The 115343-nt window shown below is 41.6% G+C and carries 116 protein-coding genes and 2 other annotated features (2 of these 118 only partly in view); of the genes, 21 read left to right on the forward strand and 95 right to left on the reverse strand.

What is annotated here, in order from left to right; all coding sequences use genetic code 11:
- Positions 1-461: the beginning of a calcium-translocating P-type ATPase, SERCA-type gene (locus MPH60_RS14500; protein WP_241591301.1), read on the reverse strand. Its footprint begins 2218 nt before the window's first position; 461 of the gene's 2679 nt are visible here — the first part of the coding sequence; the start codon lies at positions 459-461; the stop codon falls past the left edge of the window.
- Positions 462-883: 422 nt separating this feature from the next.
- On the opposite strand from MPH60_RS14500, the gene MPH60_RS14505 reads away from it, so the two are divergent.
- Positions 884-2605, forward strand: a complete 1722-nt coding sequence (locus MPH60_RS14505) for an Rqc2 family fibronectin-binding protein (RefSeq protein ID WP_241591083.1) — start codon at positions 884-886, stop codon at positions 2603-2605.
- Positions 2606-2651: 46 nt separating this feature from the next.
- Here the strand turns inward: MPH60_RS14505 and pyrE are convergent, their stop codons facing one another.
- The 42 genes from pyrE to MPH60_RS14715 all read right to left on the reverse strand — a co-directional run bounded on the left by pyrE (position 2652) and on the right by MPH60_RS14715 (position 48109).
- Positions 2652-3287 (reverse strand): orotate phosphoribosyltransferase, encoded by a 636-nt coding sequence (gene pyrE, locus MPH60_RS14510; RefSeq protein ID WP_241591081.1) that lies wholly within the window; start codon positions 3285-3287, stop codon positions 2652-2654.
- Positions 3281-3997, reverse strand: a complete 717-nt coding sequence (pyrF, locus tag MPH60_RS14515) for an orotidine-5'-phosphate decarboxylase (protein WP_241591079.1) — start codon at positions 3995-3997, stop codon at positions 3281-3283. Before pyrF ends, pyrE begins: the two co-directional genes overlap by 7 nt.
- The gene (locus MPH60_RS14520; RefSeq protein ID WP_241591077.1) at positions 3969-4910 is read right to left on the reverse strand and encodes a dihydroorotate dehydrogenase; all 942 of its coding nucleotides are present in this window, start codon (positions 4908-4910) and stop codon (positions 3969-3971) included. Before MPH60_RS14520 ends, pyrF begins: the two co-directional genes overlap by 29 nt.
- Positions 4907-5686 (reverse strand): dihydroorotate dehydrogenase electron transfer subunit, encoded by a 780-nt coding sequence (locus MPH60_RS14525; RefSeq protein ID WP_241591074.1) that lies wholly within the window; start codon positions 5684-5686, stop codon positions 4907-4909. Before MPH60_RS14525 ends, MPH60_RS14520 begins: the two co-directional genes overlap by 4 nt.
- On the reverse strand, positions 5683-8889 hold the full coding sequence (gene carB, locus MPH60_RS14530) for a carbamoyl-phosphate synthase large subunit (protein ID WP_241591072.1): 3207 nt from the start codon (positions 8887-8889) through the stop codon (positions 5683-5685). Before carB ends, MPH60_RS14525 begins: the two co-directional genes overlap by 4 nt.
- A complete protein-coding gene (locus MPH60_RS14535) occupies positions 8868-9974 on the reverse strand; it encodes a carbamoyl phosphate synthase small subunit (protein WP_241591070.1) in 1107 nt (368 codons plus the stop codon). Before MPH60_RS14535 ends, carB begins: the two co-directional genes overlap by 22 nt.
- On the reverse strand, positions 9971-11257 hold the full coding sequence (locus tag MPH60_RS14540; RefSeq protein ID WP_241591067.1) for a dihydroorotase: 1287 nt from the start codon (positions 11255-11257) through the stop codon (positions 9971-9973). The genes MPH60_RS14535 and MPH60_RS14540 overlap by 4 nt, the downstream gene beginning before the upstream one ends.
- A complete protein-coding gene (locus tag MPH60_RS14545) occupies positions 11220-12155 on the reverse strand; it encodes an aspartate carbamoyltransferase catalytic subunit (protein WP_241591066.1) in 936 nt (311 codons plus the stop codon). Before MPH60_RS14545 ends, MPH60_RS14540 begins: the two co-directional genes overlap by 38 nt.
- A 197-nt stretch (positions 12156-12352) precedes the next feature.
- Entirely contained in the window at positions 12353-13642 is a 1290-nt protein-coding gene (locus MPH60_RS14550) for a solute carrier family 23 protein (RefSeq protein ID WP_241591063.1), read from the reverse strand.
- A gap of 176 nt (positions 13643-13818) precedes the next feature.
- Positions 13819-14361 (reverse strand): bifunctional pyr operon transcriptional regulator/uracil phosphoribosyltransferase PyrR, encoded by a 543-nt coding sequence (gene pyrR / locus MPH60_RS14555; RefSeq protein ID WP_241591299.1) that lies wholly within the window; start codon positions 14359-14361, stop codon positions 13819-13821.
- Positions 14362-14557: 196 nt separating this feature from the next.
- A complete protein-coding gene (locus MPH60_RS14560) occupies positions 14558-15475 on the reverse strand; it encodes an RluA family pseudouridine synthase (RefSeq protein ID WP_241591061.1) in 918 nt (305 codons plus the stop codon).
- Positions 15468-15938 carry a signal peptidase II gene (gene lspA, locus MPH60_RS14565; RefSeq protein ID WP_101224594.1) on the reverse strand — a complete coding sequence of 157 codons (471 nt, stop codon included), beginning with the start codon at positions 15936-15938 and terminating at the stop codon, positions 15468-15470. The genes MPH60_RS14560 and lspA overlap by 8 nt, the downstream gene beginning before the upstream one ends.
- 194 nt (positions 15939-16132) lie before the next feature.
- Entirely contained in the window at positions 16133-18901 is a 2769-nt protein-coding gene (gene ileS, locus MPH60_RS14570; RefSeq protein ID WP_241591297.1) for an isoleucine--tRNA ligase, read from the reverse strand.
- Between the two features lie 394 nt (positions 18902-19295).
- Complete coding sequence (locus MPH60_RS14575; RefSeq protein ID WP_034313857.1) at positions 19296-19811, reverse strand: DivIVA domain-containing protein; 516 nt, start codon at positions 19809-19811, stop codon at positions 19296-19298.
- Positions 19812-19896: 85 nt separating this feature from the next.
- A complete protein-coding gene (locus tag MPH60_RS14580) occupies positions 19897-20670 on the reverse strand; it encodes a YlmH family RNA-binding protein (RefSeq protein ID WP_241594353.1) in 774 nt (257 codons plus the stop codon).
- Between the two features lie 133 nt (positions 20671-20803).
- The gene (locus tag MPH60_RS14585) at positions 20804-21070 is read right to left on the reverse strand and encodes a YggT family protein (protein ID WP_241594354.1); all 267 of its coding nucleotides are present in this window, start codon (positions 21068-21070) and stop codon (positions 20804-20806) included.
- 6 nt (positions 21071-21076) lie between these two features.
- The gene (locus tag MPH60_RS14590; RefSeq protein WP_137018787.1) at positions 21077-21541 is read right to left on the reverse strand and encodes a cell division protein SepF; all 465 of its coding nucleotides are present in this window, start codon (positions 21539-21541) and stop codon (positions 21077-21079) included.
- A gap of 21 nt (positions 21542-21562) precedes the next feature.
- Positions 21563-22234 carry a YggS family pyridoxal phosphate-dependent enzyme gene (locus MPH60_RS14595; RefSeq protein WP_241594355.1) on the reverse strand — a complete coding sequence of 224 codons (672 nt, stop codon included), beginning with the start codon at positions 22232-22234 and terminating at the stop codon, positions 21563-21565.
- A 2-nt stretch (positions 22235-22236) separates the two neighbouring features.
- Positions 22237-23064: a peptidoglycan editing factor PgeF gene (gene pgeF, locus MPH60_RS14600; RefSeq protein WP_241594356.1), complete on the reverse strand. Its 828-nt coding sequence runs from the start codon at positions 23062-23064 to the stop codon at positions 22237-22239.
- Between the two features lie 55 nt (positions 23065-23119).
- Positions 23120-23389, reverse strand: a complete 270-nt coding sequence (locus MPH60_RS14605; RefSeq protein ID WP_241594357.1) for a YlmC/YmxH family sporulation protein — start codon at positions 23387-23389, stop codon at positions 23120-23122.
- A 220-nt stretch (positions 23390-23609) separates the two neighbouring features.
- Positions 23610-24389: an RNA polymerase sporulation sigma factor SigG gene (gene sigG / locus MPH60_RS14610; RefSeq protein WP_034313871.1), complete on the reverse strand. Its 780-nt coding sequence runs from the start codon at positions 24387-24389 to the stop codon at positions 23610-23612.
- Between the two features lie 150 nt (positions 24390-24539).
- Positions 24540-25259, reverse strand: coding sequence for an RNA polymerase sporulation sigma factor SigE (gene sigE / locus MPH60_RS14615; protein WP_034313874.1), 720 nt, complete (start codon positions 25257-25259; stop codon positions 24540-24542).
- 58 nt (positions 25260-25317) lie between these two features.
- The gene (gene spoIIGA, locus MPH60_RS14620; RefSeq protein ID WP_241594358.1) at positions 25318-26244 is read right to left on the reverse strand and encodes a sigma-E processing peptidase SpoIIGA; all 927 of its coding nucleotides are present in this window, start codon (positions 26242-26244) and stop codon (positions 25318-25320) included.
- A 450-nt stretch (positions 26245-26694) separates the two neighbouring features.
- Positions 26695-27852, reverse strand: a complete 1158-nt coding sequence (gene ftsZ / locus MPH60_RS14625) for a cell division protein FtsZ (protein ID WP_098371076.1) — start codon at positions 27850-27852, stop codon at positions 26695-26697.
- Positions 27853-27896: 44 nt separating this feature from the next.
- Positions 27897-29195, reverse strand: a complete 1299-nt coding sequence (gene ftsA, locus MPH60_RS14630) for a cell division protein FtsA (protein WP_241594359.1) — start codon at positions 29193-29195, stop codon at positions 27897-27899.
- Positions 29196-29462: 267 nt separating this feature from the next.
- A complete protein-coding gene (locus MPH60_RS14635) occupies positions 29463-29828 on the reverse strand; it encodes a small basic family protein (protein WP_137018793.1) in 366 nt (121 codons plus the stop codon).
- Positions 29828-30538, reverse strand: coding sequence for a DUF881 domain-containing protein (locus tag MPH60_RS14640; protein WP_241594360.1), 711 nt, complete (start codon positions 30536-30538; stop codon positions 29828-29830). Before MPH60_RS14640 ends, MPH60_RS14635 begins: the two co-directional genes overlap by 1 nt.
- A gap of 42 nt (positions 30539-30580) precedes the next feature.
- On the reverse strand, positions 30581-31273 hold the full coding sequence (locus MPH60_RS14645) for a DUF881 domain-containing protein (RefSeq protein WP_241594361.1): 693 nt from the start codon (positions 31271-31273) through the stop codon (positions 30581-30583).
- Positions 31260-32042: a cell division protein FtsQ/DivIB gene (locus MPH60_RS14650; RefSeq protein WP_241594362.1), complete on the reverse strand. Its 783-nt coding sequence runs from the start codon at positions 32040-32042 to the stop codon at positions 31260-31262. The genes MPH60_RS14645 and MPH60_RS14650 overlap by 14 nt, the downstream gene beginning before the upstream one ends.
- A gap of 130 nt (positions 32043-32172) precedes the next feature.
- On the reverse strand, positions 32173-33081 hold the full coding sequence (murB, locus tag MPH60_RS14655; protein ID WP_241594363.1) for a UDP-N-acetylmuramate dehydrogenase: 909 nt from the start codon (positions 33079-33081) through the stop codon (positions 32173-32175).
- 354 nt (positions 33082-33435) lie between these two features.
- Positions 33436-34536 (reverse strand): stage V sporulation protein E, encoded by a 1101-nt coding sequence (spoVE, locus tag MPH60_RS14660; RefSeq protein ID WP_098371083.1) that lies wholly within the window; start codon positions 34534-34536, stop codon positions 33436-33438.
- Positions 34537-34696: 160 nt separating this feature from the next.
- Positions 34697-36049, reverse strand: a complete 1353-nt coding sequence (gene murD / locus MPH60_RS14665; protein ID WP_241594364.1) for a UDP-N-acetylmuramoyl-L-alanine--D-glutamate ligase — start codon at positions 36047-36049, stop codon at positions 34697-34699.
- Positions 36050-37027, reverse strand: a complete 978-nt coding sequence (gene mraY, locus MPH60_RS14670; RefSeq protein ID WP_101224579.1) for a phospho-N-acetylmuramoyl-pentapeptide-transferase — start codon at positions 37025-37027, stop codon at positions 36050-36052.
- Between the two features lie 88 nt (positions 37028-37115).
- A complete protein-coding gene (locus MPH60_RS14675; RefSeq protein ID WP_241594365.1) occupies positions 37116-38588 on the reverse strand; it encodes a UDP-N-acetylmuramoyl-L-alanyl-D-glutamate--2,6-diaminopimelate ligase in 1473 nt (490 codons plus the stop codon).
- 158 nt (positions 38589-38746) lie between these two features.
- Positions 38747-40669 carry a stage V sporulation protein D gene (locus MPH60_RS14680; protein WP_241594366.1) on the reverse strand — a complete coding sequence of 641 codons (1923 nt, stop codon included), beginning with the start codon at positions 40667-40669 and terminating at the stop codon, positions 38747-38749.
- Positions 40670-40782: 113 nt separating this feature from the next.
- Positions 40783-42939, reverse strand: coding sequence for a penicillin-binding protein (locus MPH60_RS14685; protein ID WP_241594367.1), 2157 nt, complete (start codon positions 42937-42939; stop codon positions 40783-40785).
- A 2-nt stretch (positions 42940-42941) separates the two neighbouring features.
- Positions 42942-43298 (reverse strand): cell division protein FtsL, encoded by a 357-nt coding sequence (gene ftsL / locus MPH60_RS14690; RefSeq protein WP_101224576.1) that lies wholly within the window; start codon positions 43296-43298, stop codon positions 42942-42944.
- Between the two features lie 31 nt (positions 43299-43329).
- Complete coding sequence (gene rsmH / locus MPH60_RS14695; RefSeq protein WP_034313911.1) at positions 43330-44262, reverse strand: 16S rRNA (cytosine(1402)-N(4))-methyltransferase RsmH; 933 nt, start codon at positions 44260-44262, stop codon at positions 43330-43332.
- Positions 44263-44314: 52 nt separating this feature from the next.
- Complete coding sequence (mraZ, locus tag MPH60_RS14700; RefSeq protein ID WP_034313914.1) at positions 44315-44746, reverse strand: division/cell wall cluster transcriptional repressor MraZ; 432 nt, start codon at positions 44744-44746, stop codon at positions 44315-44317.
- 343 nt (positions 44747-45089) lie between these two features.
- Positions 45090-46718 (reverse strand): bacillithiol biosynthesis cysteine-adding enzyme BshC, encoded by a 1629-nt coding sequence (bshC, locus tag MPH60_RS14705; RefSeq protein WP_241594368.1) that lies wholly within the window; start codon positions 46716-46718, stop codon positions 45090-45092.
- 109 nt (positions 46719-46827) lie between these two features.
- Positions 46828-47220, reverse strand: a complete 393-nt coding sequence (locus MPH60_RS14710; protein WP_241594369.1) for a DUF3397 domain-containing protein — start codon at positions 47218-47220, stop codon at positions 46828-46830.
- Positions 47221-47224: 4 nt separating this feature from the next.
- Positions 47225-48109 (reverse strand): 2-dehydropantoate 2-reductase, encoded by an 885-nt coding sequence (locus MPH60_RS14715; RefSeq protein ID WP_241594370.1) that lies wholly within the window; start codon positions 48107-48109, stop codon positions 47225-47227.
- 469 nt (positions 48110-48578) lie between these two features.
- Between MPH60_RS14715 and MPH60_RS14720 the strand changes: the two genes are divergently transcribed.
- On the forward strand, positions 48579-49067 hold the full coding sequence (locus MPH60_RS14720; RefSeq protein WP_101224571.1) for an N-acetyltransferase: 489 nt from the start codon (positions 48579-48581) through the stop codon (positions 49065-49067).
- 42 nt (positions 49068-49109) lie between these two features.
- Here MPH60_RS14720 and MPH60_RS14725 read toward each other — a convergent pair whose 3' ends face one another.
- From MPH60_RS14725 to MPH60_RS14740, 4 genes are all read right to left on the reverse strand, one after another.
- Entirely contained in the window at positions 49110-49730 is a 621-nt protein-coding gene (locus tag MPH60_RS14725; RefSeq protein ID WP_241594371.1) for an RsfA family transcriptional regulator, read from the reverse strand.
- Positions 49731-49809: 79 nt separating this feature from the next.
- Positions 49810-50574, reverse strand: a complete 765-nt coding sequence (locus MPH60_RS14730; protein WP_241594372.1) for an enoyl-CoA hydratase/isomerase family protein — start codon at positions 50572-50574, stop codon at positions 49810-49812.
- A 147-nt stretch (positions 50575-50721) separates the two neighbouring features.
- Positions 50722-50895, reverse strand: coding sequence for a 50S ribosomal protein L32 (rpmF, locus tag MPH60_RS14735; protein ID WP_034313929.1), 174 nt, complete (start codon positions 50893-50895; stop codon positions 50722-50724).
- A gap of 65 nt (positions 50896-50960) precedes the next feature.
- Positions 50961-51482 (reverse strand): YceD family protein, encoded by a 522-nt coding sequence (locus tag MPH60_RS14740; RefSeq protein ID WP_098371093.1) that lies wholly within the window; start codon positions 51480-51482, stop codon positions 50961-50963.
- A 219-nt stretch (positions 51483-51701) separates the two neighbouring features.
- On the opposite strand from MPH60_RS14740, the gene MPH60_RS14745 reads away from it, so the two are divergent.
- Positions 51702-52907 carry a nucleotidyltransferase gene (locus MPH60_RS14745; protein WP_241594373.1) on the forward strand — a complete coding sequence of 402 codons (1206 nt, stop codon included), beginning with the start codon at positions 51702-51704 and terminating at the stop codon, positions 52905-52907.
- A gap of 89 nt (positions 52908-52996) precedes the next feature.
- Here MPH60_RS14745 and MPH60_RS14750 read toward each other — a convergent pair whose 3' ends face one another.
- Positions 52997-54022 (reverse strand): SepM family pheromone-processing serine protease, encoded by a 1026-nt coding sequence (locus MPH60_RS14750; RefSeq protein ID WP_241594374.1) that lies wholly within the window; start codon positions 54020-54022, stop codon positions 52997-52999.
- A complete protein-coding gene (locus tag MPH60_RS14755) occupies positions 54012-54809 on the reverse strand; it encodes a patatin-like phospholipase family protein (RefSeq protein WP_137018809.1) in 798 nt (265 codons plus the stop codon). The genes MPH60_RS14750 and MPH60_RS14755 overlap by 11 nt, the downstream gene beginning before the upstream one ends.
- Positions 54810-55119: 310 nt before the next feature.
- Here MPH60_RS14755 and ylbJ point away from each other — a divergent pair, with 310 nt between their 5' ends.
- A complete protein-coding gene (gene ylbJ, locus MPH60_RS14760; protein WP_241594375.1) occupies positions 55120-56337 on the forward strand; it encodes a sporulation integral membrane protein YlbJ in 1218 nt (405 codons plus the stop codon).
- 41 nt (positions 56338-56378) lie between these two features.
- On the opposite strand, the gene coaD is transcribed toward ylbJ, so the two are convergent.
- Both coaD and rsmD read right to left on the reverse strand, forming a co-directional pair.
- Positions 56379-56870 carry a pantetheine-phosphate adenylyltransferase gene (coaD, locus tag MPH60_RS14765; RefSeq protein ID WP_241594376.1) on the reverse strand — a complete coding sequence of 164 codons (492 nt, stop codon included), beginning with the start codon at positions 56868-56870 and terminating at the stop codon, positions 56379-56381.
- Complete coding sequence (gene rsmD / locus MPH60_RS14770) at positions 56871-57446, reverse strand: 16S rRNA (guanine(966)-N(2))-methyltransferase RsmD (RefSeq protein ID WP_241594382.1); 576 nt, start codon at positions 57444-57446, stop codon at positions 56871-56873.
- 458 nt (positions 57447-57904) lie between these two features.
- Between rsmD and MPH60_RS14775 the strand changes: the two genes are divergently transcribed.
- Positions 57905-58294 carry a DUF7147 family protein gene (locus tag MPH60_RS14775; RefSeq protein WP_241594377.1) on the forward strand — a complete coding sequence of 130 codons (390 nt, stop codon included), beginning with the start codon at positions 57905-57907 and terminating at the stop codon, positions 58292-58294.
- A gap of 48 nt (positions 58295-58342) precedes the next feature.
- Here the strand turns inward: MPH60_RS14775 and MPH60_RS14780 are convergent, their stop codons facing one another.
- Positions 58343-58618 carry a YlbG family protein gene (locus tag MPH60_RS14780; protein WP_048684554.1) on the reverse strand — a complete coding sequence of 92 codons (276 nt, stop codon included), beginning with the start codon at positions 58616-58618 and terminating at the stop codon, positions 58343-58345.
- Positions 58619-58755: 137 nt separating this feature from the next.
- Here MPH60_RS14780 and MPH60_RS14785 point away from each other — a divergent pair, with 137 nt between their 5' ends.
- The gene (locus tag MPH60_RS14785) at positions 58756-59079 is read left to right on the forward strand and encodes a hypothetical protein (protein ID WP_241594378.1); all 324 of its coding nucleotides are present in this window, start codon (positions 58756-58758) and stop codon (positions 59077-59079) included.
- Between the two features lie 187 nt (positions 59080-59266).
- Here MPH60_RS14785 and MPH60_RS14790 read toward each other — a convergent pair whose 3' ends face one another.
- The 5 genes from MPH60_RS14790 to MPH60_RS14810 all read right to left on the reverse strand — a co-directional run bounded on the left by MPH60_RS14790 (position 59267) and on the right by MPH60_RS14810 (position 62574).
- Positions 59267-59716, reverse strand: coding sequence for a YlbF family regulator (locus tag MPH60_RS14790; protein ID WP_241594383.1), 450 nt, complete (start codon positions 59714-59716; stop codon positions 59267-59269).
- Between the two features lie 60 nt (positions 59717-59776).
- Positions 59777-60202, reverse strand: a complete 426-nt coding sequence (locus MPH60_RS14795; RefSeq protein WP_241594379.1) for a hypothetical protein — start codon at positions 60200-60202, stop codon at positions 59777-59779.
- Between the two features lie 59 nt (positions 60203-60261).
- Positions 60262-60504 carry a YlbE-like family protein gene (locus MPH60_RS14800; protein WP_101224562.1) on the reverse strand — a complete coding sequence of 81 codons (243 nt, stop codon included), beginning with the start codon at positions 60502-60504 and terminating at the stop codon, positions 60262-60264.
- A 12-nt stretch (positions 60505-60516) separates the two neighbouring features.
- On the reverse strand, positions 60517-60948 hold the full coding sequence (locus MPH60_RS14805) for a YlbD family protein (protein ID WP_241594380.1): 432 nt from the start codon (positions 60946-60948) through the stop codon (positions 60517-60519).
- A gap of 591 nt (positions 60949-61539) precedes the next feature.
- Entirely contained in the window at positions 61540-62574 is a 1035-nt protein-coding gene (locus MPH60_RS14810) for a CAP-associated domain-containing protein (protein WP_241615845.1), read from the reverse strand.
- Between the two features lie 346 nt (positions 62575-62920).
- Here MPH60_RS14810 and MPH60_RS14815 point away from each other — a divergent pair, with 346 nt between their 5' ends.
- The gene (locus MPH60_RS14815) at positions 62921-63283 is read left to right on the forward strand and encodes a YugN family protein (protein ID WP_101224559.1); all 363 of its coding nucleotides are present in this window, start codon (positions 62921-62923) and stop codon (positions 63281-63283) included.
- Between the two features lie 113 nt (positions 63284-63396).
- On the opposite strand, the gene MPH60_RS14820 is transcribed toward MPH60_RS14815, so the two are convergent.
- The 7 genes from MPH60_RS14820 to cyoE form a co-directional block, all read right to left on the reverse strand.
- Positions 63397-63858: a DUF420 domain-containing protein gene (locus MPH60_RS14820; RefSeq protein ID WP_057278459.1), complete on the reverse strand. Its 462-nt coding sequence runs from the start codon at positions 63856-63858 to the stop codon at positions 63397-63399.
- 207 nt (positions 63859-64065) lie between these two features.
- Positions 64066-64977: a cytochrome c oxidase assembly factor CtaG gene (gene ctaG / locus MPH60_RS14825; RefSeq protein ID WP_336275396.1), complete on the reverse strand. Its 912-nt coding sequence runs from the start codon at positions 64975-64977 to the stop codon at positions 64066-64068.
- Positions 64978-65118: 141 nt separating this feature from the next.
- On the reverse strand, positions 65119-65454 hold the full coding sequence (gene ctaF / locus MPH60_RS14830; RefSeq protein WP_048684534.1) for a cytochrome c oxidase subunit IVB: 336 nt from the start codon (positions 65452-65454) through the stop codon (positions 65119-65121).
- A 3-nt stretch (positions 65455-65457) separates the two neighbouring features.
- Positions 65458-66087 (reverse strand): cytochrome (ubi)quinol oxidase subunit III, encoded by a 630-nt coding sequence (locus MPH60_RS14835; RefSeq protein WP_101224556.1) that lies wholly within the window; start codon positions 66085-66087, stop codon positions 65458-65460.
- Positions 66087-67958: a cytochrome c oxidase subunit I gene (gene ctaD, locus MPH60_RS14840; protein ID WP_241590408.1), complete on the reverse strand. Its 1872-nt coding sequence runs from the start codon at positions 67956-67958 to the stop codon at positions 66087-66089. The genes MPH60_RS14835 and ctaD overlap by 1 nt, the downstream gene beginning before the upstream one ends.
- Positions 67959-67982: 24 nt before the next feature.
- Positions 67983-69065 (reverse strand): cytochrome c oxidase subunit II, encoded by a 1083-nt coding sequence (gene coxB / locus MPH60_RS14845; protein WP_241590409.1) that lies wholly within the window; start codon positions 69063-69065, stop codon positions 67983-67985.
- Positions 69066-69318: 253 nt separating this feature from the next.
- On the reverse strand, positions 69319-70257 hold the full coding sequence (gene cyoE, locus MPH60_RS14850; protein WP_241590410.1) for a heme o synthase: 939 nt from the start codon (positions 70255-70257) through the stop codon (positions 69319-69321).
- Between the two features lie 599 nt (positions 70258-70856).
- Between cyoE and MPH60_RS14855 the strand changes: the two genes are divergently transcribed.
- Positions 70857-71843 carry a COX15/CtaA family protein gene (locus tag MPH60_RS14855; protein WP_241590411.1) on the forward strand — a complete coding sequence of 329 codons (987 nt, stop codon included), beginning with the start codon at positions 70857-70859 and terminating at the stop codon, positions 71841-71843.
- Positions 71844-72022: 179 nt separating this feature from the next.
- Here the strand turns inward: MPH60_RS14855 and pyc are convergent, their stop codons facing one another.
- Together pyc and MPH60_RS14865 are read right to left on the reverse strand one after the other, a co-directional pair.
- Positions 72023-75460, reverse strand: coding sequence for a pyruvate carboxylase (gene pyc, locus MPH60_RS14860; protein WP_241590412.1), 3438 nt, complete (start codon positions 75458-75460; stop codon positions 72023-72025).
- A gap of 572 nt (positions 75461-76032) precedes the next feature.
- Positions 76033-76314, reverse strand: a complete 282-nt coding sequence (locus MPH60_RS14865) for a YlaN family protein (RefSeq protein WP_034313996.1) — start codon at positions 76312-76314, stop codon at positions 76033-76035.
- Positions 76315-76535: 221 nt separating this feature from the next.
- Here MPH60_RS14865 and MPH60_RS14870 point away from each other — a divergent pair, with 221 nt between their 5' ends.
- Positions 76536-77039, forward strand: a complete 504-nt coding sequence (locus MPH60_RS14870) for a peptidyl-prolyl cis-trans isomerase (protein ID WP_241590413.1) — start codon at positions 76536-76538, stop codon at positions 77037-77039.
- 64 nt (positions 77040-77103) lie between these two features.
- On the opposite strand, the gene MPH60_RS14875 is transcribed toward MPH60_RS14870, so the two are convergent.
- A complete protein-coding gene (locus MPH60_RS14875) occupies positions 77104-78435 on the reverse strand; it encodes a PhoH family protein (RefSeq protein WP_241590414.1) in 1332 nt (443 codons plus the stop codon).
- Positions 78436-78701: 266 nt separating this feature from the next.
- Between MPH60_RS14875 and MPH60_RS14880 the strand changes: the two genes are divergently transcribed.
- From MPH60_RS14880 to MPH60_RS14890, 3 genes are all read left to right on the forward strand, one after another.
- Positions 78702-79301, forward strand: a complete 600-nt coding sequence (locus MPH60_RS14880) for a YhcN/YlaJ family sporulation lipoprotein (RefSeq protein WP_241590415.1) — start codon at positions 78702-78704, stop codon at positions 79299-79301.
- 158 nt (positions 79302-79459) lie between these two features.
- Positions 79460-79660, forward strand: coding sequence for a YlaI family protein (locus MPH60_RS14885; RefSeq protein ID WP_072272690.1), 201 nt, complete (start codon positions 79460-79462; stop codon positions 79658-79660).
- Positions 79644-80075, forward strand: a complete 432-nt coding sequence (locus MPH60_RS14890; protein ID WP_241590416.1) for a hypothetical protein — start codon at positions 79644-79646, stop codon at positions 80073-80075. Before MPH60_RS14885 ends, MPH60_RS14890 begins: the two co-directional genes overlap by 17 nt.
- 39 nt (positions 80076-80114) lie before the next feature.
- Here the strand turns inward: MPH60_RS14890 and MPH60_RS14895 are convergent, their stop codons facing one another.
- From MPH60_RS14895 to typA, 3 genes are read right to left on the reverse strand one after another with little or no spacing between them, the layout of a single operon-like run.
- Positions 80115-80399, reverse strand: coding sequence for a hypothetical protein (locus tag MPH60_RS14895; RefSeq protein WP_241590417.1), 285 nt, complete (start codon positions 80397-80399; stop codon positions 80115-80117).
- Positions 80400-80403: 4 nt separating this feature from the next.
- The gene (locus MPH60_RS14900; RefSeq protein ID WP_034314008.1) at positions 80404-80712 is read right to left on the reverse strand and encodes a YlaH-like family protein; all 309 of its coding nucleotides are present in this window, start codon (positions 80710-80712) and stop codon (positions 80404-80406) included.
- 22 nt (positions 80713-80734) lie between these two features.
- Positions 80735-82582 carry a translational GTPase TypA gene (gene typA, locus MPH60_RS14905; RefSeq protein WP_241590418.1) on the reverse strand — a complete coding sequence of 616 codons (1848 nt, stop codon included), beginning with the start codon at positions 82580-82582 and terminating at the stop codon, positions 80735-80737.
- Between the two features lie 124 nt (positions 82583-82706).
- Between typA and MPH60_RS14910 the strand changes: the two genes are divergently transcribed.
- Complete coding sequence (locus MPH60_RS14910; RefSeq protein ID WP_241590419.1) at positions 82707-82889, forward strand: YlaF family protein; 183 nt, start codon at positions 82707-82709, stop codon at positions 82887-82889.
- Positions 82890-82999: 110 nt separating this feature from the next.
- Here MPH60_RS14910 and MPH60_RS14915 read toward each other — a convergent pair whose 3' ends face one another.
- Both MPH60_RS14915 and MPH60_RS14920 read right to left on the reverse strand, forming a co-directional pair.
- On the reverse strand, positions 83000-83803 hold the full coding sequence (locus MPH60_RS14915; RefSeq protein WP_241590420.1) for an inositol monophosphatase family protein: 804 nt from the start codon (positions 83801-83803) through the stop codon (positions 83000-83002).
- 405 nt (positions 83804-84208) lie between these two features.
- Positions 84209-84406 carry a hypothetical protein gene (locus MPH60_RS14920; protein WP_034314018.1) on the reverse strand — a complete coding sequence of 66 codons (198 nt, stop codon included), beginning with the start codon at positions 84404-84406 and terminating at the stop codon, positions 84209-84211.
- 195 nt (positions 84407-84601) lie between these two features.
- Here MPH60_RS14920 and MPH60_RS14925 point away from each other — a divergent pair, with 195 nt between their 5' ends.
- Positions 84602-85222 (forward strand): DUF1054 domain-containing protein, encoded by a 621-nt coding sequence (locus MPH60_RS14925; RefSeq protein ID WP_241590421.1) that lies wholly within the window; start codon positions 84602-84604, stop codon positions 85220-85222.
- 266 nt (positions 85223-85488) lie between these two features.
- On the opposite strand, the gene trpA is transcribed toward MPH60_RS14925, so the two are convergent.
- The 9 genes from trpA to MPH60_RS14970 form a co-directional block, all read right to left on the reverse strand.
- A complete protein-coding gene (gene trpA, locus MPH60_RS14930; protein WP_241590422.1) occupies positions 85489-86268 on the reverse strand; it encodes a tryptophan synthase subunit alpha in 780 nt (259 codons plus the stop codon).
- Positions 86261-87466, reverse strand: coding sequence for a tryptophan synthase subunit beta (trpB, locus tag MPH60_RS14935; protein WP_241590423.1), 1206 nt, complete (start codon positions 87464-87466; stop codon positions 86261-86263). The genes trpA and trpB overlap by 8 nt, the downstream gene beginning before the upstream one ends.
- 4 nt (positions 87467-87470) lie before the next feature.
- On the reverse strand, positions 87471-88085 hold the full coding sequence (locus MPH60_RS14940; RefSeq protein ID WP_241590424.1) for a phosphoribosylanthranilate isomerase: 615 nt from the start codon (positions 88083-88085) through the stop codon (positions 87471-87473).
- A 10-nt stretch (positions 88086-88095) separates the two neighbouring features.
- On the reverse strand, positions 88096-88872 hold the full coding sequence (gene trpC, locus MPH60_RS14945) for an indole-3-glycerol phosphate synthase TrpC (protein ID WP_241590425.1): 777 nt from the start codon (positions 88870-88872) through the stop codon (positions 88096-88098).
- Positions 88872-89894 carry an anthranilate phosphoribosyltransferase gene (trpD, locus tag MPH60_RS14950; protein ID WP_241590426.1) on the reverse strand — a complete coding sequence of 341 codons (1023 nt, stop codon included), beginning with the start codon at positions 89892-89894 and terminating at the stop codon, positions 88872-88874. Before trpD ends, trpC begins: the two co-directional genes overlap by 1 nt.
- Positions 89895-89921: 27 nt before the next feature.
- Positions 89922-90527, reverse strand: a complete 606-nt coding sequence (locus tag MPH60_RS14955) for an anthranilate synthase component II (RefSeq protein WP_241590427.1) — start codon at positions 90525-90527, stop codon at positions 89922-89924.
- Complete coding sequence (gene trpE, locus MPH60_RS14960; RefSeq protein ID WP_241590428.1) at positions 90524-91918, reverse strand: anthranilate synthase component I; 1395 nt, start codon at positions 91916-91918, stop codon at positions 90524-90526. Before trpE ends, MPH60_RS14955 begins: the two co-directional genes overlap by 4 nt.
- Positions 91919-92088: 170 nt before the next feature.
- Positions 92089-92325, reverse strand: a binding site (T-box leader).
- Positions 92326-92360: 35 nt separating this feature from the next.
- Positions 92361-92591: a binding site (T-box leader), on the reverse strand.
- Between the two features lie 69 nt (positions 92592-92660).
- Positions 92661-92936 carry a UPF0223 family protein gene (locus tag MPH60_RS14965; RefSeq protein ID WP_063596342.1) on the reverse strand — a complete coding sequence of 92 codons (276 nt, stop codon included), beginning with the start codon at positions 92934-92936 and terminating at the stop codon, positions 92661-92663.
- Between the two features lie 56 nt (positions 92937-92992).
- Positions 92993-93988, reverse strand: a complete 996-nt coding sequence (locus tag MPH60_RS14970; protein WP_336275397.1) for an NAD(P)H-dependent flavin oxidoreductase — start codon at positions 93986-93988, stop codon at positions 92993-92995.
- 373 nt (positions 93989-94361) lie between these two features.
- Here MPH60_RS14970 and MPH60_RS14975 point away from each other — a divergent pair, with 373 nt between their 5' ends.
- Positions 94362-95819, forward strand: coding sequence for an aminotransferase class I/II-fold pyridoxal phosphate-dependent enzyme (locus tag MPH60_RS14975; protein WP_241590430.1), 1458 nt, complete (start codon positions 94362-94364; stop codon positions 95817-95819).
- A gap of 143 nt (positions 95820-95962) precedes the next feature.
- On the opposite strand, the gene MPH60_RS14980 is transcribed toward MPH60_RS14975, so the two are convergent.
- The gene (locus tag MPH60_RS14980) at positions 95963-96088 is read right to left on the reverse strand and encodes a GapA-binding peptide SR1P (RefSeq protein ID WP_072272684.1); all 126 of its coding nucleotides are present in this window, start codon (positions 96086-96088) and stop codon (positions 95963-95965) included.
- A 599-nt stretch (positions 96089-96687) separates the two neighbouring features.
- Here MPH60_RS14980 and MPH60_RS14985 point away from each other — a divergent pair.
- Positions 96688-97122: a DUF1885 family protein gene (locus MPH60_RS14985; RefSeq protein WP_230177589.1), complete on the forward strand. Its 435-nt coding sequence runs from the start codon at positions 96688-96690 to the stop codon at positions 97120-97122.
- A gap of 26 nt (positions 97123-97148) precedes the next feature.
- Here MPH60_RS14985 and MPH60_RS14990 read toward each other — a convergent pair whose 3' ends face one another.
- The 7 genes from MPH60_RS14990 to MPH60_RS15020 all read right to left on the reverse strand — a co-directional run bounded on the left by MPH60_RS14990 (position 97149) and on the right by MPH60_RS15020 (position 104848).
- Complete coding sequence (locus tag MPH60_RS14990; protein WP_241590431.1) at positions 97149-97976, reverse strand: polysaccharide deacetylase family protein; 828 nt, start codon at positions 97974-97976, stop codon at positions 97149-97151.
- 44 nt (positions 97977-98020) lie between these two features.
- Entirely contained in the window at positions 98021-98278 is a 258-nt protein-coding gene (locus MPH60_RS14995) for a hypothetical protein (protein WP_306804763.1), read from the reverse strand.
- 275 nt (positions 98279-98553) lie between these two features.
- On the reverse strand, positions 98554-99966 hold the full coding sequence (gene lpdA / locus MPH60_RS15000) for a dihydrolipoyl dehydrogenase (protein ID WP_101224536.1): 1413 nt from the start codon (positions 99964-99966) through the stop codon (positions 98554-98556).
- A 3-nt stretch (positions 99967-99969) separates the two neighbouring features.
- Entirely contained in the window at positions 99970-101328 is a 1359-nt protein-coding gene (locus tag MPH60_RS15005) for a dihydrolipoamide acetyltransferase family protein (protein WP_101224535.1), read from the reverse strand.
- 120 nt (positions 101329-101448) lie between these two features.
- Positions 101449-102426, reverse strand: a complete 978-nt coding sequence (locus MPH60_RS15010) for an alpha-ketoacid dehydrogenase subunit beta (protein WP_034314063.1) — start codon at positions 102424-102426, stop codon at positions 101449-101451.
- A gap of 3 nt (positions 102427-102429) precedes the next feature.
- Complete coding sequence (gene pdhA / locus MPH60_RS15015; protein ID WP_241590432.1) at positions 102430-103545, reverse strand: pyruvate dehydrogenase (acetyl-transferring) E1 component subunit alpha; 1116 nt, start codon at positions 103543-103545, stop codon at positions 102430-102432.
- A 643-nt stretch (positions 103546-104188) separates the two neighbouring features.
- Positions 104189-104848, reverse strand: coding sequence for a YkyA family protein (locus MPH60_RS15020; RefSeq protein WP_241590433.1), 660 nt, complete (start codon positions 104846-104848; stop codon positions 104189-104191).
- Positions 104849-105061: 213 nt separating this feature from the next.
- Here MPH60_RS15020 and MPH60_RS15025 point away from each other — a divergent pair, with 213 nt between their 5' ends.
- Together MPH60_RS15025 and def are read left to right on the forward strand one after the other, a co-directional pair.
- Positions 105062-105217, forward strand: a complete 156-nt coding sequence (locus MPH60_RS15025; RefSeq protein ID WP_063231991.1) for a YjcZ family sporulation protein — start codon at positions 105062-105064, stop codon at positions 105215-105217.
- A 239-nt stretch (positions 105218-105456) separates the two neighbouring features.
- Positions 105457-106011, forward strand: a complete 555-nt coding sequence (def, locus tag MPH60_RS15030; protein WP_241590434.1) for a peptide deformylase — start codon at positions 105457-105459, stop codon at positions 106009-106011.
- Between the two features lie 49 nt (positions 106012-106060).
- On the opposite strand, the gene MPH60_RS15035 is transcribed toward def, so the two are convergent.
- Complete coding sequence (locus tag MPH60_RS15035) at positions 106061-106828, reverse strand: Cof-type HAD-IIB family hydrolase (protein WP_241590435.1); 768 nt, start codon at positions 106826-106828, stop codon at positions 106061-106063.
- A gap of 888 nt (positions 106829-107716) precedes the next feature.
- Between MPH60_RS15035 and MPH60_RS15040 the strand changes: the two genes are divergently transcribed.
- Together MPH60_RS15040 and rnjA are read left to right on the forward strand one after the other, a co-directional pair.
- On the forward strand, positions 107717-107926 hold the full coding sequence (locus tag MPH60_RS15040; RefSeq protein WP_034314070.1) for a DNA-dependent RNA polymerase subunit epsilon: 210 nt from the start codon (positions 107717-107719) through the stop codon (positions 107924-107926).
- A 3-nt stretch (positions 107927-107929) separates the two neighbouring features.
- On the forward strand, positions 107930-109600 hold the full coding sequence (gene rnjA, locus MPH60_RS15045; protein ID WP_034314071.1) for a ribonuclease J1: 1671 nt from the start codon (positions 107930-107932) through the stop codon (positions 109598-109600).
- Between the two features lie 432 nt (positions 109601-110032).
- Here rnjA and MPH60_RS15050 read toward each other — a convergent pair whose 3' ends face one another.
- The 4 genes from MPH60_RS15050 to MPH60_RS15065 all read right to left on the reverse strand — a co-directional run bounded on the left by MPH60_RS15050 (position 110033) and on the right by MPH60_RS15065 (position 113673).
- Positions 110033-110695 carry a potassium channel family protein gene (locus MPH60_RS15050; RefSeq protein ID WP_284702805.1) on the reverse strand — a complete coding sequence of 221 codons (663 nt, stop codon included), beginning with the start codon at positions 110693-110695 and terminating at the stop codon, positions 110033-110035.
- Positions 110696-110753: 58 nt separating this feature from the next.
- On the reverse strand, positions 110754-111878 hold the full coding sequence (locus MPH60_RS15055; protein WP_241590573.1) for an N-acetyldiaminopimelate deacetylase: 1125 nt from the start codon (positions 111876-111878) through the stop codon (positions 110754-110756).
- A gap of 75 nt (positions 111879-111953) precedes the next feature.
- Positions 111954-112664: a 2,3,4,5-tetrahydropyridine-2,6-dicarboxylate N-acetyltransferase gene (gene dapD, locus MPH60_RS15060; RefSeq protein WP_101224529.1), complete on the reverse strand. Its 711-nt coding sequence runs from the start codon at positions 112662-112664 to the stop codon at positions 111954-111956.
- Positions 112665-112788: 124 nt separating this feature from the next.
- Complete coding sequence (locus MPH60_RS15065) at positions 112789-113673, reverse strand: LysR family transcriptional regulator (RefSeq protein ID WP_063231999.1); 885 nt, start codon at positions 113671-113673, stop codon at positions 112789-112791.
- Between the two features lie 113 nt (positions 113674-113786).
- Here MPH60_RS15065 and MPH60_RS15070 point away from each other — a divergent pair, with 113 nt between their 5' ends.
- Positions 113787-114524 (forward strand): sulfite exporter TauE/SafE family protein, encoded by a 738-nt coding sequence (locus tag MPH60_RS15070; protein WP_241590436.1) that lies wholly within the window; start codon positions 113787-113789, stop codon positions 114522-114524.
- Between the two features lie 38 nt (positions 114525-114562).
- Here the strand turns inward: MPH60_RS15070 and MPH60_RS15075 are convergent, their stop codons facing one another.
- Positions 114563-115343, reverse strand: the 3' portion of a protein-coding gene (locus tag MPH60_RS15075; RefSeq protein ID WP_241615854.1) for an MDR family MFS transporter. Its footprint extends 734 nt past the window's final position; the window shows 781 of its 1515 coding nt (coding positions 735-1515); its start codon lies beyond the right edge, outside the window; the stop codon is at positions 114563-114565.

Here is a 115343-nt window from a genome sequence, read left to right on the forward strand (position 1 = left end):
TCGACGATCCGTAAATCGGCACCAATTCGGTCACCGCTCGAAAACTTCAGGATATCCCCCACAACGACTTCTTTCGATTGGATTTTCAACCACTGTCCACCACGAAGCACGTTAACTTGCGGCGCAGCCATTTCCTTTAGGGCATCCAAGGATTTTTCTGCCTTCCGTTCTTGAAAAAAACCAAGTAATCCATTCAAAAAAACAATCGCCATGATGGCAATCGCATCGATATATTCACCCAATATCCCGGAGACCAATGTCGCGGCAAGTAAAACGATGACCATGAAATCTTTGAATTGGGCGAAGAATAAAAGAATGGCAGACTGTTTTTCTCCTTCCTTCAATTCGTTAAAGCCATGCTTTCGCAGCCTGTCCTTTACTTCATCATCGTCCAAACCGTGTGTAACGTTTGTTTGAAGCGCTTTCTCCATTTCTTGATTATTCATTTCCTTGAACTCCATCAAGTATCACACATCCCTTTGAATAGAATGAATTAGGCTCCTGTATACATCTCAACAGGCGCTTTTTGCTATACCCATCCAACACCTGCCTGCTTACCGATACATAAAACAACCTGCTCTTCTTCCATGATTATTCAGACTCGTCCAAAATAATGCTATAATTAAACAGAATTGCGGAAAGAAGAACGATGCGGATAATATAATGAATGAACGAGAGCTAATCATGATGGATGATCAAATTTAGGATCAATCTCAGGAACCTATAAAAATAGCATCCATTCAATATTCCCGAACAGCAGCTTCAGCTTTTCACCCAGTTCGCTTAAATTTGTGATTAGCTAAAATGTGGAGTCCTGATGCACTGATAACGCTTAGCAAAATGAGTATCTTAGAAAATCTTATGTAAAGGAAGTAAAAATAGAATGTCATTTGATGGATTATTTACGAAAGCGATGACGGAAGAAATCGCTTCTATATTAAAAGGTGGACGAATCAATAAGGTACATCAGCCTTATAAAAATGAAGTAATACTGGTTGTTCGTGCTGGAGGTAAGAACCATAAGCTCTTATTGTCAGCCCACCCAAGTTATTCGAGGGTGCAAATGACCGAAGAAAGCTATGAAAATCCCAAAGAAGCACCCATGTTCTGCATGCTTCTTAGGAAGCACCTCGAAGGCTACACGATAGAAAATATTTATCAATATGAACTTGATAGGATGATCATTTTTGAAGTGAAGGGCCGCAATGAGCTTGGTGATGTCTCCCAAAAGCAGTTAATCATCGAAATCATGGGGCGTCACAGCAACATTGTTCTAGTCGATAAAGAACGGAATATGATTTTGGACAGCATTAAGCATGTTTCACATGCAGTAAACAGCTATCGCGCGATATTGCCTGGCCAGGAATATCTGGCCCCACCCGCACAAGAAAAGAAGAATCCCTTCGAGGCTTCCGAGGACGATATCAGGAAGAATATCGACTTCAATGCAGGAAAGCTGGATCGACAGCTTGTTGCCCATTTTTCCGGAGTTTCACCATTAGTTGCAAAGGAAGCCGTCTACCGGGCTGGACTTGCCAACAGCACGACCCTTCCTTCAGCATTTTTAAGTATTATTCAGGAAATCTCGGAGCAGCAGTATGCACCTTCGATCAAACAAGATGGAAATAAAGAAGTTTTTTATATGCTTTCACTAGAGCATCTGACTGGCACTCAACGAACGTTTTCTTCATTGAGCGAGATGCTCGACCGCTTTTACTTCGGAAAGGCAGAAAGAGATCGGGTTAAGCAAAAGAGCCAGGATGTAGAACGTTTCATTACGAATGAAATCGAAAAGAACTCAAAAAAAATCGGGAAGCTCGAACGTACATTAAAAGATACGGAACGCGGGGAACAGTATCAGTTGTTCGGCGAGCTGCTTACAGCTAATCTATATCAAATGAAAAAAGGCATGAAGGAAATTGAAGTCGTCAATTATTATGATGAAAATCAAAGTATGGTCACCATCCCGCTTGACCCTTTAAAAAATCCATCGGATAATGCACAAAAGTACTTCTCTAGATACCAAAAGTCCAAAAATGCAGTCGGAGTCGTCCAGGAACAAATCCAAAAAACAAAATTGGAATTGGCCTACTTTGAAGCCTTGCATCAGCAGCTTCAATCAGCGTCACCAAGAGATATAGAGGAGATTCGCGAAGAACTTCAGGAGGAAGGATACATTCGGCAAAAAAAGAAAAAAGGCATGAAAAAGCCTGCAAATGCAAAACCGCAGCTTGAAACATATTATGCTACAGATGGTGATCTCATTTTTGTCGGAAAGAATAATAAACAAAATGATTACCTAACCAACAAGTTTGCACGCCGTGATGAAATATGGCTTCATACTAAAGATATACCTGGCTCACATGTTGTGATTCGAAATGAATCGCCAAGTGAAGAAACGATAAAAGAGGCAGCCGTATTAGCAGCTTTCTACAGTAAAGCTAAGCAATCGAGCTCAGTGCCCGTTGACTTCACACAAGTTCGCCATGTTAAGAAACCGAATGGTTCCAAGCCCGGGTTCGTGATCTATGAGCAGCAGCAGACCGTATATATTACACCGGATGCCGATACCGTCATACGCTTAAAGGAAGCGGTAAAGGAGTAAAAAAATAGAGTTGGCCCAATACTCCGTGATTGGGCCAACTCTATTTTCATGCTGAAATCCAAGCTGTATCAGCAGGATTCTCCCGCCATTTTTTTAGCTTTTCCAATTCATCTGCCGTGATGTACCCTTTTTCATTAGCGACTTTTATCAAAGTCGAGTAGTCACTCAATGAATGGTTAATAATGCCCTCAGCATCGAATTTTTCTTTTCCCTTTTCCAATTCATAAGTAAAGATCGAAACGACCCCTAGAACATCACAGCCTGCTTCCTTCAGCGCGTTAACAGCAGTAATTACACTTCCGCCGGTTGAAATCAAGTCTTCCACAACCACCACTTTTTGTCCTGGAACGGCGCGGCCTTCGATTTGATTGCCCTTACCGTGCTCCTTGGCTTTGGATCGAACATAGCACATCGGTGCATTTAATTTTTCACTCACCCAAGCTGCATGCGGAATGCCGGCAGTTGCTGTTCCTGCAATCAGTTCAGCCTCAGGGAAGTGCTGTTCAATCAATCCTTTCAATCCTTCCGCTATTTCATTGCGAACCTCCGGGTATGAAAGGGTTAAGCGGTTGTCACAATAAATGGGTGATTGAATTCCAGATGCCCAAGTAAATGGGTCATTCGGCTGTAGGTACACTGCTTTTATTTTCAATAGATGTTGTGCGATCGTATTATTTAACATGATATTCCCTCCCAAGCTGCTTTCATATCCAAATAAGCCCTTAATGGATCCTCCGCCCCCGTTATCGCTCTTCCTACAACGATGGCATCCGCTCCAAATTCCCTAGCCTGTTCAGGCGTGGCAATTCTCTTTTGATCATGCGTCTGTCCTCCTGCATTTCGGATACCAGGTGTGACCGTTAAAAATTCATGACCAATGCGTTCATGTATGTTCTTTACTTCATGGGTGGAACAGACGACGCCATCCAATCCTGCCTGTTTAGTAAGTTTTGCATAATGGAGGACCGAATCCTCCAGAGATCCGGCAATGTTTTGCTCAACATTCATTTGTTCTTGTGACGTGCTCGTCAGTTGGGTAACCCCTATGCATAATGGACGCTTTTTACCAGCGGACGTTCCCTTATCAAGGCCTTCGATGGCTGCTTCCATCATCATTTGGCCACCCGCCGCATGTACATTGACCATGTCGGCACCTAAAGTTGCCAATCCTGTCATGGCCATTTTGACCGTATTCGGAATATCATGAAGCTTCAAGTCCAAAAACACATCGTGGCCTTGCTCTTTTACGAAAGAGATGATGGATGGTCCATTCTGATAAAATAATTCCATTCCCACTTTTACAGCCAGTTTTTCCGAGTTGAACTGTTTTAGGAATTTCTCCGTTTGAATGAAGTCAGGGAAATCAAGAGCGATAATTAGTGACTGTTTCATTCTGCTTCCAGCTCCTTCCGGTACATTCTGAAATATGGTCAAATCCCAGCTCATCCAACAATTTCGGTAATTCTTCAATGATGGTCGGGCAAACAAAGGGATCCACGAAGTTCGCGGTTCCCACCGCTACAGCACTGGCACCCGCATAGAAAAATTCAATGACGTCTTCCGCTGTAGCGATGCCGCCCATTCCGATTATTGGAATCGACACTTGCTGGCTTACCTCATAAATCATCCGGAGCGCAACAGGTTTTATTGCAGGACCAGATAAGCCGCCTGTTCTGTTCGAAAGGATCGGTTTACCAGTCTTTAAATCCAACCTCATGCCGACTAATGTATTTATCATTGTCAGCCCGTCGGCCCCGCCTTCTTCTACAGCTTTGGCCATTTCCACAATATCACTGACATTCGGTGATAGTTTCACATATACAGGAACGGAAGATACTTCCTTGACCGCCTTGGTTACCTCTTTGGCAACTTCAGGTACCGTACCGAAAGCTATGCCTCCTTCTTTTACATTCGGACAAGAGATATTCAATTCAAGTGCTTTTACATTCCCAACCTTGCTTATTTCACTGGCAACCTTTACATAGTCAGCTATTTGCGAACCTGCAACGTTGGCGATGATGGGAACATCATACCCACCTAGCCAGGCCAGTTCTTCATTGATGACCTTTTCTAAACCTGGATTCTGCAGACCGATGGCGTTCAGCATTCCCGAAGAGGTTTCCGCAACACGCGGAGTTGGGTTACCGAACCTCGGCTCAGGAGTGGTCGCTTTGATCATGATCGCCCCAAGAATATCCAAGTCGAAGAATTGACTGTATTCACGGCCGAATCCAAAGCATCCAGATGCTGGCATGACTGGGTTTTTCAAATGTAATCCTGGTAATTCAACTGAAAGCCTGCTCATAGTACCACCTCTCCTGCCCGGAATACGGGTCCATCGCTGCATACCTTTTTATAACTGAATCCAGTTGGATCATCCCCTGTATGACACACGCAGGCAAAGCATGCACCGATGCCGCAGCCCATCCTTTCCTCGAGGGACAGATAAAGCTTTTTCTCACGATAGCCCGCTTCCAACGCTCTTAACATTGGTGTAGGCCCGCAGGAAAAGATCGTTGCAAACTCTTGCTCCAGGTTGTCTATTACAGTCGTAACAAATCCTTTTGTCCCATATGAACCATCCACCGTGGCTATATGAGTATCACCTAATTCACTGAATTCTTTTTCGTAAAAGATGGCTGACTTGGTCTGGAAGCCCAATACATGGATTACCTTAACACCTTGCGCAACCAGCATCTGTGATAGTTGGTACAGGGGCGGGACACCAATCCCGCCGCCAACCAATAATGCCGTTTCTCCCTTTTTGGCCTCATGAACGGGAAATCCGTTGCCAAGGGGTCCAAGAATATCAACCGCTTCCGCCTCTTTACGCTGTGATAACAGCGTCGTTCCTTTTCCTTCAGCCCGGTATATCATCGTGAACTGTTTTTCACTGCTGTTGTAAGAAGAAATTGAAATCGGGCGTCTTAACAATGGCTCAGTGCCTTCTGTTGTCTTGACCTGGACAAACTGGCCTGGTTGATTCATCTCTGAAACCAATTCACCTTGCAAAGTAAGTTCAAAGATGGATGGGGCCAGCTCCTTGTGATTTAACACCTTCATTCTTTCCTTCTTGATCATATATAGCTCACCTCACGACTTTTTTCCGTTTTTCCCATTGCTTCTGCTGAGAAGGTCATGGATTCTATCACTCTTAAAATAGCTTCTGCCGTATCAAGTGATGTTAAGCATGTCACTCCATTTTCAACCGATTCACGTCGGATTCTGAAACCATCCCGGGCAGGCTGCTTGCCTTTTGTCAAAGTATTTATGACAAATTGCGCCTCCCCGTTCCGGATAACATCCAGCAGGTTTGTACCTTCTTCGCCAATTTTACCGACAATCGCAGTCGGGATGCCCGATTGCTGCAATAGGGCCGCAGTTCCGCTAGTGGCTATCAGCTTGAAACCGATATTATGGAAACGTCTTGCTAAAAGCAGCGCTTCTTGCTTATCTTTATCCGATATCGTCAATAACACCGAACCATGCCCCTTAATTTTGAAGCCGGAAGCGACCAACCCTTTATATAAAGCCTTTTCAAGGGTGCTGTCTTTCCCCATCACTTCACCAGTCGATTTCATTTCAGGTCCGAGAGAAATATCCACGCCCCTTAATTTTGCAAAAGAGAAGACCGGCACTTTCACAAAGACCCCAGTTTGTTCTGGCACTAGCCCAGAGTTGTAGCCTTGGCTTTCTAGTGTATGTCCCAAGATGACCTTCGTGGCTAAGTTAGCCATCGGCACATTCGTAATTTTACTTAAGAATGGAACGGTCCGGCTCGAACGCGGATTTACTTCAATTACATAAACTTCTTCATTGCTGATGACATATTGAATGTTCAAGAGACCAATTATATTCAAGCCTTTTGCCAATCGGGTCGTATAGTCGATGATTACTTCTTTTTGTTTTTCCGTTAAATTTTGCGGCGGATAAACTGCAATCGAATCACCTGAATGGACACCGGCACGTTCGATATGCTCCATGATTCCAGGGATAACGACCGTTTCACCATCGGAAATGCCATCGACTTCGATTTCCTTACCCGTTAAGTAGCGGTCTATCAGGACAGGATGATCTGGATTTATTTTCACGGCATTTTTCATGTAATGCAGCAATTCTTCTTGTTTATAGACGATTTCCATCGCTCTTCCTCCGAGAACATACGATGGCCTTACTAAAACAGGGTAACCAATATCTTCAGCGATGACGATCGCTTCATCAACCGATGTTGCGGTTTTACCCTTTGGCTGCGGAATGCCTAAATCCTTAAGTGCTTTTTCAAATTTATTGCGATTTTCCGCCCTATCCAGGTCTTCAAGTGAAGTACCAAGGATTTTCACTCCTCTTTCAACAAGACCATCTGCAAGGTTGATTGCTGTCTGTCCGCCAAACTGGACGATGACCCCTTCCGGTTTTTCCAAATCGATGACATGCATGACATCTTCAATAGTCAATGGTTCGAAATAGAGTTTGTCGGAGATACTGAAATCCGTCGAAACTGTTTCGGGATTGTTGTTGATGATGATCGCTTCATATCCCGCTTCTTTTATGGCCCATACCGAATGTACGGTTGCATAATCAAACTCTACTCCTTGCCCGATCCGAATTGGACCTGATCCCAGAACAATGACACTTTTCTTGTCGGTCACGATGGATTCATTCTCATCTTCATATGTCCCATAAAAATACGGTGTTTCCGATTCGAATTCGGCAGCACATGTATCAACCATTTTGTAAACAGGGATGATTCCTTGCTGTTTCCGGTACTCATAAACGTCAATTTCGGGTACTTCCCATATTTCTGCGATCGTTTTGTCAGAAAACCCTAGTTCTTTAGCCTTTTGCAATACTTCACAATCAAATGAATGTTCTTTAAGCTGCTTTTCAAAGTCGATTATCTTTTTCAATTTATGCAAGAAGAATAAATCGATCTGGCTCCATTCGTGGATGGTTTCGATCGTTTTGCCCCTTCTTAAAGCTTCACCGATATAGAATAACCGTTCATCTCCGGCTTTTCGGATCCGTTTCTCTATTTTTCCATCCTCAAACTCGTCATTCAAGTTAAGATGGTATATACCCGCTTCAAGGGAACGGACAGCTTTTAAGATGGATTCCTCGAATGTACGGCCGATTGCCATGACTTCTCCGGTCGCTTTCATTTGGGTCCCGAGTCTACGGTTGGCGCTTTCGAACTTATCGAAAGGCCAGCGCGGAATTTTCGTAACGACATAGTCCAGTGCCGGTTCAAAGCTGGCATAGGTTTTGCCAGTGACAGGGTTCATCATTTCATCAAGCGTCAAACCAACGGCTATCTTTGCTGCCAGTTTTGCAATTGGATACCCAGTTGCTTTTGAAGCAAGTGCCGAAGAACGGCTGACCCTTGGGTTCACTTCAATGACATAATATTGATAGCTGTTTGGATCTAGCGCAAGCTGAACATTACATCCACCTTCAATTTTCAAGGCGCGGATAATCTTCAAAGACGTATTTCGAAGCATTTGATACTCTCTGTCACTTAATGTTTGGCTTGGTGCCGCAACTATTGAATCACCTGTATGGACACCGACAGGATCGAAGTTTTCCATATTACAAACGACTATTGCATTATCATTGGAATCACGCATCACTTCATATTCCACTTCTTTGAAACCGGCAATGCTCTTCTCAAGCAGACATTGGTGAACCGGACTGCTTTTCAGGCCACCCTCAACGATCTCGATAAGCTGCTCTTCGTTTTCACAAATCCCACCGCCTGTTCCGCCAAGCGTGAAGGCTGGACGAACAATGACCGGATAGCCGACTCGTTCAACGAATGTATAAGCTTCTTCCAAGTTATGAATAATGTCGCTGTCAGGCACTGGTTCCCCAAGATCGTTCATTAGCGTACGGAAAAGGTCACGGTCCTCCGCTTGTTGGATTGCAGAAAGTTTGGTCCCAAGAATCTGGACATTGCATTCTTCCAGGATTCCTGATTCGGCAAGCTCAACGGCCATGTTCAAGCCAGTCTGTCCGCCCAAGGTAGGTAACAGTGCATCCGGGCGCTCTTTACGAATGATTTTGCTGACAAATTCCAATGTGATCGGTTCGATATAAACCGCGTCAGCCATTTCAGTGTCTGTCATGATTGTAGCAGGGTTAGAGTTAATCAGGATCACTCGATAACCTTCTTCTTTTAAGGCTATACACGCTTGGGTTCCTGCATAATCGAACTCGGCGGCCTGTCCGATGACGATCGGACCGGAACCAATTACTAGGATGCTTTTTATATCAGTGCGTTTTGGCATGTTTTTTCCCCCTTGTTGGTTGCAGCTTCAATCATTTGTAAGAATTCATTGAATAAGTAGTTGGCATCTTCCGGACCTGGTGATGCTTCCGGGTGATATTGTACGGTGAAAGCCGGATACTTTTTATGGCGCAGACCTTCAATCGTATCGTCATTCAATGCTGTATGTGTCACAATAAGATCTGTACTTTCTATGGAAAGCTCTTCAACTGTATATCCATGATTTTGAGATGTGATGGATACCTTTCCGGTACGAAGGTCCCTAACCGGATGATTCGAACCTCGATGGCCGAATTTTAATTTTGCCGTATCCGCCCCGTTTGCAAGTGCGAATAATTGATGTCCTAAACAGATTCCGAATAACGGCACTTGCGTTTGGATTGTACGGATCATTTCGAGCGTCTCATGAACACTTTTCGGATCTCCAGGACCATTCGAAAGCATCACGCCATCCGGATGATATTGCATCACTTCTTCGGCCGTGACGTTATAAGGCACAACCACGACATCACAGCCGCGCTTCGTCAACTCACGTAAAATCCCATGCTTCATGCCGTAGTCTACAAGGACTACCCGCGGTCCTCTGCCCGGGCTGGAATAAGGTGCTTTTGTTGAAACCTGTTTTACCTGATTAGAAGGAATCACCGTTGCTTTCAATTGGGAAACCACTTCACTTGCATCTTTATTGATATTGCAAAGCGCCCCTTTAAGTGCACCCGATTTCCTGATGATTCTTGTCAGCTTTCTCGTATCGATACCGCTTATTCCAGGTATGTTCTTCATTTTCAGATATTCATCTAGTGATAATTGGTTTCGCCAGTTGGAAGGAAGTTCTGCTGTTTCCTTAACGACGAATCCTGATATGGCTGGATTTATGGATTCAAAGTCATCCCGGTTTATCCCGTAGTTCCCGATTAATGGATACGTAAGTGTAACGATTTGACCGCAATAAGATGGATCCGATAGAATCTCTTGGTACCCCGTCATTCCTGTGTTAAAAACGACCTCACCTATTTTTTCTACGTCCCCTCCGAATGCTTCCCCAAGGAATACTGTCCCGTCTTCTAAAATTAGCTGTCTTTTCATCCTTGAACACGTCCTTTTTCCCAAGCTATTTTACCTTCTGCAATCGTCATGACTGGCCAGCCATAACATTTCTTTTCATTAAAAGGTGTATTTTTCCCTTTTGAAGCAAACTCTTCAGCATTGATTTCTTTTTCCGTTTCCAAATCGATGAGCACGATATCCGCAATAGCGCCTTCCTTTAGCTCTCCATAAGGAAGGGAGAAACTTTCAGATGGTTTGATTGTCATGAAATCGATCAATTGCTTTAATGTTATGATGCCCTTTTTAACCAATTCGGTGTAAAGCAGCGGAAAGGCCGTTTCCAATCCTACTATTCCGAAAGGAGCCAGCTGCATCCCCTGCGCCTTTTCTTCTGCCGCATGCGGGGCATGGTCTGTAGCTATAAAATCGATGGTTCCGTCAAGCAGTCCTTCAATCAACGCGTCGCGATCTTCACGGCCCCTTAATGGCGGGTTCATTTTATAATTCGTATCAAGTCCCGGTATATCATCTTCACACAATAATAAGTGATGCGGTGTAACTTCGGCAGTAACTCGGATACCTGCTCGTTTTGCATCCCTTACCGTCCTTACCGATTCCTTCGTTGATATATGGCACACGTGATAATGGCAGTCCGCCGCTTCTGCAAGAAGGATATCCCGGGCAATATGTACAGCTTCACATACGGACGGAATTCCATTGATCCCCTGTTCTTTTGAGAATCTTCCTTCATGGACGGAGCCTTTATTGATTAAGCTATTGTCTTCACAATGAGCAACTATGGCCATATCTTGAGCGGCTGCCCGTTTCATCGCTTCCAGCATCATTCCGGCTTCTTGAATTCCTACGCCATCGTCCGTAAAGGCGAAAGCACCCGTTTGTTTTAATGAAGAAAAGTCGGTCAGCTCCTTGCCTGCTTCCCTAATCGTAATGGATGCATATGGGAGTACCCTGACATGAGCCGTTTCTTCAATTTTCCTGTTAAGCGCCTCAAGGTTCTCCACTGTATCAGGAACTGGCCTTGTATTCGGCATCGCCGCCACCGTAGTGAAACCGCCTCTTGCCGCTGCAAGCGTCCCGCTTGCGATTGTTTCTTTATGTTCACCGCCCGGTTCACGTAGATGGACATGCAGGTCAACAAATCCTGATGTAATAAGTAACCCTTCAGCGTCAACTACCTTACAATTTTCCGTTGCCAAGTTCTCGCCGATTTTTGTAATGACCTTGCCTTCCATTTCAATGTCCGCTTTTTTGAATGAGTTTTGATTATCTAGCAATACTCCATTTTTGATTACTGTTTTCATGAATGTTTCCCCCTTCAAATTGTTCAAGCACATTTTTTAATACGGCCATTCTAATGAACACGCCATTCTCCATTTGTTTGAAAATTCTTGAGCGGCTGCATTCGACTAGATCACTGTCTATTTCAACACCGCGGTTTATTGGTGCAGGATGCATGATGATTGCATCCGGTTTCATATTTTTTTCACGTTGTTTGGTCAGGCCAAAACTTTCCAGATAATCTCCATTTGCCTGATCGTATTTTTCAACATGCCTTTCATGCTGTATTCTGAGCAGCATCACCACATCCGCTGTTGCTACCGCATGATCGATGTCTTCATACCTTCCTAAACTGTTTGTTGTGTCAAACCATTCAGGCGGACCCGAAAATACGACATTCGCTCCTAAACGGGTTAATGCTTCTGCATTCGATTTTGCAACCCGACTATGCATCACATCACCGATTATCGCAATCTTCAGACCTTTGAAACTTTTAAACTCTTGTTTTATCGTCAATAAGTCCAGTAATGATTGGGTTGGGTGATTTCCGCAGCCATCCCCTGCATTGATTATTGGAATCCCGATCTTCTCATTCAATTCGTCAAAATAATTATCCTGTTCATGACGGATGATCAAGGCATTTACACCTATTGCTTCTAACGTTTTAACAGTGTCATATAAAGTTTCGCCTTTTAACACGGATGATGTACCCGCATCAAAAGGAATGACCTCGAGTCCCAGTTTTCTTTCAGCCATTTCAAAGCTTGATTTTGTACGTGTGCTTGGTTCAAAGAAGAGATTGGCAACTGTAGTCTGTTGCTTTGGATTCCAGCTGGATCCATTGGCAAAACCCTCTGCCTCATGTAAAATTCTTTCAATATCAGTCAAAGTCAATTCTTTCATGGTCAATAATTTTTTCATCGATCCTGCTCCTTTCACATTTGTGATGCGGGGCATAAAAAACACCCCGCCATTAAGGACAGGGTGTAGGTCATAAAGATTGTGAGGACACGGAATGGTTTACACTTCATCCCGTTCTCATTCACCTTTACAGCAACACCCTTTTAAGCCTCTCTGGACTTCTTTTAAAAGGTGATTTATTTTTTTGATGCAGTATCTTATTTTTCAAATATATCTCCGGATACTTTTTCCCGGTCCGGAAGAATCAAGTTAAGAAGGATTCCGACGATGGCTGAAAGTGCCATTCCGGAAAGCGAAACCGTTTCCGATAGCTGTACGAACGCTCCTCCGATTCCTAACACGAGGATGACTGAAGCTATCATCAGGTTTCTTTTCTTGTCAAAATCAACCTTGTTATCAATCAGCATCCTTAATCCGCTTGATGCGATGATACCGAAGAGCAAGATGGAAATGCCGCCCATCACCGCGCTGGGTATCGAGCTGATCACTGCTGAAATCTTACCGTTAAAGCCGAAGATGATTGCAGTTAATGCTGCCCCGCCGATGATATACACACTATACGCTTTTGTCATCGTCAGGACCCCGATATTTTCACCATATGATGTCAGCGGAGGACCGCCGATGAAGGAACCAATCATGATTCCTGCTCCATCTCCTAAAATCGAGCGATGCAAACCGGGCTTTTCCAAAAAGTTTCTGCCAACTACTTTGCTCAGTACCATTTGGTGACCAATATGTTCTGATAAAGTTACGATGGCGACGGGTACCATGATGGCAATGACCTCCCATGAGAAGGTCGGTGTATAGGTTACATATGGCAACATGAAGTCAGGCATTTCCCACCATTGTGCTGACTTGATCGGTTCATAATCTATTATTCCTGCAACAGCCGAACAGGCGTAACCCACGATGATTCCCATTAAAATCGGGATCAAGTTAATGAATCCTTTAAAGAATACGTTACAGATGATGGTTACCGCTAAGGTGATCAGCGCTATAACTATATATGTGACGCTGTATTTATCTTGTGGATCATACATTGCCATGTCCACGGCCGTTCCGGCAAGGCTTAATCCGATTACGATGATGACCGGGCCCACCACAACCGGTGGAAGTATATTCATTAACCAGCGCAATCCGACTTTTTGGATAATCAATGCTACTATCCCATATATGAACCCTGCTGCAAAACAGCCGATCATGGCTGCCTCCGGACCGCCTAGTGCCTTTGCCGCGATGATTGGCGTAATGAAAGCGAAGGATGACCCGAGATAAGCTGGTATCTGACCTTTGGTTATCAATAAGTATGAAAGTGTGCCCAATCCGCTTGAAACCAGTGCTACCGCCGGGCTTAACCCTACCAAGAACGGCACCAGCACCGTTGCACCGAACATGGCGAACAAATGCTGGATGCTTAACGTTATCCACTGGCCAGCCTTTGGAACGTCCTCAACATCCAATACGATGTCCCTTTTTGTTTCTTCCATTTCCGTATCCCCCTCATGAAAATTCCATCAAAACGGCAAAAACCCTCTTTGCATTTTACAAAGAGGGTTTCTCAGAAGGCGAATGCCTATGCATAGGCATAGCTCTCCCGATTGACTCCCCTTTGCCAGCCTCTCTGGACTGTCTTTAAAAGGGTAATATGAAATTTTCATGTTGTTTAGTTTTCTAATATAGTAACTTGATCTACTTCATCTACTTCTGTTAACGTGACTGTAATTTTTTCAGATTGGGAAGTCGGAACGTTTTTGCCGACGAAATCCGCGCGAATAGGCAATTCCCTATGTCCCCTATCCACTAATACGGCAAGCTGGATTTGCGAAGGTCTTCCCAAATCCACCAGAGCATCCATTGCCGCTCTAACGGTTCTGCCTGTGAAAAGAACATCATCCACTAAAATCACTTTCTTGTCGGTGATATTGACCGGAATGTCTGAACCTTTTACGATGGGTTCCCCATCATTAGTCTTTTTCGAAAGGTCATCGCGATAAAGTGTAATATCCAGTTCACCCAGTTCTATTTCCTTGCCTTCTATTTGATTGATGCGCTTTGCAAGTCGGTCAGCGAGGAAAATCCCGCGTGTACGTATCCCGATTAAGACGCAATCTTCTATACCCTTATTTTTCTCAATAATTTCATGGGCTATTCTCGTCAAGGCTCTGCTAATGGCCTTCTCATCAAGTACTATGGCTTTCTCATTCAACACGTCGGCCACCCCGATTCCATTTTTCTGATAGGTCAATTTCAACAAAAAATCCTCATGCCAAGAAGGCATGAGGATTTTATCGCCATGGGCATAATTATCCCATTTTGCGTATCCGTTTCCTTCTCAGTCTCTCTGAACTGTGTTAAAGGTTCTTATTAAGTTGTTCTTATAATATATCAGAAAAACGAATTTGTCAATCCTTACTTCTACGTAATTGATTAATTAGATTTTCAAACTCTTCCGGAATCGGAGCTTCGAATTCCATATACTCATTTGTACGAGGATGAATGAAACCCAAAAGACCTGCGTGCAATGCTTGTCCATCTAATTTCAGGGTTTTTTTCGGACCATATTTCGGATCACCTGCTAGCGGGAAGCCAATGTATTTCATGTGAACACGGATTTGATGTGTCCTTCCTGTTTCAAGCTGGCATTCGACTAAAGTGAAATCCTTGAAGCGTTCGATGACCCGGAAATGCGTGACAGCATTTTTGGCATTCGAATCTGTGACAGTCATGCTTTGGCGATCTTTTTTATCGCGGCCGATCGGTGCATCGACCGTTCCGAAGTCATGAGGGATCACACCATGAACTACAGCTTGATACTTACGGGTAACCGTTTTGTCAACAAGCTGCTGTACCAGTTTTTCATGTGCCATATCATTTTTGGCAACCATCAATAGACCTGATGTATCTTTATCGATTCGATGGACGATTCCAGGCCGCATGACACCGTTAATTCCAGAAAGGTCCTTGCAGTGAGCCATCAATCCATTTACAAGCGTGCCAGATACATGTCCAGGTGCCGGATGGACGACCATTCCGCTCGGTTTATTAACCACAAGTACATCTGCATCTTCATAATAGATATCCAAATCCATTTCCTCTGCTACCGCATCCAATTCCTCAAGATCAGGAATCGTCACTTCGATTGTATCGCCAGGAACAGCTTTGTAATTCGTCTTTATCGCCGTGCCATTTACCAAAACATGATCATCCTTAATCCATTGCTGGACCTGAGTACGTGACCATTCCTCATTCAAAGTGGAAAGAGCCTTATCAATCCTAACTCCTTTTAGTGTTTCATCGATGCTGTATAACCTTTTATCCATTATCTTTCTCCTTAGCGTTTTTTTCTTCTAAAAACATATGAATCACGAGCAGTCCGACACCAATTGATAGCGCAGCATCAGCAACATTAAATACCGGGAAACTGTAGCTGAAAATATAGGTATGAACGAAATCCACCACTTCCTGACGAACAACACGATCGATGAAATTACCAATCGCACCGCCTAGCATGAGAGCAAGTGCAGCTCCAAGCAAAACGCTTTCCTTCGCCATTTTCTGAATATAATAGACAAGTCCAATAATGACAGCGATGGTGATGATGTAGAAAAACCACATTTGACCTTGCAGAATTCCCCATGCTGCCCCACGATTACGATGCGAGGTGATATATAGAAGGTTTTCAATAATTTCAATGCTTTCTCCGTACTCCATTTTTTTCACAATCATCCATTTTGTCAGCTGATCGAGAGCTATGACCAAAAGGGCAATCAAATAATAAAACACATTTTTTCCCCCAAACTAATCAAATCTTCACTTTTGAATTGTAGCATAAACTAGAAATAATGACTAATCCGAAAAGCAGAATCTGCTGTCGGTACCTGAAGAATATAGGGGATATTGGATAAAGACAATTCCCTATGGAGGTTTTACACAAAAAAGCCGGCCCTTCATAAAGGGACCGGCTTTCCTTTTTTGAATTATTGATTCACGTAATGCTCTTTCACGACTGTAGCGCAACGCGGGCAAAGTGTCGAATGTTCTTCCACTTGACCTACTTCCTTCGAAACATTCCAGCAACGTTCACACGTTTCACCTTCTGCTTTTGTAACAAGGATCGCTATATCCTCAAGCTTAACCGCCTCTGCCGGGGCACTTGCCACATCACCAGCGATTTCGAATTCGGATACGATGAATAGCTGTTCAAAGCTTTCCTTGATGCCATCAAGCAGGTTTTTCGTTTCTTCATTAACATAGACCATCACTTTAGCGTTCAGTGATTTTCCGATGACCTTTTGGTTACGGGCTTCTTCTAATGCTTTAAGTACATTATCACGGACATCCATGAACGCCGTCCATTTTTCCTCAATGACTTCAGCATCATCAATGGAAATTTCTTCAGGCATCAATGTCAACTGTACACTTTCTTCCGTTACACCCGGAATGAACGCCCATACTTCATCAGCTGTATGAGAAAGGATCGGTGACACCAATTTCGTTAAGCTGACCAATGATTCGTAAAGGACCGTTTGAATGGCCAAACGCTCTTTACCATTTGGTGCTTCACAATAAAGAATGTCCTTTGCATAATCGAGGTAGAACGAACTTAAATCCTGTGTACAGAAATTATTGACCATATTATAAATAGTAGCAAACTCATAATTTTCATAACTTAACTTCGACTGTTTGATCAGTTTATTCAATTTAACCAGCATGTATCGATCGACTTCAGGCAATTCTTGAACTGCCACTTTATCGGTTTTTGGATTGAATCCATCCAAGTTCCCTAACAGGAAGCGGAAGGTATTACGGATCTTACGGTAAACTTCCGAAACTTGTTTTAAAATAGGATCGGAAACCCTGACATCCGATTGGTAATCCACCGAAGCTACCCAAAGTCGCAAGATATCCGCTCCAAGTTGGTTCATGACCTTGGATGGCAACACAACGTTCCCAATCGACTTACTCATTTTACGGCCTTCGCCATCCAATGCGAACCCGTGGCTAAGTACACCTTTATATGGCGCTTTGCCTGTAACCGCAACACTTGTTGAAAGTGATGAGTTAAACCAGCCGCGATATTGATCGGAACCTTCTAAATAAAGGTCAGCAGGACGCTGCAAGTCATCTCTTTCTTCAAGTACCGCTTGATGGGAAGAACCGGAATCGAACCATACGTCCATGATATCCGTTTCTTTCGTGAATATCCCATTCGGGCTGCCTTCATGTGTATAGCCTTCAGGCAAAAGATCCTTCGCTTCACGCTCAAACCAGATGTTTGAACCGTGTTCGCGGAATAGGTTTGAAATATGGTCGATTGTTTCATCCGTAATGATCGGCTCGCCATTTTCTGCATAAAACACAGGAATTGGCACGCCCCAAGCGCGTTGGCGGGAAATACACCAATCCCCGCGGTCACGGACCATATTGAATAGGCGCGTTTCGCCCCAAGCCGGTACCCATTTGGTTTCTTCAATCGCTTCCAGAAGCTCACTGCGGAAGTCTTTGATTGACGCGAACCATTGTGCGGTTGCACGGAAGATCGTCGGCTTCTTCGTCCGCCAGTCATGTGGGTAAGAGTGCGTAATGAACGTCAAGTTCAATAACGCGCCTACTTCAGTTAATTTTTCGGTAATAGGTTTATTCGCTTGATCATAAAATAATCCGGCAAATTCCCCTGCCTCTTCCGTCATGACTCCTTTTTCATCTACAGGACAAAGTACGTCCAAGCCATATTTTTGCCCAATGATAAAGTCATCTTCACCATGGCCAGGTGCCGTATGAACACAGCCCGTTCCAGCTTCAGTCGTTACGTGCTCACCTAACATCACTAAAGATTCGCGGTCATATAGAGGATGTTTGGCAACAGCACGGTCCAACTCACTACCTTTCACCGTTTTTTCGATAGACGGGTTTTCCCAGCCTAATGTTTCCGTTACCGATTCAAGCAGTGCCTCAGCAAGTAAGAATTTTTCATTTTCGACAGCCACTACTACGTAATTTAATTGCGGATGCAATGAGATACCAAGATTGGCAGGAATCGTCCATGGAGTTGTCGTCCAGATGATGATTTTGACGCCTTCATCGATTACGCCTTTGCCATCTGTGACTTCAAAAGCAACATAGATCGACGCAGAGCGTTTGTCTTGATATTCAATTTCAGCCTCGGCTAGCGCTGATTCACTTGATGGGGACCAGTAAACAGGTTTTTTGCCTTTATAAATGTAGCCTTTTTTCGCCATTTCACCGAATACTTTAATTTGCTGTGCTTCATATTCAGGCTTTAAAGTGATATAAGGATTTTCCCAATCACCACGGACCCCTATTCTCTTAAACTGCTCACGTTGATTGTCAATCTGACCATAAGCATACTCTTCACAAAGCTTTCTGAATTCAGCAACGCTCATTTCTTTCCTTTTCACGCCTTTTTTCGTCAATGCCGTTTCGATTGGAAGCCCATGTGTATCCCAGCCAGGTACATACGGTGCTTGAAAACCGCTCATCGATTTAAATCGGACAATGAAATCCTTTAAAACCTTATTCATTGCATGGCCCATATGGATATCGCCGTTGGCATATGGAGGTCCATCATGCAAAATGAATAAAGGACGTCCTTCCGTTTGTTCTTGCACTTTTTTATAGATGTTCATTTCTTTCCATTTTTCTTGGATTTCCGGTTCACGTTTCGGTAAATTCCCCCGCATTGGAAATTCAGTTTTAGGCATCAATAAGGTATCTTTGTATTCCATCATAAAATCCTCCATCCGTCTTTTTAAAAAATTCATTCGAACCGATGACTTGATATCCGGCCAAAATAAAAAGCCCTCTCATCCCTAAAAAAGGGACGAGAAAGCTTTGCTTCCCGCGGTACCACCCTGGCTAGAAGGATCCACATAGTGAATCCAACCTCTCGAGCATTCGTAACGTGAATGAAACGCCTCATTTACTTACTGCATAAGCAGGTTCAACTCAGAACTCAAGGGTGATCTTCAATATCTTCGCTTATTCCGGGCTTTCACCATCCCCGGTTCGCTAAAAATAAGTGTGTGAAGAATTTACTTTCCCTGTCATCGTCTAATTTCATAATGAATAGTATTGTTAAAAAATTATATGCGAAAAAAGTGTTCAAAGTCAAGGAATCGTTTAAATTTCCTCTTCCACTCTCTCATTCAGTTCTATTTCAGTCGCATCCACTTCATAATCCAGAAGATGATCCCAATCATCATTGTCCAGCAAATCCAGCTGTGCACCGACAAGCATTTTGAAACGCGTCCGGAATACTTTGGATTGCTTTTTCAAATCCTCAATGTCCATTGCTATTTTCCTTGCTTTCACAAGTGACTCATTGACGATCCTGTCAGCATTTTTCTCTGCTTCCTTTATGATCAGTTTCGCTTCTTTTTGGGCATTGCGCCTTAATTCTTCGGCTGCTTCCTGAGCGACAATAATCGACTTGTTAAGTGTACCCTCAATTGTCGTAAAATGTCCCAAACGATCAAAAGTCTCGTTCAGTTTATCTTCAAGTTCTTTCTTCTCCCTCAAAATCAGTTCATAATCTTTAATGACCTGGTCGAGAAATTCATTTACTTCATCTTCATCATACCCTCGAAATACTTTGTTAAATTCCTTGTTATGTATATCTATCGGGGTTAAGGGCATTACGGCACCTCCAGAACGGTTTCTACTCTAGTATGTTAAAACTCTATATTCGACAATAAATTTATAAATCCTGCTTTTTATTGAATTATTTTTGTCTGCCTAACGAGATTCTCCACTTATCCTTCTTGGTTTTCCCATCGATTGAAGCTATTTTACATCTGCCAAAACCTCTGATGGAAAGTGTATCACCTTCACGGCATTCTTCCGAGACATTTTCCGTTTGCTTGAAATTCACCTTTACTTTTCCTGACGTTATCAAGGCCTGCGTTTTTTGACGGGACATATTCAGGACGGACGATAGCACACTGTCAAGCCTAAGGGAACTGACTGTGGTTACTTGCTCTTCCCATTTTTCCTTAACTTGGACGATATTCTCGATCGGAAGCCGTTTGATGGAAACGGAAGCGTTACCTATTTTCTCCAGATTCCCTGTGAGATATGAATCCATCTCTTCGGCAGCGATAAATTGAATTTGCTCCTCCGTCACTATTATATCACCGAATTTTTCACGTTTTACCCCCAGTGACATCAAGGTTCCAAGTATTTGCCTATGTTCAAGCGTAACAAACTTTTTTGGATAGGAGATATCGTATAAGGAGATGTTGAAATCCGATGGTTCAGGAGAGTAATAATCAGGGTAGATGAGCACACGTTTTCGCTCTACGAAATCGCTCCCGCCATTAAATCGCAGTTTCGCATCCGGATCATTCCCAATTAAGGAAGTAAGGATTTCCTGCTGACGCGGATCAAGAAAATCCGATAGTTTCGGAGCGTAGGAATTTTTAACCTGATCAATCCAATTCATAGCCTGGTCAATAAAATCTTTTTCCTCCGGCCTGAAATGCTGATAAATACTCATGATTGAATAAATGCTCCTTAGTTATCAAATGAATGGTCGATCATAAATAATGAATTAAACTCATTCTGCGTTGCTACTACACAGCGGAGAATCTTCCGACTGTGTAGTAAGATGCATGTAGGTTAATTGTTGATCATCCTACCAAAGTCTGTAAGTAATAGATTCCGTAACCGCTGGCAAAATTAAGAACCAGCAAGGCCACAAGAGGTGAAAGATCGATCATGCCAAGCGGCGGAATGAACTTTCTGAACGGTTCTAAATACGGTTCGCAAATCTTTTCCAGAAATTGACCAATCGATGTCTCCCTTGCATTGGGGAACCATGACATCAATATGTAAACGATTAATGCCATTGAATAAATTTCAATTAAATAATATAAACCCTGAAGCACTAAACCCATTAACCATTACCACCTCGCTTCTTCGTACTCCTCTTCGGCGGCGAAGCCGGTAATATTACCGGAAACATCGACGTTGTCCGGGGTACATAAGAATATATCTGTTCCAATTTTTTGGATATCCCCGCTGATTGCATAGACAGTCCCACTTAGAAAATCGATGATTCGCTTTCCTTGGTCATGCTGGATTCGTTGAAGGTTCACGACTACAGCGCGCCTGTTTTTTAAATGGTCAGCTACCTCCTGGGCTTCTGCATAAGCACGAGGCTCCAATAATACTACTTTAGAAGATTTCTGTACGCTTTGCAAACTTACGATATTCTGATTTGTATTATTCCCTGCAGAAGCTGACTGCTGCTGTTTAGCTGACTTCACGACTTTTGGTTCAGCCTCCTCTTCCTCCATCACTTCATCCCTGTACTCATACTCATCATCCAGCGCGAAATAAGATTTAAATTTTGATACGAACGACATCTATAGCGTACCTCCTTAAAATTATTCGCCTACAAGTGCTGTACCAATCCTGATCATTGTAGCGCCTTCCTCAATGGCAATCATGAAATCATTGGACATACCCATGGACAATTCAGTGCAGGGGGCATGCTTCAACCCTGAATTTTGTATTTCAACCTGGATGCCCTTCAGTTTCCGGAAGCATTCCCGCAAAACCTGTTCATCATCGGTCAATGGTGCCATCGTCATCAATCCTGCAACATTCACCTTATCAAAATCGGATAACCCTTTTATGAAATCCATTGTCGCGTCAGGATCCAGACCATGTTTTGACTCCTCGCCAGATACATTCACCTGCACTAAACAGTTTATCGGCTCTTTTGCGCGCTTTTGAATTTCTTCTGCCAAAGAAATTCGATCCAATGAATGGATATATGAAATTTTATCGATGACATTCTTTACTTTGCGTGTTTGCATGGAACCAATATAATGCCAGGTGGGCTTGTCCTTGAGCACTTCATATTTAGTCAAAAGCCCTTCGTCACGGTTTTCACCCAAATCGAGTATTCCCGCTTCCAAAGCTTCATTCGCTCTCTCGACCGAAACATATTTCGTTACTGCGATCAACTTTATCGCTTCACGATCCCTACCACTATTTTCACATGCTCTATTTATTTTTTCTTCGATGTTTTTTAAATTGTCCACTACTTTCACTATTACTCTAAATCCTCCTTCCAACCGATAAAGCTCATCAATCTGCCTGTCTTCCCGTTATCACGGCGATGTGAAAAAAACAATTCATGATCACAGCTTGTACAGTATGATGTAACGTCGATCTGACTTTTTGGAATTCCTGATTTTTGAAGAATCAATGCATTAAGTTGCTTAAGGTCCAACTGATATTGTCCTTCACTGATTAAATTATAGGGCTTTTCGTCAATATCTACCAGCAAATTCTGCACTAAATCCATGACATAATCATCAACAACATAGCACTTCGAACAAATCGACGGTCCAATAACAGCAAATATCTCACTTGCTTTTATACCCTCACTCAGCCAAGCCTCAACCATTTTTCGTGCAATTCCATTAACGGTACCCTTCCATCCAGCATGTGCCACCCCAATCATGCCATGTGCCGGAGCAAGAAAGTATAAGGGCACGCAGTCTGCATAGCAAAGGGTCAATAGAGCGTTTTGGTCCTTCGTATAGAATCCGTCAGTTGCTTTAAAGGCCGAATCATAATCCGTAGCACCTCTCCCGCCATCATGGCTGGTAACTTGATGGATTTTCGTTTCATGTGTCTGCTCGGCGCCTATCCATTCATTAAGCGGAAACATCAGCTTATCGGCTATAATCCTGCGGTTTCCCTGGACATCTTCAAGTTTATCACCGACATGAAAACCTGTATTCAATGTTTGAAAATCACCTGTACTGACTCCCCCATTTTTTGTGGTGAAGCCCGCTACGAGCTGGAGATTTGTTTGTCTCCAGCTGTCAATGAGCATATATTGGTCTTTTATTAAAACAAATGGCTCTTTCATGCTAAAAACCTCTTTATTTTTAGTCTAGTGTATCATATATTTACGCCATTGCACCTTAAAACCGTTCATCTTTCAGTTCTGCTTGAAATACCGTCTGATGTTCAACAAGTATGACATCTGCACCGATTTTTTTTATTTTGCGCCACGGAATCACAATATCCTGTTCCCTGCCAAAAAAACCCATTAACCTGGTTCCATTCGATACGACGATGGCCTCTATTTTCCCCGTGGCCGTATTGATTTCAAGATCTGACATATTACCTAATTTCTTACCATCCGCTATATTGACGATATCCTTAATTTGAAATTCGGAAATCCTGGTCACATCACTCAGCTCCTCAAAATTTCATCATAGATGAAGGTCCTATTCCTATGTATATGACAAGATGCGCTCAAGGATGAAGAATACGATAAATAAACGTCCATTCAGTTCCCGGAAGGCTTTTCTACAAAATAAAAAAGCCGCTATGGGATAAGTAGCTGCTAAGCGGATATCGACATTTTTGCCCTACCCGCTTCAGCTAACTACTTCTCATGCTCAGCTTCTACTGTTGGATATTTTTATTCATTTGCTTGATTGCGGCCTTTTCCAATCGGGAGACCTGTGCTTGTGAAATGCCGATTTCCTCGGCTACCTCCATTTGCGTCTTCCCTTGGAAAAACCGTTTCCGAAGGATCATTTTTTCACGGTCATTTAACCGTCTCATGCCTTCATTTATAGCTATTTCATCAATCCAGGTACTATCTTTATTTTTTTCATCACTCAGTTGGTCGAGTACATAAATCGGATCCCCGCCATCATTATAAATCGGTTCAAAAAGTGAAACTGGATCTTGTATAGCATCTAGTGCAAAAACAATTTCTTCATGAGGTACTTCCAACACCTTGGCGATTTCTTCAGCTGTCGGCTCACGAAGGGTCTGGCTTATGAGCTTCTCTTTTACCTGCAAAGCTTTGTAAGCGATGTCTCTTAAAGAACGGGATACCCGAATTGGATTATTGTCACGAAGATATCTTCTGATTTCTCCAATAATCATCGGTACAGCATACGTTGAAAATTTAACATTTTGACCTAGGTCAAAGTTATCTATCGACTTCATCAACCCTATACAGCCTACCTGAAATAGATCATCTACATACTCTCCCCGATTGTTGAAGCGTTGAATGACGCTTAGAACGAGTCGAAGATTCCCGTTTACCAGTTTTTCTCTTGCTGAAATATCGCCATCTTGCAGTTCTTTAAAGAGTTTTCTCATTTCTTCATTCTTTAAAACCGGTAATTTTGATGTATCCACACCGCAGATTTCAACCTTATTACGAGACAAAATTATTCCCTCCTCACAGGAGCGCTGTACAAAAAACAGTATCTCCGCGGGAGGAAAAAATATGCACATGGCTAGAACAGAAATTCCCCATTATTTTTCAATATAGCTACCAAAGTATTGATTTGATTGACATTTAAGCACATTATTTTTTTACACCATTTTATTAAATTCTTTACGAAGCCTCTTAATAATCCTTTTTTCTAAACGCGAAATATAAGATTGGGAAATCCCCAGCATGTCGGCAACGTCCTTTTGGGTTTTTTCTTCTCCGCCTGCAAGTCCAAAACGGAGTTCCATTATCTGTTTTTCACGTTCGGATAACTGTGTAAGTGCTTTTGTCAGCAGCTTACGGTCAACGTTTGCTTCAAGATCTTTCGTGATAATGTCATCGTCCGTTCCAAGTACATCGGATAAAAGAAGTTCATTTCCATCCCAATCAATATTCAGAGGTTCATCAAAAGAAACCTCAGAACGGATTTTGTTATTTCTGCGTAAATACATTAATATTTCATTCTCGATGCATCTCGAAGCATATGTAGCCAGTTTTATTTTCTTCTCAGGATTGAATGTATTCACTGCTTTGATTAAACCTATGGTACCAATGCTGATTAAATCTTCAATATTGATGCCGGTATTTTCGAATTTCCTGGCAATATAAACCACCAGCCTTAAATTACGTTCAATCAAGATCGAGCGTGCAGCTTCATCGCCATTGGGTAATTTATTGATCAGTATTGCCTCTTCTTCCTTTGAAAGGGGTGGCGGCAGTGCCTCACTCCCTCCTATATAAAATATTTCGTCCGTTTTCAATCCGAGCTTGAACAATAGTTTGTACCAAAAATAAGTGAGCCGAAGAATGAATTTCTTCAAAATAATTCTCCCTTCTAATAAACGGATTATGGGTCAAATTTAAGAGTGAATCGATGGTTCAGGAGGCATTTTGCACCGGTATCCCGGTTAACATTTTCGGGTGAACGATAGATTGATAGCTATTGTCGGGAGAGAGTTGCTGAAAGGTAAACGAAACGAGACCCTGCTTGACGTGGAATTCTTTTTCTCCTTGTACGATTTTGATGTAATCAGGTTTGATTGCGGTTAACAGCTGATGTTCATGACCCACGACTTTATAAGGGATGACACGCATTCTTCCTGTCCATGAATATTCGGGCTGCTCTGCCTGACTGATCAGGTTATCAGGGTTTTTAAAAAGCTCCAGCATATCGTCCGGAATTCCTGCTTCCCCGCCTGAAAGAGAGATGATCATTACTGGGGAACGTGTAATCGGGTCATATAGTTGATTGCCGCTATCCACCAATCCATGAAATTTTCCTTCGAAGTCAGAAATTTTAACCGAAACCGAAACCATTTGTTCATGTGTAAGTTTTGTCATCTCCATTCCTTCAAGTGTTCGCTTGGAAAATTGCCATGCGAGCGGGAACCCGATCATTACGAATATCCAGCTGACAGGGTCCCCAAAACGGTTGATTCCTGCATATTGACCAGGGTCCTTGGACACGATTTGGAATTCAAAAAGGTAATGTAGTCCCAGAAGAATTCCTCCCGATAAAAACGTCACGAAATATAAAGTGGCCACCGATTTAATGAAAAGTTTTAACCTATTAAACCCAAAGGTTGCCAGCACCATGACCAGGGATACTAAAATCTTCATGTACACTCGGTCGGCAATTGCATAAAAAGGAGTGAATGCCAATACGATAATGAAGGAACCAATCAGCCCGCCGATACATACCCGCCAAAGAGCTACCCTTCGTTTGAGAATGATTGCGGTCCAATATAAAAGGAGGCAGTCAAATAACCAATTCAACAACCAGATCACATCTAAATATAAAGTCAAACACCCTCCCCTCCTTTTTATGAACTAACCTTCCACTAGCAAAAAGTATAGCGTACCTGCCCTTAGAAAGTGTGTCACTTTTTGTACTGAAAACTTAAGAGTTTTTCAGTCATTTTTACCCTTTTTGTAGAAAAACAGCTATTGATATTTTCAATACTGTCTTAGAGACTATCCTGCTCCCTTTTACTTCTGTCGATTTATGTTATAAAAGTTTACTAATTTATTGCACTCATCTTATTGAATTCCTTCTGCCAAGGCGTTCCGTCAGATACCGCTGAGGGACATGCAGGCAAGAACAAAGATACTATTATGCAGATTTCATTCTGCACTTCGGTCAGAGTGATGAAGCTGAAGAAGGCCCCATTATGATTGGACACTACTGCTTTTAAGGAATTCACTTATTAACGGCAAAAAACCGTCCCCAAATGGGGACGGCATGTGACGTCGATATTAACGGCGTCTATTACGGTTACGGAGGAATGTTGGAATATCCAAGGCCTCATCACCTTGATTGGCATTACGTGCAGGCTGTTCATTGACTTCTTCCCTCTTCACTTCCCGCTTCACGTTTGGCTGTGGCGTCTGTTGTGTCTGAGGTCTTGATTGCTGCTGTTGTCCGAGTGTTGGACGTCCAGTAGGCCGTATTGAGGCTTCAACCTCGTTAAAGCCTGTTGCAATTACCGTAACGACGATTTCATCTTTTAAGTTTTCATTGATAACCGAACCAAAAATCATGTTTACGTCTTGATCGGATGCAGTAGCCACGATATCGGCCGCTTCCTGGACTTCAAAAAGACTTAAGTTCGTACCACCGGTAATATTCATCAGTACGCCTTGGGCACCATCAATCGATGTTTCAAGCAACGGACTGGAAATGGCTTTTTTCGCCGCTTCCGCCGCACGGTTTTCCCCTGAGGAGATCCCGATTCCCATAAGTGCGGAACCTTTGTTGGACATGATGGTCTTCACATCGGCAAAGTCCAAGTTAATTAGTCCTGGAACAGCAATTAGATCTGAAATCCCTTGTACACCTTGACGAAGCACATTATCGGCTTCACGGAATGCTTCAAGCATTGGCGTGCTTTTATCGACGATTTCAAGGAGGCGGTCGTTCGGAATGACGATCAGTGTGTCAACCGATTCCTTCATGGATGAAATGCCGCCTTGTGCCTGTGTTGCACGTTTTCGGCCTTCGAAGGTAAATGGACGCGTAACTACACCCACTGTAAGTGCTCCTAGATCTTTAGCAATGCCAGCTATGACAGGAGCAGCCCCAGTTCCCGTACCGCCGCCCATTCCAGCCGTTACGAATACCATATCGGCACCTTTAAGCGCTTCTTCGATCTGCTCTTTGCTTTCTTCTGCAGCTTTTTTTCCTACCTCGGGATTGGCACCTGCACCCAAACCGCGTGTAAGCTTTCCACCGATTTGCATTTTGATTTCTGCTTTTGATAGATTAAGAGCCTGTGCATCCGTATTGACCGAAATAAACTCAACACCCTGTACACCATGCTCGATCATTCTGTTTACCGCATTGTTTCCGCCGCCGCCAACACCTATTACTTTTATCGTTGCTAATTGTTCTAGATTAGAATCAAACTCCAACATGACAATCCTCCTATTTTGACGAAATTCCCGATTCTTAATGATTGTTATTCAAAAAAGTAACCTAGGATTTTTTTGAATTTAGATTCACCTTTTTCACCTTGTTTTTTAGCCGTGTTCTCTTTGTTTTTCTGAGAAACCTTCTGGCTGCGCTGGTCGTTATCTTCTTGTGCTTGTCCAGCTGCTACAGGAGTTTTATTAGCGGTGTTTTTTTGCATTCTCTCTTTCTTGCATGCGTGTTTAATCAAACCAACAGCTGTCGTGTATTGAGGTTCCCTGACACCGATGTAATTCGGTTCAGCTGTCCTTACGCGGTTTTGGAACACATATTGAGCAAGCTCCAGGACTCCCGGCATCTTGACGACGCCCCCGGTCAACACGAAACCACCCGGTATATCCTGGAAGCCAAGTCTCCTCAAATCATCTTGAATCAACTCGAATATTTCGGTCACCCGCGCTTCAATGATATCCGAAAGCATTAACTGGTTGCAGGTTTGCTGCTGATCGCTGCCGATGATCGGTATTTGGAATACTTCATCTTCAGACGCGTCATCATAAAAGGCATGTCCATGCTTCACTTTTATTTTCTCAGCTTCTTCCATCGTTGTCCTTAGAACGATGGAAAGATCCTTCGTAAGTGTTTCCCCGCCTATAGGTATCACAGACGTATATTGTAGAAAGCCTTGTTCGAAAATTGCCAGAGTCGTGGAACCTCCGCCAATATCGACAAGTGCCACACCAAGTTCTTTTTCATCCTTGGATAATACAAGGGAACCTGCGGCTAAGGGCTGAAGGGCGATATCGGTTATTTCTAACCCTGCCCGTTCCACACAGCGCAGCGTATTATGTAAAATTGTCCGAAGACCTGTGATTAATATCCCTCTCATTTCCAACCGGACACCTATCATGCCCCTTGGATCACTGATTTCATCAAGTTCATCAACTTTGTAATGGATTGGCACCACGTCGATGATTTCCCTGTCGGATGGTATCGTTATTAACTCCGCTGCTTCCCTGACACGGAAAACGTCATGCTCGGTAATCTCTTTATTGTCACTGGATACCGCTACTACCCCATGACACGGCTGAAGCGTCACATGATTTCCGCTTATGCCGACGATTACCTTTTTTATCTCCATCCCTATCATCCGTTCTGCTTGCTCTATAGCCTTTTGAATGGATTGGACGGTTTCATCTATGCCGACGATCGAACCCTTTTTGAGCCCCTCTGATTTAACATTTCCCACGCCGATTATATTTAATGTGTCATTGACCATTTCCCCAATGATAACTTTTACACTGGATGTACCGATGTCAAGACTTACGTATATTTCGTTGCTGTTCATTCCATGGCACCTCCTTCAGTTTTATACATGTATTAGTAGAATAACATTTTTATATCGAAGACTTATACATTATAGAATAACAGAACTGATTGCAACAACTCGCGAATTTTTTCATAATAAACGGTTTAATTTGTATTTCCCGAACAAAACTCGTAGATTTCTCTCTTTATGGTGCTTATCGTTCGCTTCTTTAACGAGACTGATATCCTAAATAAACTAGATACTGCCATAAACTATTCGTCAATTATGACTTAATTCCCTTTAAAATTATCGATTTTTTTTCTGCTTTTTCCGGGAAATAGACCATTTTTCAATTAGGATCCTTCTAATCAGGGCTATATTTTGAAACAGCCTTACGCCGAAAACAAAGATTGCGGCTAAATATAAGTCTACACCAAGATGTACACCTAGAAAAGCCAAACCTGCGGCTAAAACAATATTAAAGAAGAATCCTGTTACAAATACTACTTCATCATAAAGGTTTTGCAGATGAGCCCGTATGCCTCCAAATAAGGTATCAAAAGCCGCAAGCACGGCAATGGAGAGATAATTTGAATATTCGTGGGGAATATCAAAATCCACCAAAAAACCAAGCGTGATTCCAATCAATAGTCCGAAAACCGGAAGCCACATTACGATTCCCCCCCATCCATAATGGGTTCCATGTGTTTTACATCAATAGCATTTTGGTAGGCCGGCAATGTCAACTCACCGGAAGGCACCTTAATCTGCACTTCAAAATTATCAATATAGAAATCATCCATAAGTTCGGAACCTTCTATGCGCTGCTTCAGTTTCTTTGGATTAACGGTTATTGCCTGCAGTTCGACCGGGTAATGAACAAGAGGATATCCGTCCATTTTCGGCTGCCCATTAATATCACGAATAACCGATGTTGATATATACCTTTGTCCTGAAATGGAAATTTCGTCAGCGCCATACCTATACATTTCATTAATGAGCCGAATGATCAATACAGGTGAAATATACTCGACCTTCTCACCAAGAAGGATATCCGCTTTGATAGGCTGTATGGAAACGATGACCCCATTACCTTTTATTTCAGTCAAACCTGCGTCAGTCTTTAATTCGGTCAGGGTGTCACGCAATACTGCTTCTTTACTCTCATTTTTCTTTGTTTCATAGGATGCTATTTTTCCCTCAAGCTTACTGATACCCTCTATTAACTCCGCCTGGGTCTGCTGTTCTTTCAATAAATCATTTTTCAGCTCCCACATATCCCTTGTATCGGATACGACAGGCTGATTCACCAAATTGAATTGAATAGCGAGCATGAAGCCAGCAATCAACGTAACCAAACTAAAAGAAAGCTTTTTATTCATTTCCAGTTTCTCACCAATCTTTCATCGAATCCGGCGGTCTGATCACCCTCCAATAATTGGATCAAAAATGATTTTCTTTTGCTTTTCCACTGTAAAGATAATATTCTCATTAACCAGCTGTTCCTTGATGCCACCGGGCAGGTCTAGTGAAGCAGCCAGGACATCCGGATCCCCAATCGCAGAAATGATGAAGGGAGCAGGATGCTGATGGCCATCGATTGTAATTACAGGACCATTACAGATTATGTATGAATCATGATTTAACCTTTGACCGTTAATCGCAACAGCCTCTGCACCTGATATGTATAGTTCATTGACGACCTTGAAGACATGCTGTTCATGAACGAGGTAGTTATTAACATTGGCTTCCGACTCCATATCTGTACCATCTTCAAGCGTCACCTGAAGGCCTGAGCCTTTCACCTTCACTTTTCCGAGAAACATCCGGTATTTTTCCGTATCTCTTGCCAAATTGAAAAAAAGCTGTTTTTCCTGCGCTAGGTCCTTTTCTATTTGGGATACATTTTCCTGCTTCTGAAGGAGTTCCTTCTGAAGTTCCCGGTTTTGTTTCTCTTGTTCGATCAGCTTCTGCCTGAGCTCAAATTCCTGGTCCCAGGCTTTGTCCTTCCCTGCACCTTCACCATCTTTGGTCAGATTGTAAGAGAAGGCAATCATGAATCCGAGAACCACGCAAACCAGGGGTAAAACCACCCGTTTGCCATTAATTTTCCTCATTGGTGTCTTCCTTTTGTTCAGCGTCTTCATATGCTTTAAAATAAGAACCCACTTCCAGATCGATGACTCCCTTTACCTCTGGATCCAACTGGCTGACTATCGATGGGTAGTGAATCATTTTCTCGTATAAAGTACGGCTTGTCGCACTTACTTCAAACCCATCGTTCATAAACATGACGATATGGTAGTCATCGGTTTTGGTTGGAGCGTAATGAATTTCTGAAATGGCATTCTGAATCTCGGCAGGAAGCTTGTCCAGTTCTTCTAAAAGCAACTTTAATGCTTTACCCTCTTTGAAACCAATTAAAACAGGGGCAAATACTGGAATTTCGCCTGTTGCTAGCTCCTCTAAAACGGACCCGTTTTCCAAAATGGGTGCAAACTTCCCGTTATTGGACAGATATGCCATCCTGTTATTTTCCGAAACCGTAATTTTAATGGAATTGGGAAATACCGGAGTCACCTTAACGCTTTTTATTTCTTGATTTTTTTTGATATTGGCTGCTGCTGCCCCTGTATCAACCTTCCAGATGCTTCGATCCTTCTTCACCTTACTCAATTTAATGATCTGTTTGGAAGTAATATAACGATTCCCCTCTACCTGCACGGATTTCACATAGCTCAACGGGGATAAGAAATATAGCACACAAGCAACCAGAATGAAGAAAAGGGAAAGCAAAAGAACAAGCCGTCTGTTTGCTTTGCTTTTTCTTAATTGTTTTAATTTCGGGATGCGGTCCTCAATGGAAACGATTTTCCCCTTTTCCATCCCCTTCACCTCTTCCTGAAAAAATGGATGGTTCTTGAAAGTGTGAAATCAAGACAAACTCAATATTTGGTTTTTTACAAACTTTAAAAGGTAACACATTATATCACAATATTTGGATATAATGAATCCATTATTTTCTGCCGATAATTTCCACTTCTGTTTCCATTTCAATTTCAAATTTATCATACACAGTATCCTTCACATGCTGTATCAAGGCTTGAACATCCGCTGCACTTCCATTACCTGTGTTAACGATAAAGTTCCCGTGCATCGGTGAAATCTGAGCTCCGCCAATGGAATGTCCCTTCAGGCCTGCATTCTCGACCAATTTACCCGCATGATGTGGAAGTGGATTCCTAAATATGCTCCCGGCACATGGAAGATTATACGGCTGGGTATCTTTACGGTAATTCTTGTTATTCTGCATTCTTTCTACGATTTCGGTTTTATCGCCCTCTGTCAATTGAAAAATTGCTTCCAGTACGATACCCGGTTTTTTCTTCTGAAGCAGAGAAGTTCGATAAGAAAACTCCATTTCTTCCTTCGAAAGCCAAGCTAAAGTTCCATCTTCGAAAAGAACATGTGCCTCCTTGAGAATTTCACTCATATCGGAACCGTGTGCACCAGCGTTCATATAGACAGCTCCGCCGACGGAACCAGGAATCCCACTGGCAAATTCCAATCCTGCATACCCTTTTTTACTGATTTGCACGGATAGGCTGACAAGTGATACCCCAGCTCCTGCTTTTATCTCCGTCCCATTTATCTCGAGATGATCAAGTCCTTTACCCAATTTAAGAACGGCACCTTCAATTCCGCCGTCACTGACAAGTAGGTTCGAGCCCCTGCCGATCACCCTCCATGGCATCCCATGTTCTTTAATGACCTGCATCGTTTTTTCTATATTTTCAATGGATGACGGCACGATGAATAAATCCGCCGGCCCCCCAATTTTCATAGTTGTATGATTCGCAAGCGGTTCCTGTTCAAGAACTTTGCCGATTTTCATTTCAGTTAATTGCTTTATCACATTATCCATGATAAACCTCCTTGTTGTTCCAAAAATTCCAAGTTATAAATTTTCATTTCCTCTTCCATGAGGTCCCTTATATTACAAGATTAATAACGCCTTTTAGCAGAAAAATGAACAGAAGCAAGCCCCAGTACGGCCTAACCCTCTTATACTATAGTCTAAACAAAGCCGTATTGCCAATATTTATTGTGGATTCCCCAACATTCATACATGGTAATATTTAAGCGGCATTTCATTTATTTCTAAATTTCGGCAAGGTATCCTCCAAAATTGTTTTCCTGCAAGGGTTTTTAACATAAAAAAGGGATGCCCTGCGTTTTACAGGACCTCCCTTTTGGCAAACCATATATTTTACTTATTTCAGAACCTTGAATAACGGCTAATATTCAGGAGCACCCCAATCGCCATCAACATGAGCGTCAGTGATGAACCGCCATAACTTAAGAGGGGCAAGGTGATCCCCGTAACTGGCATCAGTCCCGTCACCACCCCTATATTGATCATCACTTGAATGGCGACCATCGCGATGATTCCCACCGCTACAAGGCTCCCATATAAATCAGGGGCACCTAGTGCGATCCGAATTCCCCGCCAAAGCATGAGCGCAAATAATAAAATGACGAGAGAGCCCCCGATGAAGCCAAGTTCCTCTGAAAGGATGGCAAAAATGAAATCAGTCTGAGGTTCTGGTAAATAGAAAAACTTTTGGCGACTTTGCCCGAGTCCCAGGCCGAACAATCCACCGGGCCCGATTGCATAAAACGATTGAATCATTTGAAATCCGCTGCCCAAAGGGTCTTCCCAAGGATCCAGAAAAGACGTGATCCTTTTTATCCGGTAAGGCGCCGACAAAATCAAACCGATAAAACCTGCTACCCCGATTAGCCCCAAGCCGACAAAATGACTGATCTTTGCCCCGGAAATAAAAATCATGACGATGCACGTTCCAACCATGACCGTTCCCGTTCCAAGGTCCGGCTGTAACATGATCAATCCAAATGCCAAAAACACTAAACCCAAGGATGGAAGCATCCCTTTTTTAAAGGAGGTGATCAGCTTTTGCCGTTCAGATAAAAACTTAGCTAAAAAAGCGATCATTGCCAGCTTCATGAACTCAGAGGGTTGGACCGAAAAGGCACCTACACCTATCCAGCTCCTCGAACCATTTCTCGCCATCCCTATACCCGGTACAAGTACAGCCAGTAACATAATGAAACAAATGATGATAAGGATCTTGGCCCATGTCCTCCACGTCCAGTAATCCACATTCATGATGAAAAACATGGCAATGACACCAACGCAGGCAAACAGCAACTGTCTTTTAGCAAAATAAAACGAATCATCAAATTTATATGTTGCCCATATGGCACTCGCGCTGTAAACCATGATTAATCCAACAGTCAAAAGACTTAAGGTGACGATAATGAGAATGAGATCAGGATTCGATTTTTTTAATGGCACGGACATCCACCTCTAGGAAGTTTTTCGAGCCTGCGAATATAAACATCAATGCTGATTGCTTGTCAGCACTTTAGTCAAAAAAAAAGCGATAACGGCTCATTATCGCTTTTTTCCAAGGTGTCAACGTAGAAGCAAGTTCACTTCTCTTTTGCGAAAGCTCTTACTTAAGTTTATGCACGGCCTCCATAAACATGTCTCCTCTTTGCTCAAAAGTTTTATATTGATCCCAGCTTGCACAAGCCGGGGAGAGAAGAATGCAGTCGCCTTCATTTGATAATTCAAATGCAGCCGGTACGGCCTTTTCTACATTATCGACACGTTTTATATTCGCTATTCCTATTTCTTTGGCTACCCGTTCAATTTTTTCTGCCGTTTCACCAAAAGTTATCACAGCTTTGACATTTTTCATCGCCGGTTTCAACTCATCGAATTCATTTCCGCGATCCAAACCGCCTGCCAATAAGACGACGGGTTCCGTAAAGGATGTTAATGCTTTGGAAGCAGCAAGAATGTTCGTCGCTTTCGAATCATTATAAAATTTACGGTTATCGATCGTTGCGACAAACTGCAGACGGTGCTCCACACCATAAAATGTTTTCAGTACAGTCTGAATGGCTTCGTTAGCTACACCCTTCAGTTTTGCCGCGGAGATGGCCGCGAGCACATTTTCCAAATTATGCTTACCAGGTAGGGCTATCTCTGAAACTTCAATGATTTTTTCTCCTCGGAAACAGGCGGCACCATTTTCCACATAGGCTCCATTTTCATGTTTCACTTCAGCTGAAAAAGGGACAAGTTCAGCCTTGGTCTTTTTCGCCATGGATAAAACAAGATCTTGATCTGCATTATAAATCATGAAATCTGAGGCTATTTGATTTTTCGTAATGGCAGCTTTTGCTTCGACATATTCCTGTTTGGAGCTGTGATAATCCAAATGTGCATCATACAAATTTGTCACGATTGAGATTTCAGGACGAAATTCGTCTATTCCCATTAACTGAAACGACGACAATTCAATGACGATCGAGTCATCGGGTTTTGCTTTTTGGGCAACACCAGAAGCCACTGTCCCGATATTACCGGCAATCAGCGGGGATTTTTCACCGGTCTTCAACATTTCGTATATCAATGTTGTCGTGGTCGTTTTCCCATTTGTACCAGTGATTCCTATGAAAGGTGCCTCGCTTATTTGATAGGCCAGTTCAACTTCCGTTATTACCGGAATCCCTTTTTCCAATGCCCCTTTGATAATAGGGTTCCGATAGGGGATTCCCGGGTTTTTCACGATCAGCTCGAAACCTTCATCAAGGAGCTCAATCGGATGACTGCCGCAGATGACTTTGATTCCCTGTTCAAGAAGTCCTTGAGCCTCAGGATTTTCCGATAAAGGCTTCATGTCATTAACTGTTACGAATGCACCTAATTTATGTAAAAGCGAAGCTGCCATCACTCCGCTTTTTGCCAAACCCAATACTAATATCTTTTTCTCTGAATACTTCGCAGTCTCTTTCAATTATATCCACACCTCTAAATAGATTCCGAGTACCGCACACAGCAGCCCCACTGTCCAGAAAGTCACGACGACGCGCCATTCCGACCAACCGGAAAGCTCATAATGGTGGTGAAGCGGACTCATTTTAAAAATACGTTTACCAGTCGTTTTAAAAGATCCTACCTGCAGGATGACCGAGAGCGTCTCTATTACGAAGACTCCGCCAATGATTACCAGGAGGATTTCAAGCTTCGTTAACAAAGCGATGGTTGCGATCGCTCCTCCAAGGGCCAAGGAACCCGTATCCCCCATGAAAACCTTTGCTGGATGTGCATTGAATACCAAAAACCCAAGTACTGCACCGACAACCGCCACCGAAAAAATAGCGACATCATATTGAGACTGACTCCAGGCCAAAATGGCAAAAGCACCAAAGGCAATGGCTGATGTTCCTGAGACAAGTCCATCAAGCCCATCCGTCAAATTGACGGCATTCGAAAAACCTACAAGCCAGAAAATAACGATAAACAGATAAAACCAGCCAAAATCAAAAGCAAAGTCAGTGCCTGGAATCGTCAATTCAGGATTAAAACGGTCTGTCTGCTTAAAGACGAAGTAAAAGATGACCGAAATCACAATTTGTCCAAGCAGTTTTTGCTTGGAGGTCAGTCCCAGGTTTCGCTTCATGACCACTTTAATGAAATCATCCAGGAAACCTAATAAACCAAAACCTAAGGTAACGAATAGTAATAAATACGTTTCGGTTGAAGGTGCCGAAAATTTCAAAGTCATGATCAGTGTAGCGATGGTAACAGATAATAATATGACCAAACCGCCCATGGTGGGTGTTCCCGTTTTCTTCAGATGCGATTGTGGGCCTTCTTCCCTAATACTTTGCCCGAATTTCAATCTTCTTAAAAACGGGATGAAAATCGGCGAAAGAAGAACGGTTACTAAAAACGCCACCAAAATCGTATAAAAAATCACTTGTTCCAACATTCCTTACTCCCTCATTCCTAACACAATTCAAATATAAAATTCTGCTTGATGTCTTTTCTTATTTGCTCCAGGGCAATTTAGCGTCGGTTCAAACTGAACCCAAACGATTTTGAATTGCCTTTTCCGCTTCTTCACGGTCATCGAAGTGAAGCACTTCGTCACCGACCAATTGATAGGTTTCATGACCTTTTCCAGCTATTAATATAACGTCGCCCTCTGCCGCCTTGGAAACAGCATAAGCTATAGCCTGCCTGCGGTCTTCGATAACTGTATATTCTTTGCCTGCGACACCAGCTTCCATATCACGGAGGATCTGGGCAGCATCCTCACTGCGCGGATTATCCGAAGTGAAAATCGGGTCAGTCGCCAAGCTGCAAGCAATTTCAGCCATGATGGGACGCTTTGTCTTGTCTCGGTCCCCGCCGCAGCCCACTATCACAAAGATTTTCTTTCTAGCAAACTCGCCAACAGTCTTGAGAACATTTTCTAAGCTGTCCGGAGTATGGGCGTAATCAACAATGACCGGGAAGTCCTGATTCGCTGTAATGAGCTCAAAACGGCCTGCAACACCTTTTATTTCCTCGATGGATTTAATGGTCTCATCCAGATCGTTACCGGCGCACAGAGCGGCAGAAATGGCAGAGAGTACATTATAAACACTGAATTTACCAATCAGCTTCAGCTGAATGTATCGCTCTTCTTTACCTACTGTCAAGGTGAAAGATGTGCCATTTGCATCAATTTTTATATCCGTGGCCCTGATATCCGCTTCTTTGTCTATGCCGTAAGTAACCACTGTCGCAGCAGTCGCTTTAATGAAATCAGCTGTTGCCTCATCATCCGCATTAAGCACAGCATATTTAGGACGATTTTCTATGTAAGCATTGCCGAGCTGTGAGAAAAACAAGGATTTTGCTTGCCTGTATCTGTCCATGGTTTTATGAAAATCCAAATGATCCTGTGTAAGATTCGTAAAGACGGCAATATCATAATCACAGCCATGGACGCGTCCAAGCTCAAGTGCATGAGATGAAACTTCCATAATAGCCGTGGTAACAGATGCTTCGGCCATTTCATGAAAAGCCTTCTGCAGCGTAACGCTATCTGGCGTCGTATTCTTGGTTTCATATACCGTATCGGCAATTTTTGTATACATCGTGCCAATCAAGCCTGTTTTTTCTTGTCGATCCTCGAAAATCTTTTCCAATAAGTGACTGGTCGTCGTCTTTCCATTCGTACCTGTAATTCCGATCAAGCGCATCTTTTGAGTTGGATGGCCATAAAATGCATCGGCTAGCACCGCCATCGCCCTGCTCGAATCCCTGACTACGATCACGGGAACATCGAGGTCAAGCGGTCTTTCGGCAATGATTGCTGCAGCTCCATGTTCTACAGCAAGTTGGGCAAAATCATGACCATCGACTGTATAACCTTTTATACAAACAAATAAACTTCCGTCTATGACTTTACGGTTATCATTTTCAATGGAGGTGATTTCAGGATTTTCTCCTTCATACGGAAATAAGGAGTGTAAATAAGATAGTAATTTGTGAAGCTTCATTTTTCCATCCCTCTCAACTTAATTTGAGGATTCATTATATGTGATTAGCCTCGGCTTGTCGAGAAACCAATTTCAATTATACGGGGTTATCCCGACTCCGTAAACAAAGCGGCTGATGATTCTTCAGCCGCTTTAACTATTCATATATTATATTATACTTATTCTGTATTTTCGCCAAGATAAATTCTTATTGTAGAGCCTTGTTTTACTTTAACTCCCGGATCCGGGGCTTGATTTATGACTTTATCCCCATTTCCGGCAATATCCAACTTAAGGTCGATGAGCTGAGTTTGCAACTCTTTTTTGCTGAGACCCACAACATCAGGTACCTCGACCATGACGGGATCCGTCCAGACCGTTTCCTTCTCAATCTGGTTTTTCCTAGGCTTGACGCCCATGGCCCTAAGTGAATCCTCCATGATATTCCCAACGATCGGTGCGGCAACGACCCCGCCGAATTGTACCGTTCCTTTCGGATTATCCACAGCTATATAAACGACGATTTGCGGATCATCCGCTGGAGCGACACCAATGAAAGAGAGAATATAATTATTGTCAAGGTATCTGCCATTTTCAGCTTTTTGGGCTGTACCCGTTTTCCCGCCGACTCGGTACGACTCCACGAATGCCCCTTTACCGCTCCCTTGGGCGACAACCGATTCAAGTGCTTCACGGACTTTTTTCGAGGTTGCTTCAGAAATCACCTTTTTCTTCGCTTGAGGGGTCTTTCGCATCAGCACTTCCCCATTTTTTGGATTCACGAGTTCCTTCGCGATATAAGGTGTATACAAAGTCCCGCCATTCACGGCCGCCGAAACCGCTGTCACCTGCTGAATGGGCGTTACGGCTACACCTTGACCAAACGCAGTCGTTGCCTGCTCAACCGGACCCACTTGATCCATGTTGAACATGATTCCTTTTCCTTCTCCGGTTAAATCAATTCCCGTCTTTTGCCCAAACCCGAAATCATTTATATATTTAAACAGCTTGTCCTTACCAAGCCGGTTCCCCAATTCTACAAAACCAGGGTTACATGAGTTCTCGACTACTTCTAGAAAGGTTTGGTCCCCATGCCCTCCGCTTTTCCAGCAATGCAGCGTAGACCCTGACACCTCCACATGTCCGGAATCATAAAAATGTTCCTTTTGTAAGTCGACCTTCCCTTCCTCAAGCGCCGCAGCAAGCGTGATGATCTTAAAAGTCGAACCTGGTTCATATATACTCCAAACTGGTAAATTACGATTATACACTTCTGAGGGTACATTTTGAAAATTGGCCGGATCGAAGGTTGGCCTGCTGGACATTGCCAGTATTTCGCCAGTGTTCGGGTCCATTGCAATGGCAATTATACCATCGGGATCATATGTCGCCTCCGCATTATCGAGCTCCCTCTCCACAATTGTCTGAATTTTGCTATCGATGGTCAGCTTCAAGTTATCACCATCAACAGGGGGCTTATAGTCATCGGCCATATTCTCGAGCCTTTTCCCTTTTGCATCTGAGTAAAATTTAACGAATCCTTTTTCCCCGCTTAGTTCCTTATCATAAGATAACTCAATACCCATCAGCCCTTGATTATCAGAGCCTGTAAAGCCAAGAACATGCGAAAGGTATTCACCAAATGGGTAATGCCGCTTTGAATCTTCAGCGATATAAACACCCTTTATCCCTAATGCTTTAATTTCCTTCGCCTTTTCATGAGATATCTTTCTGCCTTCGGGAATCCTGACGCTCATCGCCTGTTTAGTTAACCATTGATAAGCCTTTTCCTTTGACATATCCAATATTGAAGCAAGCTGTTCCGCCGTCTCCCCTGGATTCTCAATCTGCCTTGGGATCACATAGACCGTTGGCGCAGATATATTCGTTGCCAGCTCGACACCATTCCGATCGAGAATTTCTCCTCGTTTGGCTTCAAAAGGAATATTCCTGCTCCAGGAATCTTTAGCCAGCCCCGTCAACTTATCCCCAAGATAAAACTGTACAATTCCCAATCGGATATCAATGATAAAAAAAACAACGATACCGATTGCCAATGCGATTGCCAGCCGTTTTCGGACAGTAACATTCGAAACACGCAAAAACAGGCACCTCCATTTCATACATGCTTCAATATATGCTTGTCTACTTGATGCTAGACTAGAAACCTTGAAAGAAATAAAGAGGGAATCCATTTAGGATCCCCTCTTTATCTTCACTCTGTTTTCTCTTTAGTCGGTAAATCTACACCAGCCCCTTCAGGCTGGGATAATACAATATTGATGGTCTCCCCTTCCTTTACTTTTTTCCCGGCCTCAAGACTCTGTTTACTCACGTATCCAGCACCTTCGGTTTTCAGATCCAGTTTTGCAACCTTAGCCAATTTCATAACATCGCGCAGGGACCATCCCTTCATGTCAGGAACTTTCATTTCGCCTTCTGTCCTGAGGATTATCTTTTCACCCTGTAAGAGTTTACTCCCGGCTTTTGGGGATTGATCGAGCACTTTACGCCCACTTCCGATCGTACTAACATCATAGCCAAGTTCCTTCAGTTCTTTGACAGCTGAACTCTCGGTTTGATTCGTATAATCTATGATTTTATTTGCTTTTTGTTTTTTAACATCAGAAGGTTTGATGTTTAAATATTGCAGGCTATTTTGCATGACAGGATTAAATATCTCTGACAATGGATCAGCCCCAACATAAGATGCACCTAACTTCGGCTGCTTGACCGCCACATATATGACCAACTGCGGATCATCTTTTGGCGCCATGCCTAAAAAGGAGAATACATAGTTATTTTTCCCTTCTAAATATCTACCTGTCGGACCTGGAATTTGTGCGGTACCGGTTTTTCCCGCTACTTCATATCCATCAATGGCATATTTTTTCCCAGTTCCTTTTTTCGCGGTAATTACCGTTTCCAAATAATCACGTACCTGTTTTGCAGTTTCTTCCGAAATCGGTTGCCCTGTCACTTTCGGCTTTGTCGTTTTCAAAATTTTTCCGGTATCCTGGTCGGAAATGCTTTTTATCACGTATGGCCGCATCATTTTTCCATCATTGGCTATTGCGGATGCAGCTTGGATTTGTTGAATCGGTGTAACGGTCGAACCCTGTCCAAAGGCAGTAGTCACTTTTTCAAGCTTATACTTGTATTGAATTTTACCGGTTATCTCGTTCGGCAGGTCAATTCCCGTTTTTTTATCAAATCCGAACTTAGTCAAATACTCACGAAAAGTATCCGCTCCTATCTTATCCATTGCAAGTGTTGCGAAAGCGACGTTGGAGGAACGCTGAACCCCTTCAAGAAAGGTCATGCTCTTCCCTCTTTCGATTCCGCTATGATCTCCGATTTTACCCGATCCGGCTTTGTAGGTTCCTGCCACAAAGCTTTCATTCGGATTAAATACCCCTTCTTCAACAGCAGCGGCAAGGGTGAAAGTTTTCATGGTTGAACCCGGTTCGAAGGTTTCTTCAATAGCCAGGTTACGCCATGTATCCGTTAGCCCGACTTTCGTTGTCGGATGGAAGGTAGGCCTTTGCCCCATCGCCACAATCTCCCCCGTTTTTGGATTGGAGACAATCGCTATGATTTGTTCGGGATCGTATTTTTCCTGCACTTTGCTCATCGAATCTTCCAAGAACGTTTGTATTTTCTTATCGATGGTCAGCATGACATCATTGCCATTATCCGGGGCAACCACCTTTTCCTTCTTATCTGGTAAAAGGAAGCCCCATCTATCACTGTCATATGTCAGCTTCCCATCGGTTTCCTGCAATTCTTTATTGAGGTACCTTTCAATGCCGAATTTACCAGCCATTTCTCCCGTTTCTTCATCCTTTTCTACATAGCCAATCAGGTGGGAGGCGAAAATCCCATTAGGATAGAAACGTTTATTGGTTCTTCCGAATGTAATTCCCGGCAGTTCCAATTTTTCTATTTTCTGCTTGACGACCTGAGTCAAATCCTTGCCGGCACTGCCAAATTCCACCTGGTATGCCCCTTTTTTCGTAAGTCTCTCATATATGTCCTGTTCATCCATGTCGATATATTTTGCAAGCTTACTAGCGGTCATCTCCGGATCCTTGACATGCTCGGGCTCCTTTTCACTGAGTACAGCCCTTAAGATATAGGAGGAGGTATCCTCGGCGATGACTTCACCCTTTGTATCGAGTATGCTTCCCCTTTTAGCTTCTATGACCTGTTTTTGTTCATATTTCTTGTCGATTTTCGAAGCCAGTACCTCCCCGCCCGCTGTTCCTGTCACCTGAATATACAAAAAGCGGCAGACTAATACAAAAAAGAGCAGGCCGAATAAAAAGAATAATCCGGCTGCCCCATGCTTCATATTTTTTTGTTTCTGCATTATCACTGCACACCCTTCACATTATTCTCATTTAACTTGAACCCTAGCGCTGCAGCTTTTTTCCAAATTCTTTCGTATGTACTAAGTTCAGCAACCTGCACTTTCAAATCATCATTCACTTTACCCTGTTCTTCAATCGACGTTTCCACTAGCTGAATCTCTTTATTCGTTTCATAGATGGCCGCTTGATTTGAGACTATTTTCACTCCCATGAAGGTAACCATGATAGCAAGGGCACATAGTAAGAAAACTTCACCAATGGATATCTTCGCTTTACGGATGACCACCGTTTGATGTGTCTGTTGCTGCTGTTGGTCTTCATATTGCTGTTCTTGTATTTTTTTGGCTATGGAACTCATTCATGTTCCCCCTTACTGTTTTTTTCTGTAATTATTGCTTCTCGGCAATTCTTAGCTTAGCCGACCGGGAACGATTATTCCCTTCCAATTCTTCTTCCGAAGGTAAAATCGGTTTTCTCGTAATTATTTTCATGGTTGGCTTGAATTCATCCGGGATAACTGGAAGTCCAGGCGGAAGGTCCGGCATGCTACTGGCCTTTTTAAATACCGTTTTACAAATTCTATCTTCAAGCGAATGGAATGTAATGACAGATATTCTTCCCTCTTTATCCAAAAGCGATATAGCTTGCTCCAGGGAATCTTCAAAGACACCAAGTTCGTCATTCACAGCGATTCTTATTGCTTGGAACACTCGTTTCGCAGGGTGTCCGCCTTTACGTCTTGCCGGGGCCGGTATCCCATCCTTTATTAACTCCACAAGCTCGAACGTCGTTTCAATCGGCTTTATTTCTCGTGCCGCTTCAATTTTCCTGGCAATTTGTTTCGAAAACTTTTCTTCTCCATATTGGAAGAAAATTCTCAGCAAATCATGGAATGACCAAGTATTCACGACATCATAGGCAGAAATGGCAGCACTTTGGTCCATCCTCATATCCAAAGGTGCATCATGGTTATAGCTGAAACCACGCTCAGGTGTATCCAATTGTGGGGATGACACGCCTAAATCATAAAGGATCCCGTCCACTTTCTCGATTCCCCGGGCATTCAACTCTTCTTTTAAGTATTTAAAATTATTAGGAACAAGAACAATACGTTCGCCATAGCTTTCCAATTTTTCCTTAGCATTCCGAATTGCCGTTTCGTCCTGATCAAAAGCATAAAGCCTGCCTTTGTCAGAGAGCTGTGAAAGCAAGTATTCGCTGTGACCGGCTCCTCCTAAAGTACAATCCACATAAATTCCATCAGGTTTGATGTTCAATCCATCAACCGTCTCTTTTAATAACACTGTTGTATGTTGAAACATGCTAGACATCCTTCCAATCGGTTATTGAGTGACTCTATTTCTGAGGGCAGCCTTAAATATCAAAGCCAATCATATTTTCTGCTATCTCAGCGAAAGAATCCTCCGAAGCTGAAAAATAGTTTTCCCAAAGGGATTTGCTCCAAATCTCAATACGATTGGTAACACCAAGAATTACACATTCTTTTTCCAATTGGCCATATGAAGTAAGCGGCGTGGGGATATTAATTCGCCCTTGTTTATCAATTTCGCATTCTGTAGCTGCAGAAAAGAAAAAACGGGTAAAGGCTCGGGCATCTTTTTTTGTTAAGGGCAGGGCTTTCAGCTTTTCTTCAAGCAGCTTCCACTCTTCCATAGGATAACCAAATAAACATTGATCGAGTCCGCGGGTAAGAACAAATTGCTCCCCGAGATTTTCCCTGAATTTCACCGGGACTATCAAGCGGCCCTTTATATCGATGTTATGATGGTACTCTCCCATGAACATACCCACTACCCCCACATTCTAATCTCAATGTACCACATTCCCCCACCTTTCTCCACTTGTTTTTACTTTCTCCTTCCAAGTAAAAATTCCCTTCTTTTCTTCTTAAGTTTATTTAGCCAAATTATTCAAAGAAACGTGCATTTCCCTCGAATGGACTCAGACTAAGACACAGTCCCACTATTACTGTCGAAGCACTACCGAACAAGTGCCCGGGAAACAGAAAAAAAGACAGGCTTTAGCACCTGTCTTCTTTTTATTTTTTATTCCCTCCGTCAGGAATGGTAAGTGGGAACTTCATAAAAAAATGATTAGTCCGCCACTTTTCCCCAAAACGGATGGTTTTCTAAATGAAAATCAATTTATGCTGATTATTGAACCGATATTCCAGCTTCATCATATCCCGTACGAACTCCGGCCCATATTGATTCAAGTAATAAAACACGTTCCAAATCCGCTCCTGAGGTGATTCAAGAGGGTACAGTGAATTTGCTATCCGTTCATATTTCTTCAATATGACCGAATGCCGTTCCTTTGTACGGTCATCGATTTTGCCATACATGAAATTCAATTGCTTTTGGATGAATTCGATGTTTTTGTTCAACATCGGCTCAAGTCCTCTATCTAAAGAGACAGCGTGGACAAATAGCTTTTCATGATTCTCTTCAAGCTGTGATTTCAGCGTCCCAAACAGATTGTCAATCGTTTCATCCTTCACGGAATCAAGGTAACTTTTCACAGCATTAGCGGTTCCTTCAGTCAGAACAGTTTCCAAACTGAGTTCCATTTCTTCAAGATCGCTTTGGATACTGCGCTCTACCAGCGTAATGTTTAACCTAGGAATGATTGGCGGCATCTTCATGGAAAACAACTCAAATACCTTTTTTAATTCCGCCCAATAAGCTATTTCCCCTGGCCCTGAAATGAAAGCCAATACAGGGAAAAGCATTTCCTGCATAAGCGGGCGTGTAATGACATTATTGCTTAATCGTTCTGGATGGTCTTTGGCTATCTGCAAGAGTTCCAGCTCGGTAAATGATACCTCACCGTTTTTCCCGCTGAAACCGCCTTCTACACGTTCGAGTAAACATCGATCTTTTTTTTCTGGATCATAATAAAATAAATTAGCGGCCTGTTTATCCATTTCAATCATTTTTGCATACCCTTTCGCATGCATGAATGATTGCTGTTCCTCTACCACTTCAGCAATCCGTCCACTTTCATTGACCATCGATTCGAAGTATACCTTCTCAATTCGCCTTAATTCCGGATCTCCCGCATCGACTAGTAAAAGGCCATATTCTTTGAACCATTCATGAATAAGCCTGGCGAAGAAGTCGACGAAGGTATCGGATTGTTTAATGGTTTCCTTCATATCTATCAGGAGTTTATTCGTAAAGGCCGTTTCTCCATATGTTTCAATGATTTCCTCAAGCCACTTCTCTGCCTTTTCCGTTTCCAGTTCCACGTCAGAAACCATTGTTTTATACGGTTGATAGGAAGGATAGGTTTTTTTATCGGGTTTACCGTTTTTCATGACATAAACATGATTGACTTCAGCTAAATCATGATCTTCTCCAGCTATCCAAAAAACTGGAATGACCGGCTGCCCCAATTCTTTTTCCTGTTCTTCCGCAAGCTTAATGATTGAAATCACTTTATGAATGGTATACAGCGGCCCTGATAATAACCCAGCCTGCTGTCCTCCGATCACAACCACGGAATCATCCCTGCGCAACCTTTCAATATTCCCCTTAACTGCCTCACTGAATGAAAAACGAGACATGTATTGTTGTATGTAATCCGACAATTCATCACGTGAAAAAGAGCGGTTCATCAATTCACTATATCTATTGAGATAAATGTCAGGCTTTGCTAAGTCATAGTGAAAATATTCCTCCGTTTCAAGACGGTTTTGTAAATAGTCCGATGCAAAACGGTTTAAAGATGGTAACGCGAGATCTTTCATCTCCATTTCTGTTCTCCCTTTCTCTGCAACTACAATTCTTTTTAGAGTATAACATTCCGGTTTAAGAAAACAAAAGAAGTTGCCCAGCAGCAGAAAATTGATGCGATGTTCTATGTTATGTAGTCAATATCCTCGTAATACTTGTAATTATACCAATGGAAAATAATAGAAGGTAAGCCACGAAAAAGAAGGCGAAGTTCACTCTCCAAAAACCCTTTAATACCTTATGGAAAATGATTTCTTCTTTTACCTTATAATGGACAAGGACCACCAAGAATGCGTTAAGAATCATGATGAGCATGATCAACCAAAGAATTTGCTTATCCCAAATCGTAATGATCAAATAATGGACGGATAATACGAACAGCAGCGTACTCATGTCCATTGCAAATTGAACGGAGCGCCTATGGTTCCCAGTAAATTGTTTGGCACTAATAAAAAAAAGTATATACCCTGCGAAAGGCAAGGTAATAAATATCGCGGCAAGGTTTGAAACTACGTACGGCACATCCTCATCCCCCCTGAGACTCTTTTCCTTTGACCATCTTATATAAAGAAGACGTCAGGCAATAACTTTTCCCTTTGCTCTTTGCCTCCGAGAGGATATGACCCAAAATAGCATCAATTTCCGTTTCACGGCCATTTTCTAAATCTTTTAGCATCGATGATCGATTTTCCGCCGTTGCCATACAAACGGACCTCACATTTTCGAATGACTCATCCTTATTTTGAACTTCCAAAATACCCGAGACTTCTTCAAAAAGCTCCCGGAACAATCGGTAATAAAAGGGATTCGTAATCAAACAGCCATTTTCCACGCCAAGTATTGCTGTTAATGGATTTATCACTGAATTGACGACAAGCTTGTCCATCAGCATCGAGTGAAAATCCTCACTCTTCGTAAATGGAAAATGATCGAGCCCTTCATCCACTAACGATAGTTGCTCAAGTTCCCCTTTAAAGGAAGCGATCCTTGTAATGCCGAGCCCTGTATGCTCGACGGTATTGCCGTCATGTTTCAATGCCCCATGCTCCACTACCCCCACATATATGTTCGGGGATTGAAGCTGCTTTAAATAAGAAATATGCCCATAGCCATTCTGCAAGAATAGCATTGGAACCTGGATACCTTTGATTCTAGGCAGTATTTGCGGCAGGTGATATTGCTTGACGGCCAATATAAGAAGATCTACATCCGCTATCCCTTCATCCAACCCCATAGAAATGATGCCTGTCAGCAGCCGGCTCTCACCACCCGCAATAAGACGGATTCCATCACGTTGGATGATGGACGCCTGATCCGCAGTATGGGTATAAAGAGTCACACTATGTTTTTCACTTAAATAAGACGCAAAAAGCAGCCCGATGGCCCCTCCCCCAATGATTCCAATTCTCATAATACCCTTCCTTACTTTTTGAAATATATTTACTATTTTATCACATTATCTTTTTTATCCTGCATCAATTTCACATCAATAACTTTGGAAACGCCGTCATCCTGATTGCATGAAGTTTACCTGCCATCAACAAGGCTCGTCATAAAATATCAATGGAAAGAATTATTAATACGCCATTGAAGATATATTCTCTTCTTTAAGCGTTAATTTAATGGTATATTAGATACGAAAAGCTTAGCCATTTTAAAGACTTTATAGGAACAAAAGATAACTCCAATCTCTACCCACGAAATATTGAAGGGAAAAGGGCGGGGGATAAAAGGCTATAAGCATTTAATCAGCTAGGATAAATCGATGATGTCATACTAGATATAATCTAAGCTGGAATTCCACATGGTAAGCATCAGTGGGATGACTTTCAAAGGGTACTATCGGAAGAGGTTTATCAGAATTAAGGGGGAGCTTTTTTATGGAATACAAGGTTGAACGATTACTTGTAAATTTTAAAACGCTTGAGGAATTCAAAAAATTCAAAGAATACGGGATACAGGAACTGTCCATGCTCGATGATTTAGAGGCTAACATCATTGAAAATGACAGCCAATCACCTTTTTACGGAATCTTTTATGGCGACAAACTTGTAGCCCGCATGAGCCTGTATAAAAGAAGCGCTAAATTTGACCGGTATTTTGACAATTCTAGGGACTTCCTTGTTCTTTGGAAACTTGAAGTCCTGCCTAACTATCAGAAAAAAGGATATGGAAGAGCTTTGGTCGAATTCGCCAAAAGCCTGAACATGCCTATCAAAACCAACCCGAGAGTTCACTCACAAGACTTTTGGAAAAAGATGGGTTTTTCTGCTGTTTCCTATGATTTGGACAGGGACCTTGGAGAAAACCCGTTGATTTGGAGCCCATTTGACATACAAGATAAAAAAGAAATAGATACGCAAGAATAAGGATACCAAGAAAATGCGGGCGGATTTTCCCACCCGCATTTTTCATTTATTGACCCTTTCCAAATTACCATTCTTATCCATTTGGAAACTCACCTTCGGATTCGTCTTTTCGTCCTCTTGTACACTAAGCTTTCTTGCGCGCTCCATGATCTGCATTAACGCACGATAATCTTCCTCAACAGCTTTCAGGTTTTCTTTAAGCAAAGCATTCTCTTCCAGCAATCGGACATTTTCCTGTTCAAGAAATAGGGACCGCTCAGAAATCCGTTCTTTTTCCTTATTATCAAGCTGAAAGAATTCATCCATTTTGGTTAAATATAATATAACTTCCTGAAGGGTAATAGATTCTTTATTTTCATGCCGGGGGGGCTTTTCTTCAATCGTGACATTTTCCACTGCCGCAACCGAATCCCTTTCCATTTCAGGGTTATTGACCACCTGTTCTTTCCTTTGTTTTTTCGCCAGCTCTATCCCTGATTTATATTGCTTCCTTACAAATGAATTCCAACGGAACCCACAAGCAGCAGATGTCCTCGATAGCTGTTTCCCCACTTCTTCAAACGCCTTTAATTGTGTACTGCCTTCTCGTATATGCCTTAGCACCACTTCAGCCAACAACAGATCCTCATCATGAGTCCATGCATCTTGTCTCGCAATCGTCATCTCTCTACCTCCTTAGCAAGTTTTAATTCATAATATGCACCTGCTAGGAAAGATAGAAGATATATAGAGCGTGTAATATTTATTTTTTCTTATTTAAAAAACGATCGACTGCAGCATGATGCTCATCACTCGCCCACAGTTTAGAGCATTCCCTGATTTCCGCATCCATTCTCCCTTTAAGCCCGCTACCCTGCCATTTATGGACCAGCAATCGCTTATAGGCCATCAAAACCCCTGCCTCATGGCGAAGAAAATCTTCTGCGAACCTTTCCCATCCATCCGCACCTTCACCGACTATCTCATCTACGAAACCCAATTCCTTTGCTTCCTCAGCATTATGTATTTTTGCATCCAATAATAGCTTTAGCGCTTTTTGCCCTGATATTTTTTCCAGTAAAAGTGAAGCTCCTCCCCAGCCTGTCGTTATTCCCAGAGTACCTTGTACAAACCCCAGCTTAACTCCCCTCTTTGCCAATCTGAAATCACAAGCTGTCGCAATTTCGCATCCACCGCCGAAAGCACTTCCATTGATGAGCGCTATTGTTGGTTTTGGGAAAACTGCTAGTTTATACAGAATTTCACCCATTTTCGATAACATAGCAAAGGCTTCTACTTCTGTACGCAAATCCTGAAATTCCTTTAGATCCCCGCCTGAACAGAATGCCTCAGAGCCCGCCCCTGTCAGGACCAGCATCTTAACTTCATCATCACATGCAGCTTCTGACAATATCGACTCGAGTTCGTCCATCAATTGATAATTCACGGCATTCCTTTTCTCCGGTCTATTAAACAGGAGCTTCATGAAACCGCGTTCATCCTTTTCAACAATAATTTCCCGATCCACGTAAACACCTTCTCCGAAACCATCGGCAACATAGATGATTCAAAATATTCTGCCAAATATATTTGTAAAAAAAGCACAGAGAAAAATCCCTGCGCTTTGATTAGCGTGTTGCATCAAGAAAGCAAAGCTCTCAAGTAGGTCAAGAAATTATTTTGCGACAACTTCTTTTCCTTTATATGTTCCACATTCTTTACAAACGTGATGTGAAAGAGTCATTCCACCACAGCTCGGGCATTCTACCATACCAGGTACTTGAAGCTTGAAGTGTGTACGACGTTTTCTTTTTACAGTTTTCGACGTTCTTCTAAAAGGTACAGCCATTATTCCCACCTCCTTAAAAAATATAAAAAAGCTGGAAAAATCGGATTAACGATTTTTCGTTCCAATCAAGATTCTTTATTGTTGTCAAAAAAGTCGGCAAGCTTTGCAAATCTCGGATCAACCTTATGCTCATTTTCCTCTTCAGAAATAACAGCCCAGTCTTTCCCGGATTGAGGAGCAGCTTCATTCGAATCGACATCCTCACAAAAAACCTGCATCGGAATTTCTAGCAATAAATTTTCTTTAATTACCGGTATTAAGTCTACAACGTCACCTTCCACAACAGTGACATCGTCTCCGTAGAAATCGGCGCCATCTGCCTTTAAAAGAAAGGTTTCCTTTGTATCAATATCAATCGGATATTTAACGTCTACCAGTGTACGGGAGCAAGGTAATGTTAATTCACCTGAAAGATGCAAGTGAAAAGTAATCTCGGTCGAGCTGATATCAGCTCTTCCTGCTACTCTGATCGGAGAAACATCGCGAATTTGCGGGTCTCTTTCTCTAATGTCCAAGACATCCACCAGTTCATCAAACCGTAAATCTTTGTCCCGAATTTTTTGAAGTTGACTAATCGTCCATTTCAATTGAAATCACCTCAAGGCAACAAAAATAATTATAGCTTTCAATTATAAGTTTGTCAATATTTTTTCTTTACACTATAATGTAGTCATCCTAACTGATTGTCTAGGTTTAAGAATCATTACAAACAAAAAAATCCGGACGATTACTTATAGTAATTTTACTTGAAATACTATTTTAGCACTAAGTTGATAAAATACAAAGTTTTTCTCTGAGGTGAACGAATGAAAGCTTGCGGTTTAGTAGTCGAATATAACCCTTTTCATAATGGACATGTTTTACATGCAAGAGAAAGTAGAGAAAAAACAGGGGCAGATGTTGTGGTCGCTGTCATGAGCGGGCCCTTTTTACAGCGTGGCGAGCCCGCTATCGTCAGCAAGTGGACCCGAGCCGAAATGGCCTTGAATGGCGGCATAGATCTCGTCATTGAGCTCCCCTATGCTTTCGCGACACAGAAGGCGGAGATATTTGCAAAAGGATCCATTTCCCTTTTGGAATCCCTTGGCTGTGACTCCTTTTGCTTCGGAAGCGAGGATGGCCGAATTGAACCATTCATCACCGCCCACAGAATTCTTTCGGATAATTCCGCTGCATTCGATGCTGCCATTAAATCGGCTATGGATGCCGGTAATAGTTATCCGGCCAGTGCTGCCCAGGCTTATCGATCGATCATCAATGATGATGCGGCATTGGATTTGACGAAGCCAAATAATATTCTTGGAAAGGAATATGTAAGTGCTGCCCTATCAAATGGCTACTCCATTCGCCCTTATACGATTCAAAGGGTCGCTGCCGGCTACCATGAAACAAAGCTGTCCACAGACCCTATTGCCAGCGCAACTGGGATACGTAAAGCCATCCATGAACACAGGGAATTAAATTCTGTTTCCAGTTATATTCCTCAGCCGACAATGAATGGTCTTGAGCAATATTTAACGCGCTACCATGCCTTGCATGACTGGGAAATGTATTGGCCCCTGTTGAAATACCGAATCCTTTCTTCCTCTTTAATCGAATTGGCAGGGATTTACGAAATCGAGGAAGGCATAGAACACCGAATAAAGGAGCTGGCCAAACAATCTTCGAGCTTTTCTGGATTCATGGCGGATTTGAAGACAAAACGCTACACATGGACACGACTACAGCGGATGTGCGTCCACATATTGACCCATACATTAAAGGAACAGATGATTCACATTGATCAACCAGGCTATATCAGACTTCTTGGCATGAATGGCCGGGGACAAGATTATCTTCGCACTGTAAAAAAAGGCTTACCCCTTCCGCTCATCTCTAAGCTTTCGTCCTATCAAAGGCAGGACATCGACACGGACTTGCGAGCGGCACAGGTATATGCACTTGGCTTGTCCGAACCGTATCAGGCTGCCTTGATGAAACGGGAATATGAATCCCCCATCATTTTCAAATGAAGAATGGTTTAAGCTTGGCCCGTCCGCCTTTAAGAGTAAAATCCTCATCAAAAAAGCGCAAACAGTAGATGACTGCCTGCGCTTTTTTTTCATTTTTCTTTTCCTTTCAGCTTCTTTAAATAGGCTATTGCATCATCAAAGTTGTCAACCGGTACGATTTTCATGTCCGTGTCGATATCCTTTGCCGCAATGAGTGCATCTTCATAATTCGAACCTGCTGCTCCGTTCTCATTTGGGGCAAAGAATATTTCCGCTCCAGATTTATCGGCTGCAACTATCTTCTGTTGAATTCCGCCAATTGGACCGACTGTCCCATCATCAGACATCGTTCCTGTACCCGCTATGTCATAGCCACTTGTAAGATCGCCTTTTGTTAATTGATTATAAATCTCCAATGAAAACATTAAACCAGCCGAAGGACCGCCTATTTGTTCTGAATCTATGGCAATCGCCGGTTTTGTGGTCACTTTTCGATTGTCATCCAGCGAAATGCCTATTCCGACCCTATTTGGGTCATTTTTAAAAGGCTGCAATGAAAGAACGGCCTTTTTCTCCGTCTCTTCCCGCTTATACACTATTTTCACTTCATCTCCAGCCTTTTTTCCGTTAATGTAGTCCATGAATTCCTGTGCAGACTTGAATTTAACGTCATCGACTTGAATGATTTGATCGCCCGCTTTCAGCTCTTTAGCTGCCGGCATTCCTTTTAGCACGTCTAAAACATATACACCCAGGTACTCGTAATCGACTTCTTTCCCTGCTTTTTCATATGCGATCTGAATGGCATTATTTTTAGAACCATCCATTAAGTGCAGCTGTCTAATATTATATTCTTCATCTGTTTCATCTTCGCTTCGAATGGAGGTTTCCGGATAAAGCTCCTGATATTTGCTCCATTTCGCCAGCATGTAGGAATATATATTCGCCCGTCCCATCCTTACAGTGGTTAACATAAAGCTTCCTTTTGCTTCATCTCCTCCCGATACCTCAATGATTGGCTCCAATTCTTTAGCCATTCCTGGTTTTGATACATAAAAAGGTAGGGAATAAAGGGCTGATGCTATGAGAAGTATAGCCACCACCAGGAAAGTGCGTACATACATTTTACGGCTCATCTTCAAAGGACTCCTTCCAAGTAACAATGCTCTGCTTAATTTGATCTATCTTTCCTCTTGCAGCTTCTTCTCCAATACTAATTATTTCCTGAACGTTTGTAAATGATTTAGAGCTGTATTTCTCGACCCTGGGGCGTATCATGACGTCTGAAGCAAACTCCCTGCTTTTAACCAGTTCCATTTGCAGGATATCGAGGCTTTGCATGATGACATCATAAATGGAGTTTATCTCCATATCCTGTTTCACGTGGGCAACATCCACACCAATTATGATGTCTGCTCCCATATCCTTCACGACTGAAACAGGAACCCTGTCAACAACGCCGCCATCAACAAGCAGTCTGTTTCCGATTTTTTCGGGAATGAAAATGCCGGGAATGGAAATGCTTGCCCTTACAGCCGGTGCAATGGGACCTTCCTGAAAAATGACTTTTTCCCCCGTTTTTATATCAGTGGCGACCACCGCCACAGGAATATCAAGTTCTTCAAATTTCTTGCCATATGTAAATACCCTGATTAAATCCTTTGTCCGTTTACCCGAAATGAAGCCCATTTTAGGTATGGTGAAGTCTAAATAATACTTTCGCTTAAATGCACGGGACAACTTATACAGCCTCTCGATATCCGAACCCGCTCCATAAAAGGCTGCAACCATAGCTCCCATGCTGCTTCCAGCAATCATATCTATCGGAATGCCTTCTTGCTGTAATACCTTTATCACGCCAATATGTGCAAACCCCCTAGCTCCTCCTGACCCAAGTGCAAGCCCGACCTTTGGTTTCGACAAAGATATCCCTCCCGCTATAACTAGTTCAAAATATTGAAATAACACTCATTCAAAGTTATGGTCTTAAACGGATTTATAGAAGCATATTATTTATATTGACAGTGAAACAAGCAGGGCAGATATAAACTATGCCAGCCAATAAAGTACTGGGTTTCATTGAAACTCCATCGTGAGGGATCATCCTCATTTATACATGCAGGAACAATCCACATTTCATCATGCGCTTACTTTTCGAGAAAAGGAAGTTCATATTTTATTATATACGAAACGAACTGCCCTTATTTAGTAACCTTCAAGAGGAGGCTGAATTTTGCTAAAATCAAAATCTAAAACAGTACTGTTAGCTACCTCCGTCACGATGATGGCAGTTGGCTTGATCATCTTCCCCCAAGAATCCTTTGAAGCTTCCAAAGGCGGACTCAATATTTGGTGGACAATTGTGTTCCCTTCGCTTCTACCTTTCTTGATTTTCTCGGAGTTATTAATCAGTTTTGGAGTTGTCAGGTTCATTGGCGTCATGCTCGAACCATTCATGCGCCCCTTATTCCGTGTACCAGGAGTGGGCGGTTTCGTTTGGGCGATGGGACTTGCATCAGGATTTCCAGCTGGAGCGAAATTCACTGTGAGGCTGCGTCAGGAAGAACAATTGACCCGCATTGAAGCTGAAAGACTCGTTTGTTTTACTAATTCATCTAATCCATTGTTCCTGTTCGTTGCCGTTGCCGTCGGGTTTTTCCACAATCCTCATTTAGGGATCATCCTTGCACTTTCCCACTACCTAGGAAATATTTGTGTAGGCATCATCATGCGTTTTTACCGTTGGAAAGAAGAAAAATCCCATACCAAAGTAATGACCAAGCTCCCCTCCATAAGACAAGCTTTTAGCCAAATGCATCGAACCAGAATAAAAGAAACAAGACCATTTGGCAGTCTACTTGGAGATGCGGTACTCTCGTCCATCCAAACCCTATTAATGATCGGGGGATTCATCATTCTTTTTTCGGTGGTGAACAAGCTTTTATTTCATATGAACATTACCGGATTGCTCGCATCGTGGGTCGGAGGAATTTTACATATTGTTCATTTCCCGGATTCCTTAAGCCTCCCCTTCATATCAGGCATGTTTGAAATGACTCTTGGTTCAAAATTAACCAGTACGGTCGAAGATGCGACACTCTTTCAGCAAACTGTGATGACAAGTTTCATCTTAGCTTTCAACGGTTTCAGCATTCAAGCGCAAGTTGCCAGCATCATTGCCGCAACAGACATTCGTTTCACTCCCTTTTTTCTGGCTAGGATAGCACATGGCCTTTTGGCATCCATTATTACCATCTTGCTTTGGGAACCATTGTATAAAGGCAATATGTACAGCGGCAGCCCGTTAAACGCATTCCCAGTCAGCGGATCCGGTGAACACGTGAATTCCCTTTATCAGAACATGCTTGATTTCGGCCCCATTCTAACACTCTTGTTTTTGGTCCTATACATCATCATATTTACCAAAAGGCTATTCAAAAGCCTTTCTTAAACCGAAAAAAAGAGCATTGCGCGTCGGCAATGCTCTTTTTTCTATCCTTTCAGTTCCTTGTACTTTTTGGCCAGGGCATTCTGGACGACGCTTGGCACTAGTTCGGAAATATCCCCGCCATACTTCGCTACCTCTTTCACGATACTTGAACTCAAGAAAGAATATTGATTTTTCGTCATGATAAAGAATGACTCTATTTTATTGTTTAGGAATCGGTTCATCGAAGTTCCCTGCATTTCATATTCAAAGTCGGAAGTCGCCCTCAATCCCCTGATAATGGCATTCGCGGAAACGCTTTCAGCATAGTCGACCGTCAATCCCTGATAGAAATCCACTTTAACATTCGGCATATGGGCCGTCGCCTCCGTAATCAATTCCAGTCTCTCCTCCACTGTAAAAAGTGAATTTTTCGCTGAATTGTTCACGATGACCACATATACCTCATCAAAAACATTCGCTCCCCTTTGAATGATATCAAGATGACCAAATGTTATTGGATCAAAACTCCCCGGACAAATCGCTATTTTGGACATTCATAGTTCCCCCTGTTCGTGTACGTTTCCCCATTGATAAATCGTAACGGCAATGACGCCATAAACTTCTTTTCTCTTAACGGTAAAGTCACCAACTTTTTCTGGCAATGTAACATCATGGCCATGCTCACAAACAATGTATCCCATATCGTTCAGCAATCGGTATTTATGTATTTCCTCAAGAATCTCGACTAGCTTTTGTTTCTTATAAGGTGGATCAAGAAAAATCAATTCAAAAATCATTTCCCTTTTCACCAAAGCCTTCAGTGCACGCTCTGAATCATTTTTATAAACTTCTGCACGGTCTGAAAACTTGCATAGTTCCAAATTGGCCTTAACCGTTTGATTTGCTTTAAAATCCCGGTCGACGAATATGGCTTTATCCATGCCTCTGCTTAACGCTTCAATTCCCAGTCCACCGCTCCCGGCAAATAAGTCGAGGACCAGCCCTCCTTCGAAATAAGGACCAATCATATTGAAAATGGATTCCTTGACTTTATCAGTAGTCGGCCGGGTTCCTGTACCCGGTACAGCCTTAAGTGGTCTTCCTTTGCAAGTTCCGGAAACGACCCTCATCATCCTCACCACATTTTATGACAAATTTCTGTTACTTTCCTATCCTAACATATTAGAAAAAGCTAGCCAATATTTAAACCCAATTGGCTTCATTTCCAAGATGAAAATCAACGTATCAATTCGGACCATGGATTCTTTTTATAAATCTTTTACATTTTGAATAATAAAGTGGTTTTTGGCAATAATGTGAATAACAACATTCCTTTTTAGGTGTTGTTGCCAACCGCGGAGAAGGCTTACGTTTCCCCATAAGTTCTTCCTCCGGTTTCTCCTCTCCCTTTGCCTTCTGGTCCTTAGTTAGACATAGAAGGACCCTGCATATTTTTGCAGGGCTTTTTTTATTGTAAAACCTCTGATATCCAAGTGTCTTTGTCATGCTTCGTCAATGAAGTTGTCCTTCTCTTTTATCAGGGATAATGATAAAGTAATGATTAATAAGTTAGTTAGGAGAGGTTTAATTGATTCAACGTTTTATTGAAATTGGACAAGGATATTCCGATATATATGAGTTGCTGGAAGTAGGACGCAATCAGAAACATCGAGTTGCAAGGCTTTTGGCCATGCATACTACTATAAATGATAAAAAGGTAACGTCATTGGTGATCGTCATGCAGCCCACAGATCCCGGCAAATTCCAGCCGCTTTACATTTGCCGTGAAGGTATACCGAACCCTCATGCCACCAAAAACAAACGCTTTGAGCTTTTTGAGAACTTGGCGGAGGAACTGGATAGACCGATTATTGAAATCGACGTGAAACCTTCGGTGCTCTTCGCAGAAATCGAGTTGTACTACCAACACTTAATCGGCATTTTGCGAATGAATAGGTATCTGCCCCCATTAGGTTGATTGATCCCCTGAATTGAAAAAAGCTGACTCCGCATGAGTCAGCTTTTTTCAAATTCCCATTTTATAATCATATTCTTTCGCTTTATCCGGTTTGGAGTTTTCGAACTCCACCTTCAAAAAAGGCTTGTAAGAAAGGTCCACTTTTTTAACGAACGAATAATTATTCAGCTTTTCCACTAGCGGTTCCACTTCATCCATATTCGTATAAAGCACCACATATTTCAACTTTTTTGAAACATAATGGATATTTCCAAATTTCCTAAGCATTTTGGCTTGTTTTAATGTATGTAAATAGACGATGATTCCCTGTCTCGCTCCTAGCATATCAATAACTCCCTTTTATAAAGGTTTTAACTAAGTGTAGCATAGCAGAATCTTTACTTTCAACCAAGAAAAAAGATTATATACGAAATTCTCTTACTATTATGAATATATACACTGTGAAAGGAGCCTAACAAACGATGGATTTAAACCAAATTTGGCATCAATTTATTGATCATCTATTAGATAATGATGAAATTATCCAAGCTTCGATAAAAAAGTTCACAGGTATACCTTTTCTATATATCCATTATCATCCGGCTCAAAATGACAATAGTAAGCTTTCTTTTTTAATAAAAAAAGCCGCTAGCCTTTCAATGCGTGGCAAGCAGCTTCATTGTGAAACCATTTTCGTACGTCAGGAAGAACATTTATATGTATTCCGGCATCGTTTTTATGTGCCGCAGCAAAAGATGTTTTGCTGCGGCAACCTATGTCCGGATTGTATTTTATATCGAAGTTAATCGCTTTGTCACGTATCCGGGAATATAAAAGATAATAACAAGAAATTCTTTTTACATGCATCGGTTCATTGAACAATATCTCGACGAAGGTTCCTTACATGACACAGCCACCGAACTCCGTAGTAATGCCGAATTTCGATGGCTGCATTTAATATACCGGCCTAATGTTTACAATCTGGCCATTACCTTAAGCTGAGCATCCACAGCTTCCGCCGGTTCCGCAGCTTCCCGATGAACATCCACCGGATGAAACAAAAAATGGATTCCCCGCTGGAGTTTTGACCTGTTCAGAAACCGCTCGGCCAATCCTTCCGCTTATTTCATCTAGGACGGATTGCAATTCGGTCTCAGCCCGCTTAAACTCAGCAACGGCAGGATGCATATCCATGTCTCGTTTAGCTTGCCTGGTTTCTAAATTGATGCGTTTATAATCCGGATGATATTTACCGAACCTTTGAACATCTTCAAATAGATCCTTTAGCGAAGTAAACTTGGAAATTTTCCGCTGGGCCTCTTTGTCGCTTTGTAATTTATATAAACTAAGGAGGTATTCTTCCCCTATTTCAGAATGAAGGATCATTTCAGCTAATCCATCAGCCTGTTGTAAAATGTCGATGATTTCCATAGTAGCAAGCATTAACAAGCTCACCTCCACAACCATTTTACCATTTCTCCCTTATAGATGCTAATGGTTTGATTAAATCGAGGAAGTGATATGTACCTCAATCTCTTTTTGCAGACCAGTTTTTTCACCTGAACCATTCAAAATCTCCAGCTTAATTTTATGCTTGCCATTTGGGACTTCCTTTAAGATAAATGCTGCCGTTTTCATATCGACTTTCTTTTGATTATCAATAAATACGGACACAGTTGCCAACTGTTCTGGATTTGATTCGGAAAAACCATAGTTTTTCAAGTAGCACTCTACATAGACAGAGTTGCCTTTTACAAAAGTTTTTACCCGAAAATCCTCATCTGAATTTCGGATGCTCGATACAGTGGTGGCAGCTTTAAGTGCAGAAACACTCTGCATGGCTAATCCTGAATTTTCAGGTTCCGGTATTTTTTTCCCACAACCCGACGCTGCCATCAACACTGTTAGAGCCAATATGAACTTTCTCATTCCATCGCCCCCTTTTGCCTTTAGTGTTCGCCAAAAGGGATAATTTACTCTTTTTTTCTTCATTCACCTGAAACATTCATCGCTTGAAACATATGAAGCATCATGGAAGCGACCTGAACGCTTTCCGAAAATTTAGAGACCCGATGGGGAATCGACTTTTCAAAATAATATTTCGCCTCGGTTTCAAACACATCCACTTCATGGGGATTACGCATTAACCTTCTGTACCATCCAGGCTGAACCCTCAAGTAATTTCGCATATCTTCGTTTGTTTGGATGAATTCATATATATTCTGACGCATGAAAAACCCTCCTTAATCTTTGGTGAATAAAAAAGGGTTGGCTCTCTGCTCTTTTTCTTTTGGGGGAGGACTTGTATCACCTGATTTATTCCCTTGGAAAGCAGATAGCACTCCTTGGATTGCACCGATGGCCTGATTGGCATTCGTAATATATTGTTGAATCTGCCCCATATCCATATTTTTAACTGCACTCATTAACGAACCGATCAACTCAGTGCTTTGGTCTCCCTTTTCAACCGGCGGTGAAGGGGATTCTGTATTCACTTTGGATTCTCCCACACTGCCGTCAGCCTGCCAGCGTGGATGATCATCTCCGAGTAAATACCACTCTTCAAAAAGTTCCTGCCATGTTGCTTGTTTGCTTCTCACTTCATTCACTAAATGAGGATGCTCCTTTACAAACTCCCGAAATCGATCCACGGAGGGCCGTTTTCTTTTTGCCATTACTCTCACCTCACACTTAGACATCGCCTATTGCACCATATGCTAAAGGTAAATAAAAAGTGCATCACATTCCATTATAAATCCAATTGGATTTTCCAAAGAAATAAGGAGGTATTGTCATGTCGCATGAATGTGATTTAACCAACAGATTCCATAAACTGGATGAATCACTGGATCTTCAAATGAAACAGAATGATCCGATTTATCGGGAATTGTTTCAGGGTTAAGCCAAAAGAGAGTAAGGGAACCGCTCTTATTTTTCAATCCTGCTGCAATTTAATAAGGATGTAAGCAAACAGGGGACACACTTACGATGACCATGTCTGCCCCCCCTCTTGATTGAACATCTCATCAAGGCATGATGGCTACCTTGATAGATTCGACCTTGCAAGCTCAGTTCCAAACGGGTACGCTGCCGTTGCAGCGGAAATCCAAGTTCGTTCCGTAAAACCCTCAATTGGCTGTACGTGCCATGCAAGTTAATACAGAGGCAAACGATCATCATCGAGGGAAGGTCCACCCGTGATGATGGGTGGGGCACTTTGCGCTATATCCAGAACAAGAAAACGGACCCAAATCGGATCCGTTTTTTTATTTCTTTATGAAATTCTGAGTATAATACTTTTTATATACCCCGACGCCCAGACCTGTAAATTCCTCATTCAGCATCGTATCCCGATGACCTTTGCTATTTAGCCAGCCTTCCATGACTGCAGCTGCGTCCACATAATTCGCCGCTATATTTTCACCTGCTGACCTGTATTTTACATGACCTGCATCGAGACGCTTTTCCAAATCCCCATTTGTTTCAGAAACATGGGTTCCTTCAGGTGCGTCCGTCATTTCCCGGCTATGAAGGTAGGCAACCCTTGCTGTTGGAGCATCCCATTCTAAAGGCTCCAAATCAAACCGGCTGCGCATTATATTCGTAATATCGAATATTTGCTGCTCATTGCCATCTTCCACTTTCGCCATGTCTTCCTCAGAAAGATCCTTAACTGTCACAAGTTCACCATGATAGGTCAACTCATACGGCTGTTGTTTCAATAGGGCGGAATCATTCAAAAATCGGATGCTTGAAACAGTTCCGGTGAATTTATCCAAATAAAGCTGAACATTAATATTCCCTAAATCAATCAACGGTCTCATGTTCATATCTTCCTCCGACAATTCAAAACGGTATGAACTGTCGCCAACTTCAATATCAACAGTAGGCTCCACATATAAACTGGAATAGATGGCATCAATCGATTGTCCAATTTTAAAAGGAGCGACATTGACCTCATCACCGATTCCATAAGCAGATACCACTTTTTCATTTTCAACGGCTAATTGGAAATAATTATTATAATTCTTTTTATAAACCCACCAGTCATATCCATAGGCGGACATATCAATTCGATCTGGCTTACCGTATTCCTTTTCTATCTCTTTTGCATTTTTCCCGATTGTTACTGCAAGACCTTCTGTCACTGCAGTAACCCCTTCCTTTTCAGAGGAAGTGCTTTTTTCATTTATATGTCCATTGGGGTTAACACCTTTGTTACCATCAATAAGAGGGTTCCCTTCATCTTCATCGCCGATATTAAGATAAATACCGATTACGAAAAAAATAACGATTAACACCAACACCTTACCTAAATTGCGCAGAGGAACACTCCCTCTCTCTATCTAATTTATGTATCCAATGCAAAAAACCTTTCTTTCCTGATTATATCACTGTTCAATCATAATTTTCTAATTTACGATAGACAGCCCCTACATTAAATTTATTTTAAAAATGGAACTTTTGTGAATGATTGAAATACCATGGTTGAGTTCATTGCAACTTCCACCATTTCGTACTATTATAAAATATAGGATAAAATGGTATATTATAAACATACTTGGAGATTTTTAATATATTCATGTACATAATATTTTCCCGGTATGTCATTTTAATTCCCAATAGTAAACATAGGAGGTACTACTCGTGAAATTTGAAAGCTTTGGAATCGAAAACATCACAGCCGACTTAAACCGATTAGATGACCTAATGCCGCAATATGGTTTAATACGTGCAGAACAATGGGATTACGAAAGAGTCAGTTACGATCGTAAGTTCGAATTAAAAGAAGGCACGTTTTACCTGAGAATACTTGGCTATGCTACAGAGGGCGATGTAGGCTCTCACAGGGCCGTCATTAAACTTATGGTCCCTCTATTAGGAAAACACTATTATCCACACGGAGTTGAATATGGCGAAGGAGAGGATTTCCCTGCATCACTAGTTAAACAAAGTGAAAAAATTCTCTCTCAAATCAAAGAAGAACTTACACAATTCAACGGCCTGTAAATGCCGTAAGTTAAAAATGAGGTACAAAGAGAGAGGATCATGTGTGATGCTCTCTTTTTTCTTATCCATTACAAAAGCCTGATGCTTTTTTTGCACCAGGCTTTTTCGTTATTTTAAAATCCTAGGATCGCCTTTATTAAAGATGTAGTTTCGCCGCCATGATAAATGACATAAAGCAGGATGTAAACAGCGACTCCTGTAATCCCAGTGAAAAACCATATGATGCTGGTAGCAGGGCCAATTTTCTTATGAATGGCGAATTTACCTTTAAAACCAGTGGTAAGCATGATGATCCCTAAAACTGCTCCAGTTGTCGCAAGCGTTATATGGAAGATCAAAAAAATCGTATAATAAATTTTAATGTCATCGGGTCCGCCAAATGACGTACTGCCAATGAATACCGTCCGGGAAAGATATATAGTGAAAAAGATCACCGCAAAAACCGCAGCTGCCATCATGGTTTTTTTATGGGTCTCGATTTTGCGTTGTTTAATTTGATACCAGCCTATTGCAACAGTGATGGCACTTAATACAATGAAAGCTGTACTTATCGTTGGAAGGATTGGTAAAGACATATGTATTGTAGTCCTCTCTATATTTATTAATCAACTACCATTTTATAAGAGGCAATCCTAAAATTCAATAAAATCAAGGATTATTAACAGAATGCTCACTTTTATAGAATAGCCAAGTCGAATCATTGGCTATTTTCTTTACATCGAGAATTAGGCAAAGGCAGATAAAAGACTTGTCCGCCCCAAGACAAGTCTTTTACCGTACAATTATTCTACAGTCTGAAAATCCGAAGGTATCGGGTCGATATCATTTTTGCCGCCATTCTCCTTTTTGAACCAAGCAAAGAAAATGACACCTAATACATAACCTAAAACGATTTCTTGGATCACCTTCATCAGAACCCCACCAAGCTGTTGATCCTCAAGCAATGGCAGTCCATTGAACATTTCCGGGCCACTGAGCGTTAAGCCAGACAGTGCTGAAGCAGGAACGCAAAGCTCCATGGCACTGGCCCAAGATTCCGCATTGGTGAATGTATCATACATCGGATCATTAGCAAAAATGATCAAAGCGCAAGCAGGGGTCATTAGAATGCCGCTGCCGAAAATATAAGCTACTTTTTTCACACCTGACAGACTTTCACGTTCCGGAAGCTGATTGACAAGCGGGAACCACATCAAAACAGCAGTCGTAAATAAAAGGACCGTGTATCCGGCATGAAACCACATCCCCGTTTTGATAAAGTCGAACACTAACGGGATATGGTACAACGAGAAAAGAACATTAAATAGTAAAAGGGCGACAAGAGGTCTCGTGAAAAATTGAAATAACGGCTTCACTCCCCTTGAGTTTATGAAAGTTCTCATAAGCCAATCTGGAATCGCTATGATAAATAAAGGCGGAATCACAAGATAGAGCAGTGCCATTTGAAACATGTGAGCACTGAACATGATATGGCTCAATAAATCCAGTGGTGACCCTTTTACTGCATATAGAAGGAACATGGCTATCAAAAAATAAGTTGCCTGTTTAACGGAAAGCGATGAACTGCCCGAAAACTTCTCCCTTTTTTTTGTCACCAGCCAAAAATAACCAATGGTTATAAGTACGAGGACGGCAAAATAATAAGGACTCCACAAAGCGCGAAATCCGAAAATATCAATAGACAAAAAAATCACCTCGTTCATAAACTTTTTCTTACTTTCATTATACCTAAAATGAAACATGGTAACAAATATAGATAAACTTGGATTCTTTTTCTAGCTAATCAACACATAAAGAAAACCGGCTATCATTCAATAGCCGATTTCCTTTATGGTTTATAACCAAACGATCGTTGTGAACACAAGGACAGTTATCAAGCCGACTGCTAGGCCGGAAAATAAGAACAATGCAATGGTCCCATGCCCTTTATGCTTCATATGCATGAAGTAATACAATTGGAAAATCACTTGTACAACTGCCAGCAGCAAAATGACTGGTTTAATGAACCAATGGGAAAAACCCTCGATTCCTACAGCAGCAAAAGCAAGTAATGTAAAGAAAATCATAAGTGTAAATGATATCACTTGGTGTTTCATTTCTTCAGCATTTTTCTTACGGCGATATTTTAAATCGACATTCGGGTTCGCTGAATTTGATTGTTCATTCGCCATCAGTTATCCCACCATTCCCATTAAGTATACGACAGTAAAGATAAACACCCAGACTACGTCAATGAAATGCCAATAAAGACTCGCAACATAGAATTTAGGGGCGTTATATAAATTCAAGCCCCTTCTTGCATTACGAACCATAAGAGATATGATCCAAACCAGACCGAAAGCAACGTGTCCTCCATGAAAACCAACTAACGTATAAAACGCGGAGCCGAAGGCACTGCTTGTAAATGTATGATGGAATTCATGAACATAGTGATTAAATTCATAAATCTCGAGACCTAGAAAAGCAAAACCAAGTGCAACTGTAATCACAAGCCATGCTTGCATTTGTTTAAAATGGTTATTTTTCATATGGTACATCGCATATACACTGGTTAATGAACTGGTCAATAAAAGCATGGTTGCTACAAAAGTCAGCGGTAATTCGAATAAGTCTTTAGCTAGGGCTGCATCACCATTTGGAACTTTATCCTTCAATGCAAGGTAAGTTGCAAAAAGTGAGGCGAATAGTACCGTCTCTCCACCAAGAAACAACCAGAATCCCAAATACTTATTTTTACCTTCTAAAGTCGCTTTCTCGGGAGAAGCAGGCCAAGTAGCATCCGTGAATCTTTCATCTGCTTGCATTATGCCTTACCTCCCTTATCTTTATTGTCCATAAGGTCTTCTTTATGAATGTGGTATCCATGATCGTCTTTAACGGAACGGATAAACATTGAACCGAATGTGATCAAAAGTCCAACAATCATTATAGGCAGGGTCCATGTCTTATCATCCATATTATATAAAGCACCGAATGCGGCAACAAATAAACCCAAGGCAATCGTTAAAGGAAGTATAGATGAATTCGGCATATGGATATCCCCCAGTGGTTCTGCAGGAGTCATTTCCTTTTTCCCTTCCATTTTTTCAACCCAGTAAGGATCTAATCCGCGGACAAGCGGAAGTTGTTTGAAATTATAAAACGGCGGCGGTGATGGTATGGCCCATTCAAGCGTACGGCCGTCTCCCCATGGATCATTGCCGACTTTCTCATTCTTCACAGATGTAATGATTATATTGATGACCATAACCAAGACCCCAAATGCCATTAAGAAGGCTCCGACTGTACTAATCATATTACCTGTATTGAGACCTTGATCGTCCAAGAATGTAAATACGCGACGAGGCATCCCCATCAAACCTAAGAAATGTTGAATGAAGAATGTTAAATGGAAACCGATCAAGAACGTCCAAAATGTGATTTGTCCCAATTTTTCACTTAACATCGTTCCAAACATTTTCGGCCAATAAAAATTGATTCCAGCCAGTAAGCCCAATACAACCCCACCAACGATTACATAGTGGAAATGGGCAACAACGAAATAACTATCATGATATTGATAATCAGCTGGTGCTGATGCGAGCATGATACCTGTCACACCGCCCATGGTAAATGTAGGGATAAAGGCAACTGCATAAAGCATCGGCACCGTGAACTTGACGCTTCCGCCCCACATCGTAAAAATCCAGTTGAATATCTTAATACCTGTCGGTACTGCGATAGCCATGGTAGCAACAGCAAAGATTGCATTCGCGATCGGTCCCAAACCAGTCGTAAACATATGATGCGCCCAAACCATGAAACCTAAGAAACCGATTAAAACGGTTGCAAATACCATTGATGAATATCCGAATAATCTTTTCCTTGAGAATGTAGCGAAAATTTCGGAAAAAATACCGAAAGCTGGAAGTATTAAGATATACACTTCCGGGTGACCGAATATCCAGAATAAATGCTCCCAAATAATCGTATTCCCGCCGGCCGCTACATCAAAGAAATTCGAGCCGAACATCCTGTCGAACATCATTAACACCAATCCTACGGTAAGCGGAGGAAAAGCGAATAATATCAATGCGGAAACAACGAAAGTTGACCATGTGAATAGCGGCATACGCATATATGTCATACCTGGCGTACGCATATTAATAATGGTTACAAGGAAATTGATCCCCGCAATTAATGTTCCCAATCCTGATATCTGTAATCCCAGGACGTAAAAATCAATACCATGGCCTTCGGAATGCAGGGAAAGTGATGCATATGATGTCCAGCCTGCATCAGGAGCCCCCCCTAAAAACCATGAAAGATTCAGAAAGACTCCTCCAAAGAAAAACAACCAAAAACCTAACGAGTTCAAAAATGGGAACGCGACATCACGTGCCCCTATCTGTAAGGGTACAACCGCATTCATTACAGCAAACACCAACGGCATGGCTGCCAGAAATATCATAGTTGTACCGTGCATGGTCAATATTTCATTATAAAATCCGGCACTTACGAAGTCATTATTTGGGATTGCTAGCTGGATACGGATAAACATCGCTTCCAAACCGCCGATTACAAAGAATAATCCGCCAGAGATAAGATATAAAATGGCGATTTTCTTATGGTCCACCGTCGTCAGATAATCCCAAAGCGTAGCGCCAAATCCTTTTTTATTAGCGTACGTACTCACGATTTAACCTCCTTAATCAATGTTCTATTTGTCTTCCACCTTAAGCTCTAATAGATAAGCTGCCAGTGCATTAATATCTGAATCCGAAAGTTCGCCGTAAGTACCGGTCATCGTGTTGCCCGGTTTATACTTCTCAGGATCCTTGATCCATTTTTTCACATTTTCTTCAGTATGATCCAATACGCCAGCCACTTTTTGACGTTCACCGAATGTAGCGAGATTCGGAGCCTGACGAGCAGCTTCAGGCCTGCTGTCATTTGGTGTCACCGCATGGCAGCCTATACAACTTTGATTGAAAACATCTTCACCCTGTTTGGCTAGATCGCCTTCAACGACAGGTTCCTTCGCGGCTTTCATATCTTTAGTCCAGGCATCAAAATCGCTTTTGGACTTCGTTACGACCTTAAAGTCCATCAAAGCATGTGAAGGACCGCAAAGTTCAGCACATTTTCCGTAAAACAAGTTGTTTGAATCTTCAGCCTTTTCACTGTCGAATTCTAAGAAAAACTGATTGACCCCTTCTGTATTGGTATCCATCTTTCCTCCGACAGACGGTACCCAGAATGAATGCTTCACATCTGAAGCAGTTAGATTGAAGTACACTTTTTGATCAGTCGGCACAACCAAATCCTGACTTGTTACAACACCAAGGTCCGGATATTCAAACTCCCACCAATAAAGGTTCGCCCTGACATTCACGACAAGTGCATCCTTCGTTTTTCCATCCTTATCTTTCTTATCCATTGCCTTTGTGTCGGCTAAGTCGAAAGTTGTGACGACGGTTGGAACAGCCAGAACAATTAAAAGAAGGATAGGAATAACAGTCCAGATAATTTCGAGTTTATGACTTCCTTCAATTTGTTTCGGTATTGTTTCGTCGCCTTCCTTCCGACGGAAGCGTAGTAAAACTACAACGAACAAAATAATCACAACAATAATAACCAGTACCATGATTAGTGTACTCAATATCAGTAAGTCATACTGAGATTGCGCAACATCGCCAGCTGGCTTCAGCGCGGATAGAAATGGTTCGCCGCAGCCCGAAAGGACAAGTCCTACAATACCCAGCAGAGCAATTAGGCGCCATTTGTGCAGCCTTTTTTTCATAGCTTCAGAAACCCCTCTTTCGTCAAAATTTTCTCACAAAAATAAAAATGGGCGCAATTGCGAATATTCTCTCTATGTCAATTTCTAAAAAGAAAGAATCCCTAAACTAAGGAATTATTATGATGATCCATGTAACCGCTCTTATGTATGACCTCGTTGGTTCCGTTAATATGTATGAGTGGCGGTCAGTGCAATATATATCAGTAAGCTGGAGCCTGTCAAAGAACAGGCCGCCAGCTTATTTTAACCAAAACTAGATGAGAGTGACAATAACCATCGCTACAAATAAAATGGTCATATAATTTAAAGAATATACAAACATGGATGTTGCCCATTTAACATCGTCTTTCTTTTTATACCCCTTAATTCCCAAAATAAGCCACCCCGTGCTCAATAATGCAGCAAGAATAACTAGCGGAGTTCCTAATGGAGTTAAAAAGAAAGGCACCAACATTAAACAGACGATCCATAGCATAATTGACCTTTTAGCGGCCTTGAACCCTTTTACGACCGGAAGCATGGGTACCCCGGCTGCACGATATTCTTCGACACGCCTCATTGCTAGTGCATAAAAATGAGGCGGCTGCCACAAGAACATGATCGCGAACAGGACCCAGGCGATCTTATCAAGGCCCGGGTCGACTGCAGCCCACCCTATAAGTGGAGGCACCGCTCCGGATATACTGCCTATAATCGTATTCGAGACAAATCTACGTTTGAAAACCATGGTATATAAAACAACATAGGCGAAGACGCCGAATGCACCTAGTATGGCAGTTGTCATATTAGTCAATGCAAGTAAAATCAGCCCTGCAATAATTAAGCCGAAACTTAACGCCAATACCTTTGAAGGCTGTACTTTCCCAGTTACCGTTGGACGGTTTTTCGTTCTTTCCATTAAATGATCGATATCACGGTCATAATAATTATTGAAACTGCAAGATCCCGCCATAATGAGCGCCGAACCTGCAAGTGTATAAAACACTACATCTAGATTGCTTAAGAAGCTAAGCCCCGAAAAATGAAGAGCCAACCATACGCCGGTAAAAGCTGTAATTATATTTGAATTGACAATCCCCACTTTTATAAGTGCGAGAAAATCCTTCCAAGCTGTTGTTTCAGGTATATCCGATTGAAGGGCGGCTTTACTGTCCTCCATGACAGCTTCTGACAAACCCCTTGTTTCTGACATTTGTTTTCCTCCTTTAAATCATTCAGCACAGACGCAAATGCAAAAAAATACTTACATATGCTATAGAACATTATTTCATACTTTTTGATATTTGTAACCAAGGAAGCGTAAACAAAAAGTAAATTATTTACCAATGACCGTTGTCAATGGAATCCATCGAGAGCTATCATTCTTAATATCATGCTTAATAACAGTAAAATTTAGTAAAATCATTTCTTCAATATATTAAAACACATTTTTGGAAGCTTTTGTGAAAATTTTTCGGATAATTTTTGACCAATTTGTGTCTCAATAATTTACTGCTGTTATAAGATGTTCATCAAGAACATGAATAGTATGCTGTTATCATCATCCCCTAGGCTTATTCCCTATTTTGCTCCTACTTGAAGGTTTACACTCCCTTTATTTCTATCAAAGTCTTTTGTAACTTTCAACTATTTCAGGCATTTTAATTAATAGCTATAATATAAACTGAACTTGTAAAATCATTCTATTTTGTGTAATATCGAGGAAGTTCGACAAATATTATGAAAAAACTTATGCTATTATTAATTTTAAGAACAATCCTATTTGCTACAGAGAAAAAGGTGGGACTACTAGTGAAATCGTCTCTTAAATGGTTTGCTGTTTTAACAACGATTGTAATGCTTTTCATCTTACTTGGTGGAGCTTTAGTCACGAAGACGGATTCCGGCATGGGTTGCGGCAGATCCTGGCCATTGTGCAACGGCCAATTGATCCCGGACAAAATCACGATTGAATTGGTCATTGAGCTTTCCCATCGGCTCGTTTCAGGTGCTGGAGGATTCTTGGTTTTAATTTTATCGTATTTGTCTTGGAAAAAAATCGGCCATATCCGTGAAGCGCGTTTCTTATCCGTCCTTTCTTTCGGATTTCTGTTACTGCAAGGGTTGATTGGAGCCGCTGCCGTCATTTGGTCACAATCCGACTTCGTCCTTGCCCTACATTTTGGAATATCGCTCATTTCCTTTGCTTCCGTCTTTTTACTGACACTGTTGATTTTTGAAGTAGACAAGAAGTTCGAAGCCGAAAAACTTATCGTTGACAAACGAATGAAATTCCATATTATTGGCGTTTTGATTTTTTGTCTGGCAGTCGTATATACGGGTGCTCTTGTTAGGCATACAGAATCCAGTCTTATCTGTAAGGATTGGCCTTTATGTGTAAATGACAGCGCTGCACTCCCTTCCAACATTTATGAATGGATTCAGATGGGGCACCGTGCAATGGCAGGCGCTATTTTCATTTGGGTAACATATGTGGCTTATATCGCCCAAAAACATTACAAAAATCAAAAAGTTTTATATGGCGGTTGGATTGCTGCATTCATTCTCGTATTTTTACAGGTTGTCGCTGGAGCCTTTATCATTTTCTCAAGGCAAAACTTATATATCGCATTGACACATGCATTGTTCATTGCCTGCTTTTTTGGTGTAATGAGCTATTTGATGCTATTGACATCACGAAGTAAAAAAAATGCCCTAGCCATCCAAAAAGGGAATTCCACGCACACAGTCAAAGGACAGGATGAACAGGATATATCACCAACGGTACCCGCCCGTTAATGTCTGATTGTTCAATCAATAAAATAAAAGGTTAAAACAAAACCACCATTCCCGGGAATGGTGGTTTTGTTTTGTCTCAAGATGACTGTACATTGCCTAAAAAGAGGGTACAGAGCAGCTTGAAACCTCAAGCATACCCCATATACCCCAAATCATTCACAAGGTCACAGTCAGCTAGATTACTTAGATATTTCAATCAATAAGTCTCCAGTACTGATCGCTTCTCCATCTTTTACATAAATATCTTTAATGGTCCCGGAGAATGGTGCTTGAACGGTAGTTTCCATTTTCATCGCTTCCGTAATGATTAGGTGATCCCCCTGCTTGACCTGATCGCCTTTCTCGACCACTACACGAATAACCGTACCTGGCATTGTCGCACCGAGTTGTTCTTTATTTTTTGGGTCTGCTTTCATTTTTGATACAACGGAAGATTTAATGTTTTCATCCTTGATGATCACTTCACGTGATTGACCATTCAACTCAAAATAAACGACCCTTGTTCCATCAGCCAATGGCTGACCGATTGAAACCAATTTTACAATGAGTGTTTTACCCTTTTCAATTTCAACTTCGATTTCTTCCCCTAGCCTCATGCCATATAAGAAAGTAGCGGTATCGAGGTTGGAAACATCTCCAAACAGCTCAATCGTTTTATTGTAGTCCAGGAATACTTTTGGATATAGGGCATATGCAAGAACATCGAAATCAGTGACTGCCCGTCCCAATTCCTTGAATAATTCTTCTTTAAGTGCTGCAAAGTCCACTTCTTCCAATAATTCACCCGGTCTTACTGTTATAGGTTTCTTCCCTTTCAGGATAACTTCCTGAAGCTCTTTAGGGAATCCCCCAACTGGCTGACCTAGATAGCCTTCGAATAACTCTATGACTGAATCAGGGAAATCGATGGATTTTCCTTTTGTCAGAACAGCTTCTTCAGACAGGTTATTTTGGACCATGAATAACGCCATATCCCCAACAACTTTGGATGAAGGAGTTACTTTAACGATATCGCCGAACATTACATTGACGCGCTGATACATCTCTTTCACTTCATGCCAGCGGTCTCCCAGCCCCACTGCTTTGGCTTGCTGCTGCAGATTACTATACTGACCGCCCGGCATTTCGTGTTTGTAAACCTCGGTATGAGGTGCATTCATGCCGCTTTCGAAGTCATGATAAAATTTCCTGACCTCTCCCCAGTATTCTCCTAAACGCTCTAGTGAATCGACTTCCAATTTAGGCTGTCTGCTTGACCCCTCCAATGCATAATGAAGTGTTTGTACACTTGGCTGCGAAGTCAGTCCAGCTAAAGAACCTATCGCCGTATCAACGATATCCACACCAGCTTCGATCGCTTTAGAATACATGTAAATTCCATTTCCGCTTGTATCATGGGTATGCAGATGGATCGGAAGGGATGTCGATTCTTTCAGTTCCGATACAAGGCGGTAAGCAGCTTCAGGTTTCAAGAGGCCGGCCATATCCTTGATCGCTAAAATATGGGCTCCGGCTTGTTCTAATTCCACCGCCATATTTTTATAGTATTCGATATTATACTTGCTGCGTGATGGATCATTCAAATCCCCTGTATAACAAATGGCAGCTTCCGCAATTTTGCCGGATTGACGGACTGCATCAATTGCCAATTCCATTCCTTTAACCCAGTTTAAACTATCGAAGATACGGAAAACGTCAATGCCTGCATCCGCTGATTTCTCCACGAATTCACGAATGACATTATCAGGGTAATTTTTGTAACCAACTGCATTTGAAGCCCTTAAAAGCATTTGCAAAAGGACATTCGGAGCTTTTTTCCTGAAACTTAACAGCCTGTCCCATGGATCTTCTTTCAAGAAGCGATATGCGACATCGAAAGTTGCCCCTCCCCACATTTCCATTGAAAATAAATCAGGAAGGAGTTTTGCTGTAGGCTCAGCGATATCAAGGATATCTTTCGACCTGATTCTCGTCGCCAGTAAAGATTGATGTGCATCACGGAAAGTCGTATCGGTGATCAATACCTCTTTCTGTTCTTTAATCCATTTGACCAGACCCTCTGCACCTTGCTCTTCAAGTATATTTTTTGTACCAGAGATAAGCGGCAGACCACCAACATTCGGAATTGGAGCTGGATCAAAAACAGGCTTTTTCTTTTTCTCGACTCCGGGGAATCCATTCACGGTCACATTTCCGATATATGAAAGCATTTTTGTCCCACGGTCTTTTCTGATTGGGAAGCTAAATAATTCCGGTGTTGTATCAATGAATGATGTATCATATTCCCCATTTATGAATTTTTCATGTTTAACAACATTTTCAAGGAAGGGGATATTAGTTTTAATTCCACGAATCCTGAATTCCTTAAGGTTACGAACCATTTTGGAAGCTGCCTGCTCAAATGAAAGCGCATGAGTCGAAAGTTTAACGAGAAGGGAATCATAATATGGTGTGATGACCGCACCTTGGAACCCATTCCCTGCGTCCAGACGAACACCGAATCCCCCACCGGAACGGTAAACCATCATTTTCCCGGTATCGGGCATGAAATTATTCAATGGGTCCTCAGTCGTCACCCTTGATTGAATCGCATATCCATGAGTTTTAATTCCTGCTTGTTCGGGAATCCCGATCTTTTTGCCATGGAGTTCATGCCCTTCAGCTACCATGATTTGAGATTGGACGATATCAATGCCCGTAATCATTTCAGTAATGGTATGCTCAACCTGTACCCGTGGATTGACTTCAATAAAGTAGAATTCGCCATTTGCGACAAGGAACTCGACCGTACCAGCGTTTACATAATCAATATTTTTCGCCAACTTGACGGCTGCCTCACAAATCCTTTCCCTTAAATCTTCGGAAAGGGAAACGGAAGGTGCCACTTCCACAACTTTTTGATGCCGTCTCTGAACGGAACAGTCACGTTCATATAAATGGACGATATTCCCATGAGTATCAGCCAAAATCTGAACTTCGATATGCTTCGGATTTTGTATGAATCTCTCTACATAGACTTCATCATTGCCAAAAGCCGCTTTAGCTTCTGATTTTGCGCGATCATAAGCCTCTTCAACTTCTTCGATTTTTTCGACAATCCGCATTCCGCGTCCGCCGCCGCCTAAAGAGGCTTTTATAATAATTGGAAAACCATATTGTTCACCAAATTCCTTAACTTCTTCAACACTGGTCACCGGTCCATCGCTACCAGGGATAACCGGAATATCAGCCAGTTCAGCTTGTGTTCTGGCTTTCACTTTGTCACCAAACATATCTAGGTGTCTTGATTCTGGTCCGATGAAAATTATGCCCTCTTCCTCACAACGTTTCGCAAACTCAATATTTTCTGAAAGGAAACCATAACCGGGATGAATCGCATCGACTCCGCTCATTTTGGCAATCGCAATTATGCCTTCAATATCCAGGTATGCATCAATCGGCTTTTTGCCTTCCCCGACCAAATATGCCTCATCCGCTTTATATCTGTGATAAGAACCATAATCTTCCTTTGAATAGATTGCAACTGTGTGAATGTCTAATTCCGTACATGCACGAAAAATCCTTATCGCTATTTCCCCACGATTTGCCGCAAGTACTTTTTCTATACGTTTCGCCATTGCTACCACCCTAATCAATATGTATTTTTATTGAATATATAGAAAAAAAGCGTGAAAGATTTCCACCACTTTTTATTCATGAATTGATTTCCCAAATAAGGAGTCCAATCTGATTAAGCTCATTTTATCGCTGATGTAATTATTTCGATATATTTTATATTTTTGTTTTTTACATCCTATAAAGACTAAAAAAAGCTCAACACCATTAGCTAAATAAAATTTAGCTATAATAATATATTATCAATTTGATTTAACATTCAATTAATATAACAATAATACTAAAATTAACTGAATACAATAAAAAAATAAAAAATTACATATATTCGTATAAAAAAACAAGGAATTAAATCTGATTTCCCACCAAGACTCCAATGCCCAATCACAGGAACAAGACCATAAGTTCCTAATGGCAAAGAAAAAATTCAAAATAATGAAAAAACTCAGATTGAGCTTCCGTGAAATCAATTAGTATGTCACTATTGAATAAAGTATAACACTATTAATTAATTATGTACATAAATAAAAAACTCAAACAATCATCGAGATTTGTTTGAGTTAGTATGTTTTATCTATTATTTTTTTAATGATGCTTCATGCAAAACTGACAATTCCTGTTCAAGGGTTTCCAAAAGGGATTTACCCTCGGTTTCCTCTACCAAACCTAAGCGTACGGCAAAATCAATTTCTCTTGATAGACCGAACATTTGTGTATCAAGGACCTCTTCATATAAAGGACATTGAGGCATAGTAAGATTTTCCATTTGAACTTTTATCAGTTTTAAAATCTTGTCAGCATCTGCTTTTAATAAAGCATAAGCTTTTTCTCGATGATTGACAAGCATATCAGATGCCATGTTAAATCCCCCCGCTCAGAGCGATTAAATCTTATCTCTAAATTCTACCTTTAGTTTTGTGAAAAAGCAAGGACATTGACAAACAATTTGCCATTGAGATGTCACGATCACCTCTCAAATGAATATACCCAGCCATGAAAATTATTCACCATCGTGAAGATGTGACATTTCAATTATAATTGATTATAATCATTAAAGAGCAACAGAAAGGAATGAGATATTTGGAACCCATCGTATTTATAAATGGAAAAGTGAAATATCCAATTACGCTAGATCCCGGAGTATGGATTTTTGATGACCGTAAAGTTGAGATAAATACATATTTCCACGCTGAAAGAGTCCAAGTCAATGAATTAGAAGAATATACGATTGCCGCCTCCAAACATTGGCAAAAAGAAATTCAGGAAGGCGCAATAATGCCACCCACATTAAAAACGGAACGAAAGTTCGAGAAGCAAAGATTGCTTGAAGGGACCTTCGGCATCCCTTTTGAACCTTTTTTAAAAAATGCCGAACCTGAAAATGGGGTAACTGAAGTCATCGTTACAACTGATGATGAGGAGCTTACATTCCCGTTGGAAACGGCACTTGGATTTTTCCTGGGCTTTTCCAAGGAAGGGAAGCCGCTTAAAATATCCGAGGGCGGTCCTTTGGAAATTTATTTCGGAGACGCTTCCAACATCAATGATCCGATAAAAAATGTACGGTCTTTCACTGTTAAATAAGACTTAGTCCATTCTCACCAAAAACTTTAGAGCAATCGGCAAGGGATATCCCTTGCCGATTGCATTATAAAAGCGTAGCTGCCAGCTGGGCCAATCCAGATCTTTCCCCTTTTATCAATTTAACATGGCCCGCAATACGCTCAGTCTTGAATTTTTCCACCACATATGTCAAACCATTATTATACTCGTCTAAATACGGATGATCTATTTGCTCGGGATCTCCCATCAATACAATTTTGCTTCGCTCCCCGACCCTCGTCAAAATGGTCTTGACCTCATGTTTCGTTAAGTTCTGTGCTTCATCAATGATGATGAACTGATCCGGGATGCTCCTTCCCCTAATATAGGTGAGGGCTTCCACTTCGATCGAACTCATGCCTGCTAAAATGGCATCCAATTCCCCAGGTTTTTTCGTATTGAACAAAAATTCGAGATTATCAAAAATAGGCTGCATCCATGGTCTTAATTTTTCTTCTTTTTCCCCTGGCAGATAACCAATATCTTTACCAACCGGAACAATCGGTCTGGCAACCAAAAGTTTCTTATATTGTGACAAATCTTCAGTTTGCATCAATCCTGTTGCCAATGCCAATAAAGTCTTACCTGTCCCAGCCTTACCAATGAGCGTCACAAGCTTGATATCCGAACGAAGCAACAAATCCAGGGCCATCGTCTGCTGGACATTTCTCGGTTTAATTCCCCAAATATGTTCCCCTTCATACATCAATTTCTTAACGACCCTGCAATTCTCATCCACAATCCCTATCGCAGAAGCTGAACTGCCCAGCGTGTCCTTCATCAACAGGAATTGATTTGGATAATATGAATCTTTTGTCAGTTCTTCCAGTGCTAGAAAACTTTTTTCATAAAACTTATTCAGATTATCAATCGATACAAACACTTCTTTATGCCCAGCGTAAATATGGTCCAGTTCTACGACACGGTCATTTAAAAAGTCCTCTGCCTCAAGACCGATCGCATCAGCCTTAACCCTGACGAGAGTATCTTTACTAACCAAAATGACCGTTTTTCCAGCTTCCTTCGTCTCTTCTTCCAAAGATAAATTTTTTGCGACTGCCAATATCCTGTTATCATTCGTTTTCTCTACAAAAATTTCCTGAAGTTTATGAAATGAACGGTGGTTGAGTTCAATCCTTATGCTGCCTCCATTATGAAGCGGAATGCTCTGATGCAGCTTCCCTTTTTCCCGAAAGCCATCGATCAATTTCGATACTTGCCTGGCATTCCTACCGATTTCATCCATATACCTTTTTTTCGAATCCAATTCTTCTAATACGACTGCTGGAATGACCACTTCATTATCTTCGAATGAATAAATCGAATACGGATCCTGCAACAGGACATTCGTATCTAAAACATAGATTTTTTTCCCCAATATGACGCCTCCTGCCTGCTCTATAGGATATGCCTTACCATTTACTACACTCAGCATTTATGTAGCGGACGAGACTGTTGATAAAATATATGTTCCTTTGCATAAAGATAGAAGAACATTTACAGACTATAAAGAAAACTTCCAGCAAAGAATGCAATCCCCAACATTGATTACACCATGTTTTACGGCATTTTATACTTATATGCATCAGACTTGGTAGTGATGGACAGGCTGGAACATAAAAAGAGCATTAAGGAGGTTTCACATTGCAAAAAATCATATTGTCGCTCGCTGCGGTTCTGTTGATGTCAGGTTGCACAATGGATAATAAAAATGAAGTGTCTGAAAATAATGCGAAAAACAATTTAACGAAAGTCAATAATACGACCATTAAGGAAGCAGACAGAAATACTGGTCAGCAAACAGCGGAAAGACTCACCGGTTTGGCTAAATCCATTCCGGAGGTGAACGATGCCACCGCAGTCGTACTTGGCAAATATGCCATCGTCGGAATAGATATTGACCAAGATATTGAGCGCTCACAGGTAGGAACGATAAAGTACTCCGTAGGAGAAACTTTAAAACATGATCCTGATGGTGCAAATGCCCTCATCGTCGCTGATCCGGATATAAATGAGCGGATCAGGGAGGTGGCCAGAGACATTAAAGACGGCAAACCAGTAACCGGGATACTAAATGAACTGGCTGACATCACAAGTCGGGTCATTCCTGAGGTTCCTGGTGATATTTTAACCCCAACGCCGTCCAAGAACATTGAAAAGGAAAAAAATAAACTTGATGATGAAACGGAAAGAAAAGAACTCGATAAAGAGCAAAATGATCAATCCAATCACTTTAAAGAATGAATCTCCTAACCCGAAGTCAATCTTCGGGTTTTTGTCTTTATCCGCCATGAATCAAGTAACGTTAACGTTCATATGTTAGTTTCACTTTATCCTCGTTTTACCATAAAAATATTGGTATACTTAAAAGCATATTCAAATTGAAGTGAGGTTCAACTAATATGAAGGTTAAATGTGTAATATGCGATCAAATTGAATCTATACCTGATGATAGCCCGGAAGCAAAGAAACTTCGTAACCGCCCTATCCATACCTATATGTGCAATACATGCAACCAACGCATAGAAGAGCGTACGAACGAACGGATTGCAACCGGAAACTTCCGCCTGTACCGGACGATCAAAAATGAAGATGAATGGTAGGATATTTTATAAAGTTTGCCTGATTGGTCTCATCAATGGAGTCTTGCTTGGATTGATAATGAAGTGGGTAGAAATGTTTTCCGGCAAGCAAGTGTATAAGCTTTTATTGAATGTGGATTTCCTTCCTCTAATTGGATCTGTTTCCTGGAGTGAGGCATCATTGTTCTTTTTCCATCTCCTTTTTTCACTTGCCATAACGTTTAGTTACGCTTATATTCTTCATCCTTTGAAAATTTTCAGGAAATGGAACAAATACGCACTTGCTTTTATCACGATCATTCCCGCCATCATGCTTTACTTCCCACTATCGGCGCTGTCGAAAACAGAGGTTGTCCTTCCTTCTGATTTGACAGCTTTCTTTTTGTGGACAATCTTACATCTTTTTTACGGGCTTTTCCTCCCTAAAGCAATATAAAAAAAGAACCGTGCGTAAATCGCACGGTTCTTTTTATCATTACTCGATATTTTTATACTTTTCTGGCTCTAACTGAATTTGGTCTAACATGATATCAATCAATTCAATCGGATACCTTTGCTTTTTCATTTCGTCTCCCATAAGGTACTCGACGAAATAAAATGGTTCTGTTTTTGTAACCGAATCGATTATCACCTGATGATCGTCTTTCAGCATCTGCATGAAAAACATTTCTGTTTCGCGTGCAGCAGTATCATCAGGCCTTGCATCACAGACAACTTTGATCGTCAACCAATTGTATAAAGCATCCTGTAATGATTTCATCCTCTTAAGCCTGTTCTTCTTTTCTCGAATTATGAAGACGGATCCTATAAATCCCCAGAACAAGCGAAGCGATGACTAATGCTTCCCCCATAGGAAGAAACACCGCAAAGAAAGAAAGAAGGGTACATCCAAGTGCCATTACCACATAAATGACCACATTTTTCAGCAATGGTAACTTTTTGGCAAAACCTAACTGATAGACAAGGATGCATAATCCAAAGACCGTCAAATATAAATACCACATTCCTGCTTCAGGATTTTCATCCACTCTGTACAATGCTGCAAAAAATGATAATCGCTCTTGGATATCCAATCTTTTCTCCTCCTCTTGCTATTTATTTTTCTTCAACAGCAACTTTTTTTCTTTTAGCTGCTCTTTCACGCTCGTTTTTATCTAGAATTTTTTTACGAAGACGGATTGAATCCGGAGTTACTTCACAGTACTCGTCATCGTTCAAATATTCCAGGGCTTCTTCAAGGGACATGATTCTTGGTTTTTTCATGGAAGAAGTTTGGTCTTTATTTGCTGAACGCATATTTGTCATTTGTTTCGCTTTAACGATATTAACAGTCAAATCGCTATCACGGTTATGTTCCCCGACGATCATGCCTTCGTAAATATCCGTACCTGGCTCAACAAAAATAACACCGCGGTCTTCTACTTGCATAATACCATATTGTGTAGTTTTTCCTGATTCCATGGATACAAGTACACCTTGACGTCTTCCGCCGACTTGACCTTGTGCCATTGGTTGGTAGCTGTCAAATGAATGGTTCATGATACCATATCCGCGTGTAATCGTTAAGAACTCCGTTGAATAGCCAATAAGTCCGCGAGCTGGAATCGTGAACAGTAAACGAACTTGACCGCTTCCGCTGTTGATCATATCCAATAATTCACCTTTACGGGCTCCCATTGATTCCATGATCGAACCAGTATGCTCCTCAGGTACGTCGATTTGTACACGTTCAACCGGCTCACAACGAACACCATCAATCAAACGAACGATAACTTCGGGTTTAGAAACTTGCAGTTCATAACCTTCACGTCTCATGTTTTCGATCAGGATGGAAAGGTGAAGCTCCCCACGACCTGAAACAATCCAGACATCCGGAGAATCAGTATTTTCGACTCTTAAGCTGACATCAGTCTGCAATTGGTTTCTCAAACGCTCTTCGATTTTACGAGCTGTTACGAATTTACCTTCACGGCCTGCGAATGGGCTGTTATTTACAAGGAAAGTCATCTGTAATGTTGGTTCGTCAATACGCAGGATAGGTAGAGCTTCAGGATGTTCAGTCGGACAAACTGTTTCCCCTACGTTAATATCCTCCATACCAGAAACGGCAATTAAATCACCGGCAACGGCTTCTTGGATTTCAACTTTCTTCAAGCCGATATAACCAAAGATTTTCGTTACACGGAATTGTTTAACCTTCCCATCAAGTTTCATTAATGAAACCTGTTGACCTACATGCATTTTACCGCGGAATACACGGCCAACGCCAATACGTCCTACATAATCGTTATAGTCAAGTAAAGCCACTTGGAATTGAAGCGGTTCATCTGAGTTATCAATTGGTGCAGGGATCGTTTCAACGATTGTTTCGAAAAGTGGGGTCATATCTTCTTCTTGTTTAGAAGGATCTGAATCCAAGCTTGCAGTACCGGCAATACCTGAAGTGAAGACAACTGGGAAGTCTAATTGTTCTTCTTCGGCTCCTAGTTCGATGAATAAGTCAATTACTTCATCGACCACTTCATTTGGACGTGCAGAATCTTTATCGATTTTGTTCACGACAACGATTGGCGTGATCTTTTGTTCCAATGCTTTTTTCAACACGAAGCGAGTTTGCGGCATACAGCCTTCATATGCATCAACAACAAGAAGAACGCCATCAACCATTTTCATGATTCGTTCCACTTCACCACCAAAGTCGGCATGACCAGGTGTATCCAAAATATTGATCCTTGTATCTTGGTATTGAACTGCTGTATTTTTCGCAAGAATCGTAATTCCGCGTTCTTTTTCAATCGCATTAGAATCCATCGCACGTTCTTCCACATGTTCATTTTCACGGAAAGTACCAGATTGCTTAAGCAACTGATCCACTAACGTTGTTTTACCATGGTCAACGTGGGCAATGATGGCTATATTACGAATATTTTCTCTTAATTTCAAAAAATTCACTCCTAAAAAAGTTTGTGTATAACGTATCACTAGTATTAACTTACATATTATATCACAAACATACTAGAAACAAATACAGAAATTATGTACAATAGATATATTAGGGGTGATATTAATGAACATTAAATGGAATTTCTTAATATTAGCGGTATTGGCAACATCCAGCATTGGCTCCATTGGCATCTTCATTGCTGAAAAAAGCTTGATTGGAATATTGGCTGCAATCGTTATTCTTTGCGGAGTCATGGGTTTCGGTTTCACTCAGAAGAAGAAATTACGCGAAGCCGGGAAGTTATAATATAAAAAACTCGCTGACGGACAGCGAGTTTTTTTTGTTAATTATTTCAAAATGAGGATTTGATTCCATCCATGCAAGATATTTATCCTGCATGCAAAAAGCCCCTGATGCTAATTGCTGGATTTTCCTGATAAGTATTTATCGAATACTTCTTTGTGAAGCCCAGGTTTAGATACGAAAAGTGAGTCTCCTTCCAAATAATTCAATCTGTCACCTTTAATATTACTTACTTCCCCGCCCACTTCCTCAACCAGTAAAACTCCCCCGGCAAAATCCCAAGGCATGAGTCTCATGGTTATGTATGCATCAATCCTTCCAGCTGCCACGAATGCCAGCTCCAATGCTGCCGAGCCATAAGAACGTGTCCCTCTTGCATCCCGAACCAGCGGTGCCAGAAGACTCGGGTCAATCCTCCGGTTTTCCGTTACCCAGCTAGCATTAATAGAAATGATCGCTTTGCTTACTGATGCCTCTTCAAGCGATGGAAGCCTTTGATCATTCAGAAATGCTCCCTGCCCCTTGACCGCATGATATAATTCATCACTGAAGACATCATAAACCATGCCAATCTTTCCAACGCCATCCACAAAAACCCCAAGAGAAATTGCAAAATTCCTCTGTTGATGAATGAAATTCAGCGTTCCATCAATTGGATCGATTATCCACACCGTACCTTTTAAGTCTTTAATATCATGGCCCATTCCCTCTTCGCCAAAAATGCGGTGTTCAGGAAAGACTTCGCCGATTTTTTCGCAAAAAAACTTTTCTATCCCCTTATCCATATTAGTGACCAAATCATTCGGATTCGTTTTCATTTCAATATTCAACTTGGTTTTAAAGGACGCCCTTAGCCTAGTACCCGCTTCTTTCATCCATAACTTCGCATATGTATCCATTTCCTTGACCGATGCCATTATAATATCCCCGTCCTTTATGATCAGAAACTACATTAAAATGATCCACTTCTAAAGATTAAAGCAAATATAGCTTGCCTTCAAGTTTTTAACATCTTAAATTTTCCATTTTTTAAAACATATATGAAGAAAGAAGGTTCCTTGATCATCCATTAATCGGTTTCGCAATCATGAGTAGCCCGCACAAATACTTTTCAGACCACTTTGACTGAACCTTTCCCTTCCTTATTAAAGGGTACCCAACCAAAATAAAATACCACCTTATTTATATTGGACATTTAATGAAAAACGGACACATTATTTTTTAATAAAATAAAGTGTCCGTTCATCTATAATAAAATTCCTTGTATTGAAATTGATTCATTTCCTTTATTCATTCTCCTTCAAGATCTCTGCAGCCAATCATTACAAGGCTTTCAGTTTTAACAATTCCAAGCGGATGCGTTCAAGCCTTTGCTTGCATTGTGACCTCTTTTGGTCATTCTCTTCACCAATTGCTTCAAAAAGGGTTGCTAATTCATAGTCCATTTCCATTCTCAACACTGCAGCTCTATGTCTTTCAACTTCTTTAGCTTTTAATGCTTGGTTCATGACTTGTTTCATAATTAACATTCTCCCTTCATCAATTAACGTAATTTTCTGAATTTATATTATCATATGATTTCCTACAACAAATAGCAACTAATTTGTGCTTTAACCTATAAGTAATTTTACATCGCCAACTCAAATCGTATTTTTTAAATTTTACTTTTACTTATGCTACAATATGTGCAGATATTACGGTAGGAGAGATGAAAAATGAAAATAGCAAGTTTTACAGCAAGTGATTTTGATGTTTTTAAAATTGATGGATTGGAACCCCGCATGGATGCTTTAAAAGAACGGATCCAGCCCAAATTACTAGCCCTAGGAGAGCACTTTTCTCAAAAACTGTCAGTTATGACCGGCGATGAAATGTACCCTCACGTCGCAAGGCATGCTAGACGGACAGTGAATCCTCCTAATGATACATGGGTTGCTTTCGCTGCCAACAGCAGAGGTTATAAAATGATGCCGCATTTCCAAATCGGTTTATGGGAAACGCATATGTTCATCTGGTATGCCGTCATTTATGAATCCCCTAATAAAACGGAAATCGGAAAGCATCTGGAGCAGCAGGCAGACCGATTGGTGAATAGCATTCCCTCCCATTATGTTTGGTCAATGGACCATACAAAACCTGATGTCATCCCTCATGAAGATCTTGGAGTAGATGATTTGAATTCAATGTTCACTCGTTTGCAAACGGTAAAGAAAGCCGAAATTCTATGCGGAATAAAAATTTCCCGTGATGACGCCATTAAGTTAAAAGATGATGATTTCATTCAAACCATTCAAGATGCGTTTGAACATCTTTTACCCTTATACCAATTAAATTAAACACATTTGATTGGTATTCGGATCCAACAAAAAACTGGTTAAGATAAAAGGAGAGCCATAAGGCTCTCCTTAGACTGTTAGACAAACTCGATCATTATAGAGTTTGTCTACAGTTTTTTTAGGTTTTTAACGGTCTTGCGCCTGCAAGGTCTCCCTTGGACACGCTTTTCTAAGAGGAGACTCAGAACACCTGCACCAATCCACTTTATTTTAGGATAGAACTCCTTTGCCTACAAACTGAGGGCTGCCTGGGAGTCTCTCCATTCCTATTTTTGCACTACCCCTTTACTTGCTTGTATCAAGTCACTAATTTGATCTTCCTTACCTGTCTCGAAGCAATCGATGATCTTGCTGCCGACTATTACTCCATCGCAGTATTGTATTGCATCACGGACATGATCTGGCGTCGATATGCCGAACCCAGCAAGAACGGGAACCGGACTTATCTCTTTTACCTTCTTTAAATAGCCTCCAAGTTCTTCTCCAAAGGCGTCACGGGCACCTGTAATGCCTTTAACTGTAACTGCGTAGATAAAGCCCTCAGCCCCTGCGGTAATCTCAGTGATACGCTCTTTCGATGACGTGAGCGTCACAAGTCGGATAAGGACGATTCCTGCAGTTTTGATTGATGAAAAGATGGTTTCTTCTTCAATCGGTAAATCGGGGATGATGCACCCCGAAATCCCTGCTTGTAGACAGTCATTCGTAAACTCTTTAAGTCCATACGCCAGGATTGAATTCGTATATCCCATCAAAATAATTGGGATGGTCAGATCATTTTTGATTTCCATTACTTTTTTCAGGACATCTTTTAAAGTTGTTCCATTTTCCAAAGAACGGATGCCAGCTTGTTGGATAACCGGTCCATCTGCGACAGGGTCAGAGAATGGGATACCTAGTTCAACGGCAGTCGCCCCGCTGTTTTCAAGGAAAAGAAGCTGGCTCTTTAACCGCTCAAGACCTCCATCGCCTGCCATAATATATGGGATGAATGCTTTTTCCTGTTTTGTTTTACATTCTTGAAGCGCGTTTGTTAATTTATTCATGTTTACTACCCCCTATCAACGATTGAACCGTTTCAACATCCTTATCACCACGGCCGGACAGGCAAATTACCAATCCTGTTCCTTTCTCCATTTCTTTAGCAAGCTTTAAACCGTAGGAAATCGCATGTGAACTTTCTAAAGCAGGGATGATCCCTTCCTCCCTTGAAAGCAATGTTAGAGCTTCTAAGGCTTCAGCATCGGTTACTGAAGTATATTCCACCCGATTTGTATCTTTTAAGTAACTATGTTCAGGCCCTACCCCTGGATAATCCAGACCTGCTGAAATTGAATGTGCCTCTTGGATCTGACCGTCCTCGTTCTGCAATACGTACATGAATGCCCCGTGGAGCACCCCAGGTTTCCCCTTCGTCAAACTTGAAGCATGCAATGGCGTTTCAAGTCCATGCCCTGCCGCTTCCACTCCGTATAATTTTACCGCTTCATCCTCAATGAAGGGATAAAACATTCCCATTGCATTACTTCCTCCGCCTATGCAAGCGACTACTGCATCCGGTAGGGAATGAGCCGCCTCCGAATATTGACGCTTTGTTTCATTCCCTATCACACTTTGAAAATCACGAACGATAACGGGGAATGGATGCGGTCCAAGAACCGATCCCATTATATAATGGGTGTCATCCACATTCGCCACCCAATATCGTAACGCCTCATTCACTGCATCCTTCAGTGTCCCGCTTCCTTGTGATACAGATATGACCTTGGCTCCCAAGAGCTCCATCCTGAATACATTTAATTTCTGTCTCCTGATATCTTCTTCTCCCATAAAGATGATGCATTCCAACTTCAGCAATGCACACACAGTCGCCGTTGCTACACCATGCTGTCCTGCACCCGTTTCGGCAATCACCTTTTTCTTGCCCATTTTCTGAGTCAGCAAAGCTTGACCAATCGTATTATTTATTTTGTGGGCCCCGGTATGATTCAAGTCTTCGCGCTTCAGGTAAATATTTGCACCACCAGCCAGTCTCGTTAAGTTCTCCGCAAAATAAAGTGGTGTTTCCCGACCGATATATTGTTTCAGGTAATAGCTTAGCTGACTTTGGAATTCAGGATCATTTTTAGATTGTTCATATACTTCTTCAAGCTCCGTAATCGCCGCCATTAAAGTTTCTGGAACGAAACGGCCTCCATATGCTCCAAAATGTCCAGTTTTATCAGGCTGTGTATAAGTGTTCATCTATTCATTCCTCTTTTCCGGCTGTATATTTTGCCTCATTAATAAATGCTTTTATTTTTGCTCCATCTTTTAATCCGTTTGTTTCAACACCACTGGCTACGTCAACTGCGAACGGTGAAACGGCATCAATCGCTTTTCCGACATTTTCCGGAGTCAGCCCACCCGCTAGAATCACCTTTCCCAGTGGCAGATCCGCTTTTCGGATCATATCCCAATCCAAAGTCAATCCCTTTCCAGATGAACTCTTAGGAAGATCAACCAACAGAAAATCTGCTGGGTATTCATGAAGGTTTTCAAGGTCTTGTTCTGAATTGACCGCAAAGGCCTTGATCACCGGTAAGGGCATTCTGAGGGCGAAGCTGGCAGACTCGTTACCATGAAGCTGAATATAATCCAATCCTGCAATTTCAGCACTTTTTATCACTTCTTGTTCAGTTTGATTAGCAAAAACTCCGACTTTTTTAACATGTCCAGCTAGATTGGCCCCGAATTCTCCCACTCTCTCTGGCTCAACCTTTCTGCTGCTCTCGGCAAAGATGAAACCAATGAAGTCTGCCCCTGATTCAACAGCAGTCTGAGCGGCAGCCAATGTCTTTATCCCACAGATTTTCACTAACATATTAATCTCCTTATATACTCATTTGCAGTTCGGCCATCGTGTGCGGAAGATTTGATGCAGTCATCAGCGTCTCCCCGACTAAAATCGCTTTTGCACCAGCTTCCTTCACACGCATCACGTCTTCTTTTGTCTTGATGCCACTTTCACTGATAATGATATGACGTGCCGGATCAAGTAACTTCGCCAATCGTTCCGTTACAGCCAAATCCACTTTGAAGGTCTTTAAATTCCGATTGTTAATCCCTATGAGCTCAGCATTCAGCTCGAGAGCCTGTTTTAGTTCAGCTTCATCATGGACTTCCGTCAATACTTCAAGCCCTTTCTTTTTTGCATATTGATATAATTCATGAAGTCGTTCTTTAGAAAGTGCTGCCACAATCAATAGAATGATAGTTGCACCAGCTTGATGGGCGCGATCGATTTGGATTTCATCGATGATGAAATCTTTGCACAGCCTGGGAATCCGTATAGCCTCGCTTACGTTTCTCAAATCTGCAATTGATCCTTTAAAGAAAGCCTCATCCGTCAATACGGATATCGCTGCCGCTCCGCCGCTTTCATATGAAAGGGCCTGCTCGATCGGATTAACATTGATTTTAATGTCCCCTTTTGAAGGTGAAGCCCGTTTTATTTCCGCGATAACAGCCATCGATTTCGCCGTTTTCAAATTATCCACCAAAGATGGTCTGACTATGTTGACCATGACCGAATCACCTAAGCCCCTTTCTTTTAATTTTGCGACTTCCACCTTTTTCTGTTCGATGATTTTCGTTAAAATATTTTCCATTACATGACCACCTTATTTCTATTGCCATAAGCAATCAGATTTTCTAACTTTGCAAGAGCCGATCCGCTATCAAGGCTTTCCTTGGCCATGGAGATTCCTTTTTTGATTGTTGCTGCCGTTCCATGTGCGTATAATCCCAATCCAGCATTCAATAAAACGGTATCACGATAGGCCCCTTTTTCCCCCTTGAGAAGCCTAAGCATGATATCGGCATTTTGTTTGGCATCACCGCCGCGGATGGCATCATTTCCGTAAACCGGCAGATCCACTTCTTCAGGATGCAGCGTAAATGGGATAATATCTCCCTGCTCCAAGAGCACGAGTGAATTTTCCCCCTGTAGACTCGCTTCATCCATGAATCCGGCACCATTTATGACGACCGCGCGTTTCCTGCCTAATTTATGCAGGACTTCCGCAAAAAGCTCGAGCATATCGCGTCGATTGATTCCCATTAATTGCGTATCTAGTTGGACTGGATTTGTCAAAGGTCCGATGAGATTAAATATCGTCGGGATTTTCAGTTCTTTTCTCACTTTCATTATCCGTGCAATATTAGGGTGGACCGATGGGGCAAATAAGAATGCGATCCCATTTACCTCCAACAGTTCTTTTAACATTTCAGGCTCCAAGTACAAATTAACACCTAGCTCTTCCAATACATCCGCACTGCCCGTTTTGCTTGAAATGCTACGGTTTCCATGTTTGGCAACCTTGACACCGGCACCAGCCAGCACGAAAGCCGATGCTGTACTTATATTGAAGCTTTGTGACCCATCCCCCCCTGTTCCGCAATTATCCATTACATTAAGGGAGCTTGTTTGTACACTTCTTGCTTCTTTTCTCATGACCCTGACAAGGCTCGCAATTTCACCTGCCGTTTCCCCTTTGGATTTTAGGGCAATGATGAATGCTGCCATTTCGCTTTCGGTGATATCTTTAGAAAATAACGATTGGGCTGCTCTGCTCATCTCTTCTTCCGTCAATGTTTGACGCTCTGCTAACTTCGCTAAATATTCCTTCACCGCTAACTCCCCCAGTCGTTTTTTGTTTTATAAAATGGATTGTTGCTTCTCTGATTGAAAGGTTCCGGCAATCTCATAAAATTGATGTAATAATTCCTTGCCGATTTTCGTCCCTATTGATTCAGGGTGGAATTGTAAACCGTAGAGCGGGAATTCCTGATGTTTCAGGGCCATGATTTCCCCGTCATCCAGTGCTACTGCCGTCACAGTAAGTTCTTCTGGCAAACTCGCCCTTTCAACTACAAGGGAATGGTAACGCATTACCGGGAATTGTGAGTCCTGTTTGGCAAATACACCTGTTCCATCATGTTCGATTACCGATGTTTTCCCATGCATGATTTGTTTCGCTCCAACCACATTCGCACCAAAAACTGCACCAATGGCCTGATGCCCCAGACAAATGCCTAAAAGCGGAACTTTCTCATAAAAATTGCGGATGATCTCCATACTGATACCTGCATCTTCCGGCCTGCCGGGTCCCGGGGAAATGACGATTGCCATTGGATTCAGATCCTCAATTTCCGCAAGGGTGATTTCGTCATTTCTTTTTACTACGATTTCTTTTTCCACTTCCCCTAAATATTGATAAAGGTTGTAAGTGAACGAGTCATAGTTATCAATTAATAAAATCATTTAGTGTGAACCTCCATTAAAGCGCGTGCTTTATTTTGTGTTTCTTCATATTCCGTTTTTGGATCTGAATCATAGACAATTCCAGCCCCTGCCTGTACATAGGCCTTGCCATCTTTAATGATCATCGTCCGAATGGCTAAAGCCATATCAAGATCCCCTCCAAAACCTATGTAGCCTATCGAGCCCGAATACATCCCCCGTTTACAATTTTCCAGTTCATTGATCAGCTCCATTGCCCTGATTTTAGGAGCACCCGAAACTGTTCCGGCGGGGAGGCAGACCGTAAGGGCATCTAAACTCGTGTACCCTTCCCTAAGCTTTCCGCTAACCTTCGAAGCAATATGCATGACATGCTGATATCTTTGAATTTCCATTTCCTCAGTGAGGTGGATTGAACCGATTTCGCAAACCCTGCCAAGATCATTTCTACCTAAATCAACAAGCATCTTATGCTCGGCAAGTTCCTTTTCATCCATCAGCAGGCTTTTTTCGAAGCCCATATCTTCTTCATCCGTTTTCCCTCTCGGCCGTGTGCCGGCGATGGGATTAACATGAACCATTCCTGATGAAACACTGATTAAACTTTCTGGAGAAGACCCAATGATTGTATAATCGCCAAATTCTATATAAAACATATAAGGGGACGGGTTGGCTAATCGCAAACGTCGGTAAGCATCGAAAGGCTCCCCATCGAAGTCCGCTTTAAACCTTTGTGATAAAACGACTTGGAACACTTCACCGGCTACAATCGCCGCTTTGACTTCAAGGACCATTTTCTCGAATTCATCCTGACTGAAATTCGAATCGAATTCCAAATATTCCGACGATATTTCCTTTGACGGCTTGCTTGCCTGATTGATTTTTCCCTTCATCTCCAATAAACTTTTTTCACTATCTTCTTCCGCAGTCAAAAGATGGATCTTCTGCAGAACATGATCGAATATATACAATTCTTTATAAAAAAGAAAATGAGCATCAGGCATTTGCAGAGAATCGGGAGGAACCGAACCTATATTTTCATATAGACGAATGATATCATAGCCCATATATCCAATTGCGCCACCGTTAAAAGGAGGAAGATGTATGGGAGCCTCTCCTATTTCCACTAATAATTCGTTTTTTAGAAACTCGATGATATTCATGTTCTTTACGATTTGGTCACCTTTTTCAGTGTCTTTCACACGAACTTGGTCAGCAAGTGATGTCACCTCCAGGTACGGTTTTGAACCTAGATAAGAGTAGCGGCCGTTGTCATGATGCGAATTTGAACTTTCCAATAAAAACTTCTGGTCACCATCCAATTTCTGAAATATGGCAATGGGAGTGTGGATATCCCCTTCAATCGTGTCCATTTTAAAACGGAGTATTTTTTTTTCATCCAAATCATTCATCTCATTTCACTCCCAATTCTTATACGTTTTTTATAAACCTCCGAAAGGAAAACCCTTTTGGCCAAGTGCCGGAGTTTTCAATTCCTCTGGATATTTTTTGATGCTTCTCTAAAAGGTATATATATTGAAACTCCAATAAAAAAATCCCCTGCAAACACAAATATGTGTCTGCAGAGGACGGTATACCGCGGTGCCACCTCAAGTTGGAAAAACGCATCATTTTTCCCTCTCAAGCAAGAATGAAAAATTCTTGCGATTACCCTTTAACGGTGGCAGCCGAGTTTCCCTACTTATTTCAAGAAACCACTCATAAGTCCATTCATCTTCTTATATCGTACCGGTTTCCACCTTTTCCGGCTCTCTGTGACGCATCCAAAAAGATTACTACTCTCATTCATAGATTTAATTATCATTTCCATAAAAACGCAAAAAGGGCCCTCATCCAAAGGACGAGGAACCCGTGGTACCACCTTAATTAGCTAAATTAGCTCACTTTACGGCATTAACATGCCTATCTCCGTTAACGATGAGATAATCGCCAAAGCCTACTCCGTTCATCCGTTTCGGTTTGGGGCTCGGAAGTCCATTCGCTTAAATTCGTTCACCAGTTTTCAGCAACCACTGGCTCTCTGCAGAACATCATTAAGGTACTCTTCTTCGTCACTGCCTTTATCTTTTTCTTGTTTATTATGTTAAAACAATCTCTTCAGTAAGTCAATGGAGTTTTCTAAAAATTATATTTTTAATTTTTCATTTTTATCCATTCTCCGTCATCAATTCCTTTTGCCTTCTTTATAACAAGATAGGCTGAATAGGTGCTGACTGACTCGAACTCATCCGTATACTTTTTTTCATCCGCCTTACCGGGGACTATTTCCTTGAATCTTCGGTAAGCCTTCATGAATTCTTCCTTTTGTATTTTATTTTCATAAGCCTTTTCTACCGCTTCAAAGAATTTAATCACATCTACGATTTCGTCGGTAGACCAATCAAGATCCATTGGATATTGATAATCCATATTCTAAACACGCTCCTTCTAGATAGTTTTTCATGTTGTCCGGCAAACCATTTATATCAGTCTGCCCATTTTGAACGAATTGCTTCCGCCTGGTCGATAATCCGACTGAATAGCTCAGCAGTCGATGGTACATCATGAATCAGCCCCATCACTTGTCCAGCCCAAGCAAAGCCTTCAGCTTCAATACCGTCATGAATATAACGCTGGTTCGCTTTTCCACTTATGTAATCCTTCAATTGTTCATATCCGCCGTTTTCTTTTTCTATATCCAGGATCTTTTCGGTCCAGCTGTTAGCAATTACCCTGGCTGGTGCACCAATGGACCGCTTGATGATAACGGTATCATTTTCCGTGCCGGAAACCAAGGCATTTTTATATAATTCATGTGCATGAACACACTCCTTGACTGCTATGAATCTTGTCCCCATCTCGATTCCTTCAGCACCTAGTGCCATTGCTGCCATCAAACCGCGTCCATCGCCAAATCCGCCCGAGGCGATGACTGGAATTTTAACGGAGTCCACAACTTGAGGAATTAACACAGAAGTTCCAATATCATCACGGCCTAAATGTCCCCCTCCCTCCTGACCAACCACCATCACTGCATCTGCCCCAAGCTGTTCAGCCTTCATTGCCTGCCTTCTTGCAGCAACAAGCACGAGTTTTTTTACCTGGGTGCCTTTGACATAATCAAGAAATGGGCCAGGGTTGCCGCCGGTTACGGAAACAGCTGCAATATCCTCTTTCAAGGCTGCTTCCAGCATATGTTCATAAGGCCTTCCATGCTGACCGATTGCAAAGTTCACACCAAACGGTTTATCCGTCAATGATTTCGTTTTTCTAATTTCATCCACCAGTTGCTCCGGGTTGTCCAAGGACATGGCCGTTACCTGCCCTAGCCCCCCTGCATTCGAAACTGCCGCAGCCAGGTCTGCATATGCTAAATGGGCCAATCCCCCTTGTACGATTGGGTATTGAATGCCTAATAAATCGGTCACACGCGTTTTCCACTTCAAACTCCTCATCTCCCTTTTCATTTTGGTCGTTTGTATATTTAGCTGATCATTAACTTCATTATGGCAAATATTGTTTACCTGTTCAATTTTCAAACACACACATACAATATTAATAAAAGAAGAATTCTTGAGTAAATCCAGTAAATACTAGGAAAATGGACATTTATAAACTGCAGATAATTTTATTGAGCCCCTTAACAACAAAGACATATATAAATTGTTTAAGTCCGTACATTAAAGTCACTCTAGGCATTTATTATAAGACGTGCTATAATTCATATGTTTTATGTCTATCCACAAGCTTACAAACCATTTGAATGGAATCGGAGAAACATACGATCGTAATAGAAAGGGAGTATATGCTCCTAAATATTTCGTACCTATTTTATTGAAAAGGGGCCACAAAGAATTGTCACAGAATGAAACACCCTTATACACTGCCTTATTGCAGCATGCAAAAAGAAATCCCGTTCAATTTCATATTCCAGGTCATAAAAAAGGAAAAGGAATGGACGCTGATTTCCGTAATTTCATTGGAGAAAATGCATTATCCATAGATTTAATCAATATCGCTCCACTCGATGATCTCCATCAGCCAAAAGGGATCATTAAACAAGCTCAGGATCTTGCCGCTGAAGCTTTTGGGGCAGATCACACATTCTTTTCCGTTCAAGGAACAAGTGGAGCAATCATGACGATGGTCATGACAGTATGCGGGCCTGGGGACAAAATCATCGTTCCAAGGAATGTACATAAATCCGTAATGTCTGCCATTGTATTTTCTGGAGCTGTTCCCATTTTCATCAATCCTGAAATAGACAAAGATTTGGGCATCTCACACGGCATCACCGTCGAGGCCGTTGAAAAAACGTTAAGCGAACATAGCGATGCAAAAGGATTGCTTGTCATCAATCCCACTTATTTTGGCATTTCGGCTGATTTGCAGAAAATTGTGGAAGTGGCTCATTCCCACCAAATCCCAGTACTCGTAGATGAAGCACATGGTGTCCATATTCACTTCCACGAAGACTTGCCGATGTCAGCCATGCAAGCTGGAGCAGATATGGCTGCAACGAGTGTTCATAAACTGGGCGGTTCACTAACCGGAAGTTCCATATTAAATGTTAAAACTGGATTGGTTTCCGCAAATCGTGTTCAAGCGATATTGAGCATGCTTACAACCACCTCAACCTCCTATATCCTTCTGGCTTCCCTGGATACGGCTAGAAGACAACTTGCGACGGTAGGCAGGGAAATGGTCGATGAAGCGATCAACCTTGCAGGGTATATCCGTGAGGCCGTTAATGAGATTCCTTATCTATACTGTGTCGGCAGCGAAATTCTCGAGAGCAAGGCAGCGTATAGTTATGATCCAACTAAATTGATCATATCCATTAAGGAATTGAATATTACCGGATACGACGTTGAGAAATGGCTTCGTGAAAAGCATAATATCGAAGTGGAACTTTCTGACTTGTACAATATACTTTGCCTGATAACACCTGGAGACTCAAAAACAGAAGCGGATCTGCTGATCGCTGCCCTTAGAGACTTATCGGAAGAGTTTAAGAAAATGGCTGCCGAACATGAAAAAATCGAAGTCCTGCTTCCTGATACACCACCACTGGCTTTATCACCCAGGGAGGCATTTTATGCAGAAACCGAAGTGGTTCCCATTGAGGAATCGGTCGGCAAAATCAGCGCTGAATTCATCATGGTTTACCCGCCTGGTATCCCGATCTTCATTCCAGGTGAATTGATTACTGAAGATAATATCAATTACATCCGGAAAAACATCGAGGCCGGCCTACCTGTACAAGGCCCTGAGGACCCAGAAATAAAATATTTACGCATTATTAAGAATTGATCGATTCCATCAAACCAGAGCAGTCTGCTGCTCTGGTTTTTTGAACCTTTTATTATTAAGCACCGGCTTCTATAAAAAGGGTGCTCCAGGTTACAATCCTGAAACACCCTTAAATTCTATTAATCTTGAAATCCTTTTTCGATTTATTTTTCAGAGGCAGCTGTATCACAGCTTTGGCAGTTGTGATTGTGTGTATATAGTACACTTACTTTTTCATCTTCAAAATGTTCAATCGTGCTATTGCAAGTTTGACATACGATAGTTCCCATTTTTACAACCCCTTCCTCTATATTGTATGCATCAATAACGTAATGTAACCGCTTTACATGAATTATAATATAACACATTTATTATTTCAAGCTAAAAAGTATAACATATATACTTTTTCCCATTTAATGAAATCTCATGTTGGATTAAATTGATTTCAATCGTTCGTTAGACATATTCTTTTTATTAATGGCTGTTTTCGCATACTATGTTGCTATTTACCAAGTAAAGCGGTGTGGTTGATTTCCCCTCCAGATGCTCGCTTTCCGCGGGGCGGTCGGTGAGCCTCCTCGGCGTAAACGCCTGTGGTGGGGTCTCACCTGTACCGCTGCTCCCGCAGGAGTCTCGCACTTACGCTCCAATCAACCTTACATCGTTTCGTTTAAAAAACAACAATCTTTACGAAAAGAGCCTTATTAATACACGGGATTTTTTTATTAACGAAGGCCCCCCTATAGGCTGCTTTTAAGTTTCATCACACAACTTGCTTCAGCATAGCTACGTGAAAAAGGAATTTCGACTTTTCATTTACATATAGATATGTATATAATACATCCATAAAATGTTAATATATTCTTACATTCTATTAAGGGGGATCCACATGACTGAAAATGCCTATATCAAACTTGTTCCTGAGTCCGCGAAAGGGACTGTAACCATCGAAGACGTGAAAGAATTGCTGAACTATTATCGAATGATCACAGCGAAAACCGGAAAGCAGCTGGATTGGGACTATGATAAGAAGGCATTTCCTTATGAAATGAAGGAACCGGAAAGAATGAAAGATAAGGCCATATACCTCCAATCCAAAGAAGATCGATATCACATGATATTGATAGGCGTCGACCAAGAGGTCGTTAAGGATGAAGATGGATCTGAGCGGATTCAATCCTATATCCAATTCACCCTCCCTGAAACAGCCACTTTCGGTGATAAGGGAAAAGCAAATGAATTGTGTAAGTTCCTTGCAAAAAAGTTACGGGCACAGCTTCACCTCTTTAATAAACGGGTGATGTATTATTATCCAAGGAAATAAAAAAACCTGCAGATGCCGAAATTGGCTCATACAGGCGTTTCAATTAATTTTGGATCAAGGATCTCATAACCTTTCTTTTGAAAACCTTTCACGATATCCTCTATCGCTTCACTCGTCCATTTCCGGTCATGCATCAGTAAGTTCGCACCATTTCCTAAATAAGGGCTGTTCAACATGATTTCCGTTAAAGCTTTTTTATCCTGATACTCTTTTTCCCAGTCATATCCGTATGTCCAGTTCATGACCAACATTTTTTCTTTCTCAGCGACTTTTTTTGAATGCTCGGTATTCGATCCAAATGGCGCCCTGAAGTACTTAGGGCGTACCCCTGTAATGCCCTCAACCAAATTGTTCAATTTTACGATTTCCCGCTCCTGTTCCTTTTCGGTCAACTCTTTTAAATTCACATGGGAATAAGTATGATTGCCGATGGAAAAACCCATTTCGTGAATTTCTTTTAGCATCTCTTTATTTTTATCATTTTCAAGAAAGTGACCGTTCACGAAAAATATTGCAGGTACTTCAAGCCGCTTCAAGGTTTGGGCGATTTCCAGGGAATATTTATCAGGTGCATCATCGAATGTTAACAACACAACTTTCGGATTTGCATCCCCAATGGGTTTAAATGACCAATTCTCTTTATCCACCCGATATTCTGCCTTTACATTCCTTTCGCCAATTGTTTTAGACGTTTCTTTTTTCAAATTTTTCTCTTGATGGCTTTCATCCTGGATCGTTGTTGTCGTTTCAACACTTTTTTGATTCTCATTTTCAGTTTGACCTGAACTCGGATCATTACAAGCCATCAATAAAAATGATACAAATGTAAATAATGCTACTGCTTTGTTAATCATGATTCCTCCGTGGTTGATTGTGTCATTGCGGCTTACTTAAAAATTCAATAAACGGGTACCAGCGTTTCCAAAAGGATTTGCAAAATCCCATAACATAATAGACTTATCACGGTAACAAGCATGGTTCGTCTATTGGATTTTAAAATCATCTTTCCAATGTAGATGGCTAAATAAGAAAAGACCAGAAACATGAATACTTTGAAAACGAATCGATCGTTAACAGACAGCCATTCAACTAATGTATACCCGCTCCAAACGATTAGTTGAAAGAGGATTACCAGATAGTTTTTCAAGTGATCCACCTCATTTTAATATGAATATATCAGCCATGATCTTTTTATTGGCAAAAAATATTCGTATAGCACATCGCTCATCTTATTTTTTATCCTCTATTATCTTTTTCAAACCCCTTTAAGGAAAAAAGTAAGAAGTCCTTTTTATAGCTTATGCCCTTTTTGTCCTTTTCATTTAACTAGTGTGAAGAAAATCATGAATGGGCAGTCATCCTTCATTTTTGCCTATAAAGTCAATACAAAAAAAGCGTACTGCATTAGCAGTACGCTTTAATAAAACTCAATTATTTAATGATGTGAATAGGAGTTCCAAGGGCAACTTCAGCAGCTTCCATTGTGATTTCCCCTAAAGTTGGATGTGCATGGATTGTCATTGCAATATCTTCGGCAGTCATTCCTGCTTCGATAGCCAAACCAAGTTCTGCAATCATATCAGAAGCGTTTGGTCCTGCAATTTGTGCTCCAATAACCAATCCGTCTTCTTTGCGAGTGATAAGCTTCACAAATCCGTCCGTATTATTTAAGGAAAGAGCACGTCCATTTGCAGCGAATGGGAATTTAGAAGCAAGCGCTTCGATTCCAGCTTCCTTCGCTTCTTTTTCATTGTAACCGACAGAAGCAAGTTCCGGTTCAGAGAATACAACAGCCGGAATAGCAAGATAGTCGATTTCAGATGAATGTCCTGCAATGGCTTCAGCTGCAATTTTACCTTCATAAGATGCTTTATGAGCCAACTGAGGTCCAGAAACGATATCACCGATTGCGTAAATGTTTTTCACGCTAGTACGGCATTGTTTATCCGTTTCGATCAAACCACGGTCAGTCATTTTGATTCCGACTTGCTCCAGGCCGATTTCAGCAGTATTTGGACGACGTCCAACTGTTACTAAAACGTAATCGGCTTCAACTTTTTTCTCTTCGCCTTTTACTTCATAAGTAACGGTTACGCCTGTTTCAGTTTCTTCCACGCCTTTAGCATTAGCTTTAGTAACAATTTCAGCACCTTTGTTTTTAAGGTTACGCTTAACAAGTGCTGCCATTTGTTTTTCAAAGCCTGCAGAAAGGATTTCTTCCGTACCTTCAAGGATGGTCACTTTAGTGCCAAAGCTTGCGAATGCTCCACCAAGCTCCGTTCCAATGTAACCTCCGCCGATTACCACGATCGAACTTGGAACTTCTTCCAAAGCAAGAGCGCCAGTTGAATTAAGTACACGTTTCGTATATTTAAATGACGGAATCTCGATTGGCGATGAACCAGTCGCGATGATTGCGTTTTTAAATGTATATGTTTGGGCTGAGTCTTCATTCATAACACGGATGCTGTTTTCATCAACGAAATAAGCTTCGCCAGTTACAACATCAACATTATTACCTTTTAACAGGCTGCTTACACCGCCTGTTAATTTTTTTACAACAGAACCTTTCCAAGCTTGTACTTTAGAAAAATCAACAGTAACCTTTTCTGCAAAGATACCCATATCTTCTGAATGCTGAGCTTCATGGAAACGGTGTCCAGCCGAAATTAAAGCTTTCGATGGAATACAGCCTACATTCAAACAAACTCCGCCGATTGTTCCTTTTTCAACGACCGTTACTTTCTGTCCAAGCTGTGCTGCACGAATCGCGGCAACATATCCCCCTGGGCCTGAACCGATTACTAAAGTATCTGTTTCGATTGGAAAATCTCCTACTACCATTGTTTACGCCTCCATTAACAATAATTCTGGGTCGTTCAATAACTTTTTGATATGATTCAATGCATGTTGAGCTGTTGCTCCATCAATCATGCGGTGATCAAAGCTCAGTGATAATGCCAGAACTGGAGCGGCGATAATTTCCCCGTCGCGTACAATTGCTTTTTCGGCAATGCGTCCAATCCCTAGAATGGCAACTTCTGGATGATTGATTACAGGTGTGAACCATTGACCGCCTGCGGAACCGATATTCGTAATGGAGCAAGAAGCACCTTTCATTTCGTTAGGAGCCAATTTGCCGTCACGGGCTTTCGTCGCTAATTCGTTAATTTCTTGTGAAATAGCAAAAGTTGATTTACGATCTGCATCTTTTACAACTGGAACGAGCAGTCCTTTGTCTGTGTCTGCCGCAATTCCGATATTGTAATAGTGTTTATGGATAATCTCACTAGCTTCATCATCAAATGATGTGTTAAGCATAGGGAATTCACGTAATGCACTTGTTAACGCTTTAACAACATAAGGTAGGAATGTAAGCTTGATTCCTTTTTCTGCAGCAATTTCCTTGAATTTCTTACGATGAGCAACCAATAGCGTCACATCGACTTCATCCATTAATGTTACATGCGGAGCCGTCTGCTTGGATTTAACCATGGCTTTTGCGATCGCTTTTCTCATACCGCTCATTTTCTCGCGAGTTTCAGGATATTGCCCTTCAGGAATTGAAACTTTTTGTTTTTCGGTTGTTTCCGTATCATTTTGTTGTGAAGCTTCACTTTGAGCTGCTGGTTGCTGTGGAGCGGTTTTGCCGTTTTTGAAAGCATCTATGTCTTCTTTCATGATGCGGCCGTTATCCCCAGAACCAGAGATCTCACGAATGTTTACCCCTTGTTCGCGTGCATATTTCCGGACAGAAGGCATGGCGATAATACGTCGTGAAGGATCTGCCTCAACCTGTGGTTGTGCTCCCGCGCCCGTTACTCCGCTATTTTCTTGAACCGGAGCAGCCTCTTTCTTGACTTCCTGTCCAGCTTCAGCAGTTGCTTGAACCTGGGCCTCCGTATTCTTCTCGCCTTCTGCCTTCGCTTCTTCTCCATGATCCCCTTTAAACTGAAGATTTTCATAACCTGGAGCATCGAATGTTACAAGCACATCACCAACAACGGCAACCGTTCCTTCTTGAACAAGGATTTCTTCAACGGTACCTTCCACCGGTGATGGGATTTCAACAACGGCCTTATCGTTTTGAACCTCGCAAAGCACGTCATCCTCTTGAATCTTATCTCCTGGTTTTACAAACCATTTCACTATTTCACCTTCGTGTATACCTTCTCCGATATCAGGGAGTCTAAATTGGAATGCCACTGAGTTCAACCTCCTATATTAAATCATACTTAGTGCTTTGAATAAAGTCCTTTATCTTGCATTACCGTTAATGCAAAACCACTTTCCCAAGCAGGACATTCATTCCATTACTTAAGATTGTTAAAACTTCAAGACTTTAGTCGCCGTTTCAATAATGTCTTTATAATTAGGGAGCCATACTGTTTCAGCTTGTGAAAACGGGAATACCGTATCAGCAGCCGCCACTCGAAGTACTGGAGCATCCAAGCTCAAAATGGCACGTTCGTTAATTTCCGCTACAACATTCGCTGCTATACCAGCTTGCTTTTGTGCCTCTTGAACAACGATAGCGCGTCCTGTTTTTTCTACAGAAGCAATGATTGTATCGATATCCAATGGAGATACAGTCCGTAAGTCGACCACTTCGACGGAATGACCATCCTTAGCCAATTCCTCAGCTGCCTTGATGGATTCCTGCACCATCGCACCATACGTAATAATGGATAAATCCGTTCCTTCTCTTTTCACATCCGCTTTTCCTAATGGAATGGTATATTCTTCTTCAGGAACTTCCTGACGGAAAGACCGGTACAATTTCATGTGCTCAAGGAAAATGACAGGGTCATTATCACGAATCGCAGAAATCAATAAGCCTTTTGCATCATAAGGAGTGGAAGGGATAACTACTTTTAACCCTGGTTGCTGAGCCATTAAACCTTCTAAGCTATCAGCATGCATTTCCGGTGTATGCACTCCGCCTCCAAAAGGTGAACGAATTGTAACCGGTGCACTGTAACGTCCGCCTGAACGGTAGCGCATACGAGCAAGCTGACCGCTTACGGAATCCATTACTTCATATACAAATCCGAAGAATTGAATTTCAGGAACAGGACGGAAACCTTGTAAAGAAAGACCGACCGCTAATCCACCGATTCCAGATTCAGCAAGAGGTGTATCGAATACACGATCTTCACCGAATTCTTTTTGAAGATTTTCCGTTGCACGGAAAACTCCTCCATTAAGACCTACATCTTCCCCAAAAACGAGTACATTCTCGTCATTTTTAAGTTCTGTGCGTAATGCTTCTGTAATTGCTTGAATCATCGTCAATTGAGCCATGGCTTACTTCGACTCCTTCTCTTTATAAATTTCATATTGTTCTTTTAAGTTATAAGGCATTTCTTCATACATGATTTCAATTAAGTCTGTAACCTTTTGTTTAGGTTCTGCATCAGCCAATTTGATTGCTTCTTTAATATCGTCTTTTGCTTTTTCTATCGTTTCGTTTTCTAATTCTTCATTCCAAAGTTTTTTGTTTTCCAAGAACTTGCGGAAACGAACCAATGGATCTTTCAGTTCCCACTCGTTATCCATTTCGGAAGTACGGTAACGTGTCGGGTCATCCCCAGCCATCGTATGCGGACCATAACGGTAAGTTAATGTTTCAATCAATGTAGGGCCTTCACCATTGATTGCACGTTCACGCGCTTCTTTAACGGCTGTATAAACGGCCAACGCATCCATACCATCAACCTGGATTCCAGGAATACCTGCAGCCACACCTTTTTGGGCCAATGTTTTAGCTGCTGATTGCAAATCAACCGGTGTCGAGATTGCGAAACGGTTATTTTGCACGATGAAGATAGCTGGCGCTTTAAATGCACCTGCAAAGTTAATTCCCTCATAGAAGTCACCTTGTGAGGTTCCGCCGTCCCCCGTATATGTAATGGCAACAGCTTTTTTTCCGCGTTTCTTCAACCCAAGAGCCACTCCGGCAGCTTGGATATATTGAGCACCGATAATGATTTGAGGGGAAATGACATTGACGTCTTCAGGAATTTGATTTCCTTTAAAGTGTCCCCGGGAGAATAAGAATGCTTGCCAAAGCGGCAGACCATGCCAAACGATTTGCGGTACATCACGGTAACCAGGCAGAATGAAATCTTCTTTTTCCAAAGCATACTGGGAAGCGATTTGAGAAGCTTCTTGACCGGCAGTCGGTGCATAGAAACCTAATCTGCCTTGGCGGTTCAGTGATATGGAACGTTGATCCAAGATACGTGTATAAACCATACGACGCATTAATTCTTGCAATTGTTCATCACTTAAATCAGGCATAGCCGCTTCATTAACGACTTCTCCCTCTTCATTTAAAATTTGAAAAGTTTCAAATTGTTCTTCTACTTTCTTAAGCTGATCTTGAACATTAATTTTAGCTTGCTTAGTTTTTTGAGCCATTTGGCACCTCATCCTTTCATTAAAAAGGTTTGCTATTATTATTCTATAAAGCAAAAAAAGTTTGCTTTTTAGTTTCTTCAATAATTCATTCTTTTATTTTTCCCTTAAGACCAATCCCTCAAACGTGGATATGCTTAATATGTCTCAATCTTATTCTGTACCATAAAAAAAATCAAGGAAAATGATACAAGAATTTTTATAGATTAAGTTTACAAGATGAATTAACATCAAGTCAATCACTTGGAGTTCCTTATAATTTTGATTTAATAGAATTTCCAGAACACATACTTCTTCTCTGTATTAGTTTCCACTTTACAACTGTACTATTAAAATTCACGTCTTTATCGATTTAAGGTTGGCGAAGGATAACATTTCAATTCCCCCGCATATCCCATCGATTCCAAAACCGCTTTAACTAAAGGCATTTGAGACTCAGGAATAATATTCCAAAAAAATGTTCAAACGCTTTCATGTAACGCTGCTGTTAGATTTTTAATTATCGATTTTTTTTAGTACAGGTATAAAAATCTTCATCAATCTGCTTACACAAAAAAGATCATTTTAGAAATTTTCAGTCCATAATCGGACAGGATGGAATAAAATATGGGCTGTGATTGAGGATCACAGCCCATCATTATTTATATTATTTTGTTGAATCAGCCATTTCTATGCCGGAACTATCATAAAAACTTTCTTTTTTTTGATTTGATTTTTCCGTTAATGCATTAAATTCCTCATTCGCTTTCAAAACTTTTGTATAAGAAGTATTGATTTTCTCGATTTGCATTTGTAATTCATCCATTTTCAAATCCTCTTTTTTAAACAGTTCATATAATTCACGATCATAAGCCAGACTTTGTTGATAGGCATCATATAAATCATCGTAGGTGCTATAGCGCTCACTCATGACCTTTTTCATTTCAGTCGCTTCTTTTTTTATCTTTTCATCCTCAATTTTCCCGATTTGTTCGTCAATCTGATTGAATTGTTCTTTTGAGGATTGCATACTGCTTTGTTCCTTTTCAATTATTTCTTCCCTTTGGTCGATATTCTTGGTTGCTTCATCTGAAAGCTCGACGATCTGTTCATAATCATCCAATCCAAGTTTAATGATTTTCTCATATTTTTCTTTTTCTTTTTTCTCCAAATCATTAAGTGGCTCTTGATTCTCGGTGAAATCACTTTCCTTTTCTGCAGTTTTCTCTAAGATTTTGTGGATTCTTTCTTCCGGTGAACCATTGAAACAACCAGTCAAGACCACTAAAGAAAGAAGTAAAATAACATATGGGGCAATACGGTTCAAAATAGACAGCTCCTTCTGATAATTCTTCGAAGATTCATATTTCTCTAAATCCCCTTATAAGCCGCTGACACTTGTTACAATAATATTCCGAACAGGTTTTTTTCATTACTGGGCGCTAGCCTACACCCTTTAAACCATACTGCATAGGCTGTAGGGACCGTTTCAAATCAGAGTGGTCAGCATTTAATAATACAAAAACGGAGGTATGAAATTATGTATGGAGGTTCCAACCAGGAATGTTGTTATCCGGTTTCCGTTGCACCCAGCTATGGTTATGGTGATGGTGGAGGCTGCGGCTTTGGAAGCGGCTTCGCCATAATCATTGTCCTGTTCATTCTGCTAATCATTGTCGGCGCGTGCTTATGCTAAGCAGGTAATTACTATTACCTTTACCCGAAAATGTTAACTATTTACCCTGATTCACAAAAAATGATTTATTTTTTTAAATAGACCTCAACAGGCCAATAAAATAATGGTGGGGATAGGAATTAATCGATTTGATTCCATCCCTTCCATTTTTCTTTCATTAGACCATCCATTAACTTTCAGCATTTTTTTTGTTAAAATAACCCTATACATATTATTAAATTTTTATGGGGTGAAAGATTATGCTAACCATGGATGATTTTGTTAATGAAGACGATCCAATCTTAAGGCAAGTCGCGATAGAGGTTCCGCTTCCGGCATCATATGAAGATAAACAACTTTTAGCCAGCCTGATGGAATTTGTCCAAAACAGCCAGAAGCCCGATATTGCCGCTATATATGGGTTAAGGGCAGGAATTGGCTTGGCTGCACCTCAAGTGAATGTTTCAAAAAGGATGATTGCGGTTCATTTGAAAGAAAAAGATGATCAATTGTATAGCTATGCACTTTTCAACCCTAAACTCATTAGCCATTCAGTGGAAAAAGCATACTTGACATCCGGAGAAGGCTGCCTTTCCGTAAATCGTCCCGTTTCCGGCTATGTGCCCCGTTATGCTCGAATAACGGTCGTGGGTACGGACCTGGAAGGAAAATCGGTTCAACTCCGCCTGAAAGGCATCGCAGCCATTTGCTTTCAACATGAAATCGACCACCTTAACGGAATCATGTTCTATGATCATATCAATCCGGAAGACCCTTATGCCATTCCGGAAAATTCTATTGCGGTGGAAAGGTAACGTTATAAGCAAAACCCCCGCCTGTTGGTTGACGGGGGTTTTGTTTTTTTTATATCAATTCAAGTTCCTTCAAACCAAAAAGTATGCCATCATCATCGACATCCTTCGTTACAAAGTCGGCCTCTTGCTTCACAAGTTGACCGGCATTCCCCATTGCCACGCCATATCCCGCTACTTTTAACATTTCTATATCATTTAAGCCATCTCCAAAGGCGTAAACATCCTCCAGAGCAAATCCTACTTTTTCCATTAATATTTTAATGCCTTCAGCCTTTGAACCCCCGAATGGAAGTACATCCGTCGAATACTCATGCCATCTAATGAAGTGAAAGTCATCATAATTCCCAACAAAGTTCCCTTCTTCATCTTCCGAGCAGAATAACAAGGCTTGGTATATATCATGGTCCTCATAAAAATCTGCCACATGTTCAGGATGGGGAAACTTCAGGCTGCTTAATGCCTCTTCAATTCGACTATGATGAGGAACACTCGATTTCATTGTCTCCTCATTCATGAAAACGATCGGGATTTCATTATTTTCAGCATGTTCGTGGAGCCGTTTTATCTCAGGTATGCTCAAAGGGTTTTTATAAACGACTTTCCCCTCAAAAACAACGTATTGTCCATTGAAGCTTACGAATGTATCGATGCCAAGCTCTTCCCTTAACGACTCAAACATGAACGGAGCCCTTCCTGTGGCAATCGCTACAAAAACCCCGCTATCCTGCAATTGCTTAATGGCTTTTTTTGTTGAAGCAGGTAACTTTTTTTCATGATCAAGCAATGTTCCGTCAATATCAAAGAATACGATTTTCACTAACGATTCACTTCCAATTCATTCATTTTTTCCTTTTTTAATATGTACCCATTTAATAATTGTCATCAAGATAAGTCAAGTAACTCTACCGTATCCAACTCAAAGTTACGTTTTTTATTCAGGAATGGGCATATACTATTCTTAATTAGAAACCAGCTAAGGCTTTCCAGACTACACTTCTCCCACCCTTCTTGCCTCTAAAATCCCCGTTGCTTGTCTGGATGAGCCTTTTTTTTCAAAAATGGGCCAAGTACCTGTAAAGACGTATTTACATTATTGAATAATCCTATACAATAATAACTAAGGGAGCGTGATCGCCATGTTAAAAAAGCTTCGTAAAAAGCTTGTTAAACAGTGGAATGATCTTTTAAGAAAAAAATCTATCGCATGATTTGCCACTCATTACTGCCTTGGCCGTCATCCATATGCGAATTTTTTTCGGACAGCCCTTCAAAAACTTGCGGAGGGCTTCTTCCTTGTTGTAAAGTTCTTGTTAAGCATTCTTTCTTTCTTGGCTTTTATATGGTCAGGTGAATACATATTTCAATCAAAATATGAGTCGTTGTCTTTTCATGAAACGCTGTACACAGTGATACTATATTAATTTAGAAAGAAATCGTTTACGAAAAAAAAGATCCCATGATTTAAGTTTTACACATGGCAAAAACGGATAGGATATAAGATAGAGGAAGCTACAATCGGGTTGATACCAGAATCTGCCATCTATTTTTTTATATACTTTTAGACATTGGTATATTTAATTCTCAAACCCCTTCCGTTTTTATGGCGGAGCTGGGTTTATTTTTACATGATGTTGAAAAACATGAAAAAATTGTTGTTTTTATATATAATGAAAAAAGCAATGCATACAAGTGAGGAGAGATTAAAATGGTTTTTAAGGTATACTATCAAGTAACCATATCAGAGGTTCCCATCAGGGAGAATACTAAAACAATGTTTGTCGAAGGTGAATCCGTTCGTGACGTCCGTCTAAAATTAAAAAAAGAACCTTATAACGTAGAAATCGTACTACCCGTAACCGGAGCATATTTAGAATATGAAAAACAAAATGAAGATTACAAAGTATTGGAGCTATAATTTATGAAATTTGTAAAAAACGATCAAACAGCTGTATTCGCCCTGGGCGGTTTAGGCGAAATCGGTAAGAACACATATGCTGTTCAGTTTCAAGATGAAATCATCATCATTGATGCTGGAATTAAATTTCCTGAAGATGAACTTCTCGGTATTGACTATGTGATTCCAGATTACAGCTATTTAGAGAAAAATGTAGATAAAATTAAAGGCGTTTTCATTACCCATGGCCATGAAGACCATATTGGCGGGATTCCTTATTTACTTAGAAAAGTGAATGTCCCTGTATACGGCGGGAAGCTGGCACTTGGACTGCTTCGTAATAAATTGGAAGAACACGGCCTTTTACGTCAGACAACCATGATTGAAATCAGTGAAGATGAAGTGATCAAGTTCCGGAAGACGTCCGTTTCTTTCTTCCGCACCACTCACAGTATCCCTGATTCTTATGGGATCGTCGTTAAAACGCCACCTGGACAAATTGTCCATACTGGTGATTTCAAATTCGACTTCACACCAGTGGGCGAGCCTGCAAACCTTACCAAAATGGCGGAAATCGGTAAAGAAGGCGTATTGTGCTTACTCTCGGATAGCACAAATAGTGAAGTGCAGAACTTTACTATGTCCGAAAGCCGTGTCGGCGATACCATTCAAGACATTTTCCGTAAGGTTGACGGCCGGATCATTTTTGCAACGTTTGCATCGAACATTCATCGCCTTCAGCAAGTTGTGGAAGCAGCCGTGGCTAACGGACGCAAAATAGCCGTTTTTGGCCGGAGCATGGATTCAGCCATATCGATTGGACAAGATCTTGGTTATATCGTAGCGCCTAAAGATACATTTATTGATGTACAGCAATTGAATCGCATGCCTGCGAATAAAGTAACCATCCTTTGTACAGGCAGCCAAGGTGAACCAATGGCAGCCCTGTCGCGGATAGCGAATGGCACTCACCGTCAAATTCAAATCATCCCTGGTGATACTGTCGTATTTTCTTCTTCACCTATCCCAGGTAACACAATCAGTGTTTCCAGAACGATCAATCAATTATATCGTGCAGGAGCAGACGTCATTTCAGGTCCTCTGAATGACATTCATACATCAGGGCACGGCGGACAGCAGGAACAAAAGCTAATGCTTCGTTTGATAAAACCAAAATTCTTCATGCCAATCCATGGTGAATACCGTATGCAAAAACTTCATGCCCGCCATGCAGTCGATTGCGGAGTTCCGGAAGAAAATTGCTTTATCATGGATAATGGTGAAGTTCTTTCCTTAAGTGAAAACACAGCACAAATTGCTGGTAAAATCCCTTCAGGTTCGGTTTATATCGATGGAAGCGGCATCGGGGATATCGGTAATATCGTTCTCCGAGATCGTCGGATTCTTTCCGAGGAAGGTCTTGTCGTCGTCGTTGTCAGCATCAATATGAAGGAATTCAAAATTGCATCCGGTCCTGACATCATTTCACGCGGATTTGTTTATATGAGAGAATCAGGAGACCTGATCAGCGATGCTCAATCCTTGATCACCAAGCATTTAAATAAGGTGATGGATCGCAAAACTACACAATGGTCTGAAATCAAAAATGAAATTACAGACACACTTTCTCCATTCCTATATGAAAAAACTAAACGCCGTCCAATGATCCTGCCGATCATCATGGAAGTTCAATAATAAAAAGGTTCCGGAATGGTCTCATTCCGGAACCTTTTTGATTTTATATTGGATTTGAACCAGTTATGGAGAATAGCCTGCCTCATAATCTTTCAAGTCCCCATAAAGTCAAACAACGCATACCATGCTTTTCTTTTTCATCTGCGAATACATGATTGAAAAGCTCATTGTTTTTCCCGAACGTACTAAATGATAAAACAAAGTTGATTGAAACCGAGGGTACGAGACTCCTGCGGGAATACGCGTCCAAGGGAGACCCCGCGGAAAGCGAGTGCCTGGAGTGGAAATCACCATTCGAATCTTACAATCAAAAAAACTGTAGACAAACTCAATTATCGAGTTCGTATACAGTCTGAAAAGCCCAGCCATCATATAGCTGGGCTTTTTATTTTCCTTAAAGTGAGCGCTGCTCGATTTTAGCAGGACAATTACTTATTCTACAATCTTTTTTTCGAAACGATTGATGTCGGAATCTGCTCCAATGACGATTAAAATATCACCTTTATGAATTAAATCGCTCGCCTGTGGGGAGACATTTATTTCGTTCCCTCTTTTGATCGCGACGATATTCAGCCCATAGTGAGCACGGATATCAAGGTCAAATATCGAGTTTCCATTCATCTTTTGGCTGGCGACAATTTCGACGATGGAGTGTTCATCTGAAAGCTCCAAATAATCGAGGATATTATTGGAGACTATATTATGGGCAATCCTTCTTCCCATATCTCGTTCGGGGTGCACGACAAAGTCGGCCCCGATTTTCCGGAGAACCTTCTCATGATAATCATTTTGCGCTTTAACCGTTACATTTCCGACACCCAATTCCTTAAGCATGAGGGTCGTCAATATACTAGCTTGAATATTCTCGCCAATCGCTACAATGACGTGATCAAAATTACGAATACCTATGTTTCTCAGCACATTTTCATCCGTCGTATCCCCAACTACGGCATGTGAAGCTATCCTGGCAAATTCATTCACTCGATCCTCGTCAGCATCGATGGCCAGAACCCCTAATCCTTCTTCAGCTAATGTCCTGACTATGCTGCCGCCAAAACGGCCAAGTCCAATCACCGCAAATTCTTTTTTCACAATAAGCCCTCCAACGTGATTCGTTCTCTCTTTAGAGCATGTTCTGTACTGAAAAGCATTTTTACGCTTCGCTTCCTTTAAACGTTATATATTCCGTTAAGTGATTGATCGCGAGTTCAATCGCTTTTTCATCAGGACTTAACTTGGCGTGGTGCAATCCGTATTCCGATGAAACCCCCAGCCAGAACATGAATCCTGGAATCTCCTTTAACATATAACCAAAATCTTCACCAGTCATCGCTTCCGTACAACAATGCAAATGAACAGCATTTGACTTCTCTGTAAATTCCATGAATTCCCGGGTCAACCGCTCTTCATTATACACCTGGTGATACATCGCTCCATAGTCGATATCAGCCAAGCACTCATATCCCACTTGTATACCATCCACAAGCGCTTTTATTCTTGACTTGACCTTTACCATCGATTCGGGGTTAAGGGTGCGTATTGTGCCTTCTAACCGCGCTGTCTCTGCAATAATGTTTTGAACGGTGCCTCCAGTAATCTTCCCAACTGTAATGACAGCTGAATCAAGTGGATTGACATTCCTTGAAACGACTGTTTGCAGCTGCCCTACTAGCGAGCAGGCCGCAATGACCATATCATTTGTTTCATGCGGATAGGCTGCATGCCCTCCTTTCCCCCTCAAATCGATGAATAATTCAGATGTATTGGCAAATAGAAGCCCTTCTTTAACGGCAATCGTACCAACTGGATACTCTGGGGCAATATGTAAGGCAAGGATCATATCCGGCTTCCATTTTTTCATGGTTTCCGATTTAAGCATAGGTTCAGCCCCTCCAGGCCCCTCTTCTGCAGGCTGGAAGATGAATAGCAAGTCATCATCAATCGGATTTTCAGTGAAATATGTCAATAACCCCAAACCTATGCTCATATGAAAATCATGACCGCAGGCATGCATATATTCCTCGTGGTTGGATGCAAACGGCAATCCGGTTTCCTCTTTTATCGGCAGACCGTCAATATCAGCCCGGTAGCCAATCGTTTTTCGCGGATTCCTTCCCTTCACTTTCACGAATATCCCAGTCCGCCAAGTTTCGATTTCCATTCGCTCCTGGGCTAGATTCGTTATGTAATTCAGTAGGTATTGCTGCGTCTTGAATTCCTTGAATCCTATCTCCGGTATTTGATGCAAATCACGCCGGATTTCGGCAAAAGGATTTATTTTCACATTATTCCCTCCCTATACAGAAAGCGTGGATATATTTATCCACGCTTCAGGCAATATTCACTAAAGAAATTAAAGTTGACGAAGTTCTTGCATGATTTCTGTTTTTGATTTTGTTTTTTCGTCAATTTGTTTAATGACCCTTGCCGGGATACCAGCAGCCACGGAGTATGGAGGAACGTCTTTCGTTACAACTGCACCAGCAGCCACAACGGAACCTTCACCGATTTTGACACCTTCTAGTACGACCGCATTGGCTCCGATTAACACATCATCTTCCAAAATGACCGGTTGTGCGGAAGGAGGCTCGATGACACCTGCTAAAACGGCACCTGCACCTACGTGACAGTTTTTGCCCACTGTTGCACGCCCGCCCAGTATTGCGTTCATGTCGATCATTGTACCTTCACCGATAACAGAACCAATATTGATTGATGCACCCATCATGATGACTGCGTTGTCTCCAATGGATACTTGGTCCCGAATTATTGCGCCAGGCTCGATACGGGCTTTGATGCCTTTTAGGTCCAATAAAGGAATGGCGGAGTTACGACGATCATTTTCAACTACATAATCCTCGATTTTTGTTCCTGCTGCCTTGATTGCTTCTTCGACTTCAGACCACTCACCGAATACAACCCCTGTATTTCCTGTAATGAAAGTTTTAGAAGTTGGACCAAAATCCATGCCTTCTAAATCACCTTTGACATATACCTTTACAGGTGTAGATTTTTTACTATTTGAGATAAAAGAAATAATTTCGTTTGCATCCATTTTATTCATTCCGGGTAAACCTCCTAAATATGTATCATTACTCGTTTTAAATTTACCAGACAACAGCCGGCAAGACAAGTTGAATGTCACTCTTATATATTATTCTGCCCTATTGACATTTTTGTAGGCGGACCTATAACATTCCTTGGTCGCGAATATGCTCTTTCACCACTTCCGTGAATGCCTGGACTTGCTTTAACTGAAAGGCAGATTCATAGCCGCAAAGCCATGTATCACGTTCGATTGAGTGGTTATGCCCATCCAGTAGAGGGATTTTAAATACATTCGTATCTTTATCATGTAAAGTGATGGCTGGCAGAATCGCATATCCTATACCATTAAACACCATTTGTTTGCATGTTTCGATTTGGTCCACGACTATGGTGTTTTTTGGTGTCGTTTTAAATTGCCGATGCCACCAGTCCTGGATTTCCTGGTAATAATTCGAATCGCTTTTAAACTGAATGAATGGCCGGTCCGTTTCGAACACTTGATTCAGTTCCTTCATTTCAGTATCCACCAAATAAAGCATATCCGTGAATAAGTGCTGTTTTACCCCTTTCCAATCCGGGGCCCCTCTTATGATGCCAATATGTACTTGCCCTTCATACAAAGACTTTAAAATCTCACTGCTCCAGCCAGTGATCAAGGAAATTTTGGCATACGGGTATTTTTGGACGAACTTTTTCAATACTTGCGGCAGCCAATTTTGACCGACAATCGAGGCGCAGGCTATTTTCAAAGTGCCATATACTTCATGGTCCATAGCTTGGATGCTTTCCCTGACCTTTTCTTCTTTTTCTATAACTTCATTGGCCAGACGAATTACCGCTTCGCCTGCTGGCGTCAGTGACAGCCCTTTTTGTGAACGCAAAAACAGTTTCGAGCCCCAATCCTTTTCTATTGATTGTAAACGCTGAGATAAAGCCGGCTGGGAAACGAACAGCCGCTCAGCAGCTTTTCTCATATTCATTTCCTGAGCAAGCACGGATAATAAATGAAATTCTGAAAATGACATACACACCAACCTCTTGATAATCAAATCTTATCATGATGAATTAATTTATTTAAATTTTATTATCAACAAAGTCGGCTTATAATACAAGAGAAAAGAAACGGAGTGGTTATCCTTTGACGATCATTTTATTGCTTGCCATCAGTTTTGCAGCATCCTTTGTCGGTACATTGGCCGGGAGCGGCGGTCTTATCGGCATGCCATCCCTTCTGTTGTTAGGTTTACCCATACACCAGGTTATTGGTTCAGTCAAGTTTTCCAATATGTTTTCTTCCTTTTCCAGTTTTTATATATTACTCAAGAAGAAACAGTTAAAATTGAAGGATGCCCTCCAGTTAATCCCATTTGCCCTTTTCGGTGGCTTTTGTGGCGGGCTGCTTGCTAATTCATTCTCTGAAAAGGCGATGAATCTATTGGCCATCTGTCTTTTGACTATCGCTTTGATCATGAATTTCATAAAAAAACCGAAACCTTCCGATGAAACGGATTGGCATCTCCCAAAAAAAGTTTATCCATCCCTATTCGGAATCAGTGTCTATGACGGAATGTTCGGACCGGGACAGGCAACCATGCTCATGTATACCTTTTTAAGAAATGGTGCCACCTACCTTCAATCCTTGGCTTTTACTAGACTCCAAACTTTCATTAGCTGCACTGCTGCATTCATCACCTTTTTCCTTGCCGGTAACATTGCTTGGGAGATCGCCATTTATTACACGATCGGTTCCCTGATCGGCTCACAGCTGGCCCTGCTTGTGGCTCAAAAAATCTCCACTCGACAATTGAAATTCATTTTACATTCGGTCACGATCGCCTTATTGATTCAATTGATCATCAGAGTCGCGTCTCCTTAAAAAAGGCAAACTCCATTTAAAGAGTCTGCCTTTTTTTCCTATGCCTTCTTATTCTTTCTTAGTCTCGTAAGTAACAGGAAGCTGATTATAGAGAAGATTAGAACGATAAGATAAATGGTCTGCAGTGACAATGTAAGTCCTTCCTGCAAAACCTTCACAACATTTTCAGGAAGCGACATGCGTTCTTCACTGTTCAACAGTTTGTTAGCCGTATCTATCGTCACTCCCGAGCCCTCGGGCGCATGCTCGTTCAAATAGGCTTGAAGTCTCATATTCATGATTCCTCCAAGTAATGCGGCACCTACCGTATTACCTAAATTACGCATGAACATATTGGAAGCTGTCGCAATACCCCTGCGTTCCCAGCTGACTGTTTTTTGAATGACGACAATGAATGAGGTAGAAGTCAACCCCATGCCTACACCGACAAAGAATGATCCCATGGCAGCAATCAGGGGCCCAGCCTCCGGCTTCATCCATACTAGGATCAAACTCCCAAGTATCAATGAGCAGCCTCCAAGGAGCGAGGTTGATTTGAATCCTATTTTCATCAATAACCTGCCTGAGACCATTGATGCGATCGGCCAGCCAATCGACATGGCTGTCAATGTAAAACCAGCCACCGTGGGCGAGCGCTCCATCACGCCCTGAACGAATGTCGGGAGGAAACTTGATAATCCAATCATCATCACCCCTGTCGTCAGGGATACAAGGTTCGCAATCAGAATCGAACGCTCCTGCCAAATTTCAAATGGCATCATCGGTTCGGCCGCTTTCTTTTCCTGAAGGATGAATAAGATAAAGGTGATGATGGCCACT

Source organism: Peribacillus sp. Aquil_B1 (assembly GCF_022603275.1).
Classification (GTDB): Bacteria; Bacillota; Bacilli; order Bacillales; family DSM-1321; genus Peribacillus.

Bases quoted from the DNA above. Each gene is read 5' to 3' on its own strand.
- MPH60_RS14505 (WP_241591083.1), top strand. From the start codon at position 884: ATGTCATTTGATGGATTATTTACGAAAGCGATGACGGAAGAAATCGCT.
- pyrE (WP_241591081.1), bottom strand. From the start codon at position 3,287: ATGTTAAATAATACGATCGCACAACATCTATTGAAAATAAAAGCAGTG.
- pyrF (WP_241591079.1), bottom strand. From the start codon at position 3,997: ATGAAACAGTCACTAATTATCGCTCTTGATTTCCCTGACTTCATTCAA.
- MPH60_RS14520 (WP_241591077.1), bottom strand. From the start codon at position 4,910: ATGAGCAGGCTTTCAGTTGAATTACCAGGATTACATTTGAAAAACCCA.
- MPH60_RS14525 (WP_241591074.1), bottom strand. From the start codon at position 5,686: ATGATCAAGAAGGAAAGAATGAAGGTGTTAAATCACAAGGAGCTGGCC.
- carB (WP_241591072.1), bottom strand. From the start codon at position 8,889: ATGCCAAAACGCACTGATATAAAAAGCATCCTAGTAATTGGTTCCGGT.
- MPH60_RS14535 (WP_241591070.1), bottom strand. From the start codon at position 9,974: ATGAAAAGACAGCTAATTTTAGAAGACGGGACAGTATTCCTTGGGGAA.
- MPH60_RS14540 (WP_241591067.1), bottom strand. From the start codon at position 11,257: ATGAAAACAGTAATCAAAAATGGAGTATTGCTAGATAATCAAAACTCA.
- MPH60_RS14545 (WP_241591066.1), bottom strand. From the start codon at position 12,155: ATGAAAAAATTATTGACCATGAAAGAATTGACTTTGACTGATATTGAA.
- MPH60_RS14550 (WP_241591063.1), bottom strand. From the start codon at position 13,642: ATGGAAGAAACAAAAAGGGACATCGTATTGGATGTTGAGGACGTTCCA.
- MPH60_RS14560 (WP_241591061.1), bottom strand. From the start codon at position 15,475: ATGGATAAAAGGTTATACAGCATCGATGAAACACTAAAAGGAGTTAGG.
- ileS (WP_241591297.1), bottom strand. From the start codon at position 18,901: ATGGAATACAAAGATACCTTATTGATGCCTAAAACTGAATTTCCAATG.
- MPH60_RS14575 (WP_034313857.1), bottom strand. From the start codon at position 19,811: ATGCCCTTAACCCCGATAGATATACATAACAAGGAATTTAACAAAGTA.
- MPH60_RS14580 (WP_241594353.1), bottom strand. From the start codon at position 20,670: ATGAGTATTTATCAGCATTTCAGGCCGGAGGAAAAAGATTTTATTGAC.
- MPH60_RS14585 (WP_241594354.1), bottom strand. From the start codon at position 21,070: ATGGGTTTAGTGCTTCAGGGTTTATATTATTTAATTGAAATTTATTCA.
- MPH60_RS14590 (WP_137018787.1), bottom strand. From the start codon at position 21,541: ATGTCGTTCGTATCAAAATTTAAATCTTATTTCGCGCTGGATGATGAG.
- pgeF (WP_241594356.1), bottom strand. From the start codon at position 23,064: ATGAAAGAGCCATTTGTTTTAATAAAAGACCAATATATGCTCATTGAC.
- ftsZ (WP_098371076.1), bottom strand. From the start codon at position 27,852: ATGTTGGAGTTTGATTCTAATCTAGAACAATTAGCAACGATAAAAGTA.
- ftsA (WP_241594359.1), bottom strand. From the start codon at position 29,195: ATGAACAGCAACGAAATATACGTAAGTCTTGACATCGGTACATCCAGT.
- MPH60_RS14635 (WP_137018793.1), bottom strand. From the start codon at position 29,828: ATGTGGCTTCCGGTTTTCGGACTATTGATTGGAATCACGCTTGGTTTT.
- MPH60_RS14640 (WP_241594360.1), bottom strand. From the start codon at position 30,538: ATGAATAAAAAGCTTTCTTTTAGTTTGGTTACGTTGATTGCTGGCTTC.
- MPH60_RS14645 (WP_241594361.1), bottom strand. From the start codon at position 31,273: ATGAGGAAAATTAATGGCAAACGGGTGGTTTTACCCCTGGTTTGCGTG.
- MPH60_RS14650 (WP_241594362.1), bottom strand. From the start codon at position 32,042: ATGGAAAAGGGGAAAATCGTTTCCATTGAGGACCGCATCCCGAAATTA.
- murB (WP_241594363.1), bottom strand. From the start codon at position 33,081: ATGGATAATGTGATAAAGCAATTAACTGAAATGAAAATCGGCAAAGTT.
- mraY (WP_101224579.1), bottom strand. From the start codon at position 37,027: ATGTTGGAACAAGTGATTTTTTATACGATTTTGGTGGCGTTTTTAGTA.
- MPH60_RS14675 (WP_241594365.1), bottom strand. From the start codon at position 38,588: ATGAAGCTTCACAAATTACTATCTTATTTACACTCCTTATTTCCGTAT.
- MPH60_RS14685 (WP_241594367.1), bottom strand. From the start codon at position 42,939: ATGCAGAAACAAAAAAATATGAAGCATGGGGCAGCCGGATTATTCTTT.
- ftsL (WP_101224576.1), bottom strand. From the start codon at position 43,298: ATGAGTTCCATAGCCAAAAAAATACAAGAACAGCAATATGAAGACCAA.
- rsmH (WP_034313911.1), bottom strand. From the start codon at position 44,262: ATGTTTCAACATACAACAGTGTTATTAAAAGAGACGGTTGATGGATTG.
- mraZ (WP_034313914.1), bottom strand. From the start codon at position 44,746: ATGTTCATGGGAGAGTACCATCATAACATCGATATAAAGGGCCGCTTG.
- bshC (WP_241594368.1), bottom strand. From the start codon at position 46,718: ATGGAGATGAAAGATCTCGCGTTACCATCTTTAAACCGTTTTGCATCG.
- MPH60_RS14715 (WP_241594370.1), bottom strand. From the start codon at position 48,109: ATGAGAATTGGAATCATTGGGGGAGGGGCCATCGGGCTGCTTTTTGCG.
- MPH60_RS14720 (WP_101224571.1), top strand. From the start codon at position 48,579: ATGGAATACAAGGTTGAACGATTACTTGTAAATTTTAAAACGCTTGAG.
- MPH60_RS14725 (WP_241594371.1), bottom strand. From the start codon at position 49,730: ATGACGATTGCGAGACAAGATGCATGGACTCATGATGAGGATCTGTTG.
- rpmF (WP_034313929.1), bottom strand. From the start codon at position 50,895: ATGGCTGTACCTTTTAGAAGAACGTCGAAAACTGTAAAAAGAAAACGT.
- MPH60_RS14745 (WP_241594373.1), top strand. From the start codon at position 51,702: ATGAAAGCTTGCGGTTTAGTAGTCGAATATAACCCTTTTCATAATGGA.
- MPH60_RS14750 (WP_241594374.1), bottom strand. From the start codon at position 54,022: ATGAGCCGTAAAATGTATGTACGCACTTTCCTGGTGGTGGCTATACTT.
- coaD (WP_241594376.1), bottom strand. From the start codon at position 56,870: ATGTCCAAAATAGCGATTTGTCCGGGGAGTTTTGATCCAATAACATTT.
- rsmD (WP_241594382.1), bottom strand. From the start codon at position 57,446: ATGAGGGTCGTTTCCGGAACTTGCAAAGGAAGACCACTTAAGGCTGTA.
- MPH60_RS14780 (WP_048684554.1), bottom strand. From the start codon at position 58,618: ATGCTAGGAGCGAGACAGGGAATCATCGTCTATTTACATACATTAAAA.
- MPH60_RS14785 (WP_241594378.1), top strand. From the start codon at position 58,756: ATGGATTTAAACCAAATTTGGCATCAATTTATTGATCATCTATTAGAT.
- MPH60_RS14790 (WP_241594383.1), bottom strand. From the start codon at position 59,716: ATGCTTGCTACTATGGAAATCATCGACATTTTACAACAGGCTGATGGA.
- MPH60_RS14795 (WP_241594379.1), bottom strand. From the start codon at position 60,202: ATGAGAAAGTTCATATTGGCTCTAACAGTGTTGATGGCAGCGTCGGGT.
- MPH60_RS14800 (WP_101224562.1), bottom strand. From the start codon at position 60,504: ATGCGTCAGAATATATATGAATTCATCCAAACAAACGAAGATATGCGA.
- MPH60_RS14805 (WP_241594380.1), bottom strand. From the start codon at position 60,948: ATGGCAAAAAGAAAACGGCCCTCCGTGGATCGATTTCGGGAGTTTGTA.
- MPH60_RS14820 (WP_057278459.1), bottom strand. From the start codon at position 63,858: ATGTCTTTACCAATCCTTCCAACGATAAGTACAGCTTTCATTGTATTA.
- ctaF (WP_048684534.1), bottom strand. From the start codon at position 65,454: ATGGCGAATGAACAATCAAATTCAGCGAACCCGAATGTCGATTTAAAA.
- MPH60_RS14835 (WP_101224556.1), bottom strand. From the start codon at position 66,087: ATGCAAGCAGATGAAAGATTCACGGATGCTACTTGGCCTGCTTCTCCC.
- coxB (WP_241590409.1), bottom strand. From the start codon at position 69,065: ATGAAAAAAAGGCTGCACAAATGGCGCCTAATTGCTCTGCTGGGTATT.
- cyoE (WP_241590410.1), bottom strand. From the start codon at position 70,257: ATGTCAGAAACAAGGGGTTTGTCAGAAGCTGTCATGGAGGACAGTAAA.
- pyc (WP_241590412.1), bottom strand. From the start codon at position 75,460: ATGGCGAAACGTATAGAAAAAGTACTTGCGGCAAATCGTGGGGAAATA.
- MPH60_RS14865 (WP_034313996.1), bottom strand. From the start codon at position 76,314: ATGGCATCTGATATGCTTGTCAATCATCGAGAAAAAGCTTATGCTTTA.
- MPH60_RS14885 (WP_072272690.1), top strand. From the start codon at position 79,460: ATGAAGGTTAAATGTGTAATATGCGATCAAATTGAATCTATACCTGAT.
- MPH60_RS14890 (WP_241590416.1), top strand. From the start codon at position 79,644: ATGAAGATGAATGGTAGGATATTTTATAAAGTTTGCCTGATTGGTCTC.
- MPH60_RS14895 (WP_241590417.1), bottom strand. From the start codon at position 80,399: ATGAAATCATTACAGGATGCTTTATACAATTGGTTGACGATCAAAGTT.
- MPH60_RS14910 (WP_241590419.1), top strand. From the start codon at position 82,707: ATGAACATTAAATGGAATTTCTTAATATTAGCGGTATTGGCAACATCC.
- MPH60_RS14915 (WP_241590420.1), bottom strand. From the start codon at position 83,803: ATGGCATCGGTCAAGGAAATGGATACATATGCGAAGTTATGGATGAAA.
- MPH60_RS14920 (WP_034314018.1), bottom strand. From the start codon at position 84,406: ATGAAACAAGTCATGAACCAAGCATTAAAAGCTAAAGAAGTTGAAAGA.
- MPH60_RS14925 (WP_241590421.1), top strand. From the start codon at position 84,602: ATGAAAATAGCAAGTTTTACAGCAAGTGATTTTGATGTTTTTAAAATT.
- trpA (WP_241590422.1), bottom strand. From the start codon at position 86,268: ATGAATAAATTAACAAACGCGCTTCAAGAATGTAAAACAAAACAGGAA.
- trpB (WP_241590423.1), bottom strand. From the start codon at position 87,466: ATGAACACTTATACACAGCCTGATAAAACTGGACATTTTGGAGCATAT.
- MPH60_RS14940 (WP_241590424.1), bottom strand. From the start codon at position 88,085: ATGTTAGTGAAAATCTGTGGGATAAAGACATTGGCTGCCGCTCAGACT.
- trpC (WP_241590425.1), bottom strand. From the start codon at position 88,872: ATGGAAAATATTTTAACGAAAATCATCGAACAGAAAAAGGTGGAAGTC.
- MPH60_RS14955 (WP_241590427.1), bottom strand. From the start codon at position 90,527: ATGATTTTATTAATTGATAACTATGACTCGTTCACTTACAACCTTTAT.
- trpE (WP_241590428.1), bottom strand. From the start codon at position 91,918: ATGAATGATTTGGATGAAAAAAAAATACTCCGTTTTAAAATGGACACG.
- MPH60_RS14965 (WP_063596342.1), bottom strand. From the start codon at position 92,936: ATGGATTATCAATATCCAATGGATCTTGATTGGTCTACCGACGAAATC.
- MPH60_RS14980 (WP_072272684.1), bottom strand. From the start codon at position 96,088: ATGGGAACTATCGTATGTCAAACTTGCAATAGCACGATTGAACATTTT.
- MPH60_RS14985 (WP_230177589.1), top strand. From the start codon at position 96,688: ATGACTGAAAATGCCTATATCAAACTTGTTCCTGAGTCCGCGAAAGGG.
- MPH60_RS14990 (WP_241590431.1), bottom strand. From the start codon at position 97,976: ATGATTAACAAAGCAGTAGCATTATTTACATTTGTATCATTTTTATTG.
- lpdA (WP_101224536.1), bottom strand. From the start codon at position 99,966: ATGGTAGTAGGAGATTTTCCAATCGAAACAGATACTTTAGTAATCGGT.
- MPH60_RS15010 (WP_034314063.1), bottom strand. From the start codon at position 102,426: ATGGCTCAATTGACGATGATTCAAGCAATTACAGAAGCATTACGCACA.
- pdhA (WP_241590432.1), bottom strand. From the start codon at position 103,545: ATGGCTCAAAAAACTAAGCAAGCTAAAATTAATGTTCAAGATCAGCTT.
- MPH60_RS15025 (WP_063231991.1), top strand. From the start codon at position 105,062: ATGTATGGAGGTTCCAACCAGGAATGTTGTTATCCGGTTTCCGTTGCA.
- def (WP_241590434.1), top strand. From the start codon at position 105,457: ATGCTAACCATGGATGATTTTGTTAATGAAGACGATCCAATCTTAAGG.
- MPH60_RS15040 (WP_034314070.1), top strand. From the start codon at position 107,717: ATGGTTTTTAAGGTATACTATCAAGTAACCATATCAGAGGTTCCCATC.
- rnjA (WP_034314071.1), top strand. From the start codon at position 107,930: ATGAAATTTGTAAAAAACGATCAAACAGCTGTATTCGCCCTGGGCGGT.
- dapD (WP_101224529.1), bottom strand. From the start codon at position 112,664: ATGAATAAAATGGATGCAAACGAAATTATTTCTTTTATCTCAAATAGT.
- MPH60_RS15065 (WP_063231999.1), bottom strand. From the start codon at position 113,673: ATGTCATTTTCAGAATTTCATTTATTATCCGTGCTTGCTCAGGAAATG.